The sequence below is a fragment of the Zoogloea sp. genome, from assembly GCF_023150065.1.
Classification (GTDB): Bacteria; Pseudomonadota; Gammaproteobacteria; order Burkholderiales; family Rhodocyclaceae; genus Zoogloea.
Genome location: NZ_JAKLLN010000016.1, coordinates 1 through 112,387 on the forward strand (window position 1 = coordinate 1; position 112,387 = coordinate 112,387).

General features: G+C 65.5%; 114 protein-coding genes (1 of these 114 cut by a window edge). 36 read left to right on the top strand and 78 right to left on the bottom strand.

Annotated features, from left to right (window positions below):
* Window positions 1–151: 151 nt before the first annotated feature.
* The 6 genes from L6Q67_RS16495 to L6Q67_RS16520 form a co-directional block, all read right to left on the bottom strand.
* A complete protein-coding gene (locus L6Q67_RS16495) occupies window positions 152–436 on the bottom strand; it encodes a hypothetical protein (RefSeq protein ID WP_296571773.1) in 285 nt (94 codons plus the stop codon).
* A 240-nt stretch (window positions 437–676) separates the two neighbouring features.
* Window positions 677–1,822 (bottom strand): M14-type cytosolic carboxypeptidase, encoded by a 1,146-nt coding sequence (locus L6Q67_RS16500; protein ID WP_296571777.1) that lies wholly within the window; start codon window positions 1,820–1,822, stop codon window positions 677–679.
* 11 nt (window positions 1,823–1,833) lie between these two features.
* On the bottom strand, window positions 1,834–3,102 hold the full coding sequence (locus tag L6Q67_RS16505) for a DUF445 domain-containing protein (RefSeq protein WP_296571780.1): 1,269 nt from the start codon (window positions 3,100–3,102) through the stop codon (window positions 1,834–1,836).
* Between the two features lie 8 nt (window positions 3,103–3,110).
* A complete protein-coding gene (gene yaaA, locus L6Q67_RS16510; RefSeq protein ID WP_296571783.1) occupies window positions 3,111–3,896 on the bottom strand; it encodes a peroxide stress protein YaaA in 786 nt (261 codons plus the stop codon).
* A gap of 55 nt (window positions 3,897–3,951) precedes the next feature.
* Window positions 3,952–4,815, bottom strand: coding sequence for a cation diffusion facilitator family transporter (locus L6Q67_RS16515; protein WP_296571787.1), 864 nt, complete (start codon window positions 4,813–4,815; stop codon window positions 3,952–3,954).
* Between the two features lie 9 nt (window positions 4,816–4,824).
* Window positions 4,825–7,029 carry a bifunctional (p)ppGpp synthetase/guanosine-3',5'-bis(diphosphate) 3'-pyrophosphohydrolase gene (locus L6Q67_RS16520; RefSeq protein ID WP_296571798.1) on the bottom strand — a complete coding sequence of 735 codons (2,205 nt, stop codon included), beginning with the start codon at window positions 7,027–7,029 and terminating at the stop codon, window positions 4,825–4,827.
* A gap of 124 nt (window positions 7,030–7,153) precedes the next feature.
* On the opposite strand from L6Q67_RS16520, the gene L6Q67_RS16525 reads away from it, so the two are divergent.
* From L6Q67_RS16525 to L6Q67_RS16535, 3 genes are all read left to right on the top strand, one after another.
* Window positions 7,154–7,957: a zinc-dependent peptidase gene (locus L6Q67_RS16525; protein ID WP_296571801.1), complete on the top strand. Its 804-nt coding sequence runs from the start codon at window positions 7,154–7,156 to the stop codon at window positions 7,955–7,957.
* 70 nt (window positions 7,958–8,027) lie between these two features.
* Window positions 8,028–8,468: a host attachment protein gene (locus L6Q67_RS16530; protein WP_296571804.1), complete on the top strand. Its 441-nt coding sequence runs from the start codon at window positions 8,028–8,030 to the stop codon at window positions 8,466–8,468.
* A 205-nt stretch (window positions 8,469–8,673) separates the two neighbouring features.
* On the top strand, window positions 8,674–9,513 hold the full coding sequence (locus tag L6Q67_RS16535; protein ID WP_296571807.1) for a PEP-CTERM sorting domain-containing protein: 840 nt from the start codon (window positions 8,674–8,676) through the stop codon (window positions 9,511–9,513).
* A gap of 69 nt (window positions 9,514–9,582) precedes the next feature.
* On the opposite strand, the gene ispF is transcribed toward L6Q67_RS16535, so the two are convergent.
* Both ispF and ispD read right to left on the bottom strand, forming a co-directional pair.
* Window positions 9,583–10,074 (bottom strand): 2-C-methyl-D-erythritol 2,4-cyclodiphosphate synthase, encoded by a 492-nt coding sequence (gene ispF, locus L6Q67_RS16540; protein WP_296571809.1) that lies wholly within the window; start codon window positions 10,072–10,074, stop codon window positions 9,583–9,585.
* Window positions 10,075–10,076: 2 nt separating this feature from the next.
* Window positions 10,077–10,778, bottom strand: coding sequence for a 2-C-methyl-D-erythritol 4-phosphate cytidylyltransferase (gene ispD, locus L6Q67_RS16545; protein ID WP_296571812.1), 702 nt, complete (start codon window positions 10,776–10,778; stop codon window positions 10,077–10,079).
* Window positions 10,779–10,849: 71 nt separating this feature from the next.
* Between ispD and L6Q67_RS16550 the strand changes: the two genes are divergently transcribed.
* The 5 genes from L6Q67_RS16550 (at window position 10,850) to L6Q67_RS16570 (ending at window position 15,363) form a co-directional block, all read left to right on the top strand.
* Entirely contained in the window at window positions 10,850–12,118 is a 1,269-nt protein-coding gene (locus L6Q67_RS16550) for an MgtC/SapB family protein (RefSeq protein WP_296571815.1), read from the top strand.
* 48 nt (window positions 12,119–12,166) lie between these two features.
* Window positions 12,167–12,985, top strand: coding sequence for an AmmeMemoRadiSam system protein B (amrB, locus tag L6Q67_RS16555; RefSeq protein ID WP_296571817.1), 819 nt, complete (start codon window positions 12,167–12,169; stop codon window positions 12,983–12,985).
* Entirely contained in the window at window positions 12,972–13,535 is a 564-nt protein-coding gene (amrA, locus tag L6Q67_RS16560; RefSeq protein WP_296571821.1) for an AmmeMemoRadiSam system protein A, read from the top strand. Before amrB ends, amrA begins: the two co-directional genes overlap by 14 nt.
* A 4-nt stretch (window positions 13,536–13,539) precedes the next feature.
* The gene (gene amrS, locus L6Q67_RS16565) at window positions 13,540–14,613 is read left to right on the top strand and encodes an AmmeMemoRadiSam system radical SAM enzyme (RefSeq protein ID WP_296571824.1); all 1,074 of its coding nucleotides are present in this window, start codon (window positions 13,540–13,542) and stop codon (window positions 14,611–14,613) included.
* Window positions 14,614–14,688: 75 nt separating this feature from the next.
* A complete protein-coding gene (locus L6Q67_RS16570; RefSeq protein WP_296571826.1) occupies window positions 14,689–15,363 on the top strand; it encodes an alpha/beta hydrolase in 675 nt (224 codons plus the stop codon).
* A gap of 21 nt (window positions 15,364–15,384) precedes the next feature.
* Here the strand turns inward: L6Q67_RS16570 and L6Q67_RS16575 are convergent, their stop codons facing one another.
* From L6Q67_RS16575 to tadA, 3 genes are read right to left on the bottom strand one after another with little or no spacing between them, the layout of a single operon-like run.
* Window positions 15,385–15,801 (bottom strand): GNAT family N-acetyltransferase, encoded by a 417-nt coding sequence (locus tag L6Q67_RS16575; RefSeq protein WP_367171648.1) that lies wholly within the window; start codon window positions 15,799–15,801, stop codon window positions 15,385–15,387.
* A 32-nt stretch (window positions 15,802–15,833) separates the two neighbouring features.
* Window positions 15,834–16,313, bottom strand: coding sequence for a L,D-transpeptidase (locus L6Q67_RS16580; protein ID WP_296571833.1), 480 nt, complete (start codon window positions 16,311–16,313; stop codon window positions 15,834–15,836).
* Between the two features lie 5 nt (window positions 16,314–16,318).
* On the bottom strand, window positions 16,319–16,804 hold the full coding sequence (gene tadA, locus L6Q67_RS16585; RefSeq protein WP_296571835.1) for a tRNA adenosine(34) deaminase TadA: 486 nt from the start codon (window positions 16,802–16,804) through the stop codon (window positions 16,319–16,321).
* Window positions 16,805–16,996: 192 nt separating this feature from the next.
* Between tadA and L6Q67_RS16590 the strand changes: the two genes are divergently transcribed.
* The gene (locus L6Q67_RS16590) at window positions 16,997–20,146 is read left to right on the top strand and encodes a PAS domain S-box protein (RefSeq protein WP_296571838.1); all 3,150 of its coding nucleotides are present in this window, start codon (window positions 16,997–16,999) and stop codon (window positions 20,144–20,146) included.
* A gap of 39 nt (window positions 20,147–20,185) precedes the next feature.
* Here L6Q67_RS16590 and L6Q67_RS16595 read toward each other — a convergent pair whose 3' ends face one another.
* The 7 genes from L6Q67_RS16595 to L6Q67_RS16625 form a co-directional block, all read right to left on the bottom strand.
* A complete protein-coding gene (locus L6Q67_RS16595; RefSeq protein WP_296571841.1) occupies window positions 20,186–20,680 on the bottom strand; it encodes a TPM domain-containing protein in 495 nt (164 codons plus the stop codon).
* Window positions 20,681–20,685: 5 nt separating this feature from the next.
* Window positions 20,686–21,573, bottom strand: coding sequence for a TPM domain-containing protein (locus tag L6Q67_RS16600; protein ID WP_296571844.1), 888 nt, complete (start codon window positions 21,571–21,573; stop codon window positions 20,686–20,688).
* 9 nt (window positions 21,574–21,582) lie between these two features.
* Window positions 21,583–22,206 carry a LemA family protein gene (locus L6Q67_RS16605; protein ID WP_296571848.1) on the bottom strand — a complete coding sequence of 208 codons (624 nt, stop codon included), beginning with the start codon at window positions 22,204–22,206 and terminating at the stop codon, window positions 21,583–21,585.
* Window positions 22,207–22,371: 165 nt separating this feature from the next.
* On the bottom strand, window positions 22,372–23,199 hold the full coding sequence (locus L6Q67_RS16610) for a uracil-DNA glycosylase (protein WP_296571850.1): 828 nt from the start codon (window positions 23,197–23,199) through the stop codon (window positions 22,372–22,374).
* A gap of 10 nt (window positions 23,200–23,209) precedes the next feature.
* A complete protein-coding gene (gene rimI, locus L6Q67_RS16615; protein WP_296571853.1) occupies window positions 23,210–23,662 on the bottom strand; it encodes a ribosomal protein S18-alanine N-acetyltransferase in 453 nt (150 codons plus the stop codon).
* Window positions 23,663–23,708: 46 nt separating this feature from the next.
* A complete protein-coding gene (gene tsaB, locus L6Q67_RS16620; RefSeq protein ID WP_296571856.1) occupies window positions 23,709–24,401 on the bottom strand; it encodes a tRNA (adenosine(37)-N6)-threonylcarbamoyltransferase complex dimerization subunit type 1 TsaB in 693 nt (230 codons plus the stop codon).
* A 58-nt stretch (window positions 24,402–24,459) separates the two neighbouring features.
* Window positions 24,460–24,780, bottom strand: coding sequence for a hypothetical protein (locus L6Q67_RS16625; RefSeq protein WP_296571859.1), 321 nt, complete (start codon window positions 24,778–24,780; stop codon window positions 24,460–24,462).
* A 191-nt stretch (window positions 24,781–24,971) separates the two neighbouring features.
* On the opposite strand from L6Q67_RS16625, the gene ompR reads away from it, so the two are divergent.
* The 8 genes from ompR to L6Q67_RS16665 are packed head-to-tail and all read left to right on the top strand — an operon-like array spanning window position 24,972 to window position 30,178.
* Complete coding sequence (gene ompR / locus L6Q67_RS16630) at window positions 24,972–25,700, top strand: two-component system response regulator OmpR (protein ID WP_296571862.1); 729 nt, start codon at window positions 24,972–24,974, stop codon at window positions 25,698–25,700.
* 7 nt (window positions 25,701–25,707) lie between these two features.
* Window positions 25,708–27,069: a sensor histidine kinase gene (locus L6Q67_RS16635; RefSeq protein ID WP_296571867.1), complete on the top strand. Its 1,362-nt coding sequence runs from the start codon at window positions 25,708–25,710 to the stop codon at window positions 27,067–27,069.
* Between the two features lie 39 nt (window positions 27,070–27,108).
* Window positions 27,109–27,819, top strand: coding sequence for an MBL fold metallo-hydrolase (locus L6Q67_RS16640; protein ID WP_296571870.1), 711 nt, complete (start codon window positions 27,109–27,111; stop codon window positions 27,817–27,819).
* Window positions 27,809–28,207, top strand: a complete 399-nt coding sequence (locus tag L6Q67_RS16645) for a group II truncated hemoglobin (RefSeq protein WP_296571874.1) — start codon at window positions 27,809–27,811, stop codon at window positions 28,205–28,207. Before L6Q67_RS16640 ends, L6Q67_RS16645 begins: the two co-directional genes overlap by 11 nt.
* A gap of 58 nt (window positions 28,208–28,265) precedes the next feature.
* Window positions 28,266–28,802, top strand: coding sequence for a septation protein A (locus tag L6Q67_RS16650; RefSeq protein ID WP_296571876.1), 537 nt, complete (start codon window positions 28,266–28,268; stop codon window positions 28,800–28,802).
* Complete coding sequence (locus L6Q67_RS16655) at window positions 28,802–29,104, top strand: YciI family protein (protein WP_296571879.1); 303 nt, start codon at window positions 28,802–28,804, stop codon at window positions 29,102–29,104. The genes L6Q67_RS16650 and L6Q67_RS16655 overlap by 1 nt, the downstream gene beginning before the upstream one ends.
* On the top strand, window positions 29,101–29,364 hold the full coding sequence (locus L6Q67_RS16660) for a BolA family transcriptional regulator (protein ID WP_296571881.1): 264 nt from the start codon (window positions 29,101–29,103) through the stop codon (window positions 29,362–29,364). Before L6Q67_RS16655 ends, L6Q67_RS16660 begins: the two co-directional genes overlap by 4 nt.
* 34 nt (window positions 29,365–29,398) lie before the next feature.
* Complete coding sequence (locus L6Q67_RS16665; protein WP_296571884.1) at window positions 29,399–30,178, top strand: peptidyl-prolyl cis-trans isomerase; 780 nt, start codon at window positions 29,399–29,401, stop codon at window positions 30,176–30,178.
* 89 nt (window positions 30,179–30,267) lie between these two features.
* Here L6Q67_RS16665 and L6Q67_RS16670 read toward each other — a convergent pair whose 3' ends face one another.
* From L6Q67_RS16670 to L6Q67_RS16685, 4 genes are read right to left on the bottom strand one after another with little or no spacing between them, the layout of a single operon-like run.
* A complete protein-coding gene (locus tag L6Q67_RS16670; RefSeq protein WP_296571887.1) occupies window positions 30,268–32,064 on the bottom strand; it encodes an acyl-CoA dehydrogenase in 1,797 nt (598 codons plus the stop codon).
* Between the two features lie 52 nt (window positions 32,065–32,116).
* The gene (locus L6Q67_RS16675) at window positions 32,117–32,782 is read right to left on the bottom strand and encodes an energy-coupling factor ABC transporter permease (protein ID WP_296571891.1); all 666 of its coding nucleotides are present in this window, start codon (window positions 32,780–32,782) and stop codon (window positions 32,117–32,119) included.
* Between the two features lie 28 nt (window positions 32,783–32,810).
* The gene (locus tag L6Q67_RS16680) at window positions 32,811–33,752 is read right to left on the bottom strand and encodes an FAD-binding protein (protein ID WP_296571894.1); all 942 of its coding nucleotides are present in this window, start codon (window positions 33,750–33,752) and stop codon (window positions 32,811–32,813) included.
* Window positions 33,752–34,501 (bottom strand): electron transfer flavoprotein subunit beta/FixA family protein, encoded by a 750-nt coding sequence (locus tag L6Q67_RS16685; RefSeq protein ID WP_296571896.1) that lies wholly within the window; start codon window positions 34,499–34,501, stop codon window positions 33,752–33,754. Before L6Q67_RS16685 ends, L6Q67_RS16680 begins: the two co-directional genes overlap by 1 nt.
* Window positions 34,502–34,732: 231 nt before the next feature.
* Between L6Q67_RS16685 and L6Q67_RS16690 the strand changes: the two genes are divergently transcribed.
* Entirely contained in the window at window positions 34,733–35,326 is a 594-nt protein-coding gene (locus tag L6Q67_RS16690; RefSeq protein WP_296571899.1) for a TetR/AcrR family transcriptional regulator, read from the top strand.
* Here L6Q67_RS16690 and L6Q67_RS16695 read toward each other — a convergent pair.
* Genes L6Q67_RS16695 through ppx form a run of 7 tightly spaced genes read right to left on the bottom strand, consistent with a single transcriptional unit; the run spans window position 35,283 to window position 42,003 of the window.
* A complete protein-coding gene (locus tag L6Q67_RS16695) occupies window positions 35,283–36,092 on the bottom strand; it encodes a TatD family hydrolase (RefSeq protein WP_296571902.1) in 810 nt (269 codons plus the stop codon). The genes L6Q67_RS16690 and L6Q67_RS16695 overlap by 44 nt on opposite strands.
* Window positions 36,093–36,111: 19 nt before the next feature.
* Window positions 36,112–36,912 carry an enoyl-CoA hydratase gene (locus L6Q67_RS16700; protein ID WP_296571903.1) on the bottom strand — a complete coding sequence of 267 codons (801 nt, stop codon included), beginning with the start codon at window positions 36,910–36,912 and terminating at the stop codon, window positions 36,112–36,114.
* A 55-nt stretch (window positions 36,913–36,967) separates the two neighbouring features.
* Window positions 36,968–37,594: an ABC-type transport auxiliary lipoprotein family protein gene (locus L6Q67_RS16705; protein ID WP_296571906.1), complete on the bottom strand. Its 627-nt coding sequence runs from the start codon at window positions 37,592–37,594 to the stop codon at window positions 36,968–36,970.
* Window positions 37,595–37,631: 37 nt separating this feature from the next.
* Window positions 37,632–38,576, bottom strand: a complete 945-nt coding sequence (locus L6Q67_RS16710; protein ID WP_296571909.1) for an MlaD family protein — start codon at window positions 38,574–38,576, stop codon at window positions 37,632–37,634.
* Entirely contained in the window at window positions 38,576–39,352 is a 777-nt protein-coding gene (locus L6Q67_RS16715; RefSeq protein ID WP_296571912.1) for an ABC transporter ATP-binding protein, read from the bottom strand. The genes L6Q67_RS16710 and L6Q67_RS16715 overlap by 1 nt, the downstream gene beginning before the upstream one ends.
* Window positions 39,349–40,470 carry an ABC transporter permease gene (locus tag L6Q67_RS16720; RefSeq protein ID WP_296572130.1) on the bottom strand — a complete coding sequence of 374 codons (1,122 nt, stop codon included), beginning with the start codon at window positions 40,468–40,470 and terminating at the stop codon, window positions 39,349–39,351. Before L6Q67_RS16720 ends, L6Q67_RS16715 begins: the two co-directional genes overlap by 4 nt.
* 21 nt (window positions 40,471–40,491) lie before the next feature.
* A complete protein-coding gene (gene ppx, locus L6Q67_RS16725; protein ID WP_296571915.1) occupies window positions 40,492–42,003 on the bottom strand; it encodes an exopolyphosphatase in 1,512 nt (503 codons plus the stop codon).
* A 159-nt stretch (window positions 42,004–42,162) separates the two neighbouring features.
* On the opposite strand from ppx, the gene ppk1 reads away from it, so the two are divergent.
* The 7 genes from ppk1 (at window position 42,163) to bioD (ending at window position 50,413) form a co-directional block, all read left to right on the top strand.
* Complete coding sequence (gene ppk1, locus L6Q67_RS16730) at window positions 42,163–44,250, top strand: polyphosphate kinase 1 (RefSeq protein ID WP_296571918.1); 2,088 nt, start codon at window positions 42,163–42,165, stop codon at window positions 44,248–44,250.
* Window positions 44,251–44,359: 109 nt separating this feature from the next.
* Entirely contained in the window at window positions 44,360–45,646 is a 1,287-nt protein-coding gene (locus L6Q67_RS16735; protein WP_296571920.1) for a fibronectin type III domain-containing protein, read from the top strand.
* A gap of 93 nt (window positions 45,647–45,739) precedes the next feature.
* Complete coding sequence (gene bioA, locus L6Q67_RS16740; RefSeq protein WP_296572133.1) at window positions 45,740–47,071, top strand: adenosylmethionine--8-amino-7-oxononanoate transaminase; 1,332 nt, start codon at window positions 45,740–45,742, stop codon at window positions 47,069–47,071.
* Entirely contained in the window at window positions 47,064–48,248 is a 1,185-nt protein-coding gene (bioF, locus tag L6Q67_RS16745) for an 8-amino-7-oxononanoate synthase (protein ID WP_296571923.1), read from the top strand. The genes bioA and bioF overlap by 8 nt, the downstream gene beginning before the upstream one ends.
* Window positions 48,245–48,979 (top strand): alpha/beta fold hydrolase, encoded by a 735-nt coding sequence (locus L6Q67_RS16750; RefSeq protein WP_296571934.1) that lies wholly within the window; start codon window positions 48,245–48,247, stop codon window positions 48,977–48,979. Before bioF ends, L6Q67_RS16750 begins: the two co-directional genes overlap by 4 nt.
* A complete protein-coding gene (gene bioC / locus L6Q67_RS16755) occupies window positions 48,972–49,748 on the top strand; it encodes a malonyl-ACP O-methyltransferase BioC (protein WP_296571939.1) in 777 nt (258 codons plus the stop codon). Before L6Q67_RS16750 ends, bioC begins: the two co-directional genes overlap by 8 nt.
* Window positions 49,745–50,413, top strand: a complete 669-nt coding sequence (gene bioD, locus L6Q67_RS16760; RefSeq protein ID WP_296571941.1) for a dethiobiotin synthase — start codon at window positions 49,745–49,747, stop codon at window positions 50,411–50,413. The genes bioC and bioD overlap by 4 nt, the downstream gene beginning before the upstream one ends.
* Here bioD and L6Q67_RS16765 read toward each other — a convergent pair.
* Genes L6Q67_RS16765 through rpsB form a run of 17 tightly spaced genes read right to left on the bottom strand, consistent with a single transcriptional unit; the run spans window position 50,402 to window position 65,768 of the window.
* Window positions 50,402–51,187, bottom strand: coding sequence for an RNA methyltransferase (locus tag L6Q67_RS16765; RefSeq protein ID WP_296571944.1), 786 nt, complete (start codon window positions 51,185–51,187; stop codon window positions 50,402–50,404). The two genes, bioD and L6Q67_RS16765, sit on opposite strands and share 12 nt — an antisense overlap.
* 2 nt (window positions 51,188–51,189) lie before the next feature.
* Window positions 51,190–51,645 carry a CopD family protein gene (locus L6Q67_RS16770; protein ID WP_296571946.1) on the bottom strand — a complete coding sequence of 152 codons (456 nt, stop codon included), beginning with the start codon at window positions 51,643–51,645 and terminating at the stop codon, window positions 51,190–51,192.
* On the bottom strand, window positions 51,642–52,250 hold the full coding sequence (rnhB, locus tag L6Q67_RS16775) for a ribonuclease HII (RefSeq protein ID WP_296571949.1): 609 nt from the start codon (window positions 52,248–52,250) through the stop codon (window positions 51,642–51,644). Before rnhB ends, L6Q67_RS16770 begins: the two co-directional genes overlap by 4 nt.
* A 54-nt stretch (window positions 52,251–52,304) precedes the next feature.
* The gene (gene lpxB / locus L6Q67_RS16780) at window positions 52,305–53,456 is read right to left on the bottom strand and encodes a lipid-A-disaccharide synthase (protein ID WP_296571952.1); all 1,152 of its coding nucleotides are present in this window, start codon (window positions 53,454–53,456) and stop codon (window positions 52,305–52,307) included.
* Between the two features lie 3 nt (window positions 53,457–53,459).
* On the bottom strand, window positions 53,460–54,236 hold the full coding sequence (lpxA, locus tag L6Q67_RS16785) for an acyl-ACP--UDP-N-acetylglucosamine O-acyltransferase (protein ID WP_367171649.1): 777 nt from the start codon (window positions 54,234–54,236) through the stop codon (window positions 53,460–53,462).
* A complete protein-coding gene (fabZ, locus tag L6Q67_RS16790; protein ID WP_367171650.1) occupies window positions 54,233–54,664 on the bottom strand; it encodes a 3-hydroxyacyl-ACP dehydratase FabZ in 432 nt (143 codons plus the stop codon). Before fabZ ends, lpxA begins: the two co-directional genes overlap by 4 nt.
* A gap of 5 nt (window positions 54,665–54,669) precedes the next feature.
* Window positions 54,670–55,698 carry a UDP-3-O-(3-hydroxymyristoyl)glucosamine N-acyltransferase gene (gene lpxD, locus L6Q67_RS16795; protein ID WP_296571958.1) on the bottom strand — a complete coding sequence of 343 codons (1,029 nt, stop codon included), beginning with the start codon at window positions 55,696–55,698 and terminating at the stop codon, window positions 54,670–54,672.
* A 12-nt stretch (window positions 55,699–55,710) separates the two neighbouring features.
* Entirely contained in the window at window positions 55,711–56,205 is a 495-nt protein-coding gene (locus L6Q67_RS16800) for an OmpH family outer membrane protein (protein WP_296572139.1), read from the bottom strand.
* A gap of 47 nt (window positions 56,206–56,252) precedes the next feature.
* Window positions 56,253–58,544: an outer membrane protein assembly factor BamA gene (bamA, locus tag L6Q67_RS16805; protein WP_296571960.1), complete on the bottom strand. Its 2,292-nt coding sequence runs from the start codon at window positions 58,542–58,544 to the stop codon at window positions 56,253–56,255.
* A 6-nt stretch (window positions 58,545–58,550) separates the two neighbouring features.
* On the bottom strand, window positions 58,551–59,915 hold the full coding sequence (rseP, locus tag L6Q67_RS16810) for an RIP metalloprotease RseP (RefSeq protein ID WP_296571963.1): 1,365 nt from the start codon (window positions 59,913–59,915) through the stop codon (window positions 58,551–58,553).
* Between the two features lie 5 nt (window positions 59,916–59,920).
* Window positions 59,921–61,114: a 1-deoxy-D-xylulose-5-phosphate reductoisomerase gene (gene ispC / locus L6Q67_RS16815; RefSeq protein WP_296571965.1), complete on the bottom strand. Its 1,194-nt coding sequence runs from the start codon at window positions 61,112–61,114 to the stop codon at window positions 59,921–59,923.
* Between the two features lie 4 nt (window positions 61,115–61,118).
* Complete coding sequence (locus tag L6Q67_RS16820; protein ID WP_296571968.1) at window positions 61,119–61,943, bottom strand: phosphatidate cytidylyltransferase; 825 nt, start codon at window positions 61,941–61,943, stop codon at window positions 61,119–61,121.
* A complete protein-coding gene (uppS, locus tag L6Q67_RS16825) occupies window positions 61,936–62,724 on the bottom strand; it encodes a polyprenyl diphosphate synthase (protein WP_296571970.1) in 789 nt (262 codons plus the stop codon). The genes L6Q67_RS16820 and uppS overlap by 8 nt, the downstream gene beginning before the upstream one ends.
* 53 nt (window positions 62,725–62,777) lie before the next feature.
* The gene (gene frr, locus L6Q67_RS16830) at window positions 62,778–63,335 is read right to left on the bottom strand and encodes a ribosome recycling factor (protein ID WP_296571973.1); all 558 of its coding nucleotides are present in this window, start codon (window positions 63,333–63,335) and stop codon (window positions 62,778–62,780) included.
* A 10-nt stretch (window positions 63,336–63,345) separates the two neighbouring features.
* Entirely contained in the window at window positions 63,346–64,062 is a 717-nt protein-coding gene (pyrH, locus tag L6Q67_RS16835) for a UMP kinase (RefSeq protein WP_296571976.1), read from the bottom strand.
* A gap of 15 nt (window positions 64,063–64,077) precedes the next feature.
* Window positions 64,078–64,974, bottom strand: coding sequence for a translation elongation factor Ts (tsf, locus tag L6Q67_RS16840; protein WP_296571979.1), 897 nt, complete (start codon window positions 64,972–64,974; stop codon window positions 64,078–64,080).
* A 41-nt stretch (window positions 64,975–65,015) separates the two neighbouring features.
* The gene (gene rpsB, locus L6Q67_RS16845; protein WP_296571982.1) at window positions 65,016–65,768 is read right to left on the bottom strand and encodes a 30S ribosomal protein S2; all 753 of its coding nucleotides are present in this window, start codon (window positions 65,766–65,768) and stop codon (window positions 65,016–65,018) included.
* 281 nt (window positions 65,769–66,049) lie between these two features.
* On the opposite strand from rpsB, the gene map reads away from it, so the two are divergent.
* Window positions 66,050–66,871 carry a type I methionyl aminopeptidase gene (map, locus tag L6Q67_RS16850; protein ID WP_296571984.1) on the top strand — a complete coding sequence of 274 codons (822 nt, stop codon included), beginning with the start codon at window positions 66,050–66,052 and terminating at the stop codon, window positions 66,869–66,871.
* Between the two features lie 19 nt (window positions 66,872–66,890).
* On the top strand, window positions 66,891–69,482 hold the full coding sequence (locus L6Q67_RS16855) for a [protein-PII] uridylyltransferase (RefSeq protein ID WP_296571987.1): 2,592 nt from the start codon (window positions 66,891–66,893) through the stop codon (window positions 69,480–69,482).
* A gap of 25 nt (window positions 69,483–69,507) precedes the next feature.
* On the opposite strand, the gene def is transcribed toward L6Q67_RS16855, so the two are convergent.
* A complete protein-coding gene (def, locus tag L6Q67_RS16860; protein ID WP_296571990.1) occupies window positions 69,508–70,041 on the bottom strand; it encodes a peptide deformylase in 534 nt (177 codons plus the stop codon).
* The gene (locus L6Q67_RS16865; RefSeq protein WP_296571993.1) at window positions 70,038–70,775 is read right to left on the bottom strand and encodes an S-methyl-5'-thioinosine phosphorylase; all 738 of its coding nucleotides are present in this window, start codon (window positions 70,773–70,775) and stop codon (window positions 70,038–70,040) included. The genes def and L6Q67_RS16865 overlap by 4 nt, the downstream gene beginning before the upstream one ends.
* Before the next feature lie 129 nt (window positions 70,776–70,904).
* On the opposite strand from L6Q67_RS16865, the gene typA reads away from it, so the two are divergent.
* Window positions 70,905–72,719: a translational GTPase TypA gene (typA, locus tag L6Q67_RS16870; protein WP_296571996.1), complete on the top strand. Its 1,815-nt coding sequence runs from the start codon at window positions 70,905–70,907 to the stop codon at window positions 72,717–72,719.
* 113 nt (window positions 72,720–72,832) lie between these two features.
* Here the strand turns inward: typA and galU are convergent, their stop codons facing one another.
* Genes galU through smc form a run of 4 tightly spaced genes read right to left on the bottom strand, consistent with a single transcriptional unit; the run spans window position 72,833 to window position 80,462 of the window.
* Window positions 72,833–73,705 carry a UTP--glucose-1-phosphate uridylyltransferase GalU gene (gene galU, locus L6Q67_RS16875; RefSeq protein WP_296571998.1) on the bottom strand — a complete coding sequence of 291 codons (873 nt, stop codon included), beginning with the start codon at window positions 73,703–73,705 and terminating at the stop codon, window positions 72,833–72,835.
* Between the two features lie 2 nt (window positions 73,706–73,707).
* Window positions 73,708–75,804: an NAD-dependent DNA ligase LigA gene (gene ligA / locus L6Q67_RS16880; protein ID WP_296571999.1), complete on the bottom strand. Its 2,097-nt coding sequence runs from the start codon at window positions 75,802–75,804 to the stop codon at window positions 73,708–73,710.
* 12 nt (window positions 75,805–75,816) lie between these two features.
* The gene (locus L6Q67_RS16885; RefSeq protein ID WP_296572003.1) at window positions 75,817–76,896 is read right to left on the bottom strand and encodes a cell division protein ZipA C-terminal FtsZ-binding domain-containing protein; all 1,080 of its coding nucleotides are present in this window, start codon (window positions 76,894–76,896) and stop codon (window positions 75,817–75,819) included.
* A 41-nt stretch (window positions 76,897–76,937) separates the two neighbouring features.
* Window positions 76,938–80,462: a chromosome segregation protein SMC gene (gene smc, locus L6Q67_RS16890; protein WP_296572006.1), complete on the bottom strand. Its 3,525-nt coding sequence runs from the start codon at window positions 80,460–80,462 to the stop codon at window positions 76,938–76,940.
* Between the two features lie 296 nt (window positions 80,463–80,758).
* On the opposite strand from smc, the gene dapC reads away from it, so the two are divergent.
* From dapC to L6Q67_RS16920, 6 genes are all read left to right on the top strand, one after another.
* Window positions 80,759–81,973 (top strand): succinyldiaminopimelate transaminase, encoded by a 1,215-nt coding sequence (dapC, locus tag L6Q67_RS16895; protein ID WP_296572009.1) that lies wholly within the window; start codon window positions 80,759–80,761, stop codon window positions 81,971–81,973.
* Entirely contained in the window at window positions 81,970–82,818 is an 849-nt protein-coding gene (gene dapD / locus L6Q67_RS16900) for a 2,3,4,5-tetrahydropyridine-2,6-dicarboxylate N-succinyltransferase (RefSeq protein WP_296572013.1), read from the top strand. The genes dapC and dapD overlap by 4 nt, the downstream gene beginning before the upstream one ends.
* 53 nt (window positions 82,819–82,871) lie before the next feature.
* A complete protein-coding gene (locus tag L6Q67_RS16905; RefSeq protein WP_296572014.1) occupies window positions 82,872–84,044 on the top strand; it encodes a PilT/PilU family type 4a pilus ATPase in 1,173 nt (390 codons plus the stop codon).
* Between the two features lie 12 nt (window positions 84,045–84,056).
* Window positions 84,057–85,220, top strand: coding sequence for a succinyl-diaminopimelate desuccinylase (dapE, locus tag L6Q67_RS16910; RefSeq protein WP_296572017.1), 1,164 nt, complete (start codon window positions 84,057–84,059; stop codon window positions 85,218–85,220).
* A complete protein-coding gene (gene prmB, locus L6Q67_RS16915) occupies window positions 85,217–86,158 on the top strand; it encodes a 50S ribosomal protein L3 N(5)-glutamine methyltransferase (RefSeq protein ID WP_296572020.1) in 942 nt (313 codons plus the stop codon). Before dapE ends, prmB begins: the two co-directional genes overlap by 4 nt.
* 138 nt (window positions 86,159–86,296) lie before the next feature.
* Complete coding sequence (locus L6Q67_RS16920) at window positions 86,297–86,746, top strand: response regulator (RefSeq protein WP_296572022.1); 450 nt, start codon at window positions 86,297–86,299, stop codon at window positions 86,744–86,746.
* A gap of 12 nt (window positions 86,747–86,758) precedes the next feature.
* On the opposite strand, the gene L6Q67_RS16925 is transcribed toward L6Q67_RS16920, so the two are convergent.
* The 12 genes from L6Q67_RS16925 to L6Q67_RS16980 all read right to left on the bottom strand — a co-directional run bounded on the left by L6Q67_RS16925 (window position 86,759) and on the right by L6Q67_RS16980 (window position 95,575).
* Window positions 86,759–87,253 (bottom strand): glutathione peroxidase, encoded by a 495-nt coding sequence (locus tag L6Q67_RS16925; protein ID WP_296572025.1) that lies wholly within the window; start codon window positions 87,251–87,253, stop codon window positions 86,759–86,761.
* Window positions 87,250–87,444 (bottom strand): Fe-S cluster assembly protein IscX, encoded by a 195-nt coding sequence (gene iscX, locus L6Q67_RS16930; RefSeq protein ID WP_296572028.1) that lies wholly within the window; start codon window positions 87,442–87,444, stop codon window positions 87,250–87,252. The genes L6Q67_RS16925 and iscX overlap by 4 nt, the downstream gene beginning before the upstream one ends.
* Window positions 87,441–87,785 (bottom strand): ISC system 2Fe-2S type ferredoxin, encoded by a 345-nt coding sequence (gene fdx / locus L6Q67_RS16935; RefSeq protein WP_296572032.1) that lies wholly within the window; start codon window positions 87,783–87,785, stop codon window positions 87,441–87,443. Before fdx ends, iscX begins: the two co-directional genes overlap by 4 nt.
* 15 nt (window positions 87,786–87,800) lie before the next feature.
* Window positions 87,801–89,669 (bottom strand): Fe-S protein assembly chaperone HscA, encoded by a 1,869-nt coding sequence (gene hscA, locus L6Q67_RS16940; RefSeq protein WP_296572035.1) that lies wholly within the window; start codon window positions 89,667–89,669, stop codon window positions 87,801–87,803.
* Entirely contained in the window at window positions 89,669–90,199 is a 531-nt protein-coding gene (gene hscB / locus L6Q67_RS16945) for a Fe-S protein assembly co-chaperone HscB (RefSeq protein ID WP_296572038.1), read from the bottom strand. Before hscB ends, hscA begins: the two co-directional genes overlap by 1 nt.
* A 52-nt stretch (window positions 90,200–90,251) precedes the next feature.
* Complete coding sequence (gene iscA / locus L6Q67_RS16950) at window positions 90,252–90,575, bottom strand: iron-sulfur cluster assembly protein IscA (RefSeq protein ID WP_296572041.1); 324 nt, start codon at window positions 90,573–90,575, stop codon at window positions 90,252–90,254.
* A 13-nt stretch (window positions 90,576–90,588) separates the two neighbouring features.
* A complete protein-coding gene (gene iscU / locus L6Q67_RS16955; protein ID WP_296572044.1) occupies window positions 90,589–90,972 on the bottom strand; it encodes a Fe-S cluster assembly scaffold IscU in 384 nt (127 codons plus the stop codon).
* 13 nt (window positions 90,973–90,985) lie between these two features.
* Window positions 90,986–92,197, bottom strand: a complete 1,212-nt coding sequence (locus L6Q67_RS16960) for an IscS subfamily cysteine desulfurase (RefSeq protein ID WP_296572142.1) — start codon at window positions 92,195–92,197, stop codon at window positions 90,986–90,988.
* A gap of 42 nt (window positions 92,198–92,239) precedes the next feature.
* Entirely contained in the window at window positions 92,240–93,388 is a 1,149-nt protein-coding gene (locus L6Q67_RS16965) for a cysteine desulfurase family protein (RefSeq protein ID WP_296572047.1), read from the bottom strand.
* Window positions 93,389–93,406: 18 nt separating this feature from the next.
* Window positions 93,407–93,895 carry a Fe-S cluster assembly transcriptional regulator IscR gene (iscR, locus tag L6Q67_RS16970; protein ID WP_296572050.1) on the bottom strand — a complete coding sequence of 163 codons (489 nt, stop codon included), beginning with the start codon at window positions 93,893–93,895 and terminating at the stop codon, window positions 93,407–93,409.
* Window positions 93,896–93,998: 103 nt separating this feature from the next.
* Window positions 93,999–94,766 carry a serine O-acetyltransferase gene (cysE, locus tag L6Q67_RS16975; RefSeq protein ID WP_296572053.1) on the bottom strand — a complete coding sequence of 256 codons (768 nt, stop codon included), beginning with the start codon at window positions 94,764–94,766 and terminating at the stop codon, window positions 93,999–94,001.
* An 86-nt stretch (window positions 94,767–94,852) separates the two neighbouring features.
* Window positions 94,853–95,575, bottom strand: coding sequence for an RNA methyltransferase (locus L6Q67_RS16980; protein ID WP_296572058.1), 723 nt, complete (start codon window positions 95,573–95,575; stop codon window positions 94,853–94,855).
* Between the two features lie 77 nt (window positions 95,576–95,652).
* Here L6Q67_RS16980 and L6Q67_RS16985 point away from each other — a divergent pair, with 77 nt between their 5' ends.
* Both L6Q67_RS16985 and L6Q67_RS16990 read left to right on the top strand, forming a co-directional pair.
* Window positions 95,653–96,459: an inositol monophosphatase family protein gene (locus L6Q67_RS16985; protein WP_296572067.1), complete on the top strand. Its 807-nt coding sequence runs from the start codon at window positions 95,653–95,655 to the stop codon at window positions 96,457–96,459.
* Between the two features lie 7 nt (window positions 96,460–96,466).
* Window positions 96,467–97,087: an arylesterase gene (locus L6Q67_RS16990; RefSeq protein ID WP_296572078.1), complete on the top strand. Its 621-nt coding sequence runs from the start codon at window positions 96,467–96,469 to the stop codon at window positions 97,085–97,087.
* A gap of 10 nt (window positions 97,088–97,097) precedes the next feature.
* On the opposite strand, the gene L6Q67_RS16995 is transcribed toward L6Q67_RS16990, so the two are convergent.
* The 14 genes from L6Q67_RS16995 to L6Q67_RS17060 all read right to left on the bottom strand — a co-directional run.
* Window positions 97,098–97,646: a bifunctional 2-polyprenyl-6-hydroxyphenol methylase/3-demethylubiquinol 3-O-methyltransferase UbiG gene (locus L6Q67_RS16995; RefSeq protein WP_296572079.1), complete on the bottom strand. Its 549-nt coding sequence runs from the start codon at window positions 97,644–97,646 to the stop codon at window positions 97,098–97,100.
* On the bottom strand, window positions 97,643–99,103 hold the full coding sequence (locus L6Q67_RS17000; RefSeq protein WP_296572081.1) for an NAD-dependent succinate-semialdehyde dehydrogenase: 1,461 nt from the start codon (window positions 99,101–99,103) through the stop codon (window positions 97,643–97,645). The genes L6Q67_RS16995 and L6Q67_RS17000 overlap by 4 nt, the downstream gene beginning before the upstream one ends.
* A 143-nt stretch (window positions 99,104–99,246) precedes the next feature.
* Window positions 99,247–101,343 carry a polyribonucleotide nucleotidyltransferase gene (gene pnp, locus L6Q67_RS17005; protein WP_296572083.1) on the bottom strand — a complete coding sequence of 699 codons (2,097 nt, stop codon included), beginning with the start codon at window positions 101,341–101,343 and terminating at the stop codon, window positions 99,247–99,249.
* A 194-nt stretch (window positions 101,344–101,537) separates the two neighbouring features.
* Window positions 101,538–101,807 (bottom strand): 30S ribosomal protein S15, encoded by a 270-nt coding sequence (rpsO, locus tag L6Q67_RS17010; protein ID WP_296402283.1) that lies wholly within the window; start codon window positions 101,805–101,807, stop codon window positions 101,538–101,540.
* Window positions 101,808–101,882: 75 nt separating this feature from the next.
* Window positions 101,883–102,800 carry a tRNA pseudouridine(55) synthase TruB gene (truB, locus tag L6Q67_RS17015; RefSeq protein WP_296572085.1) on the bottom strand — a complete coding sequence of 306 codons (918 nt, stop codon included), beginning with the start codon at window positions 102,798–102,800 and terminating at the stop codon, window positions 101,883–101,885.
* A 46-nt stretch (window positions 102,801–102,846) separates the two neighbouring features.
* Complete coding sequence (gene rbfA, locus L6Q67_RS17020; protein WP_296572087.1) at window positions 102,847–103,278, bottom strand: 30S ribosome-binding factor RbfA; 432 nt, start codon at window positions 103,276–103,278, stop codon at window positions 102,847–102,849.
* A 3-nt stretch (window positions 103,279–103,281) separates the two neighbouring features.
* Window positions 103,282–106,110, bottom strand: coding sequence for a translation initiation factor IF-2 (gene infB / locus L6Q67_RS17025; protein ID WP_296572089.1), 2,829 nt, complete (start codon window positions 106,108–106,110; stop codon window positions 103,282–103,284).
* Window positions 106,111–106,128: 18 nt separating this feature from the next.
* Entirely contained in the window at window positions 106,129–107,601 is a 1,473-nt protein-coding gene (gene nusA / locus L6Q67_RS17030; protein ID WP_296572092.1) for a transcription termination factor NusA, read from the bottom strand.
* Between the two features lie 21 nt (window positions 107,602–107,622).
* Window positions 107,623–108,051, bottom strand: a complete 429-nt coding sequence (rimP, locus tag L6Q67_RS17035) for a ribosome maturation factor RimP (protein ID WP_296572093.1) — start codon at window positions 108,049–108,051, stop codon at window positions 107,623–107,625.
* A gap of 153 nt (window positions 108,052–108,204) precedes the next feature.
* Window positions 108,205–109,368: a 23S rRNA pseudouridine(2605) synthase RluB gene (gene rluB / locus L6Q67_RS17040; protein ID WP_296572095.1), complete on the bottom strand. Its 1,164-nt coding sequence runs from the start codon at window positions 109,366–109,368 to the stop codon at window positions 108,205–108,207.
* Window positions 109,331–109,903, bottom strand: a complete 573-nt coding sequence (scpB, locus tag L6Q67_RS17045; RefSeq protein WP_296572097.1) for an SMC-Scp complex subunit ScpB — start codon at window positions 109,901–109,903, stop codon at window positions 109,331–109,333. Before scpB ends, rluB begins: the two co-directional genes overlap by 38 nt.
* Window positions 109,884–110,654 (bottom strand): ScpA family protein, encoded by a 771-nt coding sequence (locus L6Q67_RS17050; protein WP_296572144.1) that lies wholly within the window; start codon window positions 110,652–110,654, stop codon window positions 109,884–109,886. Before L6Q67_RS17050 ends, scpB begins: the two co-directional genes overlap by 20 nt.
* A gap of 151 nt (window positions 110,655–110,805) precedes the next feature.
* Complete coding sequence (locus L6Q67_RS17055; protein ID WP_296572100.1) at window positions 110,806–112,008, bottom strand: tryptophan--tRNA ligase; 1,203 nt, start codon at window positions 112,006–112,008, stop codon at window positions 110,806–110,808.
* 6 nt (window positions 112,009–112,014) lie between these two features.
* A protein-coding gene (locus tag L6Q67_RS17060; RefSeq protein WP_296572103.1) for a site-2 protease family protein crosses the window boundary here: on the bottom strand, window positions 112,015–112,387 show its 3' portion. It continues 287 nt past the right edge of the window; the window shows 373 of its 660 coding nt (coding positions 288–660); its start codon lies off the right edge, out of view; its stop codon occupies window positions 112,015–112,017.

Consider the following 112,387-nt stretch of genomic DNA (forward strand, 5'->3'; position numbering starts at 1 on the left):
TTCACTTCGTTCGCTGTGATCAACTTACGGCGGGACTTCCACCCGCAGGAGGGCGCCCATGCTGGGCGCACAAAGAAAAGCCCTTCCTCCGCGGGGAGAAAGGGCTGGATCAATCATGCACCGGAGCTTCCCGCCGGTACCCGGGGAGCGATCAGCGATCAGCGGTGAGCTGGGCGATGAAAGCCGCTTCCTTTTCAGCCGGGAAAGCATGTTCGGCCATCACGCGCTGCACTGCGCGGGGGTCGCTGCCTTCGCCATTCACGTGAAACTCGATACCGATCGTACGACCATTGGCGGCCAGGGTCATGAAGGCACTGCGCCAGCGCTGGGACTCGGCCAGACGTTCGCGGACTTCGCTTTCATTGCGGATGACAACGCCCGCGGCCTTGAGGGAATCCAGAAACTCTGCGTAGGACTCGTTGCAATAACTGCCCATCGACTTCTCCTGTTAAAACCGGCGATTTCGCGCCTGTGTGTCCTTAACGCAAACGTCAGCTGGCGGGATGACACGATTTCAAAGTTTTTTTCGGTTCCTTGAAATCGCGTTCCACCGAGCCGCCTGCTCGCATCGAACACACGCAATGCACTGCAACAGGCGCCAGGAACTGGCGGGATAACGGATGAGCGCCGCAGTTCTTGATATGTGCATCACACCCTCAGGTGAAAAACCGCACAGTCACCGGTCCAGCAGGTGGCCCAGGATGGGGTTGAGCATCGCCTCACCCAGACGCTTGCTGCGCTCGCCGTTCCAGCCGACCAGACCATCCGGCAGATTGGCGTTGTCCTTGAAGGGCATCTCCAGGGTCAGGGACACACAGCCGAAGCGGTGGGCCACCCACTTGGAGGCCAGGGTCAGGAGCTCATCGCGGAAGCGCCCGGTCTGGTAGCCCTGCTCGGTCTGGAGATCCGGGCTGGCGCCCAGCAGGCTGTCGACAAAGCGGGCCTGACGCACCTGCTGGGTCGGCGTGAAGCCGGGCACCTCTTCGGCGGTGGAGAAGAACACGTAGGGCAAGGCCTCGTCCCCGTGGATGTCGAGAAAGAGCGCGACGCCGCTGGCTTCCATGGCGTCACGCACCAGCAATACCTCGGGGCTGGTGTCGGGGCTGGGCTCGCGCCACTCCCGGTTGAGGTTGGCACCGGCGGCATTGGTGCGCAGGTTGCCGCGGATGGCCCCGTCGGGGTTCATGTTGGGAACGATGTAGAGCACGGCCTTCTCGCGGATGCGCCGGGCCACCGGGTCGGCGCCGTCGAGCAGGCGCTCGAGCAGCCCCTCGACGAACCACTCGGCCATGCTCTCGCCCGGATGCTGGCGGGCGATGATCCACACCGGCGCCTTGCCCGGCCCGGGCCGCCCGACGGTGACGAGATCCAGGTCGCGCCCTTCCACGGTGGCGCCCAGGTTGCTCACCGAGGCAAAGGGAGACATCTCGACCCGCCCGAGCAGGTCAAGATGGCGCTCGTGGGAGTACGGCTCGAAATAGGCGTAATAGATGCTGTTGCGCTCGGGGGTGTGCTCGACGATGAGCTGGCCGTTTTCATAGCGGGTACCTCGGATGCGGAACCAGTTGCGCCGGTCGTAGGACGCCACGCAGCGGTAGTCGGGCCAGCCGTCCGGGTAGGCCGCCTCGGCGGCGTTCTCGAAGACCAGCCTCACCGGCTGGCCGGCGGCCCCATGCAGGCGGAAGTGGAACCACTGTCGGAAGGCGGCGTCGCCGTGAATACCCTGATCGGCGCGAATGCGCAGGCGGATGTCGTCGGCCCGGGCCAGGGACAGCACCTCGATGGCGCCGGAGTCGAAATTGCTGCTGATGCGAAGGGTCATTTGAGCGTGCTTCAGGCTGCGTACTGGGTCAGGGCGTAGAGGGCGAGGCCGATGAGGCCGCCCACGAAGGTGCCGTTGAGGCGGATGAACTGCAGGTCGCGGCCGACGCTGACCTCCACCTCGCGCACCAGGTCCTCGTCCTTCCAGGCCTTCATGGTGGCAGCGATGTGATGGGCCAGGCCATCGCGGAGTTCGGGCGCCAGGCTCTCGACCGTGCGCTCCAGGTGTTCGTTGAAGGACTCGCGCAGGGACGGGTTGTCGGCGAGGGCGGCCCCGAGGGCGGCGGCGGCCGAGGCCAGATGGCGGCGCGCCCGGGAATCGGGGCGCTGCATGTCCCGGGTCAGCCAGGCCCGCAGATCGTCCCATAGCTCACGCAGGCTGGCGCCCACCGCCGGGTGGGCCAGGAACTCGCGCTTGGCCTGATCGACCCGGGTACGGAAGACCTGGTCGTCGCCCAGCCGTCCGATGTAGGCAGCGATCAGCTCGTCGAAGGCCTGGCGCCGGGGGTGGGCCGGGTCGCGGGCGACCTCGTCGAGCAGGCCGTGCACACCGGTCAGGATGCCCGCGGAGACCCGCTCGCCGAGCTCGGCGGGGTTGATGCCGACGAGCCCCAGGGTGGCCACCACCTTGGGGTACTCGTGCCCGGCCACATCCACGATCATCCGCGCAAAGCCCTGGCGCACGGCGGGGTCGTCCAGCCAGTGGGCCAGCCGGGCCAGCCCCTCGTCCAGCAGGGCCTGGTGCCGGCCCTGCTCGGTGAGCAGGGCGAGCAGCCGGCCGAGTCCATCGGCCATGTCCAGGCTGCCAGCCCGCCGCCGCAGGGCGTGCAGGAAGAGACGGCGGACCCGCGGGTCGTCCATGAAGTCCACCGACTCCGCCAGCACCACCACCAGCCGCCCGGCCAGCAGGTCGCCGTTGCCGGGGGTGCGCAGCCAGGCGGCCACACGGTCGGCAGGCTGGGCCGCGCGCAGGCGCGCCACCAGGGAAGCGGTATCGAGAAAGCGGTCGCGGATGAACTCGGCCAGGTTGTCGGCCAGCCGCGCCTTGTTGCGGGGCAGGATGGCGGTGTGGGGCACCGGCACGCCGAGGGGGTGGCGGAACAGGGCCACCACCGCAAACCAGTCGGCCAGGGCGCCGATCAGGGCTGCCTCGGCAAACGCTCCGACCCAGCTCCAGCCCTGGAGCCGCGCCACCACGAGCAGCACCGCCACCCCCACCAGGGCGCCGGTGGCCAGTCGCTTCATGCGGGCGAGGCCCGCAATCTTGTCCGGATGTGCCACGGGCCGCCTCAATCCTGACGGCGCCGGAACACCCAGCGGGCGTCGTCCGAGGCCTCGGGGGCGAAGGCATAACCGTCCTCCGCAAAGCCTTTCAGCTGCTCGACGTCCTGCAGCCGCCCGGTGATGGCGTGGCGGGCCATCAGGCCCCTGGCCCGCTTGGCGTAGAAGCTGATGATCTTGTAGCGGCCGCCCTTCCAGTCCTCAAAGCCCACATTGAGGAGGCGACCCTTGAGCCTGGCCGGCTTGACCGACTTGAAGTACTCCTCGGAAGCCAGATTGACCAGCACCGGCTCCCGCCCGGCATCCTCCTCGGCGGTGAGCAGGCGGTTGAGGGCCTCCGTCTGGGTCATGCCCCAGAAGGCGTACAGATCCTTGCCCCGCGGGTTGGCAAAGCGGGTGCCCATCTCCAGCCGGTAGGGCTGCATCAGGTCGAGGGGCTTGAGGAGGCCATACAGACCGGACAGGATGCGCAGGTGGGCCTGGGCATAGTCGAGGTCGGCCTCGGACAGGCTGCGGGCGTCGAGGCCGTCATAGACATCGCCGTTGAAGGCCAGCACCGCCGGGCGGGCATTGGCGGGCGTGAAGGGCTGGGACCACTCGGCATAACGAGCCAGATTGAGGGCCGCCAGGGTGTCGGACAGGTCCATCAGGCGCGCCACCTCGGCGTGGGACAGCTCGCGCAGGCCGGCGATCAGCTCGGCCGCATCGTCAAGGTATTCGGGGTCGGTGAAGCGGGAGCTTGCCAGGGGCGACTCGTAGTCGAGGGCCTTGGCCGGGGACAACACGAAAATCATCGAAACAGTCCGGAAGATCGGGAGACGCCCAATCTTATCAAACCGGCGCCCCTCTTCAGGGCAGGGGCTCGAGATGGGTGCTGACTTCCAGGCCCGGAATGGCCGACTCCAGCTCGGCCTCGATCTCATCCAGCAGATCATGCCCCTGGCGCACCGACCAGTCACCGGGCACCAGCACCACCACCTGCAGGAAGGACGACGCGCCCGCCCGGCGGGTGCGCAGCCCCCGGTAGCGCACGCCCCGCGCCTGGTAGGCGTCGAGCACCCCCTGCACCCGGGCCACGCTGTCGGCATCGAGGCTGCGGTCCATCAGCCCATCCACCGACTCCCGCAGCAGGCCCACGGCCTCCCAGGTGATGTGCAGGCCCACCGCGATGGCAATAAGCGCATCCAGGCGCAGCCACCCGGTCCAGGCCACCAGGGCCACACCGGCGATCACCCCCAGGGAGGTCCACACGTCGGTCATGAGATGCCGGGAGTCGGCCCGCAGGGCGATGGAGTTGAGCCGCTCGCCGGCCTTGCCGAGCACGCGGGCCACCACGAAGTTGATGGCCGTGGCCGCCGCCGACCAGGCCAGGCCCCAGCCGGGTGACTCGATGGGGCGCGGGTCCATCAGCCGTTCGCCGGCGGTCCAGATGATGGCCACTGCGGCCCCCAGGATGAGGAAGCCCTCGAAGCCGCTGGAAAAATACTCCGCCTTGCCGTGGCCGTAGGGGTGATTGCCGTCGGGCGGGTCACGGGTGATGAGGATCATCCACAGCGCGAAACCCGCCCCCGCCAGATTGACGAAGGACTCCAGCGCGTCGGACAACAGCCCCACGGACCCGGTGATGGACCAGGCCAGGGTCTTGAGGGAGATGGTCGCTAGGGCTGCCGCGATGGACAGCCAGGCATAGTGGTGCCGGTCGAGGGTGGGCACGCCGGGACCTCAGCCGCGCTCGACGTCGGTGACGCCCTTGACCTCGCGAATCAAGGTCAGGGCGCGCTGGATCTGATGCACGCCCTGCACCTCGAGGGTGAAGCGCATGCGCGCCGCCCCCTTGCGGCTCAGGGTATTGACGGCGATCACGTTGAGCTTTTCCCGGGACAGCACTTCGGAGATGTCGCGCAGCAGGCCCTGACGGTCCATGGCGTGGACCAGCACGTCCACCGGGAAGACTGCCTCCTTGGGGCTGGCCGCCCCACCCCACTGGGCACTGATGAGCCGCTCGGGGTGGGAGCGGACGAGCTGCTGGAAATCACGGCACTCGACCCGATGGATAGACACGCCGCGCCCCCGGGTGACGTAACCCTGGATCGCGTCCGGCGGCGCTGGCTTGCAGCAGCGGCCGAGGGAGGTCATGAGCTTGCCGACGCCGACGATCAGGATGGTGTCGCCGGCATCGCCCGAGTGGCTCTGGCCCAGCACCACCTCGGGTATTTCCTGGGATTCGTCGCCTGCGTCGGCACCGCGCAGGGCCACCTGGATGGCCCGGGGGCCCACCTCGCCACGACCGGCGGCGATGAACAGGGCATCCGGCCCCTTGAAGCCCAGGCGCGTGGCCAGATCGTCGAGATTGACCTGACCGTGGCCTTCACGCTGGATCTCGCGGGTGAGCACGCTGCGCCCGCGCACCAGCAGCTCCTCTTCCTCGAGGGCGCTGAAATACTGCTTGATCTTCTGCCGGCCCCGGGTCGTGACCACGTAGTTCTGGTGGGGGTTGAGCCAGTCCCGGGACGGCCCGCCCTCCTTGGTGGACATGATCTCCACCGTCTGCCCGCTTTCCAGGGGGGTGTTGAGGGTCACCAGCTGGCCATTGACCTTGGCGCCCCGGCAACGGTGCCCCAGGTCGGTGTGCACCCGGTAGGCGAAATCGATGGGGGTGGCACCCCGGGGCAGGTCGATCACCCGCCCCTGGGGGGTGAGCACGTAGATGGTGTCGTCCAGCGACGCCCGCTTGAACTGCTCCAGCCAGTCGGCCGAATCGGTCACCTCGTCGCGCCAGGAAAGCAGGCTGCGCAGGAGGGCGATCTTCTCGTCGTAGTCGCCGCTGGAGGGGCCGCTGCCTTCCTTGTAGCGCCAGTGGGCAGCCACGCCCAGCTCGGCGTGGTTGTGCATGTCGTAGGTGCGGATCTGCACCTCAAGGGCCCGGCCGTCACCGGCATACACGGCGGTATGCAGGGACTGGTAGTTGTTGCCCTTGGGCATGGAGATGTAGTCGTCGAACTCCTTGGGGATGGGTGTCCAGATCTGGTGCACGATGCCCAGCACCGCGTAGCAGTCCTTCACCTCCTTCACCAGCACCCGCAGCGCGCGCACATCGTAGATCTGCGAGAAGTCGAGCCGCTTGGCGCGCATCTTGTTGTAGATGCTGTAGATGTGCTTGGGCCGGCCATACACCTCAGCCACGACGCCGATGGATTCCACCTCGTTCTTCAGGCGCGCCACCGCGTCGACGATGAACTGCTCCCGCTCCACCCGGCGCTCGTCGAGCATGCGGGCGATGCGCTTGTAGGTGTCGGGCTCGAGGAAGCGGAAGGACAGGTCCTCGAGCTCCCACTTCAGCTGCCAGATGCCCAGCCGGTTGGCCAGGGGGGCGTAGATGTCCAGGCTCTCCCGGGCGATGGACTCGCGGGTGCGGCCGGGGTGATCGGTGAAGTAGCGCAGGGTCTGGGTGCGCGAGGCGACCCGCAGCAGCACCACGCGGATGTCCTCCACCATGGCCAGCAGCATCTTGCGCAGCACCTCGCTCTGGGCACGGATCTCGGGCGCGCTGGCGGTGGTGGTCATGCGGGTGATCACGCGCAGGCCGTTGAGGCGGCGCAGACCGTCCACCAGGCGCGCAACGCCCTCGCCGTAGCGGGTGGCGATCTCCTCGTTGGGGTGGTCGAGCACGTCGCCCACCGCAAAGCACAGGGCCGCAATGCGCGTGTCGGCATCGAGGCGCAGGGACGCCGCGATCAGCGCCGTGCCCAGGGCGTGCTGCCACACCTGCTCCTGAGTGCCGAGGGTGCGGCTGTCATAGATGGGCTGAATCCAGGCGAGTGCATCACTCACACGGCGGGCATCGTCGGGCAGCAGGCCCTCGCACAGCAGTTCGGCTGACGAGAGCGCGGATACGGACTGGGATATCGAATGAGTAACGGCGACCATGCCGGCATTATCCTATAGGCTGAGCAGTGAAAGTTTGATCTTGATCGCCCTGCCGGTAATGTCAGGCGCGCCATTCCGACCCCACGCCGGCCATTTCGGTTTCATCGACACTTCACCCGAACCCATGTTTTCCGCCTTTCGCCGCTGGCGTCGCCAGCGCGCCGCAGACCGCCACACGATAGCGCCCGAACAGTGGAGCGCCGTCGAGGGCAGCCTGCCCTTTCTCGACTACCTGCCTCCCGAAGATCGACCGCGCCTGCGCCGCATGGCCCTGGAGTTCCTCGCCGACAAGCAGGTGCATGGGGCCGAAGGTGTGGTGATCACCGACACCCTCCTCCTCTCCATCGCCCTGCAGGCCTGCCTGCCAGTGCTCAACATCGGGCTGGACGCCTACGCCGACTGGGTAGGCATCATCGTGTATCCGGGTGACTTCGTGATCCCCCGCAGCATCACCGACGAAGACGGTGTGGTGCACGAATACGACGACGAGGTGCTTGGCGAGGCCTGGGAAGGGGGCCCGGTGCTGGTGTCGTGGTTCGAGGGCGAGAACCCTTTCGACGGCATCAACGTGGTGATCCACGAGTTCGCCCACAAGCTCGACATGGGCAACGGCGAGGTGGACGGCTACCCGCGGCTCCCGCCGCATCTCTCCGCCCGCGACTGGGCCCGGGCCTTCCAGCCTGCCTACGACGATTTCTGCGAGCGGGTGGACCGGGGCGAGGACACCGCCCTCGACCCTTACGGCGCCGAGCATCCGGGGGAGTTCTTTGCGGTGATGAGCGAGGCGTTTTTTGAAACCCCCGGCCTTCTCAAAGCCGAATACCCCGCCGTGTACGAGCAGCTCTCCCGCTACTTCGGACAGGACCCGGCCCTGCGCGAAGCCCAGCTTGGGCACCCCTCCCCCGGATCATCAGCAGGCTCTCTTTGATTTGCCCGACAGCGCTGTCTACATTGCTTAGGCCGCTCCGGCATTCATGACAGAAAGTGGAGAGCAATTCATGGCCATCACCTGGATTCTTGTCGCCAACGCGAGTCTTGCCCGTCTGTACGCCAACCTCGGGCCCAATAAGGGCCTGCAGCTGGTAAAGGAGATCATTCACCCCGAAAGCCGCATGAAAAATGCCGACCTGGCCTCCGACCGGGCCGGGCAGATGCAGGCCGCAGGCAGCGGCCACGGAGCCCGGGAGCAACCCACCCCGCCCAAACAGAACGCCGCCCGCAGCTTTGCCCAGAGACTGGCCAAGGAGCTCTACATCGGCCGCAGCCGCAACCAGTTCGGCCGCGCCATCCTCATCGCCCCGCCGGCCTTCATGGGCATGCTCAACGCCACCCTGGACCGCCCGACCGCCCAGCTGGTCACCGACCGCTTCGAAAAGGACTACACCAAGTCCCCCGAGCCCGCCCTGTGCGGGCGCCTGGAGCAGTGCCTGTTCGTCTGACCTCCCTGCGGCACCCCTGCGCCCATCCGCCGCACTGACGGCGTAGACCGGCCCGAGGGGTACGCCGCACTTGCAGGCAGCTGTGACCAGGGTCGCAACTGCCTGCTCTTTTGCCCTTACCCACCCACCATCCGTGAGGAAGTACCGGCGCCCGACGGCCCCGGGCTTCTATTCTCGCCACCATTCCATCCAGATTGGTGTGCCCATGAAAACAACATCCCTCGCCAGCTTCGCCCTTGCCTTCGCCACCGCGGCCATCGCCCTCCCCGCCCATGCCGATCCGCTGACCATCGACGGCAACTTTGCCGACTGGGGTGTGAAGAACAACGGCACGCTGGCAGGATGGACGCCGAACAATGGCGTGCTGTTCACCGTGGAAGACCAGAGCAACGCCAACGGCGGCTACCTCAGCCCTGGCTGGGGCGGCCAGGCCTACGACGCCGAAGCCATGTACCTCACCTGGTACACGAAAGCCGACGGCCAGACCTACCTTGCCCTCGGCCTGATCACCGGCCATGACCCCAACACCCCTACCGGCGGCAACAGCTACGGCCGCGGCGACTTCGCCATCGACTTCGGGCGTGATGGCAGCTTCGAGTTCGGCGTACTCACCGCCAACCGCAGCAGCACCCTGCTGCAGGGCGACGTGGTGAGCACCACCAACGCCGACTGGGCCACCGGCCTGTGGAGCGCCCCCGGCGTGTATGACCCCGCCCACTCCCCCTACGTCACCAAGGTAAACACCGGCACCGATGTGGGCAATGCCAGCATGGCCATCTCCAACAGCTTCGGCAACATGGGCACCCTGGGCGGCAACCACTGGTTCTACGAGGTGGAGATCCCGGTGTCGGCCTTCGGCAACCACTGGGTCGGCAGCACCCCCTCCGAGAGCTTCGACGTGCAATGGACCATGCTCTGCGCCAACGACATCATCATTCTCGATCCGCCCGCCGCGACGGTGTCCGAGCCGGCCTCCCTGGCCCTGGCGCTGGGTGCCTTCGGCCTCGCCGGGGTCGCCCGCAGGCGCAGGCCCGTGGGTCGGTAAGCAGAAACGACGAAGCCGGCAGTTGCCGGCTTCGTCACATTGCGATCAGGCCTTCTGCAGCCGCAGCCCTCAAGACTCCGCCCGCGCCATCAGCGCCACCGCCTGGGCGGCGATGCCCTCGCCGCGGCCGGTGAAGCCCAGCTTCTCGGTGGTCTTGCCCTTGATATTGACGGCGGCCGGATCAACGCCCAGGTCGGCCGCGATGTTGGCCACCATGGCCGGCACGTGGGGCAGGATGCGCGGCGCACGGGCAATCACCGTGGCGTCCACGTTCACCGTCACCCAGCCGGCGGCCCGGGCGGCGGCGGCGGCCTCACGCAGCAAGACCCGGGAGTCGGCGCCTTCGAAACGCGGATCGGTATCCGGAAAATGCCGGCCGATGTCACCCAACCCGGCCGCACCGAGCACGGCATCGGTGATGGTGTGGAGCAGCACATCGGCGTCGGAATGCCCGAGCAGGCCCTTGGCAAAGGGAATCGTCACCCCGCCGACAATCAGCGGACGGCCGGGAACCAGGGCATGGACATCAAAACCCTGGCCGATACGAAACGGAACGTGCATCTTCAAGCCTCGCGGTGCTGGAGAATCCACTCGGCCAGGTGCAGGTCGAGAGGGAAAGTGACTTTCAGGTTGGTGGGATCGCCGCGCACCAGTCGCGGGCGCAGGCCCATGGCCTCGATGGCGCTGGCTTCGTCGGTGACCTGACGGGCGGTTTCCAGGGCCCGCTTGAGCATCACGTAGCGGAACATCTGCGGCGTCTGGGCTTGCCACAGCCCCTCGCGGGGCACGGTACCGGCGATGTGGTGGGTGCTGTCCTCGCGCTTCAGGGTGTCGGCCACCGGCACCGCCAGAATGCCGCCCACCTCGTCATGCATCAGCTCGCGCACCAGCCCCTCGATATGCCAGGGCGCCAGGCACGGCCGGGCGGCGTCATGGACCAGGATCCAGTCGCCCTCCGAGGTGTCATCAGCAATGGCCCGCAGGCCGTTGAGCACGCTGTCGGCGCGGGAGGCTCCGCCGCAGAACAGGGGCACCAGGCGATCGCCGAACGAAGACCAGTCATGGCGGTCCCATTCCTGGTCGCCGACCGAGAGCACCACATAGACGCGGTCGATCACCGGTGACTCGCACAGAACAGCGAGGGTATGGCGAATCAGGGGTTCGCCGAGAAGGGAAAGATATTGTTTGGGTTGCTCGCTGCGCATCCGGCTGCCGCTCCCGGCGGCGGGCACAATGGCGAAACAACGGGTGGTTGAGGTTCGCATCGCGCAATTCTACTCAATGTCCCCCCGCCTTCTGCCGCTGATTGTGTATCCCTGCCCCTGGAAAACACCCCATGCTCTTCTCGCTGCCCTTTGAACCCCGCCAGCTGGAAGCCCTCGCCCTGGCCACCGCCATCGGCCTTCTCATGGGCCTGGAACGGGAGCGCCGCCCCAACGCCCGGGCCGGCGTGCGCACCTTCGGCCTCACCGGGCTGCTCGGCGCCATCGCCGCGCTGCTGACCGAACAGCTGGCCACCCCGGCCCTGCTGATCGCCGGTTTTGCCCTGGTGGCGCTGATGATCATCGCTGCCAACTTCCGCCAGCCCGAACCCGACGACCCCGGCACCACCTCGGTGATTGCCCTGCTGGTGTGCTACACCCTGGGCGCCATGGTGTGGCTGGGCCACGGCCGGCTGGCCGTGATGGCGGCAGTGGGGTCCACCTTGCTGCTCTATTTCAAGTCCGAGCTGCGCGGTGTGGCATCGCGCCTGACGCCCCAGGACTGGCGCTCCATCCTGCAGTTCTCGGTGCTGTCGCTGATCGTGCTGCCCATCCTGCCCAACCGGGGCTTCGGCCCCTACGAGGCGGTCAATCCCCATCAGGTGTGGCTGATGATCGTGCTCATCTCGGGGGTCAGCCTGGCCGGCTACATGGCCCTGCGTCTGGTCGGAGCCCGCTATGGGGCGCCCCTGCTGGGGCTGCTCGGCGGGCTGGTGTCGAGCACGGCGACGACCATGGTGTTTGCGCGCCATGCCCGCGAGAACCCGGCCATGACCACCACGGCCAGCCTGGTGATTCTCCTCGCCAACCTGATCATGGTGGTACGCATCCTGGCCATCGCCGGTGCACTGTCGGCGCCGGTGGTGCCCCTGCTGGCCACCGGCTGCGCCCTGGCCGTGCTGCTCGGGGCCATCATGCTCGGCCGCGACTGGCGCCAGCTGGCCAGCAAGGACGCCCTGCCCATCCCCGAAACCCGCAACCCGACCGAACTCCGCGCCGCCATCGGCTTCGGCCTGCTTTACGCCGCCGTGCTCCTGTGTGCGGCCTGGCTGTCGGACATCGCCGGGCGCGGCGGCCTCTACCTGCTGGCGCTGGCCTCCGGCCTGACCGACGTGGACGCCATCACCCTGTCCACCCTGCGCCTGCACACGGTGGGCAAGGTGGAGACACTGCCTGCCGCCGTCGCCATCCTGCTGGCCATGCTCGCCAACCTGGCGTTCAAGTCGGGGCTGGCCTTCACTCTGGGCGGCGGCGCCCTCGGCCGGCATGTGCTCGGCGGCATGCTCGCGGTGGGCATCGGCCTGGGCGGCGGCATCGCATGGCTGTTGCACTCCTCCCTATAATGGAGATCAGGGGGTGTCCCCGTTTCGACAAAAGGATCGAAGGAAACCATGGCTCACGCGTCCCAACGCCTGCCGGCTGTCGCCGGGCTGTTCTACCCGGCGGATTCCCACAGCCTCCATGCCCAGGTGGCCGGCTTTCTGTCGGCGGCAATGCCGGCCGAGGTGGTCGATGCGCCCAAGGCCCTGGTCGTGCCCCACGCCGGCTATATCTACTCGGGGGCCGTGGCCGCCTGTGCTTACGCCGAGCTCACCCAGCGCCGCGAGAGCATCCGGCGGGTGCTGATCCTGTGCCCCACCCACCGGGTCGCCGTTCGCGGCATGGCCCTCCCCGCCGCCCAGACCTTCATCACCCCCCTCGGCGCCGTGGCCGTGGACCGGGAGGCCTGGCTGCGGGCGCGGGAGATGCCCGGCGTCATCGTCGATGACCGCCCCCATGCCGACGAACACGGCATTGAAGTGCAGCTGCCCTTCCTGCAGAGCACCCTCCACCACTTCGAGATCCTGCCCCTCGCCGTCGGCCAGGTGGACGCCCACCTGGTCGCCAACCTGCTCGAAGCCCTGTGGGGCGGCCCCGAGACCCTCATCGTGATCAGCTCCGACCTGTCCCACTACCACCCCTATCGACAGGCCCAGTGGCGCGACAAGGCCACCGTCGCCCAGATCCGCCAACTGGACGCCACCCTGGACGGCGAACAGGCCTGTGGCGCCACCGCCATCAACGGCCTGCTGCTGGCCGCCCCCCGTCACCAGCTGGCTCCCCATGTGCTCGACCTGCGCAACTCCGGCGATACCGCCGGTGACCGCGACCGTGTTGTGGGCTACGCCGCCATCGCCTTTGCCGAGAATATCGACCATGCCCGCCACTGATGCCCTGGGGCTGGCCCTGCTGGCCCAGGCCCGCCACGCCATTGCCACCGCACTCGAACAGCCTGCCGAGACCGCCGCCGAAAACCCGCAGCTCTCCGAGCGGGGCGCCTGCTTTGTCACCCTGACCCTCGACGGCGCCCTGCGCGGCTGCATCGGCAGCCTCAACGCCCATCGCCCCCTGGGCGAGGACGTCCGCGAAAACGCCGTTGCCGCCGCCCTGCGTGACCCCCGCTTCCCGCCCCTGGATGCGGCCGAGTTCCAGCGTGTCGAGGTGGAAGTCTCCCTGCTCGGGGAGCCCGAGTTCATCGACTTCCATGACGAGGCCGACGCCCTCAGCCAGCTCGTGCCGGGCCGGGACGGCGTGATCTTCTTCAACGGCTGTCAGAAAGCCACTTTCCTTCCCCAGGTGTGGGAGCAGTTGCCCGACCGGCGCAGCTTCATGGCCGCCCTCAAGCAGAAGGCCCGCCTGCCCGCCGACTTCTGGGGCCCCAACGTCATGCTGGCACGCTACCAGGTGCGCAAATGGAAAGAGGCGCCACACGGGAGCTGACAGCATGGACGCCCACCCCGCCCGCTACTGGCATCTCCTCGACGACGGCCGCCTGCAGTGCGACCTGTGCCCGCGGGACTGCCGCCTCCACGAGGGCCAGCGGGGTGCCTGCTTCGTGCGTCAGCGGGTCGGCGCCGGGATGGTGCTGACGACCTACGGGCGCAGCTCGGGCTTCTGCATCGACCCCATCGAGAAGAAGCCTCTCAACCACTTCCACCCGGGCAGCAGCGTGCTCTCTTTCGGCACGGCGGGCTGCAACCTGGCCTGCAAGTTCTGCCAGAACTGGGACATCTCCAAGAGCCGCAGCATGGACCGGCTGATGGATGCGGCCGCGCCCGGCGAGATCGCCGCAGCCGCCGCCCGCCACGGCTGCCACAGCGTAGCCTACACCTACAACGACCCGGTGATCTTCGCCGAATACGCCATCGACACCGCCCTGGCCTGCCGGGCGCTGGGCATCGCCAGCGTGGCCGTCACCGCCGGCTACATCCACCCGGCACCGCGCCGGGACTTCTACGCGGTGATGGATGCCGCCAACGTCGATCTGAAAGCCTTCACCGAGGATTTCTACGTGCATCAGACCGGCGCCCACCTCGCCCCGGTTCTCGACACCCTGCTCTATCTCCACCACGAAACACAGGTGTGGCTGGAGATCACCACCCTGCTGATCCCCGGCCTCAACGACAGCGACGCCGAGCTTGCCGCCCTGTCCCGCTGGATCTGCGACGAACTGGGCCCGGATGTGCCCCTGCATTTCACCGCCTTCCATCCGGACTACAAGCTCGACACCCTGCCGCCCACCCCACCCGCCACCCTCACCCGGGCGCGGCAGATCGCCCGGGCCGCCGGGCTGCATTACGTATATACCGGCAACGTGCGCGACCTTAAAGGCGGCTGCACCCGCTGCCCCTCTTGCGACAGCCTGCTGATCGAACGGGACGGGTACCGGATCCTCGCCTACCGGCTGGATGCCAGCGGCGCATGCCCCGGCTGCGGCCACCGGCTGGCCGGACGTTTCGGCAAATTCGCCACGCCGTTCGGGGCACGCCGTGTTCCAGTGCACATCGGCGGCCACTAGGCCTCTGCGCAGCCTTGCCGCGCCCGGCGGTGCATGCGATTGTGAACGGCAGAGTACCGCCCGACTCCTTCGATCATGATGAAACTGCGCCACAGCGCCCTCAGCATTGCCGCCGGCCCCGTCTGGCTGGAAGCCCTCCTCGCCCATTCCCCCGACGCCGCAGGCCTGGTCCTGATTGCCCAGAACGCCGTCGGAAACCACCGCGACTCCCGGGAAGCACACTTCGCCCGGCGCCTCCAGGAATCCGGCTTCGCCACCCTGCTCTTCGACCTGCTCAACCACTACGAAGAGTCCCGCGACCCGGACACCCGCTTCAACACGCCCCTGCTCGGCCAGCGCATCCGCGCCGTCTTCGAATGGTTGCGCCACCAGCCGCCCCTCACCACCCTGCCGGTGGGGCTGGTGGCCAGCGGCACGGGCTGCGGTGCCGCCATCCGCGCCCTGGCCCATGAACCGGATGCCGTCAGCGCCCTGGTGTGCCGGGGCGGCCGCCCCGGGCTGGCCGGCATCACCCCCCTGCGCCAGGTGGCCTGCCCGACCCGACAGATCGTCGGTGAACGCGACGAGGGGCTACCCAATATCCGCCAGGCCTACGATCTGCTGACCTGCCCCAAGGACTGGCGCAGCGTTGCGGGCACCGACGACTTTTTCCGTGAGCCCGGCGCCCTGGACGATGCCGCCACCCAGACCGCCGACTGGTTCCACCACCACCTCATCCGCAGCACGCCGGCCCCCGAACCAGGCGCCTGAAAGCCGCCCGGGCAACACCGCTCAACCCGCTGCCAGGCGCCGCTCCATGGCCTGATGGGGCAGCCCCGCCTCCTCGTACTCCGGCCCCACCGGCTCAAAGCCGAAACGGGCATAGAAACCCAGCGCGTGGGTCTGGGCACTGAGGGCCAGCACCGGCAGGCCGCGGCTCAGCGCCTCATCAATGAGGGCGCCCAGCAAGGCCGCGCCCACCCCGTGACCACGCCACCCGGCGTCCACGGCCATGCGACCGATATGGCCGTCCGGCAGCAGACGCCCGGTACCCACGGCCTGCTCGCCCACCAGCGCCAGGGCATGACAGGACAGCGGGTCGAACTCATCGAGTTCCATCTCCACCGGCACCCCCTGCTCGTCCACGAAAACCCGGAAACGGATCGGCGCGGCACGCTCGGCAAGCTCGGGCCACGTCCCCAGCACGATACGGACGGCCTCGGCGCCAGCCCCGGTGCCGCTCACGCCTCGATCTCCACGACCGTCCCCGCCGGCACCAGGTCGAAGAGTTCGGCCACATCACGGTTGCGCATGCGCACACAGCCAATCGACAGGGGAACGCCCATGGGCTCCGTGTCCGGTGTACCGTGGATGTAGATATAGCGCTGCATGCTGTCCACCGACCCGAGACGATTGCGCCCGGGCTCGGTGCCCGACAGCCACAGGATGCGGGTCAGGATCCAGTCCCGCTCCGGGGCACTGGCGGCAAGCGCCGGCGACCACAGCTCTCCGGTGGGCCGACGCCCCCGGAAGGCCGCCCCCAGCGGCGCCCCCGCCCCAATCCGCGCCCGGACGATATGGCGCCCGCGGGGCGTGCGGTAACTGCCCTTCTCCTCGCCCGCACCGTTGCGGGCAGTGGACACACGGTAGCAGCGCAGGCAGGCGCCGTCGTCCCCGAAGAGCCGCAGTGTCTGGCTGGGAATGTGGATACGGATGTACACGAGGTTCAGACTCCCACCGCCCGTTTGCGGCGGGCAGCAAAAAAATCAGACAAAATTCCACCGCACTCCCCCGCCATCAGGCCTCCCTCGACCCGGGCGTGATGATTTAGGCGTGTTTCGGCAAAAAGATCGATTACGCTACCGGCAACCCCCGTTTTGGGGTCACTGGCACCAAAAACAACCCGGCCGATACGTGCGTGCATGATTGCGCCGGAGCACATGGCGCAGGGCTCAAGGGTGACGTACAGCGTACAGCCGGGAAGGCGGTAGTTACCGAGGACTTCAGCGGCACTGCGCAAGGCCATGACTTCGGCATGGGCTGTGGGATCATGTCGGAGAATGGGCTGATTGAAGCCGCGGCCAACGACAATGCCATCGGCAGAGACCACCAGGGCACCGACGGGCACTTCGCCGCAGCGGCCTGCCTCGTGGGCAAGCTCTATGGCCGCCCGCATGAAGAGTGCATCCTGGTCAGGGCTCGGAAGATTCATGGTGATTTTCGGATTGTTGTTTCACAGGTTCGTTTAGGGATTTTAAAGCAGCATCGTGGAAAGACCCGGCACAACGACAACAGGCACGCTTCCGGCAGGGCCCGCCCGATGAACTCCATGCCGAGTTCAGGGCAAGGCTCGCAGCCGGCGGATAGCGCTTCGCCTCCAAGCCTCACGCCAGCTCTGCGGGCGGTGGCAGTCTATCTGCTGGCGGCCCTTGTCCTGATCGTCGGAGGACTGCTGATCACCGGCCGCCATGCCGCCACACCCGTGCTGACGGCTCCGTGGCTGCTGCTCTTCGCGGCCGCCTCGGCCCTGTTCATCTTCCTCACCCTGCGGCGTGCCGGTCGTGCTGCAACAGCCCCAACCGCTCCGGACATCAATGCCGACTACCGGGCTCTCTTCGATGCCTGCCCCGACCCCCAGTGGCTCTATGACGCGGACAGTGGCCGTGTGCTGGCCGCCAATGCCGCCGCAACCAGGCTCTACGGTCTCCCCGTCGACACCCTGGTGGGCACGCGGGCGGACACCCTCGTCAGCCCCCTGCCACTTCCCTCCGCAGCAGCCATACTGCTCAGCCACCAGCCCGCCAGCGGCTCGGCGCTGGAGTTCGAGACCCGCATCCACGAGCAGCCCTTTGCCGGCCACCGCTGCCACCTGGTGGTAGTCCATGAGCAGAGCCGGCAGCTGCGCGCCGAAACGCGCTTCGCCGAGGCCCTGGCCAAGGTCCAGCACATCCTGTACCGCTTCGACCCGGTTCATGAATGCTACGACTACATCTCGGCCAAGGCCGAGGACTGGCTCGGCACCCCGATCGCTGTCCTGTGCGCCCCTGGCGGCTGGCAGCACTTCGCCCGCCGCACGAGCCCGGAAGACCTCAGCCGGGTGTGGGCCATCATCAGCGATGCCCTGAAGACCCCCGGGGATGATCCGGTCGAAATCAGTGTCGAGTACCGCCTCGATGCCTGCGCCGGCCCCCTGTGGATCCACGACTCCATGACCCTGCTGCGTCGCCCGGACGGCAGCCTGCGGGCCATCATCGGCGCCGCCTCCGACCAGACCGCCCAGCGGGCCACCCGTGAATACCTCGGTGTAACCCTGCGCAGCATCGGTGACGCGGTGATCGCCACCGACGAAGACAGCCGGATCACCCTGATGAACCCCGTGGCCGAGGTCCTCACCGGCTGGTCCGAAGACGAAGCCCGCGGCCAGCCCCTTGCCGACGTCTTCCGCATCGTCAGCGAGGACACCGGCGAAGCGCTGGAAAGCCCTGCGGACAAGGTCATGCGCGACGGCCGTCAGGTCGGGCTGGCCAACCACACCCTGCTCATTGACCGGGACGGCCGGCGTCGCCCCATCGTCGACAGCGGCGCCCCCATCCTGATGGCACCCCACAAGACGCCCCTCGGGGTCGTCGTGGTGTTCCGGGACCAATCCGAGGAGCGGAGCATCGCCCGCACGGTCGCCGACCAGCAGGCCCGCTACCGGGCCCTCGTCGAGAACGCGCCGGTGGGCATCTTCCACTTCACCTCCGACCTGCTGGTCAGCTACTGCAACAGCCGGCTGGCCGATTTCTTCAAATCCACCCCGGAGCAGTTGGCCGGAATGGACCTGCACTCCCTGGGCGATCAGGCCATCCTGTCGATACTCCGCAAGGCCCTGCTCGGCCAGCGGGGCGCCTACGACGGCCCGTTCGTGTCCCCCCTGTCCACCGACATGCAGATCCTGTCGATCCGCGTGGCCCCCGAATACGATGCGGAAGGCAAGGTCTTCGGGGGCGTGGGCATCGTCGAGGACCGCACCGCCTTCCTGGAAGCGGAAGAGCAGCTGCGCGACACCCGCGAACGCTACGTGCTGGCCCAGCGGGGCACCAACGAGGGTCTCTGGGACTGGGACCCGAAGACCCGCTATCTTTATCTCTCTGCCCGCCTGCTGTCCCTCCTCGGGCTGCACAGCGACACCCTGCGCACCACCGGCGAGGAGTGGCTGAAGCTGATCCACCCGGACGACCGGCCGCGCTTCCGGACCGACTTTGTGGCCCACCTGCGCGGCGACACCGAACATTTCGAGTCCGAATACCGCATTGCCGACAAGGACGGAAAGTTCCACTGGGTCCTGGCCCGGGGGCTGGCCCATCGCAACCAGCAGGGCCGGGCCGTGCGCATTGTCGGCTCCATCGGCGACATCACCGCCCGCAAGCTCGCCGAAGAGCAACTCAAGGCCGAGCGCGATTTCTCCCGCGGCCTCATCGACAGTCTGCCGGCCCCGTTCTTCCTGTTCGACCAGAACGGCCATCTGCTGCTGTGGAACCGCTTCGTCAGCGACCTGACCGGGCTGGCCGACGACACCCTGCTGCATGCGGAAGCCCAGAGCCTGGTGATTCCCGAGCAGGAGCCGCTGATGGCCCATCGCATCGAGACGGCACTGATCTCGGGCGAAGCCTCGGCCGAAGTGATGCTCCGGCGCAATGGCGGCGAGCCGGTGCCCTTCCTCGTGGTCGGCCGCCGGGTCATCCTCGACGGCAAGCCCCATATCGTCGGCGTGGGCACCGACCTGACCGAACGCAAGTTTGCCGAGCGGGCCATCAAGCGCCTCAACACCGAACTGGAACGGCGCGTGGCCGAACGGACCTCCCAGCTCAGTGCCGCCCTGAGCGAGCTGGAGTCCTTCAGCTACTCGGTTTCCCACGATCTGCGCGCCCCGCTGCGCGCCATCGAGGGCTACAGCGCCATCCTGGGCTCCGACTACGGTGACAAGCTCGACGACGAAGCCAAGGAGCTGCTGCGCCGGGTGCGCGCCGCCGTGCATCGTATGGGCCAGCTGATCGACGACCTGCTGACCCTGTCGCGGGTCAGCCGCAAGGAGCTCGACCGCCGCCCCGTTGACCTCTCCAACCTCGCCCAGGTGATCTGCGACGAGCTGCGCCAGCAGGAACCGGAGCGGAACGTCAGCGTGCACATCGCTCCCCGGTTGCAGGTCGAGGGCGACCCCAGCCTGATGCGTACGGTGCTGGAGAACCTCCTCGGCAACGCCTGGAAGTTCACCGGCCGGGTCGACCAGCCGTGCATCGAATTCGACTGCGCCCGCCACGAGGGCGTCGATTCCTTCGTGGTCCGTGACAACGGCGCCGGCTTTGACATGCGCTACCGGGAAAACCTCTTCCGTCCCTTCCAGCGCCTCCACTCCGACCGGGAGTTCCCGGGCACCGGGATCGGCCTGGCCACCGTCGCCCGCATCGTCCACCGCCATGGCGGCGAGGTGTGGGCCGAAGGAGAAGTCGGCAAGGGTGCGGCGCTCTACTTCAGCATCGGCCAGCCCCCCGTCCTGCAGAACGTCGGCTGAGCCGTCTCGCCCAAGTGGGCCGGGCCTGAAGCCGGCCCTCTAACGCAGCAGCACGGGGCGATCGGAGAGTTCGTTGGGGTTGTCCGGCCGGGCCGGAAAATGCCTCGTCAGCAGATCGCCCACCGCCTTGACGGCATCCACCGCACCCTGCTCGAAACGGCCGCTGCGAAAGGCCAGTTCCATCTGCCGGCAGATCCCGTCCCATTCGGCCTGGGCGACCCGGGCAGCAATGCCCCGGTCGGCCACGATCTCGACCCGACGGTCGAGCCACTGGACGTACACCAACACGCCGGTGTTTTCTTCCGTATCCCACACCCGAAGCCGCGAGAAGACCTCGACGGCCCGCTCCCGGGCCGACACACCCTGCCGCAGGTCGGCCAGATCGAGGCCTGCCTCCACCGCAAAGCGCAGCTCCCCCCGATGACGGGTTTCCGATGCCTTCACAGCCTGCTCGATGGCGGCCAGCACGCTTGCCGGAAAAACCCGGTCCAGAACCCAGGCCGGCGTGAGCAGATGACGCAGGATGCGCAGCATGGACATCACCAGTCCCCCGAGGCGCCACCGCCACCAAATCCACCCCCACCGCCGGACCATCCACCGCCTCCGCCGCCCCGTCCGAAACCGCCACCGCCCATTCCGCCTCCTGTCCATGGGCCGCCGATCCCGCGGCCCCCTCCGCCAGAGCCCATCGCCAGCACGAACACGAAGGCCAGCACCCCACCCACCACGCCGATGGCCAGCACCCCGGACAGGGTCCACGCCCCGAAGCCGACAATCCCCGAAGCGAGGCCTGCTCCCAGCAGGCGACCGAAAATCGCCCTCAGCACACCGCCCACCACGATGGTGCCGATGATTCCGAGCACCAACAGCTCCTCGAAGCCTGCTTCCTGCCCGCGAGCTGCGGCTGTCGGAGGCGGCAGGGCCTCACCGGCGATGCGGGCCGCGATGGCGTCCACCCCGGCCTCGATACCGCCGGCGAAATCCCCGCCCCGCAGATGCGGCGCCACCACGTCGGCAATGATGCGCTTGGCGATGGCATCGGGCACGGCGCCCTCCAGACCCCGTCCCACCTCGATGCGCATCCGGCGATCGTCCCGGGCAATCAGGAACAGGATTCCGTCATCGACCCCCTGGCGGCCCAGCCGCCAGGCCTCGGCCACCCGCAGGGCGTAGGACTCGACCGCCTCAGGTCGGGTGGTGGCCACCACCAGCACGGCCACCTGGGCGCCCTTGTCCTTCTCGAGGGCTACCAGGCGCGCCTCCAGAGCCTCGCGACGGGCCTCCGGTAACAGCCCCAGGGTGTCGGTGACGTGGGCCGACAGGCTCGGCAGGGTCTGCAGCTCCTGGGCGTGCAACACCCCGGCCAGGCTGCACAACAGCAGCACGAGAAAGCGCAGAAACATGCTGCGGCCCATGGCCAGCGACACGGATCGACCTTATTGCGCCTTGGCCGGCGCAGCCGCCGGAGCGGGCGCACCAAAATTGACCTTGGGCGGCTCGCTGATGGCCTGCTCGTTCTCGACGGTGAAGTTGGCCTTGGCCTTCGCACCGATGACCATGGCGGTCAGGTTGTTGGGGAAGGTGCGCACCGAGATGTTGTAGTCCTGCACCGCCTTGATGTAACGGTTGCGGGCCACGGTGATGCGGTTCTCGGTGCCTTCGAGCTGGGCCTGGAGATCGCGGAAATTGGCGTCGGCCTTGAGGTTGGGGTAGTTCTCGGACACCACCAGCAGGCGCGACAGGGCACCGGACAGCTCACCCTGGGCCTTCTGGAAACGGGCCATGGCTTCAGGATCATTGACCAGTTCGGGGGTCACCTTCATGCCCGCCACGCTGGCCCGGGCTTCGGTCACCCGGGTCAGGACTTCCTTCTCGTGGGCGGCGTAACCCTGCACCACCTGCACCAGGTTGGGAATCAGATCGGCCCGCCGCTTGTACTGGTTGAGCACTTCAGACCAGGAGGCGTTGATCTGTTCGTCGTTGATCTGGATCTGGTTGTAGCCGCAGCCGGAGAGCAGGAACAGCGACAGGATCAGGGACAGAAGATGCTTGATGGACATGGAGCACGCCCTCATGAAGGAGAAATCGGGTTGAAGCCGGCGGGTCAACACACGACACCGGCAAGGTCGGGGCCATTCTAGCGGCGCCCGGTGCCCACGCGGAGCTATCCACCCCGCGTGTTGAAATCTTGCACTTCCAGCCCCCGGAAAGTCCTTCTCAAGCCCTCATGAAGCCTTCAGGCCGACCATGGTGCGGCGGGCAAAGCAGAGATCTTCCCAGGCCTTGGCCTTGTCCTGCAGATTTCGCAGCAGATAGGCCGGATGGTAGGTCACCACCACCGGAATGTCATTATGGGAGAAGAGCTTGCCACGGGACGCCGCAATCCGGACCTCTTCATTGAGCAAGGCCTGGGCCGCCGGGCGCCCCAGGGCGACGATCAGGCGAGGCCGGATCAGGGCGATCTGGCGTTGCAGGTAAGGGAAGCAGGCCGCCAGCTCGGCCGCCTCCGGAGTGCGGTTGTTGGGCGGACGGCACTTGACGGCATTGGCGATATACACGTCTTCACCACGTTTCAGATCGATGCGCGCCAGCATGGCATCCAGCAAACGCCCGGCCTGACCGACGAAGGGCTCGCCGCGCTCGTCCTCTTCGGCTCCCGGCCCTTCGCCCACGAACAGCCAGTCGGCCTGGCGGTCGCCGACACCGGGCACTGCCTGCTTGCGACGCTTGCACAGACCACAGGCATCGCAGCCGCGGATACGTGCCTCCAGGGTGTCCCAGTCCAGCCCGGACACCGCCTCACCCGTGTCGCTGCGCTGCATGGCCTGCGCCGGGACGGCTGGAGCAGCCGCCTGTTGCAGGCTCTCCCGCAGATCGGGGCGCGCCGGGCGCGGCGCAGACTCGCGTACCGGAGCCGACTCAAGCACCACCGGGGCAGGCTCGGGCAGGATCTCCGCCGGCGCAGGCTCCACCTCCACCTGCCCGGCGCCCCTCAGACGCCACAAGGGTGCAAGCCCCATCTCCCGCAGGATCGCGTCACGACGCTGGTTCATCCCACACACCTCACAGGGGCAGCCTCATGACCAGCGCGTCCTCGCGCCCATTGACCGCAGGGTAATAGCCCTTGCGCCGACCGATGGTCTCAAAGCCTGCCTTTTCGTACATGGCCAGGGCTGGCGTGTTGGACGGGCGTACCTCCAGAAAGATCTGCCGCCCCCCCGCGGCCCGGGCCACGGCCCCGAGATGATCCAGCAGGCGACGCCCCAGCCCCAGCCCCTGACGGGCCTTGCAGACACTGATGTTGAGGATGTGCGCCTCGTCCAGCACCATCATCAGCACCGCGTAACCGGCCCGCTCGCCGCCCTCGAAGAGCGTCCAGCAACCATATCCGGCGATGATGGAGTCGGCGAAGTTCTGCGCCGACCAGGGAAACGGATAAAGCTCACGGTCCTGGGCCGCGATCCATTCCAGATCGGCGCTTTCCATGGGTACGAAGTCCAGGGCAAGCACGCTCATCGCGCCCGTCCCCCAAGCCCTGCCACACCCTCGGCAATCCCCGCGATCACGCCTTGCCTCCGCGGGCCAGACGCTCGGCAGTGGTCATGGCCACCTTGTCGCGCACGTACAGGGGCGCGGCCAGGGCGGGGTCGACGAGCTCGCCCCGCAGGAAACACTGCCCCGCCAGGCGGGCAATGCTGGAGGCCAGGGGCACTGGTGCCCCGTCGAATCCTGCCAGACGGGAGCCCAATGCCGGCACCAGGCTTTCCGGATAGGCCTGGAAGGCGGTACCGAAGCCGAACCAGCTTCCCTCCGCTGGGAGACGGACCTCCGACGGCGCGGCACAGGCTGGCGCCATCATCTCCTCCAGCCCTTCGGGCGTGCGCCGGTAAGCTGCGAAATACACTTCGGACATGCGCGCATCCGCTGCCACGAAAATCATGTCCTGTGGGCACTGGCTGGCCAGGGCCTCGAGGTTGCCCACCGGGATCACGGGCTTGCCGAGCCCCAGGGCCAGGCCCTGAGCCGCACCGCAGGCCAGGCGCAGGCCGGTGAAAGCACCCGGCCCGGCACCGAAGGCAATGGCGTCGAGCTGGTCCAGGGTGACTCCGCAGCTGTCGAGCAGGGCGACGACCCCGGGCAAAAGAGTTTCCGAGTGGCCAGGACGACCGACAACCGGACGTTCGATGACAGTGGCGCCGTCAAACAGGGCAACGGAGCCGGAATCGGTGGATGTTTCGAGGGCGAGAATCTTCATAGCGGCCGCATTCTACCGCCCTCCGGGCCTGCGGTCCGCGTCAGCGGAGGCTCAGCGCTCAATCGGGACGGCGCGGCGGGTTGCCGTAAACGTCGCGACCGGCTTCGTGCACATCGCGGCGCAACTGACGACGCTCCTCCGGTGACCAGCGACGGGGATTGCGTTCATCCATCTCGCTGCGACGCATCGGCTCGGCAGCAAATGCCGGCATCTGGCGCATGGGGCGATCCTGGGGCGCCGCATACTGGCGGAGGAAGGGCGTGAGACGTTCCCCCGGATCGGCCAGCGCGCTGCCCGCGCACAGCGACGACAGCAGCACGACCACCCCAAGGGGCAGGCCGTGACGAATCCATATCGGTGAATCTATCCCGTGGCGCATGGTCCTTATCCTAACCCGGACCGGCGTTTTTCGGCATCCCCGCCCGGCCCTGAATTGATTCTGGCAGCCCGCGTCGGGCTTGGAATCCACCTTTGTAAGAGAATGTTAGACCCGCACAGGGACTTACGTTTGCTTACCCGACCTGCACAGCCGGCCTAGCCGGGCGATCGGGGAGCCGTTAGGATGAGACCATGGAAAAAGAAAGCTATCGCATTCTCGTCGTCGATGACGATCTCCGCCTGCGTGACCTGCTCAAGCGCTACCTCGGTGAGCAGGGCTTCAACGTCAAGGTGGTCAACGACGCAGCCCAGATGGACCGGGCCATCCTCCGGGAACACTTCGATCTGATGGTGCTCGACCTGATGCTGCCCGGGGAGGACGGCCTGTCGATCTGCCGACGCCTGCGGGGCACCGGCAACCAGATCCCCATCGTGATGCTCACCGCCAAGGGCGATGACGTGGATCGCATCATCGGCCTCGAGATGGGCGCCGACGACTATCTGCCCAAGCCCTTCAACCCCCGCGAACTGGTGGCCCGCATCCATGCTGTGATGCGCCGCCAGCCCCAGACGCCGCCGGGTGCGCCGGTGGCCGACGACGAAGACGTGAGCTTCGGCCAGATCGTCGTGCAGCTGGGCAACCGCATCCTGATCCGCAATGGCGAGGAAACCCTGCTCACCACCGGTGAGTTCGCCCTGCTCAAGGTGCTGCTGCAGCACCCGCGCCAGCCCCTGTCCCGGGACCGCCTGATGGAACTGGCCCGCGGCCGGGAATACGACGTGTTCGACCGCTCCATCGACGTGCAGATCTCGCGCCTGCGCAAGCTGATCGAAGAAGACCCCGGCAAGCCCCGCTACATCCAGACCGTGTGGGGTTTCGGCTATGTCTTCGTACCGGACGGCAACAAGCACGCCCCCTGAACGGCCCATGGCCTCTGCTGCCCCTTATCGATCCTTCCTGGTCGGGGCCCCGCGAACCCTGCTGTGGCGCATCTTCCTGGTCGTCACTGTACTGATGCTGGCCTCGGTGGCGGTCTGGTCCGCCATCTTCAGCCACTTCGATCAGGCCAGCCGGGCCGCCCAGACGGCCCAGACCGTGGTCAGCATCATCAACCTGACCCGCACGGCCCTGCTCAATGCCGACCCTTCGTTGCGCAAGGACCTCCTCCTCGACCTCGCCACCCAGGAAGGCATCCGCATCTACCCGGCCGAAGCCGACGACCGGACGACGCCGCTTGAGGACAGCAACCTAGTGCGCAAGCTCACCGCCGATGTCCGCCACCAGCTCGGGCCGGACACCCGCTTTGCCGCCTCCTGGGAAGGCCTGACCGGCTTCTGGGTCAGCTTCCGCATCCAGGCCGACGACCCGGAAGACACCGGCGAATTCTGGCTCATGCTGCCGGCAGAGCGGATCATGCGCCCCCATGCCCTGGAATGGATGTGGTGGGGCACTGCCGCCCTCAGCCTGGCCATGCTGGGCGCCTACATGATCGTGTCGCGCCTCAACCGCCCCCTCAAGGCGCTGGCCTCTGCCGCCCGCACGGTGGGCCGGGGTGAAGTCCCCCCCCGGCTCAGCGAAAGCGGCCCCGCCGAACTGGCCGATCTGGCCCATGCCTTCAACCAGATGTCCAATGACCTCCAGGAACTCGATGCCGACCGGGCCCTGATCCTGGCCGGTGTGTCCCACGATCTGCGCACGCCGCTGGCGCGCCTGCGCCTGGGCATCGAGATGTGCGGCGCGGATCCGGGCGAGGTCGATGCCATGGTCTCCGACATCGAGGACATGGACCGCATCATCGGGCAGTTCCTGGCCTTCTCGAAGGCTGACGGGGACGAAGCACTGGAAACCCTGGATCTCGCCGAGCTGGCCACCGAGCTGTCCGGGCTCTATGCCCGCCGGGGATTTCCCATCACTGTGCTGGCCACCACCGCTGCCCGGGCCCAGGCGCGCCCCCAGGCACTGCGTCGGGCGGTCACCAACCTGATAGAGAACGCCCTGCATTACGCCGGCCACCCGCCGGAACTCGCCGTCGGCATGCTGGATGGCCGCCCGATGATCGAAGTGCTCGACCGCGGCCCCGGGATTCCCGCCGCCCAGACCGAAAAGGTGAAACGCCCCTTTACCCGTCTGGAATCCGCCCGCAGCAACACCAAGGGCTCGGGCCTGGGGCTGGCCATCGTGGACCGCATCGTCCGCGGCCAGCACGGCGAATTTCGCCTGCTCCCCCGGGAAGGCGGCGGCCTGCGCGCCAGCATCCTGCTGCGCGGTCATACCAAAAGCCTGAGTTGAAGCTAGAATCAGGTCCGTCACCCTCCGCGTAGTGCTCCCATGATCCTGTTCCGCCAGTTCTTCGATCCCACCAGCAGCACCCTCAGCCATCTGCTCGCAGATCCCCTGACGGGCGACGCTGTCATCATCGACTCGGTCAAGGAGCACGTCGGTGCCTACATCACCTTCCTGCAGGAGCAGGAGCTCCGGCTGGCCTGGGTGCTGGAAACCCATGTTCATGCCGATCACATCACCGGGGCAGCCGGGCTGCGCGAACTCACGGGGGCACGCAGCGCCATCGGTGCCGGTGGTGGCGTCGGCTGCGCCGATCGTGTCCTGGGCGACGGTGATACCGTGGTCTTCGGCAACGAACTCATCCGCGTGATCCCGACCCCCGGCCACACCCCCAGCTGCGTCACCTACCAGTGGCGTGACCGGCTGTTCACCGGCGATGCCCTGATGATAGGGGGCTGCGGCCGCACCGACTTCCAAGGCGGCGACGCCGGAACCCTCTACGACAGCATCACCGAGCGCCTCTTCGTACTGCCCGACGAAACCCTGGTCTATCCCGGGCACGACTATCGCGGCGCCCGCGTCTCGTGCATCGGCCAGGAGAAAGTCAGCAACCCGCGCCTGTCGGGCCGCAGCCGCGACGAGTTCATCGAACTGATGGCCAACCTTGATCTGCCCCGCCCGCGCATGATCGACGAAGCCCTGCCCGCCAATCTGCGCTGTGGCCGCGTTGGAGAACACGACATCCATGGTGCCTGAGCAAACCACACCCTACGTCGAGCTCGGCGGAGCCGAAGGCATCCGCCGCCTCGTGCATCGCTTCTACACCCTCATGGACACCCTGCCGGAAGCATGGGACGTGCGCCAGATGCACCCGGAGGATCTCTCCGGCTCCGAAGAGAAACTCTTCAAGTACCTCAGTGGCTGGCTGGGCGGGCCGCCCCTGTTCGAGCAGGAATTCGGCCATCCCCGGCTGCGCGCACGCCACCTTCCCTTCTCCATCGCCAGCGCCGAACGGGACCAGTGGCTGATGTGCATGCACCAGGCCTTTGACGAATGCGTCCCCGACGGCCCCCTGCGCGAGCGCCTGTGGGGCGCCATCGAAGGCCTCGCCGACCACATGCGCAACCGCGCCGAACCAAGCTGACCCCATCACCCCTGTTCCGCATCACGCGCTCCGCCTTCCGCTTTCCACGCTCCGACCGATGAAATTCCTTTTCGACCTGTTTCCCATCATCCTGTTTTTCGTCGCCTACAAGTTCTCCGGCATCTTTGCGGCGACGGCGGTGGCCATTGTGGCCACCGTCGGGCAGATCGCCTGGGTATGGTTCCGCCACCGCAAGGTGGACACCATGTTGTGGGTCAGCCTGGCCATCGTCACCGTGTTCGGTGGTGCCACCCTGATCTTCCAGAACCCCACCTTCATCAAGTGGAAGCCCACGGTCCTGTACTGGTTCTTTGCGGGGGCCCTGCTGTTCTCGGCAATGGTGCTGCGCAAAAATCTGATCCGCACCTTGATGGAAGCCCAGCTCAAGCTGCCCGACCCCCTGTGGGGGCGCCTCAACCTTGCCTGGGCAGCGTTTTTTGTCGGCATGGGCGTGCTCAACCTGTTCGTCGCCTACACCTACTCCGAAGACACCTGGGTCAATTTCAAGCTCTTCGGCGGCATGGGCCTGATGCTCGTGTTCGTTGTGGCCCAGGGAATGATGCTGTCCCGTTACCTTGAAGAGGAACCCAAGTAATGCTGTATGCCCTGATCGGTGAAGATGCCCCCGGCACCCACGAAAAACGCATGGCGGTGCGTGCCGAACATCTCGCCCGCCTCCAGGCTCTCCAGGCCGATGGTCGCCTGATCCTGGCCGGCCCCTGCCCCGCCGTGGATTCCCCCGACCCGGGCCCTGCCGGCTTCACCGGCAGCGTGATCGTCGCCGAGTTCGCCTCCCTGGCCGATGCCCAGGCCTGGGCCGATGCCGACCCCTACACCACCACCGGCGTGTTCGCCCGCTGCACGGTAAAGCCTTTCAAGAAGGTCTTTCCCCAATGAGCGTGATGGACACGATCCGGGAGCGGCTCGCGGCCCTGTCGCCAACCCGCCTTGAGCTGATCGACGACAGCCACCTCCATGCCGGCCATGCAGGTGCCCGCTCAGGTGGCGGGCACTTTCGCCTCACCATCGTGTCCGAGTGCTTCCGCGGGAAGAACACGGTCGCCCGGCACCGGATCGTTTACGACGCCCTCGGCGAGATGATGCGCAGGGAGATCCACGCCCTTGCCATCCAGGCCCGCAGCCCCGAAGAAAACTGACTTTCAAACCGCAACACCCAAGCAAGGAAACCTGATGAAGATCGTCCCGAGCCGTCTGGCTCTGTCCCTCATCGCGGCCTTCGTCGCGATCCCCGCTTTTGCCCAGACCGTCGTCACCGTCAACGGCACCGCGATTCCCCAGGCCCGCGCCGACGTGATGATCGGTGAGCAGAAGGCCCAGGGCGCACCGGACTCCGAGCAGCTGCGCAACGCGGTCAAGGAAGAACTGATCCGTCGCGAAGTGCTCGCCCAGGAAGCCCGCAAAAAAGGCGTCGAGAAGGCGGGCAACGTGCAGGCACAGATCGAGCTCGCCCGCCAGGCCGTGCTGATCCGCGCCTACCTGCAGGACTACGTCAAGGCCCATCCGGTCACCGACGCCGAGATCAAGGCCGAGTACGAGAAGATCAAGTCCCAGATGGGCGACAAGGAATACAAGGCGCGCCACATCCTGGTCGAGAAGGAAGAAGAGGCCAAGGCCATCATCGCCAAGCTCGACAAGGGCGAGAAGTTCGACGAGCTGGCCAAGCAATCCAAGGATCCGGGTTCCAAGGACAAGGGCGGCGACCTGGGCTGGGCCAACCCGGCCGGCTTCGTCAAGCCGTTTGCCGACGGCCTGACCAAGCTCGAAAAGGGCAAGTACACCACCACCCCGGTCAAGTCAGACTTCGGCTACCACGTCATCAAGCTCGAGGACAGCCGCCCGGTCAAGGCCCCGTCCTTCGACGAGGCCAAGGGCCAGCTCAAGCAACGCCTGGAGCAGATGCGGGTCGAGCGCCACATCGCCGAACTGCGCACCAAGGCCACCATCAAGTAAGACCGGCGGCAACGCAGCATCCAGCGGTACACGAGAAAGGGGCCTTGCGGCCCCTTTCCCTTTGCTTCAAACCTTCACGACAGCGCGGATCAGAACTGATCCTCGGTGAGCGCCAGGGCGCCAGCCGCGCCATTGACCACCGAGTAGGCCAGGCCAGGCGCCTGGGCCAGCAGGTGATCGGCGTAAAAACGCGCGGTGACGATCTTTGCCTTGTAGAAGGCGGCGTCGCCATTGCCCTCGGCCAGACGGCGGGAAGCCACCAGGGCAGCACGGCCCATCTGCCAGCCACCGGCAACGATGCCCAGCAGCTTGAGGAAGGGCACAGAGCCCACGGAGGCCGCCTTGATGTCGTTGCCGTAGGTGGCCACGATGTAGGCCACCGCCTCGTCCACCGCGGTCACGGCCGCAGACAGGGCCTTGCGGATCGCGGCAAAGTCTTCACCGGTGGCCTCGCCCAGCTGAGCCTCGACCTTGCGCATCTCGGCAATCACGGCCTTGACGGTCTGGCCGCCTTCCTTGGCGATCTTGCGGCCGATCAGGTCGTTGGCCTGGATGGCCGTGGTGCCCTCGTAGATCGCGGTGATACGGGCGTCGCGGAAGTGCTGGGCCGCGCCGGTCTCCTCGATGAAACCCATGCCGCCATGCACCTGCACGCCGGTGGAGGTGATCTCGATGGAGGCCTCGGTCAGCCAGCCCTTCACCACCGGAATCATCAGGTCCATGAAGGCCTGGTTCTGGGCGCGCACGGCCTCGTCCGGGTGATAGTGGGCCATGTCGGTGGCAGCACCGACCACGTAGGCCAGGGCACGCTGGGCCTCGATCTGCGACTTCATGCTCATCAGCATGCGGCGCACGTCGGCGTGATGGATGATGCTCACCTTCGGGCCGCCACGCACGCCGGCCTCTGTCCCCTGGATGCGGTCCTTGGCATAGGCCAGGGCCTGCTGGTAGGCACGCTCGGAGAGGGCCAGACCTTCCATGCCGACAGCGAAGCGAGCCTCGTTCATCATGATGAACATGTACTCGAGGCCGCGGTTGGCCTCACCGACCAGGGTGCCGATGGCGCCACCGTTATCACCAAAGGCCAGCACGGCGGTCGGGCTGGCGTGGATGCCCAGCTTGTGTTCGATGGACACGCAATGCACATCGTTGCGCTCGCCGGGCGTGCCGTCGGCCTTGAGCAGGAACTTGGGCACGACGAACAGGGAGATGCCCTTCACCCCCTCCGGTGCGTCCGGCAGACGGGCCAGCACCAGGTGGATGATGTTGTCGGTCATGTCGTGCTCGCCATAGGTGATGAAGATCTTCTGGCCGAAGACCTTGTAGGTGCCATCACCCTGGGGCACGGCGCGGGTACGCACTGCGGCCAGGTCGGAGCCGGCGGAGGGCTCGGTCAGGTTCATGGTGCCGGTCCATTCGCCGCTCACCATCTTGTGCAGGTACTGGGCCTTCTGTTCGTCGGTGCCGCGCAGCTTGATGGACTCGATGGCGCCATTGGTGAGCATCGGGCACAGGGAGAAAGCCATGTTGGCCGACTTCCACATTTCCATGACCGCCGTGGAGACCAGCTTGGGCAGGCCCTGGCCACCGAACTCCGGCTCGCAGGCCAGCGCGGTCCAGCCGGCTTCGGCGAACTGCTTGTAAGCTTCCTTCCAGCCGGTGGCGGTACGCACCACACCGTTGTCCCAGGTGGCGCCTTCCTGGTCACCGGTCCAGTTGAGGGGTGCGATCACGCCGCTGGCAAACTTGTTGGCTTCTTCAAGGATGGCATCGACCAGATCGGAGGACGCATCCTCGCAGCCCGGCAGGGCGGCAACGGCGTCGAGGTCGGCGAGTTCGCGCAGCACGAACTGCATGTCGCGAATGGGTGCGGTGTAGCTGCTCATTGTTTTTTCTCCACGGAATGTTGTTTTAGGTTTTACGACCGGTCGGGCCGGCTTACTTGTTCATCAGGTAACTTCTGTCATCAAAACTCGCCACCCACTCGGGGTAGTACACCACCAGCAGGGTCAGGGCCATGCCCGACAGCCAGGCTTCGGCAAACCCCAGCAGCAGGAAGAAGGGGAGATACTCGGACAGCAGCTTGTCCGCCGGGTAAGCACCGGCGGCAAAGAGGGTCAGCGATGCGATGAGGCCCTGGAGCAGGACGACCACAGCAGCGCCGATGAAGGCATTGACAAAGATATAGACAAAAAAGTGCCGTGGCAGCCAGCGCCGGACGACGCAGGAATAGAGGCTGCAAAGCGCTACCGGGATCATTCCCATCACAAGGAAATTGATCGGGTAGGCCCCCCATTCGACGCTACCGTTGAGCGTGACGCCCGCCAGTGCGAGGCCCAGCACGACAAGGGCCAGTTGCGGGCCGAAGATCAGGGTGGTCGCCATGGCCCCCAGCAGGTGGAGATTCAGGCCGGGATAGACACCGGCATTGAGGCTCCACAGCAGGGTGAGGGTGACGGCAGCGCCAAGAACGGCGTTGAGTTGATGTCCGTCGAGCAGACGGCGCCACGGGGCCGTGCGAAGGATCCACAGCCCGCCCCCTGCTCCACAGAGCGCGGCAAAAACATGCCACGCCGTGGAGAAGAGCTCGGGCTGAAAGTTCATTCAGGCAGGCCCCGGCTGCTACACCGACTCAGACCGCGGCCGCGAGTTGCGGAACCGCTTCGAACAGATCCGCCACCAGGCCGTAGTCTGCCACCTGGAAGATGGGTGCCTCGGGATCCTTGTTGATCGCCACGATCACCTTGGAATCCTTCATGCCGGCCAGGTGCTGGATGGCACCCGAGATACCGACAGCCAGGTAGAGCTGGGGCGCGACGATCTTGCCGGTCTGACCCACCTGATAATCGTTGGGCACATAGCCTGCATCCACCGCCGCACGGCTGGCGCCGAGGGCTGCGCCGAGCTTGTCGGCCAGGGGCTCGAGCACGGCGTGGTAGTTCTCGCCGCTGCCCATGCCACGACCACCGGAAACGATGATCTTGGCTGCACCCAGCTCGGGACGGGCCGACTTGGTCAGCTCGCGGCCCAGCAGCTTCGACAGCCCGGAATCGGCCACGGCGGAGAGCTGCTCCACGGCAGCACTGCCACCCTCGCCCGCCGCTTCGAAAGCCGTGGTGCGGACGGTGATGACCTTGACGGCATCGGCGGACTTGACCGTCGCCAGAGCGTTGCCGGCATAGATCGGACGCACGAAGGTGTCGGCGGATTCGATGGCGACGATCTCGGAGATCTGGGCCACATCCAGCAGAGCGGCCACGCGGGGCAGCACGTTCTTGCCGAAGGTGGTGGCCGGCGCCAGCACATGGGTGATCGAACCGGCGGAAGCACCAACCACGGCAAGGATCTGGGCCGCCACGTTTTCAGCGGACTGATCGGCGAAGGCTGCCGAATCGGCCACCAGGACCTTGCTCACGCCAGCCACCTTCGCGGCAGCCTCGGCGGCGGCACCGGCACCAGCGCCCACCACCAGCAGGGCGATGTCGCCACCCAGCCTGGCTGCTGCGGTCACGGTATTGAGGGTTGCGCCCTTCAGGGACGCGTTGTCGTGCTCGGCAATAACCAGAACCGTCATCACAGCACCTTCGCTTCGTTCTTGAGTTTTTCGACCAGCTGAGCCACGTCAGCCACCATCACGCCCGCACTGCGCTTGGGCGGCTCGACCACCTTGAGGGTGGTGAGGCGCGGGGCCACATCGACACCCAGATCGGCCGGCTTGACGGTCTCGAGGGGCTTCTTCTTGGCCTTCATGATGTTCGGCAGGGTGGCGTAGCGCGGCTCATTGAGGCGCAGGTCGGTGGTCACCACGGCCGGCAGCGCGATCTCGAGGGTCTCGAGGCCGCCGTCGATCTCGCGGGTCACGGTCGCCTTGCCGGCGCTCACTGCCACCTTGGAGGCGAAGGTTGCCTGGGGCCAGCCCATCAGCGCGGAGAGCATCTGACCGGTCTGGTTGGCGTCGTCGTCGATGGCCTGCTTGCCGCAGATCACCACCTGGGGCTGTTCCTTGTCGCACAGGGCCTTCAGCAGCTTGGCCACAGCCAGGGGCTGGAGCTCGGCATCGGTCTCGACCAGGATGCCCCGATCGGCGCCGATGGCCATGGCGGTACGCAGGGTTTCCTGGCATGCACCCACGCCGCAGGACACGGCCACCACTTCGGTGGCCACGCCGGCTTCCTTCAGGCGCACGGCTTCCTCGACGGCGATTTCGTCAAAGGGGTTCATGGACATCTTGACGTTGGCAATATCCACGCCAGTACCGTCGCTCTTCACGCGGACCTTGACGTTGTAATCAACCACACGTTTTACGGGAACCAGAATCTTCAATGCTGCGCTCCTTGAAATTGGATTTTCTCCACCAGTTTTATGGGCTTGCGACCGAAGGCAGGCCCCGCCGGGAGGCCTGCCCGCAAACCTTTTCTCCGACCACCTGCCCCACGGCGCACGGGCGCACGGGAGGCAGTTCGGTACAGCAGGCGGCAGCTTCTCACAGGCCACCTTGCTTTGTCACTTTCCGTACGGTACCGTATGGACCTCGAACCGTCAATACTACGCCGTATGGAAAAGACTCCCCGCCTCCAGCTTGATCGTGCCGCCTGGATTCAGGCCGCCCTCGACACCCTCGCCGACGAGGGTGTGACAGGCGTGCGTGTCGAGGTTCTGGCCAAGCGCCTGCATGTCACCAAGGGCAGCTTCTACTGGCATTTCAAGGATCGCCAGGATCTCCTCTCGGGCGTGCTCGAAACCTGGAAGGACGGACGTATCCGCGACATCATCAAGCAGACCCGGCCCGAGGCCGGCGGCGAGGAAGCACAGATCTTCCGCGTCATCGACGTGTACAGCACCAGCCGCAACCGCAAGGGCATCCTGATCGAGCTGGCCATGCGCGAATGGGCCCGCCGCGACCCCGCCGCCGCCGCGATCGTCGAGGAGGTGGACGCCTGGCGCCTGCGCTGCGCCCGCGAGCTCTTCCTGGCCTGCGGCGTGCCCATGCACGAAGCCTCGACCCGCAGCATGCTCCTGTACGCGTACGTGTTCGGCGTGTCGATGATGAACTGCGAGAAGTTCGACGGCGACATCACCCGCATGAAGGACGACATCCGCGAGCTCATTGCCCGCAGCCACACGCCCCTGGCAAGTCCGCAACCCTGATACCCGCCAGCCCCGGAATGGCCTGAACCGCATTGCGGCCCGTGGCCGCGATCAGGGCACCGACGTCCATCCCCCGCAAGTCGGCGAGCACCTCGGCAAAACGGCGCAGGTTGGCCGGCGGATTGCGCTGCCCCGCGCCCCAGGCCGGGGGTATGTCCGGCGCGTCGGTTTCCAGCACGATGCGCTCCAGGGGCAGGCTCGCTGCCAGCTCCCGGATGCGTGTCGAGCCACTGTAAGTCATGGCCCCGCCAAAGCCGAGGTGAAAACCCAGGCCGATGAAGGCCTCTGCCTGCTGACGGCTGCCATTGAAGGCGTGGGCGATCCCTCCCCGGGGGCGGAAGCGCCGCAACTGCTTCAGCACCGCATCCTGGGCACGGCGGATATGCAGCACCACCGGCAGATCAAAATCCCGCGCCAGCCTCAGCTGGGCTTCGAAATACTGCAGCTGCAACGGCATGTCACCATCGGGCACGAAGCCATCCAGGCCGATCTCGCCCACCGCCACCGCGCCCCCCGCGGCAAGCCGCGAGCGCAGGCTTTCCAGATCCGCAGCCTGCGCCCCGCGCACATACATCGGGTGGATCCCGAAGGCGTGCCGGCAATCCGGATTGCCGGCACTCAGCGCCGCCACGGCGTCGAAGTTGGCCGCCCCGACCGCCGGAACCAGAAAAGCACCAACACCCGCACTACGGGCCTCCTCGAGCACCGCCCCCCGGTCGCCGTCGAACTCGGCGGCGTCCAGGTGGCAGTGGGTGTCGATCAGCACGACGGATGCCGCCCGGGGACTACTTGCCGGTCCACACCGGCTTGCGCTTGCTCATGAAGGCGTCGATGCCTTCGGCGGCGTCTTCGCACATCATGTTGCAGGCCATCACCTCGGCGGCGTGCTGGTAGGCCGCATCGAGCCCCATCTCCAGCTGGCTGTAGAACATCTGCTTGCCCATGGCGATGGCCGCCGGGGACTTGGCACAGATGGACGCCGTCAGGCGGGCCACCTCCTCGTCCAGGGCCTCCAGGGGCACCACGCGGTTCACCAGGCCACGGCGGCGTGCTTCGGCGGCGTCGATGAAATCACCGGTCACCAGCATCTCGAAGGCCTCCTTGCGCCCCATGTTGCGGGACAGGCCCACGCTCGGAGTGGCACAGAACAGGCCCACATTGATGCCCGAAACGGCAAAGCGGGCCACGTCGGACGCCACCGCCAGATCACACATGGAAACCAGCTGACAGCCCGCCGCCGTGGCAATGCCGTGGATGCGCGCGACCACCGGCTGGGGCATGTTCACGATCTGCATCATCACCTTGCCACACAGGCGGAACAGGGCCTGCTGGAAGGCCTTGGTGTAGTTGCCACGCATCTCCTTGAGATCGTGGCCGGCGCAGAAGGCCTTACCGGCACCGGCAAGGACCACCACCCGCACCGACGTGTCGGCGGCGATGGCCTCGAGCTCGGCCAGCAGGGCCTCGAGCATGTCCCGGGACAGGGCATTGAACTGCCCCGGCCGGTTGAGGGTGAGGGTGCTCACGCCGTCGGCGTCGACGCGCAGCAGCATGGGCTCGGTATGGGTATCGGGGACTGCGTTCATGGTGTTCTCCTCCAGTTGATGAAACGCCGGCAAGTACCTGCCGGTCATGAAAAAATCAGCTACCGCAGCGGGAGCGCAGGCTGCCGGTGGCGCCGGGCGCGGCGGCCTCGAGCCCCTCCAGCCAGCTACGGATATCGTTCTTCAGCTGCAGCGTGCCGGCCCGCAGGGCCACAACGCCGCCCGCCGCGTCGGCCGTTGGCGCCTCGTGATCGAGGGCAAAGGCCCGCACCGCCAGGGGCTGCTCGGTGCGCGGTGCCAGCAGGGTGACCCGGGCCTCGATCACGCCCCGACTGGCCTGGGGTGAATCGAAACGCTGGGTGAACTCGTCCAGATCCACCCGCAGCCGGCAACCACCCGCAGGGGTCGCCGGATCGCCGGCACGCAGGGCGCGCTTGAGCACCAGCTCGACCAGCTGCGCCGGCTGGGCTGCCCAGCGGCTGTCCTTGAAAGCCTGACGGCGGGTGGACTGGGCATAGGCCAGCCGATAGGCCATGACGTTCGACGCCAGCCAGGGAGCCGGCACCACTTCGACAGTGCGCAGGGGCAGGCCGACCGGCGCCAGCATCGCCGCCTCGAGGGGGCCGAAGTCATGCACCGCGACGCCCGCCGTCGATGGCGGCAAAGCGGTACACCCGGCCAGGGCGGACAGCAGCAGGGGCAGGAACAGGAACAGGCGAGGCATGTGAGAAGGAAACTCCGGTCGGGATAGGCTCATCGGCTCATCGCGCAGGCTCGCGGAAGCCCGCCTCGCCGGGCCCCGGTTGCGGCCGGCCACGCCCGAGGATGAGCATCTGGGGCGAGGTATCGATCTCGTCGAGGAGCTCGGACAGCTGCCGCGAGGTGGCCGTCAGCTCCTGGAGCAGCACATTGAAGCGCGGCAGCGTACTGCCGGTGAGCCCCTCCCCGGCAGTACCGGCCAGGGTGTCGAAACGGTCGCTCAGGGTTTGCAGGCGGACCAGCAGCTTGCGGCCCTCGACCACCGTCGGTACTGCTTCGGCGCTCGCTTTTTCCAGGTTCTCGAGCGTGCGATCCACCCGCGCGAGCTTGTCCTTGCTGAAGGCCTGACGCACCGCAGCCAGGGCTCGCGGCGCTTCCTGCAAGGTTCTGTCCAGCCCGCGGCTGGCCGCTTCCAGGTTGGCCAGGGTGTCATCGACCCGCTTGAGATTGTCGGGCCGGGTCAGGGTCGCCAGCCTTTCGGTCATGTCGCGCAGTTGCCGCAGGGTCTGCAGGGCCGTGTCGGAGAACTCTTCTATCAGACCGGGCGCCAGGGAGATTCGCGGCGGTTTGCCGCCCTCCCCGGTCAGCGGCGCGCTGGCGGTACCGGGGTCGTCCAGGGCAATGAAGGCCAGCCCGGTTACGCCCTGGGTTGCCATCCGGGCCCGGGTTGCGGTGGTCACGGGCAGGTCGGCGCGGATGCGCGCAGTCACCAGCACCAGGCGGGGGTCGGCCGGATCAAGGGCAATGCTCGCCACCTTGCCGGCCACAATGCCGCGATAGCGGACCGTGGCCTGGGGGTTGAGGCCATTGACGCTGCCGGCACTCACCAGCACCACGTCGCGGGTGGTCTCGCGCTTGTCCGAAAACCACCACAGGGCCAGCACCATCGCGGCACTCAGCAGGATGGCGAACAACCCGGCGGCGATGGCATGGGCACGATTTTCCATCAGCAGGCCCCTTGCCCGCGCGCCAGCGCTGCCTGACTGCGGATGCCACGAAAAAAGCGTTCGATGAAGGGATCCTGCACGTTCATGATGTCATCAAGGGTACCGAAGGCCAGTATACGCCCCGCCGAAAGTACGGCCACCCGGGTGGCCAGCGCCGCCAGGGTGTCCAGATCGTGGGTCACCAGAATCACCGTCAGGCCCAGGGCCTGATGCAGGGACCGGATCAGGGCCACGAAAGCCGCACTCAGGTCGGGGTCGAGGCCGGCAGTGGGTTCGTCGAGGAGCAGGAGCTCCGGCTCCAGGGCCAGGGCCCGGGCCAGGGCAACCCGCTTCACCATCCCCCCCGAAAGCTCGGCCGGCATGCGCCGGGCCACTTCGGGCTCAAGCTCGACCATGGCCATCTTGAGCAACACCAGATCCCGCAGCAGGCCTTCATCCACCACGCCGAACTCGCGCAGGGGGAAGGCAATGTTGTCGAAGACGTTGAACGCCGAAAACAGCGCCCCGTGCTGAAAGAGCATGCCGAAACGCCGGCGGCGGGCCAGCTGCGCCTGACGGGAGCCGGACAACAGCGGTTCGCCGAACACCTTCACCTCCCCCTCTTCCGGGGTCAGCAGGCCCACCATCTGGCGCAGCAGCGTGGTCTTGCCGCTGCCCGAGCCCCCCACCAGGGCGACCACCTCTCCGGCCGGCACGGCCAGATCGATCCCCTTGTGGATCCACTGCCTGCCGAAGCGGGTGGACACGCCCTTCAGCTCCACGGGAAAGGCGCTCATCGGTAAGGCAGCCCAAAGGAACGGGTGGCAATGGCGAAGACCGCATCCACCAGGATCACCACGGTGATGGAGGCCACCACCGACGCCGTGGTGTTGGCGGAGAGGCTCTCGGTGTTCGGGCGCACCCGCAGGCCGAAATAACAGGCCACCAGGGCAATCAGCAGGCCGAAGACCGCTCCCTTGGACAGCCCGATCACCAGGTTGGCCGCAGGCACGGCGCGGGGCAACGCATTGAGGAAGAAGTCGAAGCTCAGGTCGAGCTGCAGGTTGGCCGACACCATCCCCCCGAAGATCGCCACCGCGGAACCCCACAGGGTCAGCAGAGGCATCGCCAGGGTCAGTGCCACCACCTTCGGCAGCACCAGGCGCACGTGGCGGGAGATCCCCATGGCGGTGAGGGCGTCGATCTCCTCGGTGACCCGCATCACCCCCAGCTGGGCCGTCATGGCCGAGCCCGAGCGCCCTGCCACCAGTACCGAGACGAGCACCGGGCCAAGCTCCCGGATGATCCCCAGGCCGAGGATATTGACGATGAACACATCCGCCCCGAAGGCCCGCAACTGCAGTGCCGACAGGTAGGACATCACCACCCCGATGAGAAAGCCGACCAGGGCCGTCACCGGCATGGCCCGCACCCCGACCTTGTAGAAATTGGCCGAGATCTCACGAAGGGGCCAGCGCTCGTGCCCTCGCAGCAGGCCGCCCAGGCTGATCACGATATGCCCCACCAGGATCACGAAGCCCAGCACATGGTGGGCGATCGCATGCACACCCCGCCCCAGTTGGGCGGTGCCATCGAGAAAGCGGTAGCCGGGCTCGACCGGCGGGGCATCAGCCGGCAGCGCCTCGGCCCGCGCCAGCACCGGCGCCAGGGCCGCGGGCAGATCAAGCTGCGGCGGGCGTTGTCGCCCCCAGCACCGCCACAGCAGCAAGGCCCCGAAGCTGTCCAGCCGGGTCACCCCGGCCAGGCTCCAGCCGGCCCCGGTGGGGGCCTGCTCAAGCTGCTGCTGGATGTCGGACGGCAAGGGGCACAGCAGACGCAGGGTCCAGTCCCCCGACACCACCACCCGCACGCCATCCCCACCGGCATCGATCCGGATGGCCGGGCGCGGGCGGATGGTGTGCGTCACCCTCCAGCCTCAGGTCGCGGCCGGGCTGCGCGTGGATGCGCGCTCGAGGCGCACCTTGAGAGGCAGGCCGATGGCCTGCCACTGGCGCTCCTCCTCGTCCAGGGCCGCCGCCGTGAGCGGCAGATTGCGCAGCCATTCGGCGTCGGCCACCACCACATGGCCCCGCCCCTCCCGCTTCAGGCGCAGGGGGGGAACGCCGCGCCCGTCCCGGGCCCGGTGCACCACCGCAGCCAGACGCAGGCACAGGATCAGGCGCCACTCCGGACTCTCGGGCTCCAGGGCGCCCACCCGCGACAGCTTGCCCCGGTGCGCCAGCACCATCCGCGCCAGACGCCCCTGGTCCATGCGGGAAAAGCCCGGCATGTCGGCGTTGGCCAGAATGTAGGCACTGTGCTTGTGATAGCTGGAATGCGCCACCGAGACCCCGATCTCGTGGAGCTGGGCCGCCCACTCGAGGAAGCGCCGGTCTACATTTTCTTCCTCTGCTGCTGCCGGATCGAGCTGCAGCAGGAAGGCCCGGGCGGTCTCTGCCACCTGTCGGGAATGCGCACCATCCACGTCGTAGCGGGCCACGAAGGCCGCCACGGTGGCGTCCCGCAGATCATGGTGGTGATAGCGGCCAAGCAGGTCGTAAAGCACGCCGAGGCGCAGGGCCCCTTCGGAGAAGGTCATGCGCTCCAGCCCGAACTCTTCGAACACCGACCACATGATGGCGAAGCCGCCGGTCAGCACGGGCAGCCGATCGGGGCGGAGCCCCTCGAGCTGCAGGTTGTTCACGTTGCCGGCCTTGAGCATCAGGGCCCGCAGCCGCTCCAGGCCCGTGCGGGTGATGCCACCGTCGGAAAGGCCATTGAGTTCGAGGATATCGACAAGGGCCTTGGCCGAGCCACTCGAACCCACCGCCTCCTGCCAGCCGATCTCCCGATAGGCGTGGGAGATGGTCTGGATCTCCTTAAGGGCCGCCAGCTCGGCATCGCGCAGACCACGCTTGTCCACCCGCCCGTCCGGGAAGTGCCGCAGGGAGAAGCTCACGCAACCCATGTACAGCGACTCCAGGGCAATCGGCTGGAAGCTCTTGCCGATCACGAACTCCGTGGAGCCACCGCCGATGTCCACCACCAGTTGCTGCCGGTGGGGGTTCGGCAGGGTGTGGGCGACGCCCACGTAAATCAGGCGCGCCTCTTCCCGACCGGCGATCACCTCGATGGGAAAACCGAGGGCGGCCTCGGCCTGCACCAGGAAATGGGCGGCGTTCTTGGCCACCCGCAGGGTATTGGTCGCCACCGCCCGCACGGCGTCCGGGGAGTATTCGCGCAGACGCTCATTGAAGCAACGCAAGGCGCTGATACCGCGAAACTGGGACGCGGCATCGAGCATGCGGTCAGGGGACAGCCCGGCCGCCAGGCGCACGGACTCCTTGATACCATCGAGGGGATAGATCTGGTCATTGACGATCCGCCCGACCTGCAGGCGGAAACTGTTTGAGCCAAGATCGATGGCAGCAATCAACTCACGGTTCATGAATCACACACGATATGCGCCGAGGGCGCCAAGGGCCGGAATTCTAGCACCGGCGCCCCTCCGACCCACCGGAATCAGTCCCCGGCGCCCCATCGTCATCTATCTGAAACACTAGCGTCACATACTTCGGCTCAATCCGGACGATCACTAGGACGACGCATGCCCCACCACCAATCCGACCGCCACTTCAGCACCGATCACTTCATCAACCGGGAGCTGTCGCTGCTTCAGTTTCAGCGCCGTGTGCTGGCCCAGGCGGCCGACACGACAGTCCCGCTGCTCGAGCGGCTCCGCTTTCTGTGCATCGTCTCGAGCAACCTCGACGAGTTTTTTGAAGTGCGCGTTGCCGGCGTCAAGGAACAGCAGCGTCTCGGCAGCCTCGCCCTGACCACCGACGGCCTCAGCCCGAAGGAGCTGCAGGCTCGGATCAGCCGCGAGGTGCATAGCCTCATCACCGACCAGTACAACCTGCTCAACAATACGATCCTGCCGGCCCTGGCCACCGAAGGCATCATCTTCCTGCGTCGTTCCGTGTGGACGGACGCCCAGCACCTGTGGGCGCGGGAGTATTTCGTCCGCGAGGTGATGCCGGTGCTCACCCCAATCGGGCTCGACCCCGCCCACCCCTTCCCGCGGGTGCTCAACAAAAGCCTCAACTTTGCCGTCGAACTCGAGGGCCGCGACGCCTTCGGGCGCAGCTCGGGGGCCGCCATCGTCCAGGCACCCCGCGCCCTGCCCCGGGTCATCCGCCTGCCCAAGGAGCTGACCGGCGTCGATTACGGCTTCGTGTTCCTGTCGTCGCTGCTCCATGCCCACGTGGGCGAGCTATTTGAAGGCATGAACGTGCTGGGTTGCTACCAGTTCCGGGTCACCCGCAACTCCGACATGTTCGTGGACGAGGAAGAGGTCAAGGATCTGCGCGTCACCCTCAAGGGAGAACTGCAGCAGCGCCACTACGGCGATGCGGTGCGTCTCGAGATCGCCGACAACTGCTCGGAGACCATGGCCAGCTTCCTGATGACCCAGTTCGAGCTGGGCCGGGACGACGTCTATCGAGTACCCGGCATGGTCAACCCGGTGCGCCTCAACCAGGTGCCCGACTGGGTCGAGCGCCCCGACCTCAAATATCGACCCTTCCGCCCTGCCCGGCCCCGGGGGCTCGAGAAACACGAGAACATCTTCCGCGCCATCCGCCGCCAGGACATCCTGCTGCACCACCCCTTCCAGAGCTTCGAGCCGGTGATCGAACTGCTCAAGGCCGCCGCCGACGACGCCGACGTGGTCGCCGTCAAGATGACCGTGTACCGCACTGGCACCGACTCCGTGCTCATGGAACATCTTGTCCGCGCCGCCCAGAAAGGCAAGGAAGTCACCGTGGTGCTGGAGCTGATGGCCCGCTTCGACGAGGAAGCCAACATCAGCTGGGCCGCCCGTCTGGAAGAAGTGGGTGCCCACGTGGTGTATGGCGTGTTCGGCTACAAGACCCACGCCAAGATGCTCCTGCTGGTGCGCCGCGAGGAAGGCACCCTGCGCCGCTACGCCCACCTGGGCACCGGCAACTACCATCCGCGCACCACCCGCTTCTACACCGACTTCGGCCTGCTCACCGCCAACGAGGAGATAGGAGCCGACGTGGCCGAGGTTTTCAAGCAGCTCACGGGGCTCGGCCAGGCCGGCCGTCTGCGTCATCTGTGGCAGGCGCCCTTCACCCTGCAGCCCAACGTGGTGCAGGCCATCAAGGATGAAGCCGAGATCGCCCGGGCCGGACGCAAAGGCCGCATCATCGTCAAGGTCAATGCCCTGCTGGAGCCGGAGACCATCGAGGCCCTCTACGAGGCCTCCCAGGCCGGCGTCGAGATCGACGTGATCGCCCGCAGCGTGTGCGCCCTCAAGCCTGGCGTGCCGGGCCTGTCCGACAACATCCGGGTGCGCTCCATCGTCGGCCGCTTCCTCGAGCACCACCGCATCTTCTACTTCGGCGCCGATGGCGCCGACAAGCTCTACCTGTCCAGCGCCGACTGGATGGAGCGCAATTTCTTCAAGCGCATCGAGGTGGCCTTCCCCATTCTCGACCCGAAAGTGAAACGGCGTGTAATGAAGGAAGGCCTGCGCCCCTACCTGGGCGACAACTGCCAGGCCTGGGAGCTGGGCAGCGACAATCAGTATCGGCGCAAGAACCCCCGCACCACGCGGCGTTCGGCCCAGGAGATACTGCTCAAGGAGTTGTGCGGGGTGGCAACGGGCTGAACACCACCCGGGACCAGCCCGGCATGAGGGGCGCATGCACGGGAGCGGAATCACGCCCCCGCCCTGTTGTAGAATCCGGGATCGCTCCATTCACTGATGGTCTTCCCCCATGTTTCTGCCCCGCCGCCGACTGATTCTCGCCACCACCCTCAGCACCCTGGTCCTGGCCGCCTGCGGCGGCGGAGGCTCTTCCGCCCCCGCCCCGTCCAACGTCACGGTCGTGGGTGGTGACACCCAGGCCTTCATCAACTGGACCGCCGAAGCCGGTGTCGAGTACTGGCTGTGGTTCAAGGCAGGCACCACCGTGTCGCCGGGCGAGAAGACCGCCAGCTACCGCCTCAAGGTTTCGCCGCCCTACGTTCTGACCGGCCTCACCAACGGCACCGAGTACGCGTTCTCCATCAACGCCCGCAAGGGTGGCGGCGAAGGTGGCCCCGGCTCCACCCCGGTCACCGCCACCGTCGGCGCCGCCGGCACCGTATGGCATGCAGGCAACGCTCTGGGCAGCGGCCTGACCCTGCGCGGCGTGGCCTACGGCCTGTCGGCCAGCGGCGCCAGTACCTACGGCTATGTGGCGGTCGGTGACGGCGGCGCCCTCTTCCGCACTCCCGACACCACCGAGGAGCGCAACTACATCTCCACCTCGCCCCTCACCTGGATCGCCCCCACCGGCACCCTGGTGAGCAGCAGCATCGACCTCAAGGGCGTGGTCTATGCCAGCAGCCTGGCCAAGTACGTGGCCGTGGGCAGCGGCGGCAATGCCGCCTACAGCTCCGACGTCAACAACTGGACCACCGTGACCAGCGCCGGCACCGGCACCACCCAGACCCTCAACGCCGTGGCCACCAATGGCGGCACGGTGGTGGCCGTGGGTGACAACGGCGCCCTGCGCTACTCCAACGACGGCATCACCTGGAACGCCACTACCGTCACCCCGGCGGTCACCGCCAACCTGCGTGGCGTGACCTACTCCACCAAGGGCCTGTGGGTGGCCGTGGGCAGTGGCGGCACCGTGCTCACCAGCACCGACGCGGTCAACTGGACGGCCACCACCCAGTCCGGCGATCTCACCGCCGTGGCCACGGTGGCCACCACCGCCAACAGCGTCACCACCTACACCTTCGTCGCCGTGGGCGCCGATGGCACCGTGCTCACCAGCACCGACGGCAGCACCTGGAGCAGCACCGTGCTGAGCGGCGCCCTGTACGCCGTTTCCGCTGCCACCCGCCTGGTCGCCCTGGGCAGCAACGGCAACATCTTCACCCGCGAGCTCACCGGCAGCACCTGGACCGCCCAGACCTCGCCCATCGCCGGCAGTACCATGTACGGCCTGATCAACGCGCAGAACATCATCACCGCCGTGGGTGGCAGCAGCGCCAGCATCTACGCCTACTGACCCCAAGGCCAGGCTGCCCGCAGCCGGCCCCCGAGTGGAGCCGCCATGACCTGGCCGCTCCACTTTTCACTTCCGAGCACCTCCGATCACGCCATGTCGTCCCGCCCGCACAACGCCCGCTTCCTCGACCGCTCCCTCGCCGCGGTGTGGCACCCCTGCACCCAGATGAAGCACCACGAGCAACTGCCCCTCATCCCCATCTCCCGGGGTCAAGGCGCCTGGCTGTTCGACATGGACGGGCGGCGCTACCTGGACGGCATCAGTTCCTGGTGGGTCAATCTCTTCGGCCACGCCAACCCGCGCATCGGCGGCGCCCTCAAGGCCCAGCTCGACACCCTGGAGCATGTGATGCTCGCCGGCTTCACCCATGAACCGGTGGTCGAACTCTCCGAGCGCCTCGCCGCCCTCACCGGTCACCAGCTTGGCCACGCCTTCTATGCCTCCGACGGCGCCTCGGCCACCGAGATCGCCCTCAAGATGAGCGTCCATTACTGGCGCAACCTGGGCCGGCCCGGCAAGAACCGCTTCCTCAGTCTGGCCGGCAGCTACCATGGCGAGACCGTCGGCGCCCTGGCTGTCACCGACGTGGCCATTTTCCGCGACGCCTACGCCGACCTGGTGCGGGGCGGCAGCTGCATCCCCAGCCCGGACGCCCGCCAGGCCGAGGCCGGCGAGACCGCCGCCGACGTGGCCCGGCGCGCCGCCGCCGCCCTCGAAGCCCACCTCGAGGCCCACGCCGACGAGACCGCGGCCCTCATCGTCGAGCCGCTGGTGCAGGGCGCCTCCGGCATGGTCATGTACGACCCGGAATACCTGCGCCTCGCCCGCCAGCTGTGCGACCGCTACCAGGTGCACCTCATCGCCGACGAGATCGCCGTGGGCTGCGGCCGCACCGGCAGCTTCTTCGCCTGCGAGCAGGCCGGCATCTGGCCCGATTTCCTGCTGCTCTCCAAGGGCATCTCCGGCGGCTATCTGCCCCTGTCCATCGTCCTCACCACCGACCGTGTCTTCGAGGCCTTCTACGACGACGACACCGCCCGGGGCTTCCTGCACTCCCACTCCTACACCGGCAACCCTTTGGCTTGCCGGGCGGCCCTGGCCACCCTCGACATCTTTGCCCAGGACGACGTGATCACCGCCAACCGCCCCAGGGCAACGCGCCTCGGAGAGGCCTTCCATGGCGCGGTGGGCGCACACCCCCGGGTCCGCCACCTGCGCCAGCAGGGCATGATCCTGGCCTTCGACGTGGCCGACGCCCCCGCCGGCTTCTCACGGCGCTTCTTTACCGAGGCCCTCGACCGCGAACTGCTGCTGCGCCCCATCGGCAACACGGTCTACACCATGCCGCCCTACATCCTGACCGACGACGAGATCGACCTCCTCGCCAGCCGCTGCGCCGCCGCCCTGGAGGCCAGCCTTGGCTGAGCCCATCGACCCGCTGGACGAACTCCGCGCCGGCCTCGACGCGCTCGACACGGCCGGCCTGCGCCGACGCCGGCGCATCGTCACCACCCCCTGCCGGCCCGACACACGCCTGGCCGACCGGGACGGCGCCGTGCTCGCCTTCTGCTCCAACGATTACCTGGGCCTGGCCGCCGAGCCCGCCATCGCCGCGGCCCTGCGCCAAGGCAGCGAGCGCTGGGGCAGCGGCTCCGGCGCCTCGCACCTGGTCAGCGGCCACTACGCCGCCCACGAAGCCCTCGAGCAGCGCCTCGCCGCCTTCACCGGCATGGACGACGCGCTCTACTTCTCCACCGGCTACATGGCCAACATCGGCGTCATGCCGGCCCTGGTCGGGCGCGGCGACGCCATCTTCGCCGACAAGCTCAACCACGCGTCCCTGGTGGATGGCGCCCTGCTCTCCCGGGCCGAGCTGATCCGCTACCCCCACTGCGACCTGGGCGCCCTGTCGGCCCGGCTGGCCGCCTCCAGTGCCCCGCGCAAGCTCATCGTCACCGACGGCGTGTTCAGCATGGACGGCGACATCGCCCCCCTGCCCGAACTCCTCGCCCTGGCCGAAGCCCACCAGGCCTGGCTGCTGGTGGATGACGCCCACGGCTTTGGCGTGCTCGGCCCGCAAGGGCGCGGCTGCCTGGCCCACTTCGGCCTCGCCTCGCCGCGCCTCATCTACATGGGCACCCTGGGCAAGGCCGCCGGCGTGTCCGGCGCCTTCGTGGCCGGCCAGCGGGACGTGATCGACTGGCTGCTCAACAAGGCCCGCAGCTACATCTTCACCACCGGCGCCCCTCCCATGCTGGCCGAGGGCCTGCTCACCGCCCTCGATCTGATCGAGCAGGGCGATGCGCGCCGCGCGCATCTGAATGCACTGATCGCCCGCTTCAAGGCGGGTCTGAGCCTGCAGCGCTGGCAGCTGCTGCCCTCCGACACGCCCATCCAGCCCCTGGTGATCGGCGACAACCACGAAACCCTGGCCGTGTCCCGCGCCCTCGACGCCGAAGGCCTGTGGGTACCGGCAATCCGCCCACCCACCGTACCCAAAGGTGAGGCGCGCCTGCGCATCGTGCTGTCGGCCGCCCACAGCGCGGAGCAGGTGGATCGGCTCGTGGATACCCTCAAGCGCCTGGAAGCCACACAAGCATGACGCGCCCGATCGTTCTTCTGCATGGCTGGGGGCTGTCATCGGCAGTCTGGGCGCCGCTGCAGCACGCCCTCGACCCGGCCCTGAGCGTAGGCGCCATCGACCTCCCCGGCCATGGCAGCGCCACGCCCGTTGGTCCGCGGCTCGAAGACTGGGCCGACGCCGTGCTGGGGCAACTGCCCGAGAACTGCCTCGTCGTCGGCTGGTCCCTTGGTGCCCAGCTGGCCCTGCACCTGGCCCACCACCACCCGGCCCGCATCGACCGGCTCGTCCTCATCAGCGCCACGCCGCGCTTCGTGCAGGCCGACGACTGGCCGGCCGCCATGCCCGCCGCCACGCTGGCCGAATTCCGGCACAGCTTCAATGCCGACCCGGCAGGCACCCAGCGCCGCTTCATCGCCCTGCAGGGGCTCGGCGACGGGCGCCGGCGCTCCGTGCTCAATGCCCTCGGCAGCGCCGTCACGCCGGCGGATGACGCCCACCGGGCAGCCCTGGCCGACGGCCTGGGGCTGCTCGAAAGCACCGACCTGCGCAACCTCGTGCCGGAGATCCGCCAGCCTGTCCGCCTGCTCCATGGCGCCGTTGACACCCTGATGCCCGCCGCCGCCGCCGAATGGCTGGCCGACACCCTGCCCGATGGGCGCCTGAGCGTCTTTTCCGATACCGGCCACGCCCCCTTCCTGTCCCGCCCCCTGGACTGTGCCAGCCTGATCGAGGGGTTCGCCCGTGACTGACGCACCGGCCCCCAAGCGCGCCGTCCGTGCTGCCTTCGACAAGGCAGCCGACGCCTACGACGCTGTCGCGGCCGTTCAACGCAGCGCCTGCGACCGCCTGCTTGACATGGTCTCGGCACAAACATTCGAGCCCCGGCGCATCGTCGACGCCGGCAGTGGCACCGGCTACGCCCTCGCCGGCCTGCACCGGCGCTTTCCCGCGGCCGAGCTGATCGCCCTCGACTTTGCCCCGGCCATGCTGCGCCGCCAGCCCCCCGGTTTGGCCCTGCCCCTGTGCGCCGATCTCGAGCGGCTGCCCCTGGCCGACGCCAGCGTCGACGCCCTGTGGTCCAGCTATGCCCTGCAGTGGTGTCACCCGCGCCGCGCCCTGCCCGAGCTGGCACGCAGCCTGCGCCCCGGCGGCCAGCTGTGGGTCGCCACCCTCGGCCCGGGTACCCTGCATGAACTGCGCGACGCCTTCCGGCTGGTGGATCAGCATGAGCACGTGCTGCCCTTCCAGGCCCCGGAAGTGCTGGAAGACGCCGCCGAAGACGCCGGGCTGCGCATCCTGGCCAGCGAACGGGACACCCTCCAGGCCTGGGCTCCCGATCTCCGCGGCCTGCTCGCCGACATCAAGACCCTCGGTGCCCACCAGACCGGCGCGCCGCGCCGCCCTCCCCTGGGCAAGACGGCCTGGAACAAGCTGGTCAAGGCCTACGAGATGCACCGCACACCGGCGGGTCTGCCCGCCTCCTACGACACCCTCTGGCTCCTCGCGGAAAAGACATGAGCGCCTACTTCATCACCGGCACCGATACCGAGATCGGGAAGACCTTCGTTACCTGCACCCTCCTCCACGCTGCCCGAGCCCGCGGCCTGAAAGCCGTAGGCATGAAGCCCGTGGCGGCAGGTGCCGAAATGATCGGAGGCGAGCTTATCAACGAAGACGCGGCCCGCCTGCGGGCGGCCGGCAGCTTCGATCCCGGCCTGGCCCTGCTCAACCCCTACTGCCTGAGCAGCCCGATCGCCCCGCACATTGCGGCGGCCGAAGAAGGCGTGCTCATTGAGCCGCAACGCATCCTGGAGGCCTTTGATGCACTCACCCGTCAGGCCGACGTGGTGCTGGTGGAAGGTGTGGGTGGCTTTCGCGTACCGCTGGCTGCCGGCTACGATACCGCCGATCTGGCCTGTGACCTGGCCCTGCCGGTGATCCTGGTAGTGGGCATGCGCCTGGGCTGCATCAACCATGCCCTGCTCACCGCCGAGGCCATCCAGGGCCGCGGCCTGCGGCTGGCGGGCTGGATCGCCAACCAGGTGGACCCCGCCATGCTGCGCTTCCAGGAGAACCTGGACGCCCTGCGCTTGCGCATGGAAGCGCCCCTGCTCGGCGTGGTTCCCTTTCAGGCCGACGGCGAAGCCGCGCGGGCCGCAGCCAGCGTCAGCCTACCGGCCTGAACGCCGCTGGCGCAGCTGCTCGAACAGGCACACCCCGGCAGCCACGCCCACATTCAGGGACTCCATGCCCCCCGGCATCGGGATCCGCACCCGCCGGGTTGCCAGGGCCGCCACGGCGCCGGACAGGCCCTGCCCTTCCGAACCGAACAGCCAGGCCACCGGCGCCCGCAGGTCCAAGTCGTAAAGCTCGACCGCGTCGCGCAGATCGGCAGCCAGGATCGCCCCCGGGAAGCCAGCCAGTGCCGCGGCGACATCACAGCCCTCCCAGAGACGCAGCCCGAAGTGGGCTCCCATCGCAGCCCGCAACACCCGCGGCGACCAGGCCTGGGCACACCCCGGTGTGAGCAACACATCCCCCACCCCGACCGCAGCGGCCGTACGCAGGATGGTGCCGAGGTTGCCCGGGTCCTGCACCCCGTCGAGGACCACGCAGGTGTCCACCGGGAGCGGCCCCTCCGGCATGGCCGGCACGGCGATCCGGGCCAGCACGCCACTGGGTGAATCCACGGGGCTGATATGGGCGAAGACCCGCTCGGGGACTTCAATGAGGGCATCCGGGGCACAGCGCTGCAGCAGGGACGCGATTTCCGGCTGGGCCTTGCCACTGTCACTCACCACCACCTGCAGTGGGGCGAAACCCCGTGCCAGCGCCACCTCCAGGAGATGGGCGCCATCGAGCAGCGCCTCCCCGGCCCTGCGCCGGTCCCGAGCCGAGGTGGCCAGGGCATGCAGGTGCTTGATCGCCGGATTGTCGCGGGAGGTGATCAGCTTCACGATCAATAGGCCAGGCCGAGGGTGGCCAGGGCCACGGTGAATGCCCCCAGGGCCAGGTTCAGCGTGACCCGCTGGCGGATCAGATTGAGCGCCTGCGCCCCCTGGGCCCAGCTTTCGGCGGCGACCGCCTGCTGCAGGGCCCGCCAAGGGCCGAACCAGATGCTGGCGAAGATACCCGCCATCAGCAGGCCGATGGCCGCCATGACGTGCCATGCACGGGGCGCCTGGGCAAACCCCACCTCAAGCAGCATCGCAAAGCCCGACACCACGATCGCCGCAATGCTCACCCACACCACGGGGAAGAAACGCCCCAGCACCGCGCGCCACAAGCCAAGCCTCTGGGCAGGTGGCAAGGCGAGGGCTGCAGGACGCAGGCAGAAGTGAGCGAAGGCCATTCCGCCAACCCAGGTCACGACGCCGGCCAGATGGACGAACAGCAGAAAATGATGGAGCTTCACAGACAGTCCTCGTCAGTCCATAGGGGAGGATTGGCCACGATGGCATGCACGGGCGCAAAGCTGCGCCGGTAGATTTCGCACACGCCATGGGCCTTCAGCGCGGCAAGGTGGGCCGGGGTCGGGTAGCCCTTGTGGCCCGCCAGCCCATACTGGGGATACTGCTTGTCCAAGGCCACCAGCAGGGCATCCCGCGCGGTCTTGGCCAGGATGGATGCGGCCGAGATCTCGGGCACCAGCGCATCCCCCTTGACGATGGCCTCGCAGGGCATCGGCAGCTGGGGGCAACGGTTACCGTCCACCGCCACCCGGTCCGGCACCTGCGGCAGCCCGGCCACCGCCCGCTGCATGGCGAGCATGGAGGCGTGCAGGATGTTGAGGCGGTCGATCTCCTCGACGCTGGCCTCGGCAATGCACCAGGCCAGGGCCTTCTCGCGGATCTCCAGGGCCAGCGCTTCCCGGCGCTTTTCGGAGAGCTTCTTGGAGTCGGCCAGCCCGGCGATCGGCTTCGCCGGATCAAGGATGACCGCCGCAGCGACAACCGGCCCGCACAGGGGGCCGCGCCCGGCTTCATCGACGCCGCACAGAAGGCCTGAAGAACTACCCACCGGACGCTCCGCAACATCCTCGGAGGAAAAACACCGCCCCTTCGGGCTGCGTCTTCATCGCCCGCGCCCCTGCAGGTAGGGGAGGATGGCAGCAGCGGCCTTGGCTGCGGTGTCCTGCCGCAACTGCAGATGCATCTCGGTGAAGGTACGGGTCAGCTCGGCCACCTTCTCCTTGTCGGTCAGCCAGGCACTGAGGGCATCGGCAAGGGCCTGGGGCGTGGCAGCATCCTGCAGGATCTCCGGCACCACCTCGCGCCCGGCCAGCACATTGGGCAGACCAACCCAGGGCAGGTAGGCCATCCGGCGCATCAGGCGGAAGGACCACTTGCCCATCTTGTAGGTGATCACCATCGGGCGCTTGAGCAAGGCCGCCTCCAGGGTCGCCGTGCCACTGGCCACCAGCACGGCGTCGGCGGCGATCATCGCGTCAACGGCGTGGCCGAAGAGGATGCGGATGGGCAACTCGATGTTGGCGTGGCGGCGCAGGGCTTCCTCGAACAACAGGCGGGTCTCCCGGGTGGCCAGGGGAACGAGGAAGCGGGCCTCGGGGTGCCGTTCGTGGAGCGCGGCGGCGGTGGCGATGTAAGTGTCGGCGAGGTTGCGCACCTCGGACTGGCGGCTGCCCGGCAGCAGAGCGAACACCGGGACGCCATCGGGGATCTGCAGCATTTCCCGGGCCGCAGCCCGATCGGGCGCCAGCGGAAAGACATCGGCCAGCGGATGCCCTACATAGCTCACCGGTACCCCGGCCGCCTGATAAAGAGGCGGCTCGAAGGGGAACAGGCACAGCATGTGGCTGACGGAGCGGGCGATGCCCTTGAGGCGCCCCTTGCGCCAGGCCCAGATGGACGGGCCGACGAAGTGGATCGCCGGAATCTGCCGGTCTTTCAGGCGCTTCTCAAGCCACAGGCTAAAATCCGGCGCGTCTACACCGATGAAGGCAGCCGGTGGGTCGGCCAGCAGCCGCTTGAGCAGCGTGCGGCGGATGCCGGACAGCTCCCGGTAGTTCTTGAGGGCGTCCACGTAACCGTGGACCGCCAGCTTCTCGGCCGGCCAGAGCGCCTTGAAGCCCTCGGCCTGCATCTTGGGGCCGCCGATGCCGAAGAACTCGGCATCCGGCAGGTGGCGCTTGAGCGCCCGGATCAGGTGGCTGGCGAGGAGGTCACTGGACGCCTCGCCCGCCACCATGGCGATGCGCAGAGCCATGGACTAACGGACGATGCCACGACCGGAGTCGGCAATGAAGTCGGAGAACTGCTGAAGCTCCGGGACATCGGCCGCTGCGGCCGCAATCTGCTTGCGCGCCTCGTCGAGGGTCAGGCCGTTGCGGTAGAGCGTCTTGTAGGCACGCTTGATGGCAGCAATGCCTTCACTGGAAAAACCGCGCCGCTTGAGCCCCTCACTGTTGATCCCGTGGGGTGAGGCAGGGTTGCCCGAAACAGTGACGAAGGGCGGCAGGTCCTGCAGCAGCACGGTGCCGACACCACAGAAACTGTGCGCACCCACACGCACGAACTGGTGCACACCGGTAAAGCCGCCGAGAATCGCCCAATCGCCCACCGACACGTGGCCGGCCAGGGTGGCATTGTTGGCAAAGATGGTGTTGTTACCCACCATGCAGTCATGGGCCACGTGCACATAGGCCATGATCCAGTTGTCGTTGCCGACCCGGGTCAGGCCGCCGTCCTGGATGGTGCCGGTGCTGAAGCTGCAGAACTCGCGAATGGTGTTGCGATCACCGATCTCGAGCCGGGTCGGTTCATTGGCGTACTTCTTGTCCTGGGGCTCGGAGCCGATGGAGCAGAACTGGAAGATACGATTGTCGCGACCGATCCGGGTGTGGCCCTCGATGACCACATGGGGGCCGACCGTCGTGCCCCCGGCAATCTCGACGTGTTCGCCGATGACCGAAAACGGCCCGACCTGCACGTCTGCCGCAAGGCGCGCGCCCGGATGGACAATGGCAGTCGGGTGGATCGTCATCACTTGATCGCGCACATGAATTCGGCTTCGGTTGCCACCTCGCCGGCGACACGGGCAACCCCCTTGAACTTCCAGATATTGCGGATGGTACGAACGATCTCGACCTCGAGCATCAGCTGATCACCAGGCACCACCGGGCGCTTGAAGCGCACGTTGTCCACCGAGGCAAAGTACACCATCGCATCCTTGTCCGGGATCGTGCCCTCGGTCTTGAAGGCCAGCACGGCGGCGGCCTGGGCCAGTGCCTCGATGATCAGGACGCCGGGCATGACCGGATTGTGGGGAAAGTGGCCGGGGAAGAAGGGCTCGTTGATGGTGACGTTCTTGAGGCCCACGGCACGCTTGCCGAGCTCGATCTCGACGATCCGATCCACCAGCAGGAAGGGATAACGATGCGGGATGTACTGCTTGATTTCGTTGATGTCGATGATTTCGCTCATGATTTCTTTTCCATGTCAGCGAGCTTCTTCTCGAGCTCGCGCACCCGTCCGGCCATCGCGTCCAGGCGACGCAGGTGGGCAAAATTACGAATCCAGTCCGTGTGGGGCATCTGCGGCAGCATCGCGGTATACACGCCGGGCTTGTCCACAGACTTGGAAATGATGGTCCCGGCCGACACCACGACGTCGTCGCAGACATGCAGATGACCGGCGATCCCGGCCTGCCCACCCACCATCACCCGGGCCCCGACACGGGTGCTCCCTGCGATGCCGGAATGCCCCGCCATGATGCTGTCGTCACCGATGCTGACGTTGTGGGCGATCTGGATCAGGTTGTCGAGCTTGACGCCGTTACCGATCACCGTATCTCCGAGGGCACCCCGGTCAACGGTGGTATTGGCTCCGATCTCCACATCGTCACCAATCAGCACCCTGCCGATCTGGGGAATCTTGACCCAGTGGCGGTCCGCATCCCGGGCAAAGCCAAAGCCGTCCGAACCAATGACCACCCCCGAATGCAGGATGGCCCGCTCACCCACCACACAGTCAAAATTCACCACGACACCGGGGTGCAGAAGGCTGTCGGCACCGATGCGTGCACCGTCGCCAATCAGGCAGCCAGGCCCGATCACGCAGTTTTCACCGATCACGCAGTTTTCGCCGATCACCGCATTGGCGCCGACGGATACGGAGGCTGGCAGCGTCGAGGCGACCGAAGCACGCGGATGGATGCCCGCAGGAGCGCGCCGCGGCGGATTGAAGAACTGGGCGGCGCGGGCGAAGTAGAGATACGGATCCGGCGTGACGATGCGCGGCCGGTCAGTCAGTTCGACGGCCTTCGGAGCCAGGATGAAGGCCGTGGCCCGACTGGTTTCGAGGGCCTGGCGATACTTGGGATTGGCAAGAAAGGCGAGATCCCCCTCCCCCGCCTTTTCCAGTGTGGCGATCTGCCTGACCACCACATCAGGGTCGCCCAGCAGTTCGCCTCCGAGCCTGCCGACGAGGGCACCAAGAGAGACTTCCATAGAGGCAGGCGCCTACTTCGCTTCGCTCAGGGCCTTGATCACCTTGTCGGTGATATCGATGCGCGGGCTGGCGTAAACGGCTTCCTGGAAGATGATGTCGTACTTGTCGGCCTCGGCGATCTGCTTGATCGTCTTGTTGGCACGCTCGAGCACGCCAGCCAGCTCCTCGTTGCGGCGCTGGTTCAGGTCTTCACGGAACTCGCGCTGCTTGCGCTGGAACTCGCGGTTGAGATCGTTGAACTCGCGCTCCTTGTTGCGGCGCTCGCCCTCACCCATTGTCATGGTGTTCTTCTCGAGCGCTTCCTGCATGCCTTGCAGCTGCTTGGCGATACGCTGGAGATCCTGATCACGCTTCTCGAATTCCTTCTCGAGCTTCTGCTGCGCCTTCTTGGCAGGCGTCGCTTCCTTCATGACCCGATCGGAATTGACGAAGCCGACCTTCACCTCGGCAACGGCCGTCTGCGCAAACGCGGCCAGCAGCACTGCTGCCAGCGTGGAAATGCCAATACCCTTCACTCAAACCTCCATCTGCTTGCAATACGGTTCGGTCGCGATCAGAAAACCGTACCCAACTGGAACTGAAACTTCTGCGTACGATCCCCTTCTTCCTTCTTGAGCGCCTGACCAAGACTGAACTTGAGCGGGCCCACGGGAGAACTCCAGGAGAACGCCAACCCGGCACTGTAACGCAAATCGGAAGCACGGACCTTGTCGTCCGCGGCCCACACGTAGCCCGCATCGGCAAACAGGGACAGCCGCATGGACTTGTCCTTCTGGGAGCCGGGCATGGGGAAATAGTACTCCGCATTGCCGACTACACGACGATTGCCGCCCAGGGAGCGAACATAGCCCGAGCTGTCGGTATAGCGGGGGCCGAGGGTGCTCTGTTCGTAGCCCCGCACGGAGCCGATGCCGCCGGCGTAGAAATTCTTGTAGAACGGGAGTTCCTTGCCATCGTAGCCATGGGCATAACCCACGTCACCGTTCAGCATCAGCGCGTAGCCACCACCAAAGGGAATCCAGTACTGGTGCTGGTAGTTGGCACGGATGTAACGCATGTCGAGAACCGGCGTGGCGACCTCCACCGATGCACGCTGATACACACCCGAAGTCGGGTACAGGAAGCTGTCCCGACGATCCCGGGCCCATCCGGCCGTGGCGAGCAGGCTTCGCGCGGTATCACCGAAGGTGTTCACGAAGTTCACGTAGGGCGCCGGGCTGGAGTCGTAGACCTTGATGGTGGTCTGATCGATGGCCAGGCCGAAATTGATCCGGTCGTCCTCGGCAATCGGGTAGCCAAAACGCACACCTGCGCCAATGGAAGAACTCTTGTAGGTGGCCACCGACAGGGAGGTCGGATCAACGTTGCGCTGGTAGATGTCCCAACCCACGCTGACGCCATCGATGGTCCAGTAGGGGTTGGTGAAGGACAGGGCAACCGTCTTGTTGATCCGGCCGGTATTCACCTGCAGGGTCATGGCGTTGCCGGTACCAAACAGGTTCTGCTGGGAGATCGACGCCGACAGGATGACCTTCTCGGAGCTGGAAAAACCTGCACCGAGCATCAGGTTGCCGGTGGCGCGCTCCTTGACAGTGAAGTTGGCGTCGACCTGGTCGGTGGAGCCGGTGACCGCCGGCGTCTCGATGGTCACCTCGTCGAAGTAGCCGAGACGGTCGAGACGGACCTTGGAACGGTTGAGGGCCGCACCGTCATACCAGGCCCCCTCCATCTGACGCATCTCGCGACGGATCACCTCGTCACGGGTGCGGACGTTGCCGGCGAAATTGATCTTGCGCACATAGACGCGACGGCCCGGATCGACGTAGAACGTGAACGCCACCTCGCGCTTGGCCTTGTCCACTTCGGGGGCCGCATTGACGTTGGCAAAGGCATAGCCGGCGTTGCCCAGACGATCGCTGATGGCCTTGGTGGTGGCGGTGACGCTGTCCCGGACGAAAGTCTCGCCTGCCTTGAGCTTGATGAGCGCCTGCAGCTCCGCCTCTGGGACCACCATGGTGCCCGCCAGCTTGACGTCGGAAACGGTGTACTTCTCACCCTCGGAGATGCTCAGGGTGATGTAGATGTCCTTCTTGTCCGGCGTGATCGACACCTGGGTGGAGTCGATGTTGAAGTCGAGATAGCCCCTGTTCAGGTAATGGGAGCGCAGGGCCTCGATATCGCCGGAGAGCTTTTGCTTGGAATACTGGTCGCTCTTCGAGTACCAGGTCATCCAGCCGGGCGTGGTCAGGGAAAACAGCTCGAGCAGCTCCTTCTCCTTGAACACCTTGTTGCCGATGATGCTGATCTGGCGGATGCGCGCCGCCTCGCCTTCGACCACGTTGAAGTTCACGCCGACCCGGTTGCGCTCGAGGGGCGTGACGGTGGTGGTGATCTGTACGCCGTAGAGACCCTTGGAAAGGTACTGGCGCTTGAGTTCCTGCTCCGCGCGCTCGAGCACGGCACGGTCGAAAATCCGCGACTCGGCCAGGCCGACTTCCTTGAGGCCCTTCTTCAGCGCTTCCTTGTCGAACTCCTTGATGCCGACAAAATCGACCTGGGAGATGGCCGGACGCTCGTCAAGGACGACGACGATCACGTCCTTGTCCACCTCGATCCGGACATCCTTGAAGAAACCGGTGGCAAACAGCGCCTTGATCGCCTGGGAGGCCTTGTCGTCGGAAAACTGCTCACCGACCTTCACGGGCAGGTAACTGAATACCGTCCCGGCTTCGGTGCGCTGGATACCTTCGATACGAATGTCTTTGACGACGAATGGCTCAAAAGCCAATGCGGGTGAGGCCGCGAAAAGCGCAGCGATCACCCCGGGAAGAAGCTTGGATTTCATCCGATTTCAGCTAGCAACAAGGCGGTTGATGTCGTTGTAGAAGGCGAAAGCCATTAGCGCTGCCAGCAGGGCCATGCCGATCTGCTGGCCGATTTCCATAACCCGCTCGGAAACCGGGCCGCCCTTGATGATCTCGATCACATAATACAGCAAGTGCCCCCCATCAAGCACCGGCACCGGGAGCAGGTTGAGGACCCCGAGACTGATGCTGATCAGCGCCAGGAACTTGATGTAATGGGAAAAACCCATGCGCGCCGACTGCCCGGCGAAGTCGGCGATGGTCACCGGGCCGCTCAGGTTCTTCACAGAAACCTCGCCAACAATCATGCGCCCCATCACCGAAAGACTGAGCGCTGCGGTGTCCCAGGTCTGACGCAGCCCCTTGCCGAGCGCATCGAGGGCATCGTAGCGGACGGTCACGAACATCATGTCGCGCCTGCCCTCAGCGTCAGCCACGCCGACGCCGATGCGCCCGATCGGACGGCCGTTCTCCTCGACCGACGCCGGGACGATGCGGGTCACGACGGACACGCCATCCCGGAGCACCTCCATCTCCAGGGATTGGCCCGGCGCCTCGCGAACCGCCATGACCAGCTCGGTCCAGTCAGTCACGGCCTTCTCACCGATACGGACGACCCGATCCCCGGAACGCAGGCCTGCGACCTCAGCGGCCCCGCCGGGACTGAGCTTGCCCAGCACGGGAGGCAGACTGGGACGCTGCAGCGTCAGCCCCACCTGGGTGGCAATGTCCTGCTTGTCCTGATCGATGGTAGCCACACTGAGATCAAGCTTGCGGAAGGCAATCTCGCGGGCATCGTTGATGGTCTCGACCACAACGACTCGCTTGTCCAGCGCGTCATTGATCAGCTCCCAGCGAAACTCCTGCCAGGTCTGCACAGGCCGGCCGTCAACACTGCGCACCACATCGCCATCGGCAAACCCTGCTTTCTCGGCCAGGCTCGCAGCGACCGGTGCGCCAAGACGCGGTCGCAACTCTTCCACGCCGCCGGCGTACACGCCCCAGTACAAGGCGATGGCCAGGGCAAAATTGGCCAGCGGCCCGGCCGCGACGATGGCGATCCGCCGCCACACTGTCTGCCGGTTGAAGGCCCGGTGCTGCTCATGAGCCGGCACCGGCGCCTCGCGTTCGTCCAGCATCTTGACGTAGCCCCCCAGCGGAAAGGCCGACAGCACCCACTCCGTCTGATCCGGGCCAAAGCGGCGCATCAGCAGCGGTTTGCCGAACCCCAGCGAAAACCGCAACACCTTGACACCACACAGGCGCGCCACGCTGTAATGGCCGAACTCGTGAACGACGATCAGGATCCCGAGCGCAAGCAGAAAGGGCAGGACGTAATCGAGCAGACCCATGCCACTCACCTGACCAGCCCCCGCACCAGGCCACCCGCGATCTCCCGGGCCTGCCTGTCCGCCTCGAAGACAACCTCGAGGGAGTCCGCCCGACGGGGCACAAACGCATCCAGCGTGCCAGCGATGACTCCGGCGATGCGGTCGAAACGCAATCCGCCTTCCAGGAAACTGGCCACCGCGACCTCATTGGCGGCATTGAGCACCGCCGGTGCAACGCCGCCCTCCTCCAGCGCCCGGTAGGCCAGGGCCAGGCAGGGGAATCGCAGCAGGTCAGGCCGCTCGAAATCCAGCCGGGCGATCTCGAACAGGTCCAGGGGACGCACCCCCGCATCCACCCGTTGCGGATAGGCCATGGCGTGGGCAATGGGCGTCCGCATGTCGGGATTACCGAGCTGGGCGAGCACCGACCCATCGGCATACGAGACCATCGAATGAATCACGCTCTGGGGGTGAATGACCACCTCGATGCTCGCTGCCGGCAAACCGAACAGCCAGTAAGCCTCGATGACCTCGAGGCCCTTGTTCATCATGGTGGCCGAATCGACCGAGATCTTGCGCCCCATCACCCAGTTGGGATGGGCGCAGGCCATCTCGGGTGTCACCGCCGCAAGCTCTTCCAAGGGCTTGCAGCGGAAAGGCCCGCCGGAGGCCGTTAGCAGGATGCGATTGACGCCACTGCCATGGAGACCACGCTCGAAACCGGCCGGAAGGGCCTGGAAGATGGCGTTGTGTTCACTGTCGATGGGGAGCAGGCTGGCGCCTGCGGCGGCCAGCTCCTGCATGAAGAGCGCACCGGACATCACCAGCGCTTCCTTGTTCGCCAGCAGGATGCGCTTGCCGGCCCTGGCCGCCGCAAGGGCCGGCACAAGCCCGGCGGCGCCGACGATGGCCGCCATGACCATGTCCACTTCCGGCGCCGAGGCCACATCGGCCAGCGCCGCAGCCCCTGCCAGCACCTCGGTGCAGCAGCCTGCGGCATCGAGCCGGGACTGGAGGGCAGCGGCATCCTCCGTCCTGTCGAGAACCGCATAGGCGGGACGGTGGGCCAGACACTGCTCGAGGAGCTTGTCCACCTGCCGATGGGCAGTGAGGGCAAACACACCGAAAAGATCCGGATGACGTGCCACCACATCCAACGTGCTGACGCCGATGGAACCGGTGGCACCGAGCACCGTTACGAGTTTCCTGCCTTGGTTCATGACTTCAAAGCGCCATCCAGAGCGTCACCAGGCCGGCTATCGGCAGGGTCGACGTAAGACTGTCGATACGATCAAGCACACCGCCGTGACCCGGCAGCAGACTGCCACTGTCCTTGACCCCCGCCTGCCGCTTGATCAGTGACTCGAACAGGTCGCCGATGATGCTCACTGCAGTGAACGCGATCAACGCAGGCACCGCAAGGAGATAGCCCCTCGCGGTAACGCCGTGCCCCAGGTAATTCAGACAGATCAGACCAAAGATCACGACCCCGACCACGGCCCCGTAGGCGCCCTCCCAGCTCTTGCCGGGACTGATGGACGGGGCCAGCTTGCGACGACCAAAGGCGCGACCGGTGAAGTAAGCGGCGATGTCGGCGACCCACACGGCGGCCATCACGCCCAGCAACAACCATGGACTGAGCAGGCGGAGATGGGCGATGGCCAGACTGGGCGGCAACAGCAGCACCAGGCCCACCAGCGCTGCCGCACCCTGCCCCGGCAACTGCCAGCGGGACCGTAGCCAGAATGGCACGCACAGGATCCAGAACAGGGCGCTGACCGCATACACCGGCGCGAGACCGAAGGGCGCCACCGTCGCATCACTGTGCAAACCGGCCACCGCGCCGGCGGCCAAGCACAGCGCCCCCAGGATCACTGCATAGAGATGCCTGGCGACACCACCGAAACCAAGCATGGTTGCCCACTCCGAGGCTGCAATGCCACAGATGAGGGATGCGAACAGGAGCCAGCCCGCGGCGGGCAGGAGAAACAGTGCAGCGAGGAGACCTGCGAGCAGGACAAGCGCGGTGATGACCCGCGCCTTAAGCATGATCGGACGCGGTGTCGGGCTTGTCGGAGACGACCTGTTCGCTGGTTCGTCCGAAGCGGCGCTCACGCCCCTGGTAAGAAGCGATCGCCTCGTCCAGGGCAGCCTCACCAAACTCGGGCCACAGCTTGTCGGTGAAGTACAACTCGGAATAGGCAAGCTGCCAGAGCATGAAGTTGCTGATGCGCTGCTCACCGCCCGTCCGGATGAAAAGATCGGGCTCGGGGCTGAAACTGAGTGCCAGATGCGGGGCGAGGTCTTCCTCGGAATAGGGCCTTCCTGACGCATTCCCGGAGGTGGAGATCATCTTCTCCACCGCCTGCATGATGTCCCAGCGACCGCCGTAGTTGGCACAGATGGTGAGGTTCATCTTGCCGTTGTCGGCAGTCAGGGCTTCACCCTCACGGATCAGGGAAACGAGGACATCATCAAATGGCGCCAGATCACCGACGACGCGCAGGCGAATCTCGTTGCGATGAATGCGCTCGATCTCGGCCTTCAGGGACTTCACGAACAACTGCATCAGGAAAGACACTTCGTCTTTCGGACGACGCCAGTTCTCGGAGCTGAATGCAAATACCGTAAGGTACTCGACTCCGCGATCCAGGCAGCTGCGGATCACTTCGCGCAGGGAATCGACACCCTTGGCATGGCCTGCCACCCGGGGCATCAGCCGCTTGCGCGCCCAACGCCCGTTGCCGTCCATGATGATCGCGATGTGACGCGGAACCTCTGCAGCCTCGGGTACGCCCCGCGTGGAGCTGAGAAACGGCAATCGCACCATATCGTATCCGCCTGGAAGAAAAGAAACCGGAAAAGCAGCAACCGACCTGACGGTCAGATCTGCATCAGCTCTTGTTCTTTCTGGACGAGAAGCTTGTCGATCTCGACAATCGCCTTGTCAGTCAGCTTCTGGACATCATCCTGGGCACGACGCTCGTCGTCTTCGGAAATCGTCTTGGCCTTGAGGGCGTCCTTGAGGGCGCCATTGGCATCGCGGCGCAGATTGCGCACAGCGACCTTGGCACCTTCACCCTCGTGCTTCACCACCTTGATCAGCTCCTTGCGGCGCTCTTCGGTCAGGGCAGGCATCGGCACACGGATGACCTCACCCTGAGCGGCCGGGTTCAAACCCAGATCGGAGTCACGGATGGCCTTTTCGACCTTGCCGACCATGGGCTTTTCCCACGGCTGGACACCGATGGTGCGGGCATCGATCAGGGTGATGTTGGCAACCTGACTGATGGGCACCGGGCTGCCGTAGTAATCGACCATCACGTGATCGAGGATGCCCACGTGGGCACGGCCGGTCCGCACCTTGGCGAGATCCTGCTTGAGGGCCTCGATGGAGCGCTGCATCTTGTGTTCGGTAGTCTTCTTGAGCTCGGGAATCATTGCTTCATCCTCAGCAGTAAACCAGCGTGCCTTCGTCCTCGCCCATCACCACCCGCTTCAGCGCCCCACTCTTGAAAAGGCTGAATACATTGATGGGAAGACGCTGATCACGGCACAGCGCGAAGGCCGTCGCATCCATGACCGCCAGATTTCGCGAGATGGCCTCGTCGAAGGAAATCTTGTGGAAACGGGTTGCCGACGGATCCTTCTTGGGATCAGCCGTGTAGATGCCATCCACCTTGGTCGCCTTCAGGACGATGTCCGCGCCGATCTCGGAGCCACGCAGGGCTGCAGCGGTATCGGTGGTGAAGAAGGGATTGCCGGTGCCGGCACCAAAAATGACGACACGCCCCTCTTCGAGGTAGCGGATCGCCTTGCCACGGATATAAGGCTCGACCACCTGGTCGATGCGCAGGGCCGACTGGACCCGCGCATTGACCCCTGCGGCACGGAACGCATCCGCAAGGGCCATGGCGTTCATCACGGTGGCCAGCATCCCCATGTAGTCGGCGGTGGCGCGATCCATACCGGACGCAGCCCCCGCCATTCCACGGAAGATGTTCCCGCCGCCAATCACAATCCCGACCTCGACACCGATGCGGGTCACATCGACCACATCGGTAACGATTCCGGCGACCACCTCGCGGTTGATACCGTAGGCGTCGTCACCCATCAGGGCTTCGCCGGAGAGCTTGAGGAGAATGCGTTTGTAGGCGGGCTGACTCATCGTTGTGCGAACCTCTTACTTCTGGGCTGCAGCAGCAGCCTGGGCGGCCACTTCAGCGGCGAAGTCGGTCACCTTCTTCTCGATGCCTTCACCGACGATGAAGAGGGTGAAGCCGGCCACGGAGGCGTTCTTGGCCTTCAGCAGCTGGCTGACGGTCTGCTTGCCATCCTCTGCCTTGACGAAGACCTGATCCAGCAGGGTCACGTCCTTGAGGAACTTCTGCACGGTGCCTTCAGCGATCTTCTCGAGCATGGCTTCCGGCTTGCCGGCTTCACGGGCCTTCTCGATGGCAACGCGACGCTCGACATCCAGCAGCTCGGCCGGAACGCCGGAGGCGTCCAGGGACTTGGGCTTGGAAGCAGCGATGTGCATGGCCAGATCCTTGGCCAGGGCTTCGTCGCCACCAACCAGGTCGATCAGCACGCCGATCTTGGAACCACCGTGAATGTAGTTGGCCACGGCGCCCTTGGCTTCCACGCGCACGAAGCGGCGGATGGACATGTTCTCGCCGATCTTGCCGATCAGGGCCTTGCGAACTTCTTCAACGGTCTGACCGTTGAGTTCCAGGGCGGAGAGAGCCTCGACATCGGCCGGGTTCTTGGTGGCAACCAGCTCGGCAACATTCTTGACCAGAGCCAGGAAGTCGTCGTTCTTGGCCACGAAGTCGGTTTCACAGTTGACTTCAACCATGGCACCGAGCTTGGCGTCGCCAGAGATGTACACACCAACGATGCCTTCCGCGGTCACGCGGGCAGCGGCCTTGGAGGCCTTGTTGCCCAGCTTGACGCGCAGGATCTCTTCGGCCTTGGCCATGTCACCAGCAGCCTCAGACAGGGCCTTCTTGCATTCCATCATGGGTGCGTCGGTCTTCTCGCGCAGCTCCTTGACCATGCTTGCGGTAATTTCCGCCATGCTTGCTCCTAAATATGTCTATTTGATCGGATGGGTAAGGCTCAGGCCTGCTCTTCGGCGCTGTCTTCCACTTCCACGAACTCGTCGGAGCCCGCAGCAACGATTTCCTGGATGACCTGGTTCTTGCCTTCCAGCACGGCATCAGCCACACCACGGGCGTACAGGCGGATCGCGCGGGAGGAGTCGTCGTTACCCGGGATCACGAAATCCACGCCCTCGGGGGTGTGGTTGGTATCAACGACGGCCACAACCGGGATACCCAGCTTGTTGGCTTCGGTGATGGCAATCTTGTGGTAGCCCACGTCGATCACGAACAGGGCATCCGGCAGGCCGCCCAGATCCTTGATGCCGCCGAGGCTCTTCTGCAGCTTCTCGAGCTCGCGGGAGGCCATCAGGGCTTCTTTCTTGGACAGACGCTCGATGGAGCCGTCTTCCACCATGGCTTCCATTTCCTTCAGGCGCTTGATGGAAACCTTGACGGTCTTGAAGTTGGTGAGCATGCCGCCCAGCCAACGCTCATCGACGTAGGGCATGCCGGCGCGACGGGCTTCTTCAGCCACGATTTCGCGAGCCTGGCGCTTGGTGCCGACGAGGAGGATGGTGCCGCGGTTAGCAGCCAGCTTGCGCACGAAATCCATGGCCTCGTTGTACTTGACGAGGGTCTTCTCGAGGTTGACGATATGGATCTTGTTGCGCTGACCGAAGATGAAGGGAGCCATCTTCGGGTTCCAGAAACGGGTTTGGTGACCAAAGTGGACGCCCGCTTCGAGCATTTGACGCATGGTGACAGACATTTTGCACTCCAATACAGAGGTTTGACCGCCGCCCAGCCTGCCTGGCCCGCCCATGCGGAACCACGCCTTGCCGCGGGCCATCCTTTCAGACAGCCCACCGGACCTCAATGGGCCGGACGTGTGAATTTTGCCGGGCACATGCCAGACAAGCCGCCGATTGTAGCAGCAACCCGTTACTTCCCTCAAGGCCGGCTCTCCGCCTCGCGCTCCTGCCGCATTGCCCGTATGCGCTGCATGCGCTAGCCTAGTGCGCTCAATACCCCATAGAAGATCAGAGTCTCATGAGCGTCACCATAAAAACGCCGGAAGAAATCGAAAAGATGCGCATCGCGGGCCGCCTGGGCTCCGAAGTGCTGGACTACATCACCCCCTTCGTCAAACCGGGGGTCACCACCGCCGAGCTGGACAAGCTCTGTCATGACTATATGGTGGAGGTTCAGGGCTGCATCCCGGCCCCCCTCAACTACTGCCCCCCGGGCTACAAGCCTTATCCCAAGTCGATCTGCACGTCGATCAACCATCAGGTCTGCCACGGCGTCCCGAGCGACAAGGCCCTCAAGAAGGGGGACATCGTCAACCTGGACATCACGGTGATCAAGGACGGCTACCACGGCGACACCAGCCGGATGTTCCTGGTCGGCGGCGACAACAACTGCAGCATCCTCGCCCGGCGCCTGTGCCAGATCACCTACGAGTGCCTGTGGCTCGGTATTGCCCAGGTGCGACCCGGCGCCCACCTCGGCGACATCGGCCATGCCATCCAGAAACATGCCGAAGGCAGCGGTTTCTCGGTTGTGCGCGAATTTTGCGGCCACGGCATCGGTGCCAACTTCCACGAGGATCCGCAGGTCCTGCACTACGGCAAGCCGGGTACCGGCATCGAACTCAAGCCGGGCATGATCTTCACCATCGAACCGATGATCAACGCCGGCAAGGCCGCGATCTCCGAACTGCCCGACGGCTGGACCATCGTCACCCGCGACCGCAGCCTGTCCGCCCAGTGGGAACACATGATCCTTGTCACCGAGACCGGCGTTGAAGTGCTGACCCTGTCGGCGGCGTCCCCGGCGCGCCCGGACATCGTTGCCAACCTCCTGCCCTGAGACCGCCCGCCCCTCGAAGATGTCTGATTCCGCGCCCATCCTGCCGCCCGACACCGCCCGCGAACTCATCACCCGCTACAAGAGCCGCCTGAAGGCAGGCGGAGAAGCCCTGCGTGCCGCCTACGAGGCGCGCCCGCTGACCGACCCGATCCTGAAAGGCCGCTCCCACCTGGTGGATGAAGTGCTCATCGACCTGTGGAAGGATTTCGGGCTCCCCGCCTCCGCCACGCTGGTGGCTGTCGGCGGCTATGGTCGCGAGGAACTCTTCCCGTGCTCGGACGTGGACCTGCTGTTCCTGCTCGAAGATGAGCCTGACGCCGACCTGGAGGAACGCTTGACCCAGATGATCGGGCTGATCTGGGATATCGGCCTCGATATCGGACACAGCGTGCGCACCATCGAAGCCTGCCTCGAGGAGGCCGCCCTCGACGTGACGGTGATGACCAACCTGCTGGAGGCACGCCGTATCCACGGCAACGTGCAGCTTTACGAACGCTTCGACACCAGCCTGCGCGGCATCCTCAACGCAGGGCAGTTCTTCAAGGCGAAGCGGCTGGAGCAGGAGCAGCGCTACACCCGCCACAACGAGACCCCCTACTCCCTCGAGCCCAACTGCAAGGAGAGCCCCGGCGGGCTGCGGGATCTCCAGATCATCGGCTGGATCAGCCGCTCGGCGGGCATCGGCACCCACTGGCGCGACCTGGCCCGGCACGGCCTGATCACCGACGAGGAAGCCACCGAGCTGCGTGAGCTCGAACGCTTCCTGCAGCATGTACGCATACGCCTGCACCACCTCACCGGACGCCGCGAGGACCGTCTGCTGTTCGACCACCAGGAGAAACTCGCCCGGCGCTTTGGCTTCGACGCCACCGAGGCCCGTCGCGCCTCCGAAGTGTTCATGCAGGAGTATTACCGGACCGCCAAGAAGGTCACCCAGCTCAACACCATCCTGCTACTCAACTTCGGTGTCGAGTTCTTCCCCAACCGCTACCCGGCGGCGATCAACATCAACGAGCGCTTCCAGTGCGTGCGCGAGCTCCTCGACGTGCGCGACGAAGGCGTCTTCGACCGCCACCCCAGTGCCCTGCTCGAATGCTTCCTGCTCCTGGAGCAACGCTCCGAGCTGAAGGGCATGACCGCCCGCACGCTACGGGCCCTGTGGCGCGGGCGCAAACTGATCAACGCGGAGTTTCGGCAGAATCCGGCCAATCGCGCCCTCTTCCTCCGCCTGCTGCAGCAGAAGCGCGGCGTGGTGCACGAGATGCGGCGCATGAACCAGTACGGCATCCTGAGCTTCTACCTGCCGGCCTGGCGACGCATCGTCGGCCAGATGCAGCACGATCTCTTCCATGTTTACACGGTGGATCAGCACATTCTGCAGGTCCTGCGCAACGTGCGCCGCTTCATGGTGGCAGAGCACGCCCACGAATACCCCCTGCTCACCCGCCTGAGCACCGGCTTCGAGAAGCCCTGGCTGATCTACATCGCCGCCCTCTTCCACGACATTGCCAAGGGTCGCGGCGGTGACCACTCGAAACTGGGCATGAAGGACGCACGGGATTTCTGCGAATCCCACGGCATCGAAGAGAACGACACCCTGCTGGTGGAATGGTTGGTCCAGCACCATCTGTCCATGTCCAACGTGGCCCAGAAGCAGGATCTGTCCGACCTTGACGTGATCCGTCGCTTTGCCGATCTGGTCCAGAACGAGCGCCGCCTCAACGCCCTGTACATCCTCACCCACGCCGACATCCGCGGCACCAGCCCCAAGGTCTGGAACGGCTGGAAGGGCAAGCTGCTGGAAGACCTCTTCTTTGCCGCCCAGCGCCTGCTCCGCGGCGCCACCCCCCAGCAGGCGCTGGGCACGCCGATCCGCCAGGACGACGCGCGCAATCTGCTGCGCTACTACGGCCTGCGCCCGGGCACCGAAGACACCCTGTGGGATCAGCTGGATACGGTATACTTCCTGCGCCACGACCCGGAGGAGATCGCGTGGCACGCCCGCATGTTGTACTACCGGGTGGAGACCGACGAGCCGGTGATCAAGGCGCGCCTCAGCCACGTGGGCGAAGGCCTGCAGGTGATGGTTTACATGAAGGATCAGGGCGATCTCTTCATGCGCCTGTGCGGCTTCTTCAGCCGGCTGGGCTTCTCCATCGCCGACGCCAAGATCCACACCACCCGCCACGGCTACGCACTGGACAGCTTCGTGCTGCTCGATCCGGGCCAGGAGGTGCATTACCGGGATCTGATCACGCTCCTCGAGCACGATCTCACCGAGCGGCTGGCCACCCATGCCCCCATCGACCGCCCCTCCAGCGGACGCCTCTCCAGGGAGGTCAAACACTTTCCGATCACACCGGAGATCAGCATCCGCCCCGACGAACGCGGCCAGCACCACATCATGTCAGTGACCGCCGCAGACCGCCCGGGCCTGCTCTTCGGGGTGGCGGAAACCCTGGTTGCCTATGGCATCAACCTGCACACCGCCAAGATCGCCACCCTCGGCGAGCGCGTGGAAGACACCTTCCTGATCAGCGGCCCCGGGCTTTCCCAGGACGCTCAGGTCCTCAAGATCGAGTCCGACCTGCTGGAAAAACTGGCGGTCTGAACGACCGGTGAGCCGCCGCCGGCAATCAGTCGTCGGCGGCCACCGCCCCATCCGGAAAGAGCACATCGGTATAGCCGAAGCGGGAGAAGTCCCGGACGCGCATGGGGTACAGGACACCGTCCAGGTGGTCGCACTCGTGCTGCACCACCCGGGCATGAAAGCCGGTGGCGAGACGATCGATCAGCTGACCGTGCTCGTCAAAGCCGGTATAGCGCAAGGACGTCCAGCGCGGCACCCAACCCCTGAGGCCGGGCACGGAGAGACAGCCCTCCCAGCCCCCTTCCTCCTCCTCACTCTGGGGCGTCAGCTCCGGATTGATCAGCACCGTATCGGGCACCGCGGATGCATCGGGGTAGCGGGGGCTAGGGCCTCCGCCAAAGATCACCACACGCAGGTCAACGCCGATCTGCGGCGCTGCCAGGCCCGCTCCGTTCAGGTACGCCATGGTGTCGCGCATGTCCTGGATCAGGGCCGCCAGCTCAGGCGTACCAAAGGCCTGCACCGGCACCGCACGTCGAAGCAGACGCGCATCGCCCATGCGCAAGACGGCGCGGATCATGCCTCGCAGATGTGGTCGAGTACGTGACGCACCCGCCCCATCGCCTCCCGAAGCACGGTGTCGATGCTGTCGAAACAGATTCCCGACGCGCTGCTTGCACGCCCCGCGGCAAAGTTGGCAATCACGTTGATCGCGGCATACGGAATGCCCAGCTCACGGGCCAGCGCAGCCTCCGGCATGCCGGTCATGCCCACCACATCGCAACCATCCCGCTCCAGGCGATTGATCTCTGCCGCCGTTTCCAGCCGGGGGCCCTGGGTCGCCCCATACACTGCCCCGTCAGCCACCTGCTCGCCGGCCGCCGCCGCGGCTGCGAGAATCCGCTGCCGCAAGGCAAGATCATAGGGCTCGGTGAAATCGATATGCACCACCGCCTCTTCGGAGTTCTCGTGGAAGGTGCTCTTGCGCCCCCAGGTGTAATCGATGATCTGGTTCGGAACGACCAGGGAGCCCGGGCACAGATCGGCGCGAATGCCCCCCACCGAAGCCACCGAGATGATGGCATCCACCTTGGCCTGATGCAGGGCCCACAGGTTCGCCTGGTAATTCACCCGATGGGGCGGAATGGTGTGCCCGTATCCATGCCGCGCCAGAAAAACCACCGGCTTGTGACACAGGCGTCCGAACGTGAGCGCACCGGAAGGCTCGCCGTAGGGCGTCCGCACCACCTCCCGACGAATCAGGTCAAGGGATGCAAGCTGGGTAAGGCCGCTGCCGCCGATGATTGCCAGCATGTCCGGCACCTCCATTAAAACGTATCAGGCGCGAATCTTAGCACGGGGGCCAACACCGCCCGCCCATGCTGCGATGCGCAAAGACGTGCTAAAATTTTGGGTTTACAAGTACTTCCGGTATCCAACCCCATGTCCCGCGCCATTCGAAACATTGCCATCATCGCCCACGTTGACCACGGCAAGACCACCCTCGTCGACCAGCTCCTGCGCCAGTCCGGCACCTTCCGTGAAAACCAGCAGGTCACCGAGCGGGTGATGGACAGCAACGACATCGAAAAGGAACGGGGCATCACGATCCTCTCGAAGAACTGTGCGATCCAGTACGGCGACACCCACATCAACATCGTAGACACCCCGGGCCACGCCGACTTCGGCGGTGAGGTCGAGCGCGTGCTGTCCATGGTCGACAGCGTGCTGCTGCTGGTCGACTCTGTTGAAGGCCCCATGCCCCAGACCCGCTTCGTGACCCGCAAGGCCCTGGCCCTCGGTCTCAAGCCCATCGTCGTGATCAACAAGATCGACCGTCCGGGCGCCCGCCCCGACTGGGTCATCAACCACACCTTCGACCTCTTCGACAAACTCGGCGCCACCGACGAGCAGCTCGACTTCCCCATCATCTACGCCTCCGGCCTCAACGGCTTCGCGATGGAGAACCTCGAAGACGAGCGCACCGACATGCGCCCGCTGTTCGATGCCATCCTCAAGCACGTTCCGGCGCCCGAAGTGGACGCCGAAGGCCCGCTGCAGATGCAGATCTGCTCCCTGGACTATTCCACCTACATGGGCCAGATCGGTATCGGCCGCATCAAGCGTGGCCGCATCAAGCCCAACCAGGAACTCATCGTGATGTACGGCGACGAGAACCGCGGCAAGGGCAAGGTCAGCCAGATCCTGACCTTCAAGGGCCTCGAGCGCTCCCCCGCCGAAGTCGCGGAAGCCGGCGACATCGTGCTGGTGGCCGGCATCCAGCAGGTCAACATCGGCGTGACCCTTTGCGACCCCGAGTGTCTCGAAGGCATGACCCCCATCGCGGTGGACGAGCCCACCCTGACCATGAACTTCATGGTCAACTCCTCCCCCCTGGCCGGCCGTGAAGGCAAGTTCGTCACCAGCCGCCAGATCCGTGAGCGTCTCGAGAAGGAACTGCTGAAGAACGTCGCCCTGCGCGTCAACTTCACCAACGACTCCGACACCTTCGAAGTCTCCGGCCGCGGCGAACTGCACCTGACCATCCTGCTCGAGAACATGCGTCGGGAAGGCTACGAAATGGCTGTGGGCCGCCCCCGCGTGGTGTTCAAGGACATCGACGGCGTCAAGTGCGAGCCTTACGAAATGCTGACCGTCGACGTGGAAGAAGAGCACCAGGGCGGCGTGATGGAAGAACTCGGCCGCCGCCGTGGCGAGCTGCAGGACATGGCCCCGGACGGCAAGGGCCGCGTGCGCCTCGAGTACCGCATCCCGGCCCGCGGCCTGATCGGCTTCCAGGGCGAATTCCTGACCATGACCCGCGGTACCGGTCTGGCCAGCCACGTGTTCGACGACTACGGTCCGATGGGCGGCACCCTGGCCGAACGTCGCAACGGCGTGCTGATTTCCCAGAACGACGGCGAGGCCGTGGCCTACGCCCTGTGGAACCTGCAGGATCGCGGCCGCATGTTCGTGAGCCCGGGCGATGCGCTGTACGAAGGCATGATCATCGGCATCCACACCCGCGACAACGACCTGGTGGTGAACCCGATCAAGGGCAAGCAGCTGACCAACGTGCGCGCCTCCGGCACCGACGAAGCCGTGCGCCTGATCAACCCGATCCAGCTGACCCTCGAATCCGCCATCGAATTCATCGCCGATGACGAGATCGTCGAGATCACCCCCAAGAGCATCCGTCTGCGCAAGCGCTTCCTCAAGGAGCACGACCGCAAGCGTGCCGCCCGCGAAGAAGCATGATCGCCTGAAGCCAGGCCGGGGCAACCCGGCCCAGCCAATAAAAAGCGCGGCCATCGAGCCGCGCTTTTTATTGGCCGCCCCGCCTGAACACGGGACTCAGACAGGCTGTCGGATCAAGTCCGCGCAGCCAGGAAGGCCGCAAATTCCGCCCCGACTTCCGGGTGCTTCAATCCCAGCTCAACGGTTGCCCGCAGGTAACCCAGCTTGGACCCGCAGTCATAGCGCACGCCACGGAACTGATAGGCCAGCACCGCCTCCTCCTTGAGCAATGAAGCGATGGCATCGGTGAGCTGAAGTTCGCCGCCCGCCCCCGGCTTGAGCTGACGCAGATGCTCGAAAATGCGTCCCGTCAGGATGTAGCGGCCGATCACCGCCTGGGTGGACGGCGCCTCGTCAGGCTTCGGCTTCTCGACAATCCCGCACACCCGCTGGATCTCACCGCTATCACGCTCGGTGCTGACAATGCCGTACTGACGGGTCTGCTCGCGGGGCACATTCATCACACCCAGCACGGAGCAGCGATGGTAGTTGTAGACCTCGGCCATCTGCCGCATCACCGGCGACTCACCCAGGGAATCCAGCAGATCGTCAGCCAGCAGCACGGCGAAGGGCTCATCCCCCACCACCGGCGCGGCACACAGCACCGCATGCCCAAGGCCGAGCGCCTCGGCCTGGCGGATGTAGATGCAATTGACGTGAGACGGCACGGTATCGCGCACGATCTTCAGGAGCTCCGCCTTTCCGCGCATCTCCAGCTCGGTCTCGAGCTCATAGGCCTTGTCGAAATGATCTTCGATGGCCCGCTTGGAGCGCCCGGTGATGAACACCAGATCCGTCATGCCCGCCGCCACGGCTTCCTCGACCGCGTACTGGATCAGCGGCTTGTCCACGATCGGCATCATCTCCTTGGGGCTGGCCTTGGTCGCCGGCAGAAAACGGCTCCCCAGGCCCGCCACGGGAAACACCGCCTTCGTCACCTTCTTCATCATCACTCTCCGAATAACATTCCCTGGCCGTCTGGCGCATCCGCCCCGGCCGGTTCCAACAAGCGACGCAGCCCGTCCTCGTCCAGTATGGTGACACCCAGCTGTTGCGCCTTTTCGAGCTTGCTGCCCGCGTCGCTGCCGGCCACCACGTAATCCGTCTTCTTCGACACCGACCCGGCTACCTTGCCTCCGGCAGCCTCCACCAGGGCGGTGGCCTCATCCCGGCTGAGGCTGGGCAGGGTGCCGGTAAGCACCACCTTCTTCCCGCTCAGGGCGCCCGCCTGCGGGCGGGCAGCCGGCTCGGTCTCCGGCCAGTGCATGACCTCCTGTAGCGCCGAAATGACATTTAGGTTATGGGGCTCGGCCAGGAAATCCAGGATGCAGTGGGCCACCACGGGCCCCACGTCAGGCACTTCCAGCAGGGCCTCCTCCTTCGCCTTGAGGAACAGATTCAGCTTGCCGAAATGCCGTGCCAGATCCTTGGCCGTGGTCTCACCCACGTTGCGCATGCCGAGACCGAAGATGAAGCGCGCCAGGGAGGTATCCCGGCTCTTGTCGATGGCCGCCAGCAGATTGATCGCCGACTTCTCACCCATCCGCTCCAGACCCGCCAGCACCTCCTGGTTCACCCGCGCAGAATCGTAAAGATCCGCTGGTGTGCGCACGATGCCGGCGCTGACCAGCTGATTGACGATCTGATCGCCCAGACCATCCACGTCCACCGCCCGACGGCTGGCAAAATGGAGCAGCGCCTGCTTGCACTGGGCCGGGCAGAACAACCCGCCGGTACAGCGGGCCACCGCCTCGTCCTCGCCCCGCACCACATGGGAGCCGCATTCAGGGCAAACATGGCCGACCGCCTCGAGGAGGTCATAGCGCGGCAGCTCGACCTCACGCCGCTCGGCAATGGGCCCCACCACTTCCGGAATCACGTCGCCGGCACGACGCACGATCACCCAGTCACCGATCCGCACGTCCTTGCGATCGATCTCCCCCTGGTTGTGCAGGGTGGCGTTGGTTACCGTCACGCCACCGACGAACACCGGCTCCAGGCGGGCCACCGGGGTCAGTGCGCCGGTACGCCCCACCTGCACATCAATGTCCAGCAGGCGGGTGGCCACCTCCTCGGCGGGATACTTGTGGGCCACCGCCCAGCGGGGTTCGCGGGAAACAAAACCAAGGGACTGCTGCAGATCGAGGCGATCCACCTTGTACACCACCCCATCGATGTCGAAGGGCAGCGACTCACGCAGGGCGGCCATGTCCCGATGGAACTGGGCCAGCCCCTCCGGGCCGTCGGCGCGCCGGCGGTGCTCGCACACCGGCAGGCCAAACGCCGCCAGGGCATCCAGCACCCCGGTGTGGGTTGCCGGCATCGTCCATCCCTGCACCTCTCCCAGCCCATAGGCAAAGAAGGACAGGGGGCGCCTGGCGGTGATGCCGGGATCAAGCTGGCGCAGACTCCCCGCAGCGGCATTGCGCGGATTGACGAAGACCTTCTGCCCGGCCGCCTCCTGGCTGGCATTGAGGCGCTGGAAGTCATCCCGGCGCATGTAGATCTCGCCGCGCACCTCCAGCACCGGCGGGGCATCCCCCTGCAGGCGCAGGGGAATCCGGCGCAGGGTACGCACGTTGGCGGTCACCTCCTCACCGGTACTGCCGTCGCCCCGGGTTGCCGCCTGAACCAGCACACCGCTCTCATAGCGCAGATTGATGGCCAGCCCGTCGAACTTGAGCTCAGCCGCATAGGTGACGGGTGGTGCCGACTCATCCAGACCCAGAGCCCGGCGCACCCGGCCATCAAAGCTGACGGCACCCTGGTCGGTCGTATCGGTCTCGGTGTGGATGGACAGCATCGGCACGGCATGCGCCACTGCCGCCAGCTCGGGCGAAGGGCGCCCTCCCACCCGGGTCGTCGGTGAATTCGGGGTCAGCAGCTCGGGATGAGCGGCTTCAAGGGCCTGCAGCTCCTGAAAAAGCCGGTCGAATTCGGCGTCGGGGATGGTCGGCGCAGCAAGCACGTAATAGGCGTGCTCGTGCCGCTCCAGCTCCGCACGCAGGGCCGCCGCCCGCGCGTACGCTTCATCACTTGCCATCATGAAAAACGCAGATCAGGAGAACAGGCGGCGCGCCAGGGCAGAGCCGGGGGCAATGCCGTACTCGACCATCTGCCCCTGGAACTGCTCGATCTGCGCCCGGATAAGGCCAACGGCCTTGTCACCGAAGGGCGAACGGTTGTCGTCCACCACGGCGCCGTTGAGGGCTTCCGCGAGCTGCTGGGCCACCGCCATCATGCGCTCGAAGACCCTCACGCCGTCGGCCACCCGGGGCACGTCCAGGGTCAGGGTCACGCCCTGGGTGGTGAGCCCGCGCATGTCCTCGGCCACAAACAGGGACGGCTCGAGATTGCCCAGCACAAACTGGCTGATGCCCTGCTCGTCACGGGCATGGAAACAGCCATCTTCCAGCAGCTCAAGGCCGGCCGCCTCGGCCAGGCCGCGCAGCTTGGTTCCGGCGAAAGCGTGCTCCCGGGCCACCACGTTGACGCCGATCTGGATATCCACACCGGCACAGAAACGGTCCAGCTCGGCAGCCTGGGCCAGGGCTTCACCCTTGGCCGGCAGCGACGGGATGGCCATGAAGATGTCGCACATGCGCTGCAGGCCGTCACTCACCAGGGCCAGGTCGGCATCGCCGGCCGCGCCCCGGCGATCCACCAGCTGCAAGGCCACGCAGATCCAGTGGTAGCTGCTGCCGCTGTTCGGGCCCACGGCCTCCCAGCGGTTGTCGGAATCGGAAAAGCCGAACCAGCGCACCGGCTTGGTGATGCCCTGGAGCTGCTCGGAGGCGGCCTGCCACAGGCGTCCCGCAACCACGGGCTCGATGGATTCGACACGCACCACCCAGTCGGCCCGCTCGTCCACCTCGGGGGGCAGCAGCGGCGGCACCCGGCGGGCACTGGCATCCTTGACAGTCTTGGCACTGGGCTGGACTCGGGCTGGCGCGTCGACGCTGATCACCGGCTCGACCCTTTCGGTGGAGCCCACGCCGGCTGGCAACTCGCTGAGCACGGGCTCCTGGGCACTGGGTGGGACCAGGGGCTCCAGGGCCTTGCGCTGCTTGCGCTCCTGCCACTTGTTGAACGCAAAGATGCCGACGACCACCGCGCCGCCAACACCCACCAGACCCATTTGCAACTCACTGATTGCCATCGATTTCCCTTGTTTCCCGGTCAGGCTGCGCTGGCTTCGGCCAGCCGCAGCGCTTCCTCGATATCCACTTCCACCACTCTCGACACCCCCTGCTCCTGCATCGTGACCCCCACCAGCTGCTGCGCGATCTCCATGGTGATCTTGCTATGGCTGATGAACACGAACTGGGTCTGCGACGACATGCGCTTGACCATCTGGCAGTAACGCTCGGTATTCGAGTCATCCAGGGGTGCGTCGACCTCGTCCAGCATGCAGAAAGGCGCAGGATTGAGCTGGAACATGGAAAATACCAGAGCAATCGCCGTCAGGGCCTTTTCGCCGCCCGAAAGCAGCTGGATCGAGCTGTTTTTCTTGCCCGGCGGCTGGGCGACGATGGAGATGCCTGCATCGAGGATCTCGTCGCCAGTCAGCACCAGCCGCGCTTCGCCCCCTCCGAACAGCATGGGGAACAAGCTGCCGAAATGGCGATTGACCGTATTGTACGTCTCCTGCAGCTGCTCCCGGGTCTCCCTGTCGATGCGCCGTATCGCATCCTCCAGGGTTTCGATCGCCCCAAGAAGGTCATCGGTCTGAGCGTCCAGATAGGACTTGCGCTCGGAGGCCGCCTTCAGTTCATCCAGGGCCGCAAGATTGACCGGCCCAAGCTCGGCGATCTCCCGGCCCAGGCGAGCCACTTCGCGCTGCAGCGACCCTTCACGCAGATCGGGGGTGAGCAGCGGGGACAGCACGGCTTCATCGGCCTGAGCCTCCTCAAGGCGTGCCGCGTGCTGCCCTTCGGCCATCTCGGCGGCCTGCACCCGCAGGCGCAGATCGGCCACACGCTCCCGCTGGGGCGCAGCGGCATGTTCGGTGCGCTGCCGCTCCTCTTCCAGTGCGCGCAGGCCGGCGTTGGCCTCCTCCAGGGTATTCCGGCACGCGGCAAGCGCGGTTTCACGCACCGTCCGCTGGGCAACGGAGTCCTGCAGGGCGGCGGCCACCGACACCTCGTCGATCTCGAGCAGGGACTCGCGGCGCTCCACCAGTTCGTCGGCGATGCGCGCCAGCTGCTCGGCAGCCAGCGCCCGGTTGCGATCGAGATCTTCGAGCTTGCTGCGGCACTCCCGCTCCGAGTGACGAGCCTCCTGCAGCTCCCGCGCCAGGGCCTGTTCCAGGGCGCGGGTCTCACGCAGGGCACTGTCCCGCTCGCGCCGCACCGACTCGGCCGCATCCAGGCGGCCGCGCTGCAGCTCGGCCATCTCGCGGCTGCGCTCCAGCTCGGTCTCGGAGCGCATCAGACGGTCGCGCTCGGCCTGTTCGCCATGGGCGATCTCGCCCAGGTCCCGGTCGATCTGGCCACAGCGCTCTTCATAGCGCATCCGGGCCTGATTGAGCTTGAGCACCTCGACCTGCTCCGCATGAACACGCGCCTGCAGGGCCTGGGCATCGCGGCGCAGGCTGGCGATGGACTCCTGCAGACGGCTGGCCAGGGCCTCCGACTCCCCTACCGCAGCGTGGGCCAGGGCCGCCTCATCCTGGGCAGCCTGCACCTCGGCACTCAGATGCTCGATCTCGCGCTGACGCTCGATGACACCGTGGGTGCGGGAGTCAGGTGCATAGTGACTGAGGGCGTATCGATCAAGGAGCCGCCCCTCCCGCGACACCAGCACCGTGCCGACGGGCAGTTCACTGCGCCGGGGCAGCCATTCCGCCAGATCGTCAACAACAAAGGCCCGGCCGAGCCAGGCATCCAGGGTTTCAGCGAGATCCGGATCGGCATCCACCAGGGCGCTCAGCGGACGGGTACCTGCAGGCCCCTCAACCACACCCGCGCAAGGGATGCCCCCCGGCAGCAGAAAAGCCACCGCCCCCGGCACCTTGTCGGCCAGGGCCGCCAGGGCAGCCTGGCCGTCCACCGCCGGCAAGGCCGCGAGCCGCTCGCGCAGCACCGCCTCGACTGCCAGCTCCCAGCCAGCTTCGACACGCAGGCGCTGCCACAGGGGCGTCAGTGCATCCAGGTGATGGCGCTTGAGCCAGTCACCCAACTGCCCCTGCGCCTGCACCTTGCTTTGCAGCTGAACCAGGGCCTCGCGGCGCGCCCGCAGTTCGGTGGCCCGGCGCTGGGCCTGACGCTCGGCCTCCATGGCATGCTTGAGGGCCTGCTGAGCGGCGGGCACCTGCCCGTTGAGCTCGCCCAGTTCGGACTGACTGCGGGCCAGGCTGTCCTCGACCTCTTCGAGCATCGCCTCACGCTCGGCCACCTGGCGCAGATCCGGCGCCTGCACGGCCGACTGCTCCTGCTGCAGACGTGCGCGGCGCTGGGACAGAGCCTCGAGGGTGCGCTCGCTGCTCACCCGGTGGGCCTCTTCAACCCGGATCTGCTGTTCGGCGTGGTTGAGCTCACGCCGCACCGCCGCCGCCGCCGCATCGGCGCTGCGCAAGGCCTCCTCCGCTTCGGGCAGACGTTCTCCGACTTCCCCGTGCCGGGCCTCGGCCTGCTCGGCCCGGATGGCGGCGTGCTCGAGCAAACCATTCCAGCGCTCGCCGTCCGCGGCCAGGGTGTCGAGCTGACTGCGCCACTGGGCATCATCACGTTCGAGCTGGGCCAGCCGGCTTTCCAGGATGCGCCGACTATCCCGCAGACGGGCCAGCTCGCCCTCCAGACGGGTCAGTTCGGAGCTCACCGCATAGAGCGCCTCCTGGGCCAGCTGCACACCTTCATTGGCACCCAGCTGGGCAGTGCGGGCGGTTTCAAGCTGGCCTTCCAGCAGCTGCAGGTGGGTCGAGTCCGCCTCGATGCGCCGGGTCGCCTCGGCCAGCTCTTCCGACAGACGGGCGCGCTCGGCCCGCGCCTCGTTGCGCTTCATCAGCCACAGCAGATTCTGGCGCTCGGACAGGCTGGCGTTGAGCTGCCGGAATTTCTCGGCAACGGCGGCCTGGGTTTCGAGCTTGCCGATCTGCTGGCCGAGCTCATTGCGAATGTCTTCGAGGCGGGTCAGGTTGTCCCGGGCATCGGACAAGCGCCCTTCGGTTTCACGGCGCCGCTCCCGGTACTTGGTGACCCCCGCGGCCTCCTCGAGAAAGCCCCGCACCTCTTCAGGCTTGGCCTCGATGATGCGGGAGATCATGCCCTGCTCGATGATGGCGTAGGCCCGCGGGCCAAGACCGGTGCCAAGGAACAGATCGATCACGTCCTTGCGACGGACCTGCACCCCGTTGATGTAATACGTGGACTCGCCGCTGCGGTCGAGCACCCGCTTCACGGCCACCTCGGCATAAGGCTTCCACTGGCCGGCAGCCCTGCCCTCCGCGTTGTCGAACACCAGCTCGACGCTCGCCCGGGACACCGGCTTGCGCGTGGTGGAGCCATTGAAGATGACGTCCAGCATCGAACCGCCGCGCAGGGCCGAGGCCCGCGACTCGCCCAGCACCCAGCGCACGGCATCGATGATGTTCGACTTGCCGCAACCGTTCGGACCGACGACACCCACCAGATTGCCGGGCGTAAGCACGGTGGTCGGGTCTACGAAGGTCTTGAAACCGGCGAGCTTGAGTTTGGCCAGGCGCACGTATCGACAGGATGAAAGAGGGCTTGGGTGAGCGGATCTGCGGCAACAATGCTGCACCGCCACATTAACGACGGCCGCTATAATAACATCTGCAAAAAAAGCGGCCATCGGGCATGTTTCAATCGCCTGTTTGCCGCTTTTGTACCTGTCGCACCTGAACTGCTCTCCGTTGCGGCCGCCTGCAACCGCCCTTCGCCCTGACAGCTCGCGACAAGCAACCTGCTGCGCCCGCACCCAGCCTGCCGGCGCCTTGACCCTCCGCCCCCTCCGGGCCGATTACAGGACACCTTCCGAACGTGAATCCGCACCTCCAGGATCTCCACCCCTACCCTTTCGAGAAGCTGCGCAGCCTCTTCGAGGGCATCACGCCCCCCGCCGACCTGTCGCCGATCCGCCTGTCCATCGGCGAGCCCCAGCATGCGACGCCCGGCTTCATCCGCCAGGCCCTGGTGGATAACCTCGGCGGCCTCGCCAACTACCCGACCACCCAGGGCTCCGACGCCCTGCGGCAGTCCATCGCCGGCTGGCTCGAGCGCCGCTACGGTCTGCCGAAAGTCAACGCAGCCACCCAGGTACTGCCCGTCAATGGCTCCCGGGAGGCGCTGTTTGCCTTCGCCCAGTGCGTGATCGACGGCTCCCGGCCCGACGCGCTGGTGATATGCCCGAACCCGTTCTATCAGATCTACGAAGGTGCCGCCTACCTGGCCGGCGCCCAACCCTACTTCATCAACAACCTGCCGGACGACCGTTTTGCCTCCGACTTCGCCGCCGTCCCGGAAGCCGACTGGCAGCGCGTGCAGCTGGTGTATGTCTGCTCCCCCGGCAACCCCACCGGCCGGGTGCTGTCCCTGGATGAATGGAAGCAGCTCTTCGACCTGTCGGACCGCTACGGCTTCGTGATCGCCGCCGACGAGTGCTACTCCGAGATCTACTTCGACGACACCCAGCTGCCCATCGGCGGACTTGAGGCCGCCCATCGCCTGGGCCGCACCGATTTCCGCAACGTGGTGATGTTCTCCAGCCTGTCCAAGCGCTCCAACGTCCCCGGCATGCGCTCCGGCTTCGTGGCGGGCGACGCGGCCATCCTCAAGAAATTCCTGCTCTACCGCACCTACCACGGCTGCGCCATGAGCCCGTCGGTGCAGGCCGCCTCCGCAGCAGCCTGGAGCGACGAAGCCCACGTAGCCGAAAACCGCCGCCAGTACCGGGAAAAGTTCGCCGTCATCACCCCGATGATTGCCGCCCACCTGGAGGTGGAACTTCCCGACGCCGGCTTCTATCTATGGGCCCGGGTAGACCGCCTTGGCCTGTCGGACACCGAGTTCGCCCGCCGCCTTCAGGCCGAATATAATGTGACGGTTCTGCCCGGCAGCTACCTTGCGCGGGAAGCCCGCGGGGTCAATCCCGGCGCCGGCTTCGTGCGCATCGCCCTCGTTGCCGACCTGGCCGAGTGCGTCGAGGCAGCCCGTCGCATCGTCTCCTTCGCCCAACAACTATCGAACAACTCATGAGCGTCCAAATGCACATCACGCCCCACCACGAGAACCCCTTCGTCCCGCAGATCGAAGAACTGTGGGAGCGCCGCACCGACCTGTCGGCTGCCAGCGCCACCAAGGAACAGATCGAGATCATCGAACACGTCATCGAAGAGCTGGACCAGGGCAAGCTGCGCGTTGCCGAAAAGATCAACGGCGAGTGGGTCACCCACCAGTGGATCAAGAAGGCCGTGCTGCTGTACTTCCGCACCCACGACAACAAGCTCATCGACAACGGCACCCGTTACTACGACAAGGTGCCCACCAAGTTCGACGACTACACGCCCCAGGATTTCGCCGCCGGCGGTTTCCGCGTGGTGCCCAACGCCGTGGCCCGCAAGGGCAGCTTCATCGGCAAGGGCGTCGTGCTGATGCCCTCCTATGTCAACATCGGCGCCTACGTCGATGAGGGCACCATGGTCGACACCTGGGCCACCGTCGGCTCCTGTGCCCAGATCGGCAAGAACGTGCACCTCTCCGGCGGCGTCGGCATCGGCGGCGTGCTCGAGCCCCTCCAGGCCAACCCGACCATCATCGGCGACAACTGCTTCATCGGCGCACGCTCCGAAGTCGTTGAAGGCGTCATCGTGGAAGACAACTGCGTCATCTCCATGGGCGTTTACATCGGCCAGAGCACCAAGATCTACGACCGCGCCACCGGTGAAGTCCACTACGGCCGCATCCCCGCCGGCTCCGTGGTGGTGAGCGGCAACCTGCCCTCCGCCGACGGCAAGTACAGCCTTTACTGCGCCGTGATCGTGAAGAAGGTGGACGCCCAGACCCGCGCCAAGACCAGCATCAACGAACTCCTGCGCGACTGACGACCCCAGCGGGCCGCCACTCCGGCGGCCCCCCTCCCCTTCCGGGCAGCCCGATGATCATCGACAAGCTATTCGCGCTGATGGCCGAGAAAAAGGCCTCGGACATCTTCATTACCGTCGGCACCCCGATTCACATCAAGATCGACGGCAACACACTGCCCATCAATCAGCAGGCCATGGATCCCACGATGATCCAGCGCATGGCCTACGAGATGATGAACCCGGAGCAGACTGAGCGCTTCGAGAAGTTCAAGGAGATGAACCTCTCCTTCGGCCGCCGGGACATGGGCAACTTCCGGGTCAACATCTTCTGGCAGCGCAACAGCATCGCCATCGTCGTCCGCTACATCCTCGGCGAGATCCCCCGCCTCGAAACCCTCGGCCTGCCGCCGGTGCTGTCCGAGGTCATCATGGAAAAGCGCGGGCTCGTGCTGGTCGTCGGCGCAACCGGCTCCGGGAAATCCACCACCATCGCGTCGATGCTCGATCACCGTAACGAAAACCGTTCCGGCCACATCCTGACCATCGAAGACCCGATCGAATATCTTTTCAAGCACAAGATGTCGATCGTCAATCAGCGCGAAATCGGTGCCGACACCCTGGACTGGCAGAACGCGCTGCGCAGCGCCATGCGCCAGGCCCCCGACTGCATCCTGATCGGCGAGATCCGCGACCGGGAAACCATGAGCGCCGCCCTCGCCTATGCCCAGACCGGGCATCTGTGCCTGGCCACGCTGCACGCCAACAACGCGTACCACGCCCTCAACCGGATTTTCAGCTTCTTCCCCCTCGACGGACGCGCCCTGCTGTCCCTCGATCTGGCGGCCACGCTGAAGTGCATTGCCTCCCAGCGCCTGATCAAGCGGCCGGATGGCGGGCGGATTCCGGCGGTCGAGATCCTGCTGAACACCCGCCAGGTGGCCGAGCTGATCGAACGCAGCGAAATCTCCGCGATTCGTGAGGCCATGGAGCAAAGCCTGGCCCAGGGCTCCCGCACCTTCGAGCAGGACCTGTTCCGCCTGTTCAAGGACAAGGTCATCACCCTCGAGGAGGCCCTGGCCAACTCCGACTCCCCCACCAACCTGTCCTGGCTCATCAACAACGCCCAGTTCGGCAACGGCGGCAACGAGAAATCCAGCCGCCCGCCGTCCACCATCGACTTCGAGCAGACCGAACCGGATGGCGCGTCCTTCCGCGAATTCACCCTCGAACTCGACGACGACTGACAACAAAAAATCATGACTGCACCCCAAACATCAGGGAACCCCACCCTGGCCCTGGCCTGTGAACTCATCGCACGCCCCTCGGTCACGCCCGAAGACGCCGGCTGCCTCGATCTCATCAGCGCCCGCCTCGCCCCCCTCGGCTTTACCTGCGAGCGCATCGACGGCGGTGGCGTGAGCAATCTGTGGGCACGTCGTGGCACGGCTCGCCCCCTCGTGGTCTTTGCCGGCCACACCGACGTGGTGCCCACCGGCCCCCTCGAGGCCTGGATCTCCAACCCCTTCGTGCCCACCGAGCGGGACGGCCAGCTGTTCGGCCGGGGTGCCGCCGACATGAAGTCATCCCTGGCCGCCTTCGTCACCGCCATCGAAGACTTCGTCGCCGCCCAGCCGGACCATGCCGGCTCCATCGCCCTGCTGCTCACCTCGGACGAAGAAGGCGATGCCACCCACGGCACCACCCTGGTCGTCGAAGCCCTCAAAGCGCGCGGTGAAGTCCTCGATTACTGCATCGTCGGCGAGCCCACTTCGGTGGACACCCTGGGCGACATGATCAAGAACGGGCGTCGTGGCAGCCTGTCCGGCAAGCTCACCGTCAAGGGCGTGCAGGGGCACATCGCCTACCCGCATCTGGCCCGCAACCCGATCCATCTGGCCGCACCGGCCCTGGCCGAGCTTGCGTCCGTGACCTGGGACCAGGGCAACGAGTACTTCCCGCCCACCTCCTGGCAGATGTCCAACATCAAGGCCGGCACCGGCGCAACCAACGTGATCCCGGGCGCTCTGGAAGTCATGTTCAACTTCCGCTTTGCCACCGTGCATACGGCCGATGATCTGAAGTCGAAGGTGCACGCCATCCTCGACAAACACGGCCTGGACTACGACCTGGCCTGGACCCTCGGCGGCAAGCCCTTCCTGACCCCCCGCGGCACCCTCGTCGCCGCCATGGAGGCCGCCGTATTCGACACCCTGGCGCTGAAGCCCGAACTGTCCACCACCGGCGGCACCTCCGACGGGCGCTTCATTGCCGAAATCTGCCCTCAGGTCGTCGAGTTCGGTCCCGTTAACGCAAGCATTCACAAACTCAACGAGTGCATCGCCATCGACGCGGTGGCACCCCTGTCGGCAATCTATCGCCGGACCCTCGAAAACCTGCTGAGCACCCCGGAACCAGCATGACCCACGAAGATCACCTGGAACACGACGACGAACATGAGCATGAACACGAGCACGGCCCGATGGCCGAGCTCGTCACTGTTCGCGACTGGATCCGCTACGCCGTCACCCGCTTCAACCGCGCCGGCTGCTTCTACGGACACGGCCTGCAGGACGCCTACGACGAAGCCGTCTACCTCGTCCTGCACACCCTGGCCCTGCCCCTGGACCGCCTGGAGCCCTTCCTCGACGCCTGCATTCCCGGCGATGAGCGCGGGGACATCTACGAAGTCATCGAGAAGCGCGCGGTGGATCGACTGCCGGCCGCCTACATCACCGGCGAAGCCTGGCTGGGCGATTTCCGCTTCAAGGTCGACCCGCGGGTCATCATCCCGCGGTCCTTCTTTGCCGAGCTGCTCCAGGACGGCTTCAGCCCCTGGATCCAGGATCCGGAAGCCGTCACCTCGGCCATGGACATGTGTACCGGCTCCGGCTGCCTGGCCATCCTGATGGCCCACGCCTTCCCCAATGCGGAGATCGTGGCGGTGGACATCTCCCCCGATGCCATCGACGTGGCTCGCGAGAACATCGCCGCCTACGGGCTCGAAGACCGGATCACCCTGATCCAGTCCGACGGCTTCTCGGCCGTGCCGGAACAGCGCTTCGACTTCATCCTCAGCAACCCGCCCTACGTGACGCAGGAAGCCATGGATGCCCTGCCCAGCGAATACCTGCACGAACCCGGCCTGGCGCTGGGATCGGGAGATGACGGGCTGGATCTGGTGCGCAAACTGCTCGCCGATGCACCCCGCTACCTCAAGCCCGAGGGCCTTCTGGCCGTTGAAGTGGGCCATAACCGCCACATCGTCGAAGAAACCTTTCCTGACTTGACACCGACATGGCTGTCAGGGCCGAGTGGGGACGACAAGATCTTCATGCTGGAAGCGGGTCAATTGTTGTAAAAGCACCCTGAAATGCGAACTCGGTCCACCAATTCCATAGCCGGCCGTACTTATGATCTTGCTTGGGAGAAATTTGCCAAATTGACCCCAAATTCACCGTAATCAACAAAAACACAAAAGCAAGATCAAGGAGCTTCTATGGCGACCGATCGCCCCATCCTCCTCGTTGAGGACAACCCCGATGACGAAGCACTGACTCTCAGGGCTTTCAGCAAGAACAAGATAGCCAACCAGGTGGTCGTGGCCCGGGACGGTGTCGAGGCGCTGGACTACCTCTTCTGCACCGGGCAGTTCTCCAATCGGGACAGCACGATCATGCCGGCCTTCGTGTTGCTCGATCTGAAACTGCCCCGGATAGACGGCCTGGAAGTGCTGCGCCGCATCCGGGCGGACGAACGCACTGCGCTACTGCCGGTTGTTGTCCTGACCACCTCCAAAGAGCATCAGGACATATTCGAAGCGTATCGACTGGGGGCAAACAGCTATATCCGAAAACCGGTGGATTTCGAGCGCTTCCTTCAGGCCGTGGGGCAGCTTGGCCTGTACTGGCTGTCCCTCAACGAGCCTTCGGATCCGACAGCCCGGTAAGCGGATGAAAGACTACAGCAGTGCTTCGATGTCCCTGCCCAGATCGCCGGGAGGCGTCATCGGAGCATAGCGCCTCACAGGTACACCGGCCTTGTCGATCAGGAACTTGGTGAAATTCCATTTGACGGCGTGACTCCCCAAGACCCCGGGCAACGCCGCAGTAAGGAAGGCAAACAGGGGGTGAGCCCCCTCGCCATTGACGTCCACCTTCTCACCCATCAGAAAGGTGACGCCAAAATTGTGCCGGCAGAAGCCGGCAATCTGGCTCGCGTCGCCGGGCTCCTGCCCGCCGAACTGGTTGCACGGAAAGCCGACCACCACCAGGCCACGCTCCCCATAAGCTTCGTGGAGGGCCTGAAGCCCCCCGTACTGGGACGTGAAGCCACATTCGCTGGCCGTATTCACGATCAGTACGACCCGCCCCGCCATATCGGCGAAACGGATCGGTGCGCCGGACAGGCTCTTCGCTTCAAAGCCCAGGATGTTGTCCGGCATGGCCCTGGTCACGCCACTTCCTCGATCCACGCCTGCTGGATGCCTTCCAGGATGCGCTCCCCGCAATGCTTGGGATCGTCGTCAAACTCCGGCAAGGCCATCGTCCATTGCATCAAGTCAACGAAATTGACCTTGAGGGGATCCACATCGGGGTAGGCCTCCGACAACTGGATCGCGATCTCCTGCACTTCTGTCCATTTCATCCCCGCTTGCCCTCCTTGACCATGTTGATCGAATACTTGGGAATCTCGACGGTGAGCGACGTTTCACCCACGATGGCCTGACAGGACAGGCGCGATGTCGGCTCCAGGCCCCAGGCCTTGTCGAGCAGATCCTCCTCGAGCTCCTCGGCGGGCTCCAGGCTGTTGAACCCATCGCGCACGACCACGTGGCAGGTCGTGCACGCACAGGACTTCTCGCAGGCGTGGTCGATGAGGATGTCGTTGAGCAGCAGGGCGTCACAGACCGACTGACCCGGCTCGGCGTCAATCACGGCCCCTTCCGGGCACAGCTCCACATGGGGAAGCACAATCAAAGTAGTCATGGTGATGTGTCAGGTTCAGATCCGAAGATCATCGATCCGGTGACCGGCCAGGGCCTCCCGGATACTCTTGTCCATACGCCGCGAGGCGAACTCGTTGGACGCACGGTTGAAGGCCTCAAGCTGGATCTTGATGGCGCGGGCATCCTGCCCTTGCGCGGCGGTGCGCAGGGCCGTAATCGCCGCATCCAGAGCCTCGCGCTCGGTCTCATTCAGCAGCATGGCGTCCGCCGCCAGGGCTCTTTCCGTCGCTTCGACGACCCTTTCAGCCTCGACCTGCTGCTCCCGCAGACCGCGCAGCTCCATGTCATCCCGGGCGTTGTCGAAGCCGGCCTTGAGCATGTCGGCAATTTCGTGGTCGGCCAGCCCGTAAGACGGCTTGACCTCCACACGGGCCTCGACACCGGTGGTCTGCTCCCGGGCTGCCACCGACAGCAGGCCGTCGGCATCCACCTGGAAGGTGACGCGGATTCGTGCGGCGCCGGCCACCATCGGCGGAATCCCGCGCAGCTCAAAGCGGGCCAGGGAGCGGCAGGCCGAGACCAGCTCGCGCTCGCCCTGCACCACGTGGAAGGACATGGCAGTCTGGCCGTCCTTGAAGGTGGTGAAATCCTGGGCGCGGGCCGTCGGAATGGTGGCATTGCGGGGAATGATCTTCTCGACCAGCCCGCCCATGGTTTCGATGCCGAGGGACAAGGGAATGACGTCGAGGAGCAGCCATTCATCTTCGGTGGCCCGGTTGCCTGCCAGCACGTTGGCCTGCATGGCGGCACCGATGGCAACGACCGTATCCGGATCGAGGTTGGTCAGCGGCGTCTGTCCGAAGAACTCGCCGACCGCCTGCTGCACGTGGGGCATGCGCGTCGCGCCCCCTACCATGACCACGCCCTTCACCTGATCGGGCTCAAGCCCGGCATCACGCAGGGCCTTCTTGACCGGCTTCAGTGTCTTGGCGACCAGGGGCCGGGTGATGTCCACGAACACCGAGCGATCGATGCTCAGATCCACCTCGTCGCCACTCTCTAGGGTCATCCGGACGGGCACGGTCTCGTCAAGGCTCAGGCGCTCCTTGACCTCCCGGGCCTTCATCAGCAGACGTCGGGCGTCCCGGTCAGAGGGTAGTGAAATACCTGCGTTGTCGAGCATCCAGCAGAACAGGCGATGATCGAAGTCGTCCCCCCCAAGCGATGCATCGCCGTTGGTCGCCACCACTTCGAACACCCCTCGCGACAGACGCAGCACGGAGATGTCGAAGGTGCCGCCACCGAGGTCATACACCGCGTAGATGCCTTCCGATGCATTCTCCAGGCCATAGGCGATCGCAGCGGCCGTCGGCTCGTTGAGCAGACGCAGAACGTTGAGACCAGACAGGCGCGCCGCATCCTTGGTGGCCTGGCGCTGGGCATCGTCGAAATAGGCCGGCACGGTGATCACGGCCCCGGTCAGCTCGCCACCCAGACTCCGCTCGGCGCGCACGCGCAGATCCTTGAGAATCTCAGCGGACACCTGCACCGGGCTTTTCACACCCTGAACGGTGCGCAAGCGCACCATGCCTTCGGCGTCCACAAAGTCGTAAGGCATGGTCTCCACATGGGAGACATCCTTGAGCCCGCGGCCCATGAAACGCTTCACAGACACGATGGTGTTGCGGGGGTCGACAGCCTGGGCAGCCTGGGCCTTGCGGCCCACGACGATCTGCCCGTCGGCGAGGTATTGCACCACGGAAGACAACAGCATCCGGCCGTCTTCATCCTGCAGACACAGGGCGACGCCATTGCGGACGGTCGCCACCAGCGAATTGGTGGTACCGAGATCAATGCCCACAGCGAGCCTGTGCTGATGCGGCTCGGTGGACATCCCCGGTTCAGAAATTTGCAGCAGAGCCATCAGGATTCCAGCGCCGTCAAGGCGTCATTGATTTCGTGTTGCAGCTTTTCAAGAAACTTCAGGCGACGCACCGTATCGGCCGCCGCCTCCAGATCACCCTGCTCATCAAGTTGCACCGCCAGCTGCTCGATCAGGCTGCGATTGGAATGCCGGATGCGCCGGGCGAGGTCTTCAAGCACCTCTTCATCCGCAGCCTCGCGGGCCTCACCGAGCGCCTCGCGCCATTCCATCTGTTCCATCAGGAACGCAGGCGACATGGCGGTGTTGGTCTCAAACGCCGGATCGATGCCCTTCAGTTCAAGCAGGTACTGCCCTCTTGCAAGGGGGCTCTTGAGGGTGCGGAAGGCTTCATTGGCGTGAGTCGCCCACTGCATCGACAGGCGCTTGTCCGCGTCGGGCAGATGGGCGAAACGGTCGGGGTGGACTTTGCCCTGGATGTCCAGGTAAGCCTGCTCAAGCCGGTCCATGTCCACCGAAAACCCCACCGGCAGCCCGAAAAGTGCGAAGAAGTCCTGCTTCAGATCAAGCATGTGAAACCCTCTGCCAGAACGGACAGGCGAACCGAAAACTCCGGCATTGAGCTCAGACGGTGAAACTCTCGCCGCAGCCGCATTCACCCTTCACGTTCGGGTTGTTGAACTTGAAACCCTCGTTAAGCCCTTCGCGAACGAAGTCGAGCTCAGTGCCATCCATGTAAGGCAGGCTCTTCGGGTCGATCAGGACCTTCAATCCGTGGCTCTCGAAAACCACGTCCTCGGGCAGGACCTCATCGGCAAACTCCAGCTTGTAGGCCATGCCCGAGCACCCGGAGGTACGCACGCCGAGGCGGATGCCCACGCCCTTGCCGCGCTTGGTGATGAAGTTGCCGATGTGGGTTGCCGCCTTGTCGGACAGGGTGACTGCCATGATCGCCTCGCTTTCAGCCGTTGTGCTTTTTCTTGTAATCCTCGACCGCCGCCTTGATGGCGTCCTCGGCCAGGATGGAGCAGTGGATCTTGACCGGCGGCAGGGCCAGCTCTTCGGCAATGGCGGTGTTCTTGATGTCCAGCGCCTGATCCAGCGTCTTGCCCTTCACCCACTCGGTGACCAGGGAGCTGGATGCGATAGCCGAGCCGCAGCCGTAGGTCTTGAACTTGGCATCCTCGATGACGCCATCCTTGCCGACCTTGATCTGCAGCTTCATCACGTCGCCACAGGCGGGCGCGCCGACCATGCCGGTGCCCACGTCCTCGTCTTCCTTGCCGAAGGCGCCGACGTTGCGGGGATTCTCGTAGTGATCCAGAACTTTTTCGCTATATGCCATCTTCGTTCTCCTGTCAGTGCGCAGCCCACTGCACGGTATCAAGATCAATGCCGTCCTTGAACATGTCCCACAGGGGAGACAGCTCACGGAGCTTGCCGATCTTGCGCTGCAGCAGGTCAATGGTGTAATCGACTTCCTCGACCGTCGTGAAGCGGCCGATGGTGAAACGGATGGAGCTGTGGGCCAGCTCGTCGTTGCGGCCGAGGGCGCGCAACACGTAGGACGGCTCCAGGCTGGCCGAGGTGCAGGCCGAGCCGCTCGACACGGCGATGTCCTTGATCGCCATGATCAGGGATTCGCCTTCAACATAGGCGAAGCTGATGTTGAGGTTGTGGGGCACGCGGTGCTCCATGTCGCCATTGACGAAGGTTTCCTCGATGGTGGTCAGGCCCGCCAGCAGACGGTCGCGCAGGGCCAGCACGCGCGCGTTTTCCTCGGCCATTTCAAGGCGTGCCAGCCGGAAGGCCTCACCCATGCCGACGATCTGATGGGTCGCCAGGGTGCCGGAGCGCAGACCGCGCTCGTGGCCGCCACCGTGCATCTGGGCTTCCAGGCGCACACGCGGCTTGCGACGCACGTAGAGGGCACCGATGCCCTTGGGCCCGTAGGTCTTGTGGGCGCTGAAGGACATCAGATCGACCTTGAGGGTACTCAGGTCGATGGCGACCTTGCCGGTGGCCTGGGCCGCATCCACATGGAAGATGATGCCCTTCTCGCGGCACAGCTCGCCAATCTCGGCGATCGGCTGGACCACACCCACTTCGTTGTTTACGAACATCACCGACACCACCACGGTGTCAGGGCGGATCGCCGCCTTGAGCACGTTCAGGTCAAGCAGGCCATTCTCCTGGACGTCGAGGTAAGTGGCCTCGAAGCCCTGGCGCTCCAGTTCGCGCACGGTGTCCAGCACGGCCTTGTGCTCGGTCTTGAGGGTGATGATGTGCTTGCCCTTGCCGGAATAGAAGTTCGCCGCACCCTTGATGGCCAGGTTGTTGGATTCGGTGGCGCCGGAGGTCCAGATGATTTCCTTGGGGTCGGCATTGACCAGCGCCGCGACTTCCTCGCGGGCTTCCTCCACGGCCTTTTCCGCCGTCCAGCCGTAGGAGTGGCTGCGCGACGCCGGGTTACCGAACAATTCCGTCAGGTAGGGAATCATCTTCTCGGCCACGCGGGGGTCCACCGGCGTGGTTGCCGAGTAATCGAGGTAGATCGGGAACTTGAGCATCTTCATCTTCTCCGTACTGCAAAATTGAGTCATTCCACAAACTTAGACCGTCACTGCCGTCATCGTTCGAAGGCTCGCCAGGCACTCGCCCAGCGCAGTCAAAAATCCATCCACGTCCTGCGGCGTGCTGGCCGCACCGAGGCTGACACGCACTGCGGCGCGGGCCAGCGCAGCATCAACCCCCATCGACATCAGCGTATGGGACGGCTCGGGGTGGACACTCGAGCATGCCGAGCCGCTGGCCACCGCAAAACCAGCCCGATCCAGCCTGCCCACCAGGGTTTCACCATCCACGCCCGGTATCGCAAAAAAACTGGTATTCACCAGGCGAGGCGCACCCGCCGAAAAAATCCGCGCGCCCATGGCCACCAAGCCCGCCTCGAGCCGCCGCTGCAAGGCCGCAAGCTGCCGGCTGCGCGCTTCGCGATCACGCACGATCAGGTCGCAGGCCGCACCAAACCCCACGATCGCCATCACGTTCTCGGTGCCGGAGCGGACATTCCGCTCCTGCCCCCCTCCCGCCACCAGCGGCGCCAGCTCGACGCGCTTGTCCACAATCAGGGCGCCGACACCGACGGGCCCCTGGATCTTGTGGGCCGAAAGCGTCAGGCCATGCACACCAAGGGCGCGAAAATCCACGTCGATCTTCCCCAGGGCCTGCACCGCGTCACAGTGCATCCAGCTCCCCGCGGCCTTCACCGACTTCGCCAGCGTGGCCACGTCCTGGATCACACCCGTCTCATTGTTGGCCAGCATGATCGACACCAGCCTGGGCTTTTCCGCGAGCACGCGATCAAAAGCCACCGGGTCGACACGCCCTTCTCCATCGACTGCAATTTCTTCGCAGCGCCATCCGTTGCGCGCCAACTGCCTGGCCGGCTCCCGCACGCACGGGTGTTCGATGGCGCTCACGGCAATCAGCCCCGGCTTGAGAAAAGCCGCCGCGCCCTTGATGAACAGGTTGTTCGCCTCCGACCCACTGCCGGTGAAGATCACCTCGGTCGGGTGGGCCTTCACCGCGGCGGCCACCTGCCCCCGCGCCTCGTCCACAGCCTTCCGGGCTGCACGCCCGTATTCGTGCCGGCTCGATGCATTGCCAAAACGATCGCCCAGCCAGGGCAGCATGGCTTCCCTCACCGCTGGAGCCAGCGGAGTGGTGGCGTTGTGATCGAGATAGACCGGCGCAAACACCGAAACGCTCCGACAGACTCAGGCCGTCAGAGGCAGCTTGCTGCCGGAGCGGCAAGCCGTGGCATTGCGCTCGTCGCGCAACACCGAAACAGGGCCCGCCTTCTGACGCTGCTGCTCCACCAGGCTGGCGAGGGTCACCGAATGGAGGTATTCATACATCCGCCGGTTCAGATTGGTCCACAACTCGTGGGTCATGCAGCGATGCTCGTCGTGGCAGTTTTCCTTGCCACCACAGGAGGTCGCATCCAGCGGCTCATCGACGGCCGCAATGATGTCAGCCACGGTGATCACATCCATCTCCCGCGCCAGGGCATATCCGCCACCGGGCCCGCGCACGCTGCTCACGAGCTCGAAACGACGCAACTTGCCGAACAGCTGCTCCAGGTAGGACAGGGAGATCTTCTGACGATCGGCAATACCGGCCAGGGTCACGGGCCCGTCGGCACAACGAAGCGCCAGATCGATCATTGCCGTGACAGCAAAACGACCTTTGGTGGTGAGTCTCATGTCGGCTCCCGGAGTGGCTGAATGAATAGTTGAATATTTCAGTCAACAATACCAAACCCGACAAAATCAATCAACTATTTTACCCCTCCACCGCACACCGCCCTCAGTCCACCATCTTGCCCAAACCCTGGGGATCAAAGGCATCTTCCGCCTTCGCCGCCGCATCCACACACAGCCCCGATTCGGCCAGTCGTTCCACCAGCACACGAAGTCGCCGGTCCGTCTCGACCGCATGGTCGAGCAGGCCATGGAGCGCCTTGGAGACCGGGTCATCCATATCCCGGGTCACGCCGTAGGCGGTAAATCCCATCTGCTCGGCCTTGGCCTCCCGTGCCCGGCTGAGCTCGTCTCCGCCACCTGCCTCGATGATCCGCGCCGGATTGCCGACCGCCGTGGCACCCGCGGGGACCGGCTTGACCACCACCGCATTGGAGCCAACCTTGGCCCCGTCACCCACCTCGAAGCCCCCCAGCACCTTGGCACCGGCGCCAATGACCACTCCGCGCCCCAGGGTCGGATGGCGCTTCGTACCCCGATACAGCGAGGTGCCGCCGAGCGTGACGCCCTGGTAGATGGTGCAGTCGTCCCCCACCTCCGCCGTCTCGCCAATCACCACCCCCATGCCATGGTCGATGAACACCCGCCGCCCGATGGTTGCGCCCGGATGGATCTCGATCCCGGTGAGCATCCGCCCCAGATGGCTGGTGAAGCGGCCGACCCAGCGGAAGCCTCCCCGCCAGGCCATATGGGCGAACCGATGCAGCCAGAGGGCGTGCATGCCCGGATAACAGGTGAGCACTTCCCACCTAGAGCGTGCTGCCGGGTCCCGTTCGAGAACGTTGGCCACGTCTTCACGCAGACGACTGAACATGGGGAGTGACTCCAAAATTAAATGCGCTTTCGTAAGGGCCAGACACCCAGAGGGATATCACCCGTCTTATTTCCGACTATTTTGGTCTACTTCTTCTCGAAGGCGCTCAACATGCCGCGCAGGATATTGACCTCATCCTTCTCCAGCCGGATCCGCCCGAACAGACGCCGGAGACGGGGCCAGAGGCGCTTGGAATTCTCGGGATTGAAGAAGCCGCTGGCCGTGATGGCCCGATCAAGATGGGCATAGAAGCCCTCGATCTGCTCGTGAGTCGCCGGCTCAAACTCCACCGCGGGCGCCGCACCCGGGTCCAGGGCAGCCATGCGCAGTTCGTAGCACAACACCTGAACAGCCGCCCCGAGGTTCAGGGACGAGTAGCTCTCGCTGACCGGCACCTTGACCGGCATGTGGCACAGGGCCACATCCTCGTTGGAAAGCCCCTTGGTCTCGTTGCCGAAGACCAGAGCCACATCGCCGTGACCGGCGAGGCTCACCAGCTCTCCCGCCGCCTCCCGCGCCCACTTCATCGGCACGGCCATCTCGCGCCGGCGAGCCGTCAGGGCCGCGGCAAAGACGGTGCCCTCCAGCGCCTCGGCCAGGGTCTCCACCACCCGCGCATTGGCCAGGATATCGTCGGCACCGGCCGCCCGGGCCGTTGCGACCGGATCGGGAAAGCTCTGCGGCGCGACGAGCACGAGCTGACTCAGGCCCATGGTTTTCATGGCCCTGGCCGCTGCGCCGATATTGCCGGGGTGACTGGTTCGGGAGAGAACGACACGCACGCGCCCAAGCGCGTTATCGAGGTTCATATTAAAATGTGCGGTTTTCCAAATTAGAGTCGACCGGTGGGCCTTTTGCCCGGGCCGGCAGACCTTGCCAGACACCCATGCATCCCACTCTGAACATCGCCATCAAGGCCGCACGCCGTGCCGCCACCGTCATCAACCGGGCTTCCCTCGACCTGGATCTGATCCGTGTCGAGACCAAAAGCCCCAATGATTTTGTGACGGAAGTAGATCGGGCTGCCGAAGAAGCCATCATCCAGGTGCTCCGTGAGGCCTATCCGAGCCACAGCATTTTAGCAGAAGAGTCTGGCGAGACCGGCCCGGAGGCGGATACCGAGTACCAGTGGATCATCGACCCTCTCGACGGCACCACCAACTTCCTGCACGGTTTCCCCCAGTACGCGATCTCCATCGCCCTGGCCCGCAAGGGTGTGGTCGAGCAGGCCGTCGTGTTCGATCCGAACCGCAACGAGATGTTCACCGCCTCCAAGGGTGCCGGCGCCTTCCTGAACGACCGGCGCATCCGCGTCTCCAAGCGCGTCAAGCTGCAGGATGCGCTGGTGGGCACCGGCTTCCCGTATCGCCAGTTCCGCAATGTGGACACCTACCTGGCGATCTTCAAGGAACTCACCCAGAAGACCGCCGGCCTGCGCCGCCCCGGTGCCGCGGCCCTCGACCTGGCCTACGTGGCGGCCGGCCGCCTCGACGCCTTCTGGGAGTTCGGCCTGTCGCCGTGGGACATGGCCGCCGGCAGCCTGCTGATCAGCGAGGCCGGCGGTCTGGTCAGCGACCTGGCAGGTGAATCCACCTACCTGACGTCGGGCAACGTCGTGGCGGGTACCCCCAAGGTCTTCCCCCAGCTGCTGCAGCTGATCCAGGGTCACTGCGGCGACGCGCTGCCGGCCTGACGTAACAATGTCCGCCCTCAAGACACTGCTCCGCGTTGCCCTGGCCGGCCTTGTGCTCGCCGGTGCACCGGCTTGGGCGGATACCGTGCTGGTCTGGGGCGACAGCCTGTCGGCCGGCTATGGCCTGCAGATCCAGCAGGCCTGGCCGAGCCTGCTCGAAAGACGCATTGCCGAAACCAAACTGCCCCACAAGGTGGTCAATGCCAGCATCAGCGGCGAAACCACCTCTGGCGGGCGCAGCCGGCTGCCGGCTGCCCTGCAGACCCACAAGCCGGCGGTGGTGGTCATCGAACTCGGCGCCAATGACGGCCTGCGCGGCCTGCCGCCAAAGCTCATGGCCGCCAACCTCCAGGCCATGATCGACGCCAGCCGGCAAGCCGGCGCCAAGGTGCTGCTGGTGGGCATGCGCATGCCTCCGAATTACGGGCCCGACTACACCACCAGCTTTGAAAACGCCTTCAAGGATCTGGCCCGCAGCAACAAGGTCCGGCTGGTGCCTTTCATGATGGAAGGCTTCGCCGACAAGCGGCAGTTCTTTCAGCAAGACGGCATTCACCCGATTGCCGACGCCCAGCCCCTCATCCTCGACACCATCTGGCGGGAACTCGCCCCCCTGCTGCGCCGCTGAACAGCGGCAATCAGGGCAAGTGCAATGAGGGGTTGTGCCCCTTCACTGCGCAGATCCGCTGGATGACGGCCGGCTTCGGCTCCGCGACTTCCCCCTGCTCGTAGGCCAACACCGTACACGCGTCGGCAACCCGCTCGAAGAGTTCATGGGAACGCAGCAGGAAATCCGGATTGCTCGGCTTGCCGAAGCGCTCATTGCCGATCATGAAGGTCTCGTAGATCAGCACCCCGCCGTGGTTGAGCGCCTGCAGGAGCAGGCCCAGGCGCGGCCGGAACAGGTAGTTCGTCACCACGATGGCGTCAAAATGACGGCCCGCGAAGGGCCAGACGCCCTCCTCCAGATCGGCTTCCCGTGTCTTGACGTGGGGCACACCGGTGAGAAGTTCCAGCGCTACCGCATCCCGGTCCACCGCCTCGACCCGAAAGCCCTTGCTGGCCAGCCAACGCGTATGGCGCCCGCTGCCACAGGCAAAATCGAGCACTTCGCCGCCCTCGGGGATAAGGGAAGCGAAGCGTGTCACCCACGCCGAGGGTTGCAGGGCCGCCCCATGCCGCATCATTGCCCCATCCCCCCAAGGCACAGGTACTTCATTTCCAGGTATTCGTCGATGCCCTGCCGGGCGCCTTCACGCCCGAGGCCAGACTGTTTGACGCCTCCAAAGGGCGCCACTTCCGTCGAGATCAGCCCCGTATTGATGCCCACCATGCCGTAATCGAGGGCCTCCCCCACCCGGAAGACCCGCCCCACATCCCGCGCATAGAAATAGGCCGCCAGACCGTACTCCGTGTCATTGGCCATGCGTATCGCCTCGTCTTCAGTATGGAAGCGGAACAGGGGCGCGACGGGCCCGAAGGTTTCCTCCCGGGCGATGCGCATACCCGGCTTTACGTCGGCCAGCACCGTTGGCATGTAGAAGCGTGGCCCGGCACCATGACGCTGGCCCCCCGTCAGCACCCGCGCTCCACCTGCCAGCGCATCTGCCACATGGGCCTCGACCTTCAGCACCGCCTCGTCATCGATCAAGGGCCCGACGCTGACACCGGCCTCCAGACCGTTCCCCACGCTCAAGCCTTCGACCGCCGCGGCCAGTTTGGCTGCAAAAACGTCATACACCGAGTCCTGCACCAGCAGCCGGTTGGCACACACACAGGTCTGGCCAGCGTTGCGATACTTGGACACCAGCGCCCCGGCCACCGCGGCATCGATGTCTGCGTCGTCAAAGACGATGAAAGGCGCATTGCCACCCAGCTCAAGGGAGAGCTTCTTGATGGTCGGCGCACACTGGGCCATCAACAGGCGCCCGACCTCCGTCGAGCCCGTAAAGGACAGCTTGCGCACCACCGGGCTGGAAGTCAGCACACCACCGATCGCTACCGGATCGCCCGTGACCACGTTGAACACACCGGACGGGAAGCCGGCCTCTTCTGCCAACCTGGCCAGCGCCAGGGCCGTAAAAGGCGTCTGCTCCGCCGGCTTGACCACCACCGTACAGCCGGCAGCCAATGCCGGCGCCACCTTGCGGGTGATCATGGCGGCGGGGAAATTCCAGGGGGTGATGGCGGCACACACTCCGACCGGCTGCCGGATCACCATGAAGCGGCGGTCGGCTCCGGTAGTGGGAATGGTCTCACCGTAAATGCGCTTGCCCTCCTCGGCAAACCACTCCACGAAGGACGCCGCATACACCACCTCGCCCCGCGCCTCCGCAAGGGGCTTGCCCTGCTCCAGGGTCATCATGCGCGCAAGATCGTCAGCGTGGGCCAGGATGAGCTGGAACCAGCGCTGAAGGATCGCCGAGCGATCCCGGGCAAGCAGGCTGCGCCAAGCCGGCAACGCGGCATCAGCCGCGGCTACGGCCCGCCCGGTCTCGGCAGCCCCCATGGCCGGCACATCCCCGATAAAGCTCCCCGTCGCGGGGTTGAAGACGGACAATCGCCCACCATCATCCGCGTCGAGCCAGCGGCCATTCACAAAGGCCTGGGTTCGGTACAGGCCGGGTTCCTTGAGGGTCTGCATGACTTCTCTTTCTGATCTGCGTCGGCCACCACTGGCCGCGCCTTTCTGATGTCTTTGTCAGCCGCGGGTTCCCGCGCGCAATGTGGAAACCCCATGAAAAACGGGCGCCGCAGCGCCCGCTTTCACCTCACGACAAGCCGGAATTACTGGGCTTGTTCGTTCAGCAGCGCCTTCATGGACAGACGCACACGGCCCTTCTCGTCGGTCTCGAGCACCTTGACGCGGACGACCTGACCTTCCTTGAGGTAGTCGGACACGGCATTGACGCGCTCGTTGGCGATCTGGGAGACGTGCAGCAGGCCGTCACGGCCCGGCATGATGTTGATGATCGCACCGAAATCGAGAATGCGGATGACCGGGCCTTCATAGACCTTGCCGACTTCCACTTCAGCGGTGATGTCTTCGATGCGCTTCTTGGCCACTTGCGCGCCCTCGGAGCTCACGGAGGAGATGGTCACATTGCCGTCGTCGGTGATCTCGATGATGGTGCCGGTCTCTTCCTGCAGACCGCGAATCACCGCACCGCCCTTGCCGATCACGTCACGGATCTTCTCGGGGTTGATCTTCAGGGTGATCATGCGCGGGGCGAAATCGGACACTTCACCGCGGGCTTCGCCCAGGGCCGACTTCATCAGGCCGAGGATGTGCAGGCGGCCTTCCTTGGCCTGAGCCAGGGCAACCTGCATGATCTCCTTGGTGATGCCGAGGATCTTGATGTCCATCTGCAGGGCGGTCACACCGTTTTCGGTACCGGCCACCTTGAAGTCCATGTCGCCCAGGTGATCTTCATCACCCAGAATGTCGGTCAGCACGGCAAAACGGCCACCGTCCTTGATCAGGCCCATGGCAATGCCAGCCACCGGCGCGGACAGGGGCACGCCCGCATCCATCATGGCCAGGGAGCCGCCGCAGACGGAAGCCATGGAGCTGGAACCATTGGATTCGGTGATCTCGGACACCACGCGAACGGTGTAGGAGAACTCTTCCTTGCCCGGCAGCACGCCAGCCAGGGCGCGCTTGGCCAGACGGCCGTGACCGATTTCACGGCGCTTGGGCGAGCCGAAGCGGCCGCATTCGCCGGTGGAGAACGGGGGGAAGTTGTAGTGCAGCATGAAGCGCTCGCGGTATTCACCGGCGACCGCATCAATGATCTGCTCGTCACGACCAGTGCCCAGAGTGGTCACCACCAGGGCCTGGGTTTCGCCACGGGTGAACAGGGCGGAACCGTGGGTACGGGGCAGCACGCCGACACGGATGTCGATCGGACGCACGGTGCGGGTGTCACGACCATCGATACGCGGCTCGCCGCCGAGGATGCGACCGCGCACGACCTTGGCTTCCAGATCGAAGATGATGTTGTTGACGGTGTTGGCGTCAAACTCGACACCTTCTGCCACCAGGGTCTCGTGCACTTCCTTGCCGATGGCCGACAGTTGCTGCGAACGGGCCTGCTTGGCGGTGATGCGGAAGGCTTCGTCGATCTTGGCGCTGGCGATCTCGGTGACACGGGCGATCAGGGCCTCGTTCTTGGCCGGAGCCTGCCAGTCCCACTCGGGCTTGCCGGCCACTTCCACCAGCTCGTTGATGGCGTTGATGGCGGCCTGCATCTGGGTGTGACCGAACACCACACCACCCAGCATCACGTCTTCCGGCAGCTCAAGGGCTTCCGATTCCACCATCAGCACGGCAGTTTCGGTACCGGCAACCACCAGGTTCATCTTGCTGGTCTGCAGCTGGGTGGCGGTCGGGTTGAGGATGTATTCACCGTTGTCGTAACCGACGCGACAGGCACCGATCGGACCGGCGAAGGGAATACCGGCGATGGCCAGGGCCGCGGAGGCGGCGATCATCGCGGGGATGTCGGCATCGACTTCCGGATTCAGGGACACCACCTGGGCGATGACCTGGACTTCGTTGTAGAAGCCTTCCGGGAAAAGGGGGCGGATCGGGCGGTCGATCAGACGGGAAGTAAGGGTTTCCTTCTCGGTCGGACGGCCTTCACGCTTGAAGAAACCACCGGGGATGCGGCCGGCAGCGTAGAACTTTTCAACGTAATCGACGGTAAGGGGGAAGAAGTCCTGACCCGGCTTGGCGTTTTTGGCAGCCACAACGGTTGCCAGCACCACGGTGTCGTCCATATTGACGATCACGGCACCATGGGCTTGACGGGCAACTTCGCCGGTCTCCAGGGTGACGGTATGGGAGCCGTAGGTAAAACTCTTCTTGATAGCGGTAGGCAAAGGATGTCCTTTCATTCAATCGGCTGGCGGCAAACAACAACCGCACGCGTAGCCGAGGTAACGCGCCGTTTTCTCTGGCGCACAGATGTGACAAAGCCGGCGAAGCCTCACGGACTTACACCGGCTATGCCCATGATCAAACCTGCACAAAGGGCAGGATTGTCACGTTCGGTACTGAAGCAGCTTTTATCAGCTTACTTGCGCAGGCCGAGGCGAGCGATCAGCTCACGGTAGCCATCGACGTTCTTGCGCTTCAGGTAGTCGAGGAGCTTGCGACGCTGGCTCACCATCATCAGGAGGCCGCGGCGGGAGTGGTGATCCTTGACGTTAACCTTGAAGTGGCCGGTCAGATCGTTGATGCGGGCGGTAAGCAGAGCGACTTGCACTTCCGGAGAACCGGTATCGCCCTTGGCGCGCGCGAAGTCGCCAACGATTTGCGCTTTTTGTTCAGTGGAGATTGCCATTGTTTAACTCGGTTAGGATTTAGCCTTGCGAAGCGCGCGATTATATCGAATCGACGCGGGATTACTCAAGACATTTCATTGATTTCCAGTGGAAACGAGACGCGTCGGCGCCATCATCCCACCCTCCCCCAGGGTTCCAACGCCGAGGAAACGCTCCCCCGCGTATGCCCTGAACATCCTGCCCACCGCATCGCTGCACACCTGCACAGCCTGGCCATGGGTAAAACTGCTTGCCTGCGTTGCATCCAGGGACATCACATCCAGATGGACAAGCAACGCGTCCACCGGCGCCAGCTCCGCATCCCGATCGGCTTCGGGCAGGGCTTCGAAATCCGCCAGGGAGATCGAGCCTGCGAGCTCGAACGGGCCAATGCGTGTTCGACGCAGGGCCGTAAGATGGGCACCGCAACCCAGCAAGGCTCCGAGATCGGACGCCAGGGTACGGACGTATGTACCCTTGCTGCACGCCACCCGAACCCTGAGGTTGTCCCCGTCGCGCTCAAGGCACTCAAAGGCATGAATCGTCACCCGCCGGGCCTCCCGGGGGATATCGATCCCAGCCCGGGCATACTCATAAAGTGCCTTGCCATGATGCTTGAGTGCCGAGTACATGGGTGGAACCTGATCGATCTCACCCCTCAGTTGCGCAAGGGCCGCCTCGATGGCTGCATCCGTGACATCCACCGTCGTGGTGGCCAGCACCTCGCCCTCGGCATCCGCAGTCGTGGTCGTCACACCCAGCTGCACCGTAGCCTCGTAAACCTTGTCCGCATCAAGCAGAGTCTGGGAAAACTTGGTCGCTTCACCGAAGGTCAGCGGCAGCAAGCCGGTGGCCAGGGGATCGAGGGTACCGGTGTGGCCGCCCTTTGCCGCCTTGAGCAGCCAGCGCGCCTTTTGCAGGGCGTTGTTGGAGCTCAGCCCAAGGGGCTTGTCGAGAAACAGCACGCCATCGACAACACGACGCGGCGTACGACGCTGGGGGGTGTGGGCCAAGCGGAGAACTTCCTGGAAAGACGGCGCGCTAGCGCCGCCAGGGGAATCAGGGGGTCGGCGTGGAGCCGGGTGGGGTCGCACCACCCTCACCTTCAGCCTCATCGGCGGGGGTGTCGGCAAGCTGCCGATCCGCCTCGATGGCCTTGTCGATCAGGGCCGAGATCCGGTTCCCCGTTTCAACGGAGGGATCGTAGTGAAAGTGCAGCTCGGGCAATGTATGGATACGGATCCGCCGCCCCAGCTCGCGACGCAGGAAGCTGCTGGCCCTGCGCAGCCCTTTCTGGATTTCCTCGAGCCCATCCTGCCCGGTCATGGAGGTGAAATACACCTTGGCATGGGCGTAGTCAGGGGTGATCTCCACGTCGGTCAGGGTAATGAAACCGACGCGGGGGTCTTTCAGCTCGAGGCGGATCAGCTCGGCCAGCTCGCGACGGATCTGCTCCGCCACGCGCTGACCACGGGAAAACTCCTTGGGCATGGCTTAAAGGGTCCGCGCAACTTCCTGGATTTCGAACACTTCGAGCTGGTCGCCTTCCTGGAGATCGTTGAAATTACGCACCTGCAGACCGCACTCGTAGCCGAACTTGACTTCCTTGACGTCGTCCTTGAAGCGCTTGAGCGACTCCAGTTCGCCACCATGGATGACCACGTGATTGCGCAGCACACGCACCTGGGCATTACGCTTGACGATACCTTCAAGCACGTAACAACCGGCAATGGTACCGACCTTGGAGATGGTGAAGACCTGACGGACTTCCACCAGACCGAGGATCTGTTCGCGCTTTTCGGGAGCCAGCATGCCGGACAGGGCGTTCTTCACCTCATCCACGGCGTCGTAGATGATGTTGTAGTAGCGCAGATCGACACCGAAAGTCTCGGCCAGCTTGCGGGCATTGGCATCGGCACGGATGTTGAAGCCGATGATGACCGCGCCGGAGGCCTGGGCCAGGTTGACGTCGGACTCGCTGATGGCACCGACGCCGCCATGGATGACCTGCACCCGGACTTCGTCGTTGGACAGTTTGACCAGCGAGTGCGCCAGCGCTTCCTGGGAACCCTGTACGTCGGCCTTGATGATCAGCGGCAGGGTCTTGACCTCGCCCTCGCCCATCTGTTCGAACATGCTCTCGAGCTTGGCGGCCTGCTGCTTGGCCAGTTTCACGTCACGGAACTTGCCTTGACGGAACAGGGCGATCTCGCGGGCCTTGCGCTCGTCGGCCAGCGCCACGACTTCGTCACCGGCACCCGGAACCTCGGACAGGCCGAGGATTTCCACCGGGATGGAGGGACCCGCCTCTTCGATGGGCTTGCCGTTCTCGTCGAGCATGGCGCGGACACGACCGAAAGTCGCACCAGCCAGCAGCACGTCGCCGCGCCGCAGGGTGCCGGACTGGACCAGCAGGGTGGCAACCGGGCCACGCCCCTTGTCGAGACGGGCTTCGATGATGAGACCCTTGGCCATGCTTTCGCGCGGCGCGGTGAGTTCCAGCACTTCGGCCTGCAGCAGGATGCCTTCGAGCAGATCGTCAATGCCAGCACCCGTCTTGGCGGATACTTCGACGAACATGGTGTCGCCACCATAGGCCTCGGGAACCACGCCCTCGGCGATCAGTTCCTGACGCACACGCTCGGGGTTGGCACCCGGCTTGTCGATCTTGTTCACCGCCACGATCAGGGGCACTTCGGCCGCCTTGGCGTGGTGGATGGCTTCCTTGGTCTGGGGCATCACGCCGTCATCGGCAGCGACAACCAGTACAACAAGGTCGGTCGCCTTGGCACCACGGGCACGCATCGCCGTAAAGGCTTCGTGACCCGGGGTGTCGAGGAAGGTCACCATGCCACGGTCGGTATCCACGTGGTAGGCACCGATGTGCTGGGTGATACCGCCGGCTTCACCGGCAGCCACCTTGGCACGCCGGATGTAGTCGAGCAACGAGGTCTTGCCGTGGTCCACGTGGCCCATGACGGTGACGACCGGTGCGCGCGGTTCAAGGGCAAAGTCCTTGTGCTCGACGTTGTCTTCGAGGAAGGCATCGGGATCGTCCAGCTTCGCTGCGACGGCCTTGTGACCCATTTCCTCGACGAGGATCATCGCCGTGTCCTGGTCCAGCACCTGGTTGATGGTGACCATGGAGCCCATCTTCATCAGCGCCTTGATCACCTCGATGGCCTTCACGGACATCTTGTGGGCGAGGTCGGCAACGGAGATGGTCTCGGGAACGTGCACTTCGCGCACGATGGGCTCGGTCGGTGCTACGAAAGCAGTGGCCTCCTGGTGACGGCCACCGTTGCGGCCGCCACTGCGACCACCACCACGCCAGCCGCCAGCCCCGCCAGTGGTGTCACCACGGGTCTTGAGGCCGCCACGACGCTTGGCGTCGGCCGGCACTTCCTTGCTGACAACCTTCTTGACGTCCTTGCGGGCGCCCTTGTCTTCGGTCTTGGCGGGCTTGTGCAGCGTACCGCTCTTGGGCGCCGCTTCGCCCTCGGCCTTCGCCTTTTCGGCGGCAACCGCGCGCTGCTTTTCCTCTTCGGCACGCTGCAGCATCGCAGCACGGGCACGGGCCTCGCGCTCCTGCTTTTCCTTCAGATCCGCAATCTGACGCGCCTGCAGCTCGGCATGCCGCTGCGCCTCGCGCTCACGGCTGGCCTTCTCTTCCGCACTCAGAATGGAGCCGGCCACGACGCGACGAACCGGGGCCGCCGGACGCGCTTCGGCCTTGGGGGCGGCCGCCTCGACAGGCGCAACCACCGGCTCAGGCACAGGCTCGGGTTGAGGCTCAGGAACGACCTCGGCAACGGGCTCGGGGATCGGCTCCGGTTCGGGTTCCGGCACGACCTCGACCACGGGCTCGGGCTCCGGCACCACCTCGACGACGGCCTCAACGACCGGCGCCGCTTCAACTTCCAGGACCTCGACCATGGGCTCAAGATCAGCGGACACGCCAACCGACACAGCTTCCTCATCCGTGGCAGACGCTGCCGAGACGGCAGACTCCGGCACCAGGGCCTCGTCGCGCTTGACGAAAACGCGCTTCTTGCGCACCTCCACCTGCACGGTCCGGGCACGCCCGGTGGAATCCGTTGCCTTGATCTCGCTGGTCTGCTTGCGCGTCAGGGTGATCTTGGACTTTGCTGCCGTGTCGCCATGGGCGCGACGGAGAAAATCCAGCAAGCGGGTCTTGTCCTGCTCGGAGAGCAGATCGGTTTCCCGTGCCTTGTCAACGCCAGCCTTCTGCAACTGCTCGAGCAACACGGAGGCCGGCATCTTCAGTTCGCCGGCAAATTGTGTAACGGTTGTCTGTCCCATCTTGAACCTCCGGGGGTATTACTCGAACCAGTGCGCGCGCGCCTTGGTGATCAGATTCTTGGCCCGCTCTTCGTCCAGCCCCGACATTTCCATCAGTTCGTCCACTGCAAGGTCAGCCAGTTCGTCGCGGGTATGCACGCCACCCTGGGCCAGCTTGGCCGCCAGGGGCTTGTCCATGCCTTCCAGACCGAGCAGATCCTCGGTAACGGTTTCCAGCTGCTCTTCGGTCACGATGGCTTCGGTGAGGAGCACGTTGCGGGCGCGGTTGCGCAGCTCGTTCACCGTTTCTTCGTCGAAGGATTCGATTTCCAGCATCTCGGCCAGGGGCACGTAAGCGATCTCTTCCAGCGACGAGAAGCCCTCGTCGATCAGGATGTCGGCCACTTCCTCGTCCACGTCCAGCTTGGCGATGAAGAGCTGACGGACCGTGCTGTGCTCGGCCTCGGACTTGCGCTCCGACTCGGCTTCGGTCATCAGGTTGATGCTCCAGCCGGTCAGCTCGGAGGCAAGCTTCACATTCTGACCGTTGCGGCCGATGGCGATCGCCAGATTGTTCTCGTCCACCACCACATCCATGGCGTGAGCCTCTTCATCGACGACGATGGAGGACACTTCAGCCGGCTGCAGGGCGCCGATGACGAACTGGGCGGGCTCGGGAGACCACAATACGATGTCGATGTTCTCGCCACCAATCTCGTTGCGGACCGCGGTAACGCGGGAGCCACGCAGGCCGACGCAGGTGCCGATCGGGTCGATGCGCGGGTCGTTGGACTTCACGCCGATCTTGGCGCGCAGGCCGGGGTCCCGGGCGCAGGCCTTGATCTCGAGAAGGCCGTCATCGATCTCGGGCACTTCCAGCTCGAACAGACGCATGACGAACTCGGGCGCAGTACGGGAGAGGATCAGCTGCGGGCCGCGGGCACCACGATCGATGCGCAGCAGGTAAGCCTTGACCCGGTCACCGACACGGAGGTTTTCCTTGGGGATCATCTGGTCGCGGGGCAGCACCGCTTCGAGGCGCCCCACTTCGATGACCGCATTGCCACGCTCCATGCGCTTGATGCTGCCGGAGATGATGTATTCCTTGCGCTCGAGGAAGTCGTTGAGGATCTGCTCGCGCTCGGCGTCACGGACCTTCTGCAAGATCACCTGCTTGGCAGCCTGGGCGCCGATACGGCCGAAGTCGATGGGCTCCAGCCCTTCTTCAACGTAATCGCCGACCTGGATGTCGGGATACTCTTCGCGGGCATCGATCAGGCCCATCTGGGCTTCATCATTCTCGACTTCCGGATCGGGCAGAACCTGCCAGCGCCGGAAGGATTCGTAATCACCGGTTTCCCGATCGATGGAGACACGCACATCGGCTTCGTCGTGAATACGCTTCTTGGTCGCCTGGGCAAGCGCGGACTCCAGCGCGGAGAAAACGATTTCCTTGGAAACATTCTTCTCGCGGGCCAGCGCATCGACCAACAGTAAAATTTCGCGGCTCATACCTGCAAACCTCCAAATCCCTTAAAACCTGGGAACCAGGCGGGCCTTCTCGATATCTTCAAACGGGATCTCCATCGATCCCTTTTCCGTCTCCAGGGTCACCACGCCGTCCTTGAGACCTTGCAGCACCCCGGCAAAATTGCGCTGATTCGCGACAGGCATGGAGAGACGGACCTGCACGTCCTGACCGGCGAAACGCTCGAAATCTGCGGGCTTCTTGAGCGCACGATCAAGCCCCGGCGAGGACACTTCAAGGCGGTCGTAATCGACATTCTCGACCTCGAAGACCCGAACCAGCTGATTGCTCACCGTGGCACAATCATCAACCGTAATACCATTCGGCGAATCGATGAAGATTCGCATCAGCCTGCCGCGGGGCGAGGTTTCGAAATCAACGAGTTCGTAACCAAGACCTTCCGCGGTCTGCTCGATCAGTTTGTGCAACTCCATTTCCTGGCCCACAAATGAAAAATGGGCGAAACGCCCATCCCTGTTTAAATTCGACCGGATGTCGGCCCTTTTACGGACCGATCGGCTCTTTCGAACCGATAAAACACGCTGATTATAGCAGCCCGCCGAAGCGGGCGCAATTTTGACCCGCTATCAGCGCGGATGCGGCTGTGTACGGCGTGGCTGCGGCGCCGGCCGCTTGGCCTTCCCGCCCTGCACATCCGGCTTGGGAATACCCGCCAGCGCACACACCTGATCCACCGCCATGTCTTCCCACATGCCACGCTTCAGGCGCGAGGGGAGGACAACCGGCCCATAGCGAACCCGCATCAGGCGACTGACGGTCAGCCCGAGGGCCTCGAACATCCGGCGCACTTCCCGGTTGCGGCCTTCCGACAGCGTCACCCGGTACCAGTGATTGGCCCCCTCGCCCCCCGCATCCAGCAGGGTGTTGAACTTGGCCTGACCATCCTCCAGCTCGATCCCCTGCAGCAGGACATTGCGCTGGGCCTCGTCAAGCTCGCCGAGGATCCGCACCGCGTACTCGCGATCCAGCTCGTAGCGCGGGTGCATCAGTTTGTTGGCAAGATCCCCGTCATTGACGAACAGCAGCAGGCCCGAGGTGTTGAAATCCAGCCGACCGACGGCAATCCAGCGCCCCTTGCGGAGATTGGGCAGGCGATCGAAAACCGTGGGACGGCCTTCCGGATCGTCCCGGGAGACGATTTCTCCTTCGGGCTTGTGATACAGCACCACACGGGGAATTCGCGGCGCGAAACGGATGGGCATGAGCTTGCCGTTGACCCGCACCCGATCACCCGGGCCAACCTTCTGCCCGACGTCCGCAGGCTCGCCATTGACCGAAATCCGGCCCGCGACGATCCACTCTTCGATTTCCCGACGGGATCCGATGCCCGCCGCCGCCAGCACCTTGTGCAGGCGCTGGGGTTCGGTATAGGTGGAGTCCTCCGGCTTGCGACGACGCTCCCCTTCGGCCGCAGGAAGAAGCTCGCTGCTGGCGAGGGGATAAGGCGCAGCCCCGCCGCCGGCTGCCGCGGCCTGACGCTTGGCACGCCAGTTGCCCCGCCCTCCGCCGAGATCACTGAGCCCGATCGCGGAGGCGTTGCTCTTGGGCTGCCGGCCCTCGTCGTCACCGCGGGGGGGACGGCCGCCACGACCACCCTCGCCATCCGGACGGCCACGCCCGCGGCGCCCACCCTGATCAGACGGGGGGCCCTGACGACCAGATTCCTGGCCGCCGGGCCTGGCGGATTTGGCCTTAAACGGCCGGTTCTTCGGTTTTTGGGAGGTCGACAAGATCCATGATCCTTTCGATTTCAGTCAACGGAGGCAGCTCGGTCAGACTTCGCAGACCGAGGTCCTCCAGGAATTTTCGGGTCGTGGCGTACAAACCCGGCCGACCGGGCGTATCCCGGTGCCCCACCACGTCCACCCACCCCCTCGATTCGAGGGTTTTCAGTACATTGCTGGAAACCACCACGCCACGAATGTCTTCGATGTCGCCCCGGGTTACCGGTTGGCGATAGGCGATGATTGCCAGGGTTTCAAGGACGGCCCGCGAATACTTGGGCGGCCGCTCGAGCTTGAGCCTGTCGAGATACACCTGGTACTCCAGACGGGTCTGGAAGCGCCAGCCGCCCGCCGTCTGCACCAACTCAACACCCCGCCCCTGCCAGTCATCCGCCAGTTCGCCCAGCAGGCGCCGCACCAGATCACCACCGGGATCCTCCTCGAACAGGCGACGCAGATCACTCACCGGGATGGGCGAGGCTGCAGCGAGCAGCGCTGTTTCCAGCACCCGCTTGAATTCTTCAGGTGTATCCGGTTGCACTGTCGGCACGCTTCACATAGATCGGCGCAAAGGCCTCATTCTGGGTCACCACAACCAGTCTTTCCTTGACCAGTTCGAGGGTGGCAAGAAAACTCACCACCAGGCTGGCGACACCGAGCTTCGGATCAAAGAGGGACTCGAACACCACAAAACTGTCGTCGCGAAGACGCCTCAGGATGAGGGTCATGTGCTCACGGACAGACATTTCTTCCCGCTGGATCGTGTGATGCCGCTTCAGTCGCGCCTGTCGGGCGATCTTCAACCAGGCCAGCTGCAAGTCATGCAGGCTGACCTCGGGCAGGCGCTCCACCACCTTCTCGGCAACGAACACCCCGACCCACTCAAAATCCCGCTCCACGCGGGGCAAGGCATCCAGGCGCATCGAGGCGAGCTTGACCTGTTCATACTCCAGCAGCCGCCGCACCAGCTCGGCCCGGGGATCTAGCTCCTCGCCCTCCTCTGCCCGGGGCGGCCGCGGCAGCAGCAGTCGCGACTTGATCTCCAGCAGGGTTGCAGCCATCAGCAGGTAGTCCGCCGCCAGCTCCAGGTTGTGCTTGCGCATGGCCTCCACGTATTCCAGATACTGGGCCGTCAGCGGCACCATCGGAATATCGAGGACGTTGATGTTGGCCTTGCGTATCAGGTAGAGCAGCAGGTCGAGCGGCCCCTCGAAGGCATCGAGGATGACCTCGAGCGCGTCGGGCGGAATGTACAGATCCTTGGGCAGATCGAAGATCGGCTGGCCGTACATACGGCCGATGATGGCATCGATCGGATCAGCCGCGGGAGCCAGAGCGAGATCGGCCGTCAACACGGCCGCAGCCCTTTCAATCCGGCGCAGGTTAACACGCGGGGGGCATGCCACCAAGGCAAAAATCCACGAAACATGCCCCCAACCGCCATCAGCTGTAGCTCAGCCCCATGGCGTCCCGCACCTCGCGCATGGTCTCCTGAGCCAGCTTGCGGGCCCGATCACAGCCGTCCGCGACAATGCTGCGCACCAGCGACGGGTCATCGAGATAGGGCTGAGCCCGCTCGCGCATGCTGTCCTGCTCCTTCAGCACCGCATCGATGACGGGTTGCTTGCATTCGAGGCAGCCGATGCCGGCGCTCTTGCAGCCCTGGGTGACCCACTGCCGTGTGCTGTCGTCGGAGTAGATGACGTGGAATTGCCACACTGGGCACTTCTCCGGATCACCGGCATCGGTGCGCCGCACCCGCGCCGGATCGGTCTGCATGGTGCGGATCTTCTTGGTCAGCGACTCCGCCTCCTCGCGCAGGAAGATCGTGTTGCCGTAGGATTTGGACATCTTCTGCCCATCCAGGCCGGGCATGCGGGATGCCTCGGTGAGCAGGGCACCGGGTTCGACGAGGATCACCTTGCCGCTGCCTTCGAGATAGCCATACAGGCGCTCCCGATCGCCGAGGGACAGGCTCTGGGCCTCCTCGAGGAGCGCCTTGCCGAGGGCCAGCCCTTCCTCGTCGCCGTTCTGCTGGAAGCGGGTACGAAACTCTTCATACAGCCGGGCACGCTTGGAACCGAGCTTCTTGATGGCTTCCCGGGCCTTCTCCTCGAAGCCGGGCTCGCGGCCGTACATGTGGTTGAAGCGACGGGCGAGTTCACGGGTGAACTCCACGTGGGGCAGCTGGTCCTCACCCACCGGCACCTTGTCGGCACGGTAGATCAGGATGTCGGCGCTCATCAGCAGCGGATACCCGAGGAAGCCGTAGGTGGTCAGATCCTTGTGGGTGAGCTTCTCCTGCTGATCCTTGTAGGTCGGCACCCGCTCGAGCCAGCCCTGGGGCGTCATCATGGACATGAGCAGGTGCAGCTCGGCGTGCTCGGGCACCCGGGACTGGATGAAGATGGTCGCCTGGGAGGGGTCGACGCCCGCCGCCAGCCAGTCGACGATCATCTCCCAGACGCTGGCCTCGATCCCCCGGGGGTTGTCGTAGTCGGTCGTCAGGGCATGCCAGTCGGCAGCAAAGAACAGACAGGGATACTCCGCCTGCAGCTTGACCCAGTTTTTCAGGACGCCGTGATAGTGGCCGAGATGGAGACGCCCGGTGGGGCGCATGCCGGAGAGGACGCGTTCAGCGAACATGGATGATCAAAGTCCAATAACGGTTGCAAGGGCAAAACGGAAAATGGCCACCAGCGGCCCGAGGATGTCGCCAAGGATACCGGTGAACAGCAAAACCAGCAGGATCGGAAAACCGTAGGGTTCGAGCCGGGAAAAGGTATAGGCGGGCCCGGCGGGCAGCAGGCTGACCGCGATCCGCCCACCATCAAGGGGCGGCAGCGGAAGCAGGTTGAGCAGCATCAGCACTGCGTTGATCTGCATGCCCGCGTCCGCCATCTTGGCCATGGGCAGGGCATAGACGTTGTCGGGCGACATGATCGCAAAGCGGAACAGCATCGCCCAGCCGAGGGCCATCACCAGATTGGCGAATGGCCCGGCTGCCGCCACCCACAACATGTCG

Excerpts from the sequence above, each read along its gene's own strand:
- L6Q67_RS16495 (WP_296571773.1), bottom strand. The coding sequence starts at position 436 with ATGGGCAGTTATTGCAACGAGTCCTACGCAGAGTTTCTGGATTCCCTC.
- L6Q67_RS16500 (WP_296571777.1), bottom strand. The coding sequence starts at position 1,822 with ATGACCCTTCGCATCAGCAGCAATTTCGACTCCGGCGCCATCGAGGTG.
- yaaA (WP_296571783.1), bottom strand. The coding sequence starts at position 3,896 with ATGATTTTCGTGTTGTCCCCGGCCAAGGCCCTCGACTACGAGTCGCCC.
- L6Q67_RS16520 (WP_296571798.1), bottom strand. The coding sequence starts at position 7,029 with ATGGTCGCCGTTACTCATTCGATATCCCAGTCCGTATCCGCGCTCTCG.
- L6Q67_RS16525 (WP_296571801.1), top strand. The coding sequence starts at position 7,154 with ATGTTTTCCGCCTTTCGCCGCTGGCGTCGCCAGCGCGCCGCAGACCGC.
- L6Q67_RS16530 (WP_296571804.1), top strand. The coding sequence starts at position 8,028 with ATGGCCATCACCTGGATTCTTGTCGCCAACGCGAGTCTTGCCCGTCTG.
- L6Q67_RS16535 (WP_296571807.1), top strand. The coding sequence starts at position 8,674 with ATGAAAACAACATCCCTCGCCAGCTTCGCCCTTGCCTTCGCCACCGCG.
- ispF (WP_296571809.1), bottom strand. The coding sequence starts at position 10,074 with ATGCACGTTCCGTTTCGTATCGGCCAGGGTTTTGATGTCCATGCCCTG.
- ispD (WP_296571812.1), bottom strand. The coding sequence starts at position 10,778 with ATGCGAACCTCAACCACCCGTTGTTTCGCCATTGTGCCCGCCGCCGGG.
- L6Q67_RS16550 (WP_296571815.1), top strand. The coding sequence starts at position 10,850 with ATGCTCTTCTCGCTGCCCTTTGAACCCCGCCAGCTGGAAGCCCTCGCC.
- amrB (WP_296571817.1), top strand. The coding sequence starts at position 12,167 with ATGGCTCACGCGTCCCAACGCCTGCCGGCTGTCGCCGGGCTGTTCTAC.
- amrA (WP_296571821.1), top strand. The coding sequence starts at position 12,972 with ATGCCCGCCACTGATGCCCTGGGGCTGGCCCTGCTGGCCCAGGCCCGC.
- amrS (WP_296571824.1), top strand. The coding sequence starts at position 13,540 with ATGGACGCCCACCCCGCCCGCTACTGGCATCTCCTCGACGACGGCCGC.
- L6Q67_RS16570 (WP_296571826.1), top strand. The coding sequence starts at position 14,689 with ATGATGAAACTGCGCCACAGCGCCCTCAGCATTGCCGCCGGCCCCGTC.
- tadA (WP_296571835.1), bottom strand. The coding sequence starts at position 16,804 with ATGAATCTTCCGAGCCCTGACCAGGATGCACTCTTCATGCGGGCGGCC.
- L6Q67_RS16595 (WP_296571841.1), bottom strand. The coding sequence starts at position 20,680 with ATGCTGCGCATCCTGCGTCATCTGCTCACGCCGGCCTGGGTTCTGGAC.
- L6Q67_RS16605 (WP_296571848.1), bottom strand. The coding sequence starts at position 22,206 with ATGTCCATCAAGCATCTTCTGTCCCTGATCCTGTCGCTGTTCCTGCTC.
- L6Q67_RS16610 (WP_296571850.1), bottom strand. The coding sequence starts at position 23,199 with ATGAACCAGCGTCGTGACGCGATCCTGCGGGAGATGGGGCTTGCACCC.
- rimI (WP_296571853.1), bottom strand. The coding sequence starts at position 23,662 with ATGAGCGTGCTTGCCCTGGACTTCGTACCCATGGAAAGCGCCGATCTG.
- tsaB (WP_296571856.1), bottom strand. The coding sequence starts at position 24,401 with ATGAAGATTCTCGCCCTCGAAACATCCACCGATTCCGGCTCCGTTGCC.
- L6Q67_RS16625 (WP_296571859.1), bottom strand. The coding sequence starts at position 24,780 with ATGCGCCACGGGATAGATTCACCGATATGGATTCGTCACGGCCTGCCC.
- ompR (WP_296571862.1), top strand. The coding sequence starts at position 24,972 with ATGGAAAAAGAAAGCTATCGCATTCTCGTCGTCGATGACGATCTCCGC.
- L6Q67_RS16635 (WP_296571867.1), top strand. The coding sequence starts at position 25,708 with ATGGCCTCTGCTGCCCCTTATCGATCCTTCCTGGTCGGGGCCCCGCGA.
- L6Q67_RS16640 (WP_296571870.1), top strand. The coding sequence starts at position 27,109 with ATGATCCTGTTCCGCCAGTTCTTCGATCCCACCAGCAGCACCCTCAGC.
- L6Q67_RS16645 (WP_296571874.1), top strand. The coding sequence starts at position 27,809 with ATGGTGCCTGAGCAAACCACACCCTACGTCGAGCTCGGCGGAGCCGAA.
- L6Q67_RS16650 (WP_296571876.1), top strand. The coding sequence starts at position 28,266 with ATGAAATTCCTTTTCGACCTGTTTCCCATCATCCTGTTTTTCGTCGCC.
- L6Q67_RS16655 (WP_296571879.1), top strand. The coding sequence starts at position 28,802 with ATGCTGTATGCCCTGATCGGTGAAGATGCCCCCGGCACCCACGAAAAA.
- L6Q67_RS16660 (WP_296571881.1), top strand. The coding sequence starts at position 29,101 with ATGAGCGTGATGGACACGATCCGGGAGCGGCTCGCGGCCCTGTCGCCA.
- L6Q67_RS16665 (WP_296571884.1), top strand. The coding sequence starts at position 29,399 with ATGAAGATCGTCCCGAGCCGTCTGGCTCTGTCCCTCATCGCGGCCTTC.
- L6Q67_RS16670 (WP_296571887.1), bottom strand. The coding sequence starts at position 32,064 with ATGAGCAGCTACACCGCACCCATTCGCGACATGCAGTTCGTGCTGCGC.
- L6Q67_RS16675 (WP_296571891.1), bottom strand. The coding sequence starts at position 32,782 with ATGAACTTTCAGCCCGAGCTCTTCTCCACGGCGTGGCATGTTTTTGCC.
- L6Q67_RS16680 (WP_296571894.1), bottom strand. The coding sequence starts at position 33,752 with ATGACGGTTCTGGTTATTGCCGAGCACGACAACGCGTCCCTGAAGGGC.
- L6Q67_RS16690 (WP_296571899.1), top strand. The coding sequence starts at position 34,733 with ATGGAAAAGACTCCCCGCCTCCAGCTTGATCGTGCCGCCTGGATTCAG.
- L6Q67_RS16700 (WP_296571903.1), bottom strand. The coding sequence starts at position 36,912 with ATGAACGCAGTCCCCGATACCCATACCGAGCCCATGCTGCTGCGCGTC.
- L6Q67_RS16705 (WP_296571906.1), bottom strand. The coding sequence starts at position 37,594 with ATGCCTCGCCTGTTCCTGTTCCTGCCCCTGCTGCTGTCCGCCCTGGCC.
- L6Q67_RS16710 (WP_296571909.1), bottom strand. The coding sequence starts at position 38,576 with ATGGAAAATCGTGCCCATGCCATCGCCGCCGGGTTGTTCGCCATCCTG.
- L6Q67_RS16715 (WP_296571912.1), bottom strand. The coding sequence starts at position 39,352 with ATGAGCGCCTTTCCCGTGGAGCTGAAGGGCGTGTCCACCCGCTTCGGC.
- ppx (WP_296571915.1), bottom strand. The coding sequence starts at position 42,003 with ATGAACCGTGAGTTGATTGCTGCCATCGATCTTGGCTCAAACAGTTTC.
- ppk1 (WP_296571918.1), top strand. The coding sequence starts at position 42,163 with ATGCCCCACCACCAATCCGACCGCCACTTCAGCACCGATCACTTCATC.
- L6Q67_RS16735 (WP_296571920.1), top strand. The coding sequence starts at position 44,360 with ATGTTTCTGCCCCGCCGCCGACTGATTCTCGCCACCACCCTCAGCACC.
- bioA (WP_296572133.1), top strand. The coding sequence starts at position 45,740 with ATGTCGTCCCGCCCGCACAACGCCCGCTTCCTCGACCGCTCCCTCGCC.
- L6Q67_RS16750 (WP_296571934.1), top strand. The coding sequence starts at position 48,245 with ATGACGCGCCCGATCGTTCTTCTGCATGGCTGGGGGCTGTCATCGGCA.
- bioD (WP_296571941.1), top strand. The coding sequence starts at position 49,745 with ATGAGCGCCTACTTCATCACCGGCACCGATACCGAGATCGGGAAGACC.
- lpxB (WP_296571952.1), bottom strand. The coding sequence starts at position 53,456 with ATGGCTCTGCGCATCGCCATGGTGGCGGGCGAGGCGTCCAGTGACCTC.
- lpxD (WP_296571958.1), bottom strand. The coding sequence starts at position 55,698 with ATGGAAGTCTCTCTTGGTGCCCTCGTCGGCAGGCTCGGAGGCGAACTG.
- bamA (WP_296571960.1), bottom strand. The coding sequence starts at position 58,544 with ATGAAATCCAAGCTTCTTCCCGGGGTGATCGCTGCGCTTTTCGCGGCC.
- rseP (WP_296571963.1), bottom strand. The coding sequence starts at position 59,915 with ATGGGTCTGCTCGATTACGTCCTGCCCTTTCTGCTTGCGCTCGGGATC.
- ispC (WP_296571965.1), bottom strand. The coding sequence starts at position 61,114 with ATGAACCAAGGCAGGAAACTCGTAACGGTGCTCGGTGCCACCGGTTCC.
- L6Q67_RS16820 (WP_296571968.1), bottom strand. The coding sequence starts at position 61,943 with ATGCTTAAGGCGCGGGTCATCACCGCGCTTGTCCTGCTCGCAGGTCTC.
- uppS (WP_296571970.1), bottom strand. The coding sequence starts at position 62,724 with ATGGTGCGATTGCCGTTTCTCAGCTCCACGCGGGGCGTACCCGAGGCT.
- frr (WP_296571973.1), bottom strand. The coding sequence starts at position 63,335 with ATGATTCCCGAGCTCAAGAAGACTACCGAACACAAGATGCAGCGCTCC.
- pyrH (WP_296571976.1), bottom strand. The coding sequence starts at position 64,062 with ATGAGTCAGCCCGCCTACAAACGCATTCTCCTCAAGCTCTCCGGCGAA.
- tsf (WP_296571979.1), bottom strand. The coding sequence starts at position 64,974 with ATGGCGGAAATTACCGCAAGCATGGTCAAGGAGCTGCGCGAGAAGACC.
- rpsB (WP_296571982.1), bottom strand. The coding sequence starts at position 65,768 with ATGTCTGTCACCATGCGTCAAATGCTCGAAGCGGGCGTCCACTTTGGT.
- map (WP_296571984.1), top strand. The coding sequence starts at position 66,050 with ATGAGCGTCACCATAAAAACGCCGGAAGAAATCGAAAAGATGCGCATC.
- L6Q67_RS16855 (WP_296571987.1), top strand. The coding sequence starts at position 66,891 with ATGTCTGATTCCGCGCCCATCCTGCCGCCCGACACCGCCCGCGAACTC.
- def (WP_296571990.1), bottom strand. The coding sequence starts at position 70,041 with ATGATCCGCGCCGTCTTGCGCATGGGCGATGCGCGTCTGCTTCGACGT.
- L6Q67_RS16865 (WP_296571993.1), bottom strand. The coding sequence starts at position 70,775 with ATGCTGGCAATCATCGGCGGCAGCGGCCTTACCCAGCTTGCATCCCTT.
- typA (WP_296571996.1), top strand. The coding sequence starts at position 70,905 with ATGTCCCGCGCCATTCGAAACATTGCCATCATCGCCCACGTTGACCAC.
- galU (WP_296571998.1), bottom strand. The coding sequence starts at position 73,705 with ATGAAGAAGGTGACGAAGGCGGTGTTTCCCGTGGCGGGCCTGGGGAGC.
- ligA (WP_296571999.1), bottom strand. The coding sequence starts at position 75,804 with ATGATGGCAAGTGATGAAGCGTACGCGCGGGCGGCGGCCCTGCGTGCG.
- L6Q67_RS16885 (WP_296572003.1), bottom strand. The coding sequence starts at position 76,896 with ATGGGTCTGGTGGGTGTTGGCGGCGCGGTGGTCGTCGGCATCTTTGCG.
- dapD (WP_296572013.1), top strand. The coding sequence starts at position 81,970 with ATGAGCGTCCAAATGCACATCACGCCCCACCACGAGAACCCCTTCGTC.
- L6Q67_RS16905 (WP_296572014.1), top strand. The coding sequence starts at position 82,872 with ATGATCATCGACAAGCTATTCGCGCTGATGGCCGAGAAAAAGGCCTCG.
- dapE (WP_296572017.1), top strand. The coding sequence starts at position 84,057 with ATGACTGCACCCCAAACATCAGGGAACCCCACCCTGGCCCTGGCCTGT.
- prmB (WP_296572020.1), top strand. The coding sequence starts at position 85,217 with ATGACCCACGAAGATCACCTGGAACACGACGACGAACATGAGCATGAA.
- L6Q67_RS16920 (WP_296572022.1), top strand. The coding sequence starts at position 86,297 with ATGGCGACCGATCGCCCCATCCTCCTCGTTGAGGACAACCCCGATGAC.
- iscX (WP_296572028.1), bottom strand. The coding sequence starts at position 87,444 with ATGAAATGGACAGAAGTGCAGGAGATCGCGATCCAGTTGTCGGAGGCC.
- fdx (WP_296572032.1), bottom strand. The coding sequence starts at position 87,785 with ATGACTACTTTGATTGTGCTTCCCCATGTGGAGCTGTGCCCGGAAGGG.
- hscA (WP_296572035.1), bottom strand. The coding sequence starts at position 89,669 with ATGGCTCTGCTGCAAATTTCTGAACCGGGGATGTCCACCGAGCCGCAT.
- hscB (WP_296572038.1), bottom strand. The coding sequence starts at position 90,199 with ATGCTTGATCTGAAGCAGGACTTCTTCGCACTTTTCGGGCTGCCGGTG.
- iscA (WP_296572041.1), bottom strand. The coding sequence starts at position 90,575 with ATGGCAGTCACCCTGTCCGACAAGGCGGCAACCCACATCGGCAACTTC.
- iscU (WP_296572044.1), bottom strand. The coding sequence starts at position 90,972 with ATGGCATATAGCGAAAAAGTTCTGGATCACTACGAGAATCCCCGCAAC.
- L6Q67_RS16960 (WP_296572142.1), bottom strand. The coding sequence starts at position 92,197 with ATGCTCAAGTTCCCGATCTACCTCGATTACTCGGCAACCACGCCGGTG.
- iscR (WP_296572050.1), bottom strand. The coding sequence starts at position 93,895 with ATGAGACTCACCACCAAAGGTCGTTTTGCTGTCACGGCAATGATCGAT.
- cysE (WP_296572053.1), bottom strand. The coding sequence starts at position 94,766 with ATGTTCAGTCGTCTGCGTGAAGACGTGGCCAACGTTCTCGAACGGGAC.
- L6Q67_RS16980 (WP_296572058.1), bottom strand. The coding sequence starts at position 95,575 with ATGAACCTCGATAACGCGCTTGGGCGCGTGCGTGTCGTTCTCTCCCGA.
- L6Q67_RS16985 (WP_296572067.1), top strand. The coding sequence starts at position 95,653 with ATGCATCCCACTCTGAACATCGCCATCAAGGCCGCACGCCGTGCCGCC.
- L6Q67_RS16990 (WP_296572078.1), top strand. The coding sequence starts at position 96,467 with ATGTCCGCCCTCAAGACACTGCTCCGCGTTGCCCTGGCCGGCCTTGTG.
- L6Q67_RS16995 (WP_296572079.1), bottom strand. The coding sequence starts at position 97,646 with ATGATGCGGCATGGGGCGGCCCTGCAACCCTCGGCGTGGGTGACACGC.
- L6Q67_RS17000 (WP_296572081.1), bottom strand. The coding sequence starts at position 99,103 with ATGCAGACCCTCAAGGAACCCGGCCTGTACCGAACCCAGGCCTTTGTG.
- rpsO (WP_296402283.1), bottom strand. The coding sequence starts at position 101,807 with ATGGCAATCTCCACTGAACAAAAAGCGCAAATCGTTGGCGACTTCGCG.
- rbfA (WP_296572087.1), bottom strand. The coding sequence starts at position 103,278 with ATGCCCAAGGAGTTTTCCCGTGGTCAGCGCGTGGCGGAGCAGATCCGT.
- infB (WP_296572089.1), bottom strand. The coding sequence starts at position 106,110 with ATGGGACAGACAACCGTTACACAATTTGCCGGCGAACTGAAGATGCCG.
- nusA (WP_296572092.1), bottom strand. The coding sequence starts at position 107,601 with ATGAGCCGCGAAATTTTACTGTTGGTCGATGCGCTGGCCCGCGAGAAG.
- rimP (WP_296572093.1), bottom strand. The coding sequence starts at position 108,051 with ATGGAGTTGCACAAACTGATCGAGCAGACCGCGGAAGGTCTTGGTTAC.
- L6Q67_RS17050 (WP_296572144.1), bottom strand. The coding sequence starts at position 110,654 with ATGTACGGCCAGCCGATCTTCGATCTGCCCAAGGATCTGTACATTCCG.
- L6Q67_RS17055 (WP_296572100.1), bottom strand. The coding sequence starts at position 112,008 with ATGTTCGCTGAACGCGTCCTCTCCGGCATGCGCCCCACCGGGCGTCTC.